Origin of the sequence: Clostridium acetobutylicum ATCC 824 (assembly GCF_000008765.1) — a bacterium.
Lineage (GTDB): Bacteria > Bacillota > Clostridia > Clostridiales > Clostridiaceae > Clostridium_S > Clostridium_S acetobutylicum.
Genome location: NC_003030.1, coordinates 2,995,390 through 3,110,732, shown reverse-complemented (window position 1 = coordinate 3,110,732; position 115,343 = coordinate 2,995,390). Strand labels below are relative to the sequence as shown.

Annotated in this window: 113 protein-coding genes and 2 riboswitches (1 of these 115 running past the window's edge); of the genes, 88 read left to right on the top strand and 25 right to left on the bottom strand. The window is 31.0% G+C overall.

Annotated features, from left to right (window positions below):
- Positions 1-83: 83 nt before the first annotated feature.
- The 12 genes from CA_RS15295 (at position 84) to lacG (ending at position 13,490) form a co-directional block, all read left to right on the top strand.
- Complete coding sequence (locus CA_RS15295; protein WP_010966257.1) at positions 84-1,304, top strand: peptidase U32 family protein; 1,221 nt, start codon at positions 84-86, stop codon at positions 1,302-1,304.
- A 3-nt stretch (positions 1,305-1,307) separates the two neighbouring features.
- On the top strand, positions 1,308-1,949 hold the full coding sequence (locus tag CA_RS15290; RefSeq protein WP_010966256.1) for a bifunctional 4-hydroxy-2-oxoglutarate aldolase/2-dehydro-3-deoxy-phosphogluconate aldolase: 642 nt from the start codon (positions 1,308-1,310) through the stop codon (positions 1,947-1,949).
- A gap of 165 nt (positions 1,950-2,114) precedes the next feature.
- Positions 2,115-3,254, top strand: a complete 1,140-nt coding sequence (locus tag CA_RS15285; RefSeq protein ID WP_010966255.1) for a cysteine desulfurase family protein — start codon at positions 2,115-2,117, stop codon at positions 3,252-3,254.
- Positions 3,251-4,405 carry a tRNA uracil 4-sulfurtransferase ThiI gene (thiI, locus tag CA_RS15280; protein WP_010966254.1) on the top strand — a complete coding sequence of 385 codons (1,155 nt, stop codon included), beginning with the start codon at positions 3,251-3,253 and terminating at the stop codon, positions 4,403-4,405. The genes CA_RS15285 and thiI overlap by 4 nt, the downstream gene beginning before the upstream one ends.
- 83 nt (positions 4,406-4,488) lie before the next feature.
- On the top strand, positions 4,489-5,643 hold the full coding sequence (locus CA_RS15275) for a MalY/PatB family protein (RefSeq protein ID WP_010966253.1): 1,155 nt from the start codon (positions 4,489-4,491) through the stop codon (positions 5,641-5,643).
- 206 nt (positions 5,644-5,849) lie between these two features.
- The gene (locus CA_RS15270; RefSeq protein ID WP_010966252.1) at positions 5,850-6,467 is read left to right on the top strand and encodes a DNA-3-methyladenine glycosylase; all 618 of its coding nucleotides are present in this window, start codon (positions 5,850-5,852) and stop codon (positions 6,465-6,467) included.
- A 114-nt stretch (positions 6,468-6,581) separates the two neighbouring features.
- Positions 6,582-7,652 (top strand): mannose-1-phosphate guanylyltransferase, encoded by a 1,071-nt coding sequence (locus CA_RS15265; RefSeq protein WP_010966251.1) that lies wholly within the window; start codon positions 6,582-6,584, stop codon positions 7,650-7,652.
- A 242-nt stretch (positions 7,653-7,894) separates the two neighbouring features.
- Positions 7,895-8,611, top strand: a complete 717-nt coding sequence (budA, locus tag CA_RS15260; protein ID WP_010966250.1) for an acetolactate decarboxylase — start codon at positions 7,895-7,897, stop codon at positions 8,609-8,611.
- 501 nt (positions 8,612-9,112) lie between these two features.
- Positions 9,113-9,877: a DeoR/GlpR family DNA-binding transcription regulator gene (locus CA_RS15255; RefSeq protein WP_010966249.1), complete on the top strand. Its 765-nt coding sequence runs from the start codon at positions 9,113-9,115 to the stop codon at positions 9,875-9,877.
- 58 nt (positions 9,878-9,935) lie between these two features.
- Positions 9,936-10,250, top strand: a complete 315-nt coding sequence (locus CA_RS15250; protein ID WP_010966248.1) for a PTS lactose/cellobiose transporter subunit IIA — start codon at positions 9,936-9,938, stop codon at positions 10,248-10,250.
- 75 nt (positions 10,251-10,325) lie between these two features.
- Positions 10,326-12,008, top strand: coding sequence for a lactose-specific PTS transporter subunit EIIC (locus CA_RS15245; protein WP_010966247.1), 1,683 nt, complete (start codon positions 10,326-10,328; stop codon positions 12,006-12,008).
- Positions 12,009-12,065: 57 nt separating this feature from the next.
- Positions 12,066-13,490: a 6-phospho-beta-galactosidase gene (gene lacG / locus CA_RS15240; protein WP_010966246.1), complete on the top strand. Its 1,425-nt coding sequence runs from the start codon at positions 12,066-12,068 to the stop codon at positions 13,488-13,490.
- Between the two features lie 213 nt (positions 13,491-13,703).
- Here lacG and CA_RS15235 read toward each other — a convergent pair whose 3' ends face one another.
- Genes CA_RS15235 through CA_RS15220 form a run of 4 tightly spaced genes read right to left on the bottom strand, consistent with a single transcriptional unit; the run spans position 13,704 to position 18,414 of the window.
- Complete coding sequence (locus tag CA_RS15235) at positions 13,704-14,717, bottom strand: LacI family DNA-binding transcriptional regulator (protein WP_010966245.1); 1,014 nt, start codon at positions 14,715-14,717, stop codon at positions 13,704-13,706.
- 12 nt (positions 14,718-14,729) lie between these two features.
- Positions 14,730-16,223: a UDP-glucose--hexose-1-phosphate uridylyltransferase gene (gene galT, locus CA_RS15230; RefSeq protein WP_010966244.1), complete on the bottom strand. Its 1,494-nt coding sequence runs from the start codon at positions 16,221-16,223 to the stop codon at positions 14,730-14,732.
- Between the two features lie 11 nt (positions 16,224-16,234).
- Positions 16,235-17,224 (bottom strand): UDP-glucose 4-epimerase GalE, encoded by a 990-nt coding sequence (galE, locus tag CA_RS15225; RefSeq protein ID WP_010966243.1) that lies wholly within the window; start codon positions 17,222-17,224, stop codon positions 16,235-16,237.
- Positions 17,225-17,244: 20 nt separating this feature from the next.
- On the bottom strand, positions 17,245-18,414 hold the full coding sequence (locus CA_RS15220) for a galactokinase (RefSeq protein ID WP_010966242.1): 1,170 nt from the start codon (positions 18,412-18,414) through the stop codon (positions 17,245-17,247).
- Between the two features lie 460 nt (positions 18,415-18,874).
- On the opposite strand from CA_RS15220, the gene CA_RS15215 reads away from it, so the two are divergent.
- From CA_RS15215 to CA_RS15175, 9 genes are all read left to right on the top strand, one after another.
- Positions 18,875-19,369, top strand: a complete 495-nt coding sequence (locus CA_RS15215; RefSeq protein ID WP_010966241.1) for a PTS sugar transporter subunit IIA — start codon at positions 18,875-18,877, stop codon at positions 19,367-19,369.
- Positions 19,370-19,413: 44 nt separating this feature from the next.
- Entirely contained in the window at positions 19,414-19,719 is a 306-nt protein-coding gene (locus CA_RS15210; protein ID WP_010966240.1) for a PTS sugar transporter subunit IIB, read from the top strand.
- Positions 19,720-19,941: 222 nt separating this feature from the next.
- On the top strand, positions 19,942-21,354 hold the full coding sequence (locus CA_RS15205) for a PTS galactitol transporter subunit IIC (protein ID WP_010966239.1): 1,413 nt from the start codon (positions 19,942-19,944) through the stop codon (positions 21,352-21,354).
- A gap of 184 nt (positions 21,355-21,538) precedes the next feature.
- Positions 21,539-22,303 (top strand): DeoR/GlpR family DNA-binding transcription regulator, encoded by a 765-nt coding sequence (locus tag CA_RS15200; RefSeq protein ID WP_010966238.1) that lies wholly within the window; start codon positions 21,539-21,541, stop codon positions 22,301-22,303.
- A 189-nt stretch (positions 22,304-22,492) separates the two neighbouring features.
- Positions 22,493-22,921, top strand: coding sequence for a galactose-6-phosphate isomerase subunit LacA (lacA, locus tag CA_RS15195; protein ID WP_010966237.1), 429 nt, complete (start codon positions 22,493-22,495; stop codon positions 22,919-22,921).
- Positions 22,922-22,940: 19 nt separating this feature from the next.
- Complete coding sequence (gene lacB, locus CA_RS15190) at positions 22,941-23,462, top strand: galactose-6-phosphate isomerase subunit LacB (RefSeq protein WP_010966236.1); 522 nt, start codon at positions 22,941-22,943, stop codon at positions 23,460-23,462.
- Between the two features lie 74 nt (positions 23,463-23,536).
- Positions 23,537-24,391: a tagatose bisphosphate family class II aldolase gene (locus tag CA_RS15185; protein ID WP_010966235.1), complete on the top strand. Its 855-nt coding sequence runs from the start codon at positions 23,537-23,539 to the stop codon at positions 24,389-24,391.
- The gene (locus CA_RS15180; protein WP_010966234.1) at positions 24,388-25,314 is read left to right on the top strand and encodes a 1-phosphofructokinase; all 927 of its coding nucleotides are present in this window, start codon (positions 24,388-24,390) and stop codon (positions 25,312-25,314) included. The genes CA_RS15185 and CA_RS15180 overlap by 4 nt, the downstream gene beginning before the upstream one ends.
- A 144-nt stretch (positions 25,315-25,458) precedes the next feature.
- Positions 25,459-26,223 (top strand): DeoR/GlpR family DNA-binding transcription regulator, encoded by a 765-nt coding sequence (locus CA_RS15175; protein ID WP_010966233.1) that lies wholly within the window; start codon positions 25,459-25,461, stop codon positions 26,221-26,223.
- 50 nt (positions 26,224-26,273) lie between these two features.
- Here CA_RS15175 and CA_RS15170 read toward each other — a convergent pair whose 3' ends face one another.
- The gene (locus CA_RS15170) at positions 26,274-27,200 is read right to left on the bottom strand and encodes an AEC family transporter (protein WP_242663033.1); all 927 of its coding nucleotides are present in this window, start codon (positions 27,198-27,200) and stop codon (positions 26,274-26,276) included.
- A gap of 113 nt (positions 27,201-27,313) precedes the next feature.
- On the bottom strand, positions 27,314-28,897 hold the full coding sequence (locus tag CA_RS15165) for an ABC-F family ATP-binding cassette domain-containing protein (protein ID WP_010966231.1): 1,584 nt from the start codon (positions 28,895-28,897) through the stop codon (positions 27,314-27,316).
- Positions 28,898-29,214: 317 nt separating this feature from the next.
- On the opposite strand from CA_RS15165, the gene CA_RS15160 reads away from it, so the two are divergent.
- From CA_RS15160 to CA_RS15150, 3 genes are all read left to right on the top strand, one after another.
- Positions 29,215-31,401, top strand: a complete 2,187-nt coding sequence (locus tag CA_RS15160; protein ID WP_010966230.1) for a DNA topoisomerase III — start codon at positions 29,215-29,217, stop codon at positions 31,399-31,401.
- Positions 31,402-31,573: 172 nt separating this feature from the next.
- On the top strand, positions 31,574-31,966 hold the full coding sequence (locus tag CA_RS15155) for a hypothetical protein (protein ID WP_010966229.1): 393 nt from the start codon (positions 31,574-31,576) through the stop codon (positions 31,964-31,966).
- A complete protein-coding gene (locus tag CA_RS15150) occupies positions 31,963-32,937 on the top strand; it encodes a D-2-hydroxyacid dehydrogenase (RefSeq protein ID WP_010966228.1) in 975 nt (324 codons plus the stop codon). The genes CA_RS15155 and CA_RS15150 overlap by 4 nt, the downstream gene beginning before the upstream one ends.
- Before the next feature lie 154 nt (positions 32,938-33,091).
- Here CA_RS15150 and CA_RS15145 read toward each other — a convergent pair whose 3' ends face one another.
- The 3 genes from CA_RS15145 to CA_RS15135 form a co-directional block, all read right to left on the bottom strand.
- Positions 33,092-34,603: an FG-GAP-like repeat-containing protein gene (locus tag CA_RS15145; protein ID WP_010966227.1), complete on the bottom strand. Its 1,512-nt coding sequence runs from the start codon at positions 34,601-34,603 to the stop codon at positions 33,092-33,094.
- Between the two features lie 196 nt (positions 34,604-34,799).
- The gene (locus tag CA_RS15140) at positions 34,800-36,311 is read right to left on the bottom strand and encodes an NlpC/P60 family protein (protein ID WP_010966226.1); all 1,512 of its coding nucleotides are present in this window, start codon (positions 36,309-36,311) and stop codon (positions 34,800-34,802) included.
- Positions 36,312-36,487: 176 nt separating this feature from the next.
- Positions 36,488-36,964 carry an S-ribosylhomocysteine lyase gene (locus tag CA_RS15135; protein WP_010966225.1) on the bottom strand — a complete coding sequence of 159 codons (477 nt, stop codon included), beginning with the start codon at positions 36,962-36,964 and terminating at the stop codon, positions 36,488-36,490.
- A gap of 254 nt (positions 36,965-37,218) precedes the next feature.
- Between CA_RS15135 and CA_RS15130 the strand changes: the two genes are divergently transcribed.
- The 4 genes from CA_RS15130 to CA_RS15115 all read left to right on the top strand — a co-directional run bounded on the left by CA_RS15130 (position 37,219) and on the right by CA_RS15115 (position 41,047).
- Positions 37,219-38,025: a Cof-type HAD-IIB family hydrolase gene (locus CA_RS15130; RefSeq protein WP_010966224.1), complete on the top strand. Its 807-nt coding sequence runs from the start codon at positions 37,219-37,221 to the stop codon at positions 38,023-38,025.
- A gap of 12 nt (positions 38,026-38,037) precedes the next feature.
- Positions 38,038-39,246: a sensor histidine kinase gene (locus CA_RS15125; protein ID WP_010966223.1), complete on the top strand. Its 1,209-nt coding sequence runs from the start codon at positions 38,038-38,040 to the stop codon at positions 39,244-39,246.
- 19 nt (positions 39,247-39,265) lie between these two features.
- Positions 39,266-39,913 (top strand): response regulator transcription factor, encoded by a 648-nt coding sequence (locus tag CA_RS15120; RefSeq protein WP_010966222.1) that lies wholly within the window; start codon positions 39,266-39,268, stop codon positions 39,911-39,913.
- 114 nt (positions 39,914-40,027) lie between these two features.
- Positions 40,028-41,047, top strand: coding sequence for a lipin/Ned1/Smp2 family protein (locus CA_RS15115; protein ID WP_010966221.1), 1,020 nt, complete (start codon positions 40,028-40,030; stop codon positions 41,045-41,047).
- A gap of 49 nt (positions 41,048-41,096) precedes the next feature.
- Here CA_RS15115 and CA_RS15110 read toward each other — a convergent pair whose 3' ends face one another.
- On the bottom strand, positions 41,097-42,020 hold the full coding sequence (locus tag CA_RS15110; RefSeq protein WP_010966220.1) for a 2-dehydropantoate 2-reductase: 924 nt from the start codon (positions 42,018-42,020) through the stop codon (positions 41,097-41,099).
- A 191-nt stretch (positions 42,021-42,211) separates the two neighbouring features.
- Here CA_RS15110 and CA_RS15105 point away from each other — a divergent pair, with 191 nt between their 5' ends.
- Both CA_RS15105 and CA_RS15100 read left to right on the top strand, forming a co-directional pair.
- Positions 42,212-43,039, top strand: a complete 828-nt coding sequence (locus CA_RS15105; protein WP_010966219.1) for an alpha/beta fold hydrolase — start codon at positions 42,212-42,214, stop codon at positions 43,037-43,039.
- Between the two features lie 202 nt (positions 43,040-43,241).
- Positions 43,242-43,712 (top strand): GNAT family N-acetyltransferase, encoded by a 471-nt coding sequence (locus tag CA_RS15100; RefSeq protein ID WP_010966218.1) that lies wholly within the window; start codon positions 43,242-43,244, stop codon positions 43,710-43,712.
- A gap of 140 nt (positions 43,713-43,852) precedes the next feature.
- Here CA_RS15100 and CA_RS15095 read toward each other — a convergent pair whose 3' ends face one another.
- The gene (locus CA_RS15095; protein WP_010966217.1) at positions 43,853-44,191 is read right to left on the bottom strand and encodes a winged helix-turn-helix transcriptional regulator; all 339 of its coding nucleotides are present in this window, start codon (positions 44,189-44,191) and stop codon (positions 43,853-43,855) included.
- Positions 44,192-44,331: 140 nt separating this feature from the next.
- Here CA_RS15095 and CA_RS15090 point away from each other — a divergent pair, with 140 nt between their 5' ends.
- The 5 genes from CA_RS15090 to CA_RS15070 all read left to right on the top strand — a co-directional run bounded on the left by CA_RS15090 (position 44,332) and on the right by CA_RS15070 (position 49,268).
- Positions 44,332-45,141 (top strand): nitroreductase family protein, encoded by an 810-nt coding sequence (locus CA_RS15090; RefSeq protein ID WP_010966216.1) that lies wholly within the window; start codon positions 44,332-44,334, stop codon positions 45,139-45,141.
- A 139-nt stretch (positions 45,142-45,280) separates the two neighbouring features.
- Entirely contained in the window at positions 45,281-46,219 is a 939-nt protein-coding gene (locus CA_RS15085; protein WP_010966215.1) for an ABC transporter ATP-binding protein, read from the top strand.
- Between the two features lie 11 nt (positions 46,220-46,230).
- On the top strand, positions 46,231-47,436 hold the full coding sequence (locus tag CA_RS15080; protein ID WP_010966214.1) for an ABC transporter permease: 1,206 nt from the start codon (positions 46,231-46,233) through the stop codon (positions 47,434-47,436).
- Between the two features lies 1 nt (position 47,437).
- Positions 47,438-48,604 carry an ABC transporter permease gene (locus CA_RS15075; RefSeq protein WP_010966213.1) on the top strand — a complete coding sequence of 389 codons (1,167 nt, stop codon included), beginning with the start codon at positions 47,438-47,440 and terminating at the stop codon, positions 48,602-48,604.
- Between the two features lie 115 nt (positions 48,605-48,719).
- On the top strand, positions 48,720-49,268 hold the full coding sequence (locus CA_RS15070) for a DUF6609 family protein (protein WP_014519018.1): 549 nt from the start codon (positions 48,720-48,722) through the stop codon (positions 49,266-49,268).
- A gap of 51 nt (positions 49,269-49,319) precedes the next feature.
- Here CA_RS15070 and thiT read toward each other — a convergent pair whose 3' ends face one another.
- The 4 genes from thiT to CA_RS15050 all read right to left on the bottom strand — a co-directional run bounded on the left by thiT (position 49,320) and on the right by CA_RS15050 (position 52,369).
- Positions 49,320-49,952 carry an energy-coupled thiamine transporter ThiT gene (gene thiT, locus CA_RS15065; RefSeq protein WP_010966211.1) on the bottom strand — a complete coding sequence of 211 codons (633 nt, stop codon included), beginning with the start codon at positions 49,950-49,952 and terminating at the stop codon, positions 49,320-49,322.
- Positions 49,953-50,053: 101 nt separating this feature from the next.
- Positions 50,054-50,154, bottom strand: a riboswitch (TPP riboswitch).
- Between the two features lie 79 nt (positions 50,155-50,233).
- Entirely contained in the window at positions 50,234-51,061 is an 828-nt protein-coding gene (gene folK / locus CA_RS15060) for a 2-amino-4-hydroxy-6-hydroxymethyldihydropteridine diphosphokinase (protein ID WP_010966210.1), read from the bottom strand.
- 5 nt (positions 51,062-51,066) lie between these two features.
- Positions 51,067-51,873: a dihydropteroate synthase gene (folP, locus tag CA_RS15055; RefSeq protein WP_010966209.1), complete on the bottom strand. Its 807-nt coding sequence runs from the start codon at positions 51,871-51,873 to the stop codon at positions 51,067-51,069.
- A 10-nt stretch (positions 51,874-51,883) separates the two neighbouring features.
- Positions 51,884-52,369 (bottom strand): HD domain-containing protein, encoded by a 486-nt coding sequence (locus CA_RS15050; protein ID WP_010966208.1) that lies wholly within the window; start codon positions 52,367-52,369, stop codon positions 51,884-51,886.
- A 234-nt stretch (positions 52,370-52,603) separates the two neighbouring features.
- Positions 52,604-52,711: riboswitch (TPP riboswitch) on the top strand.
- Positions 52,712-52,814: 103 nt separating this feature from the next.
- On the opposite strand from CA_RS15050, the gene thiS reads away from it, so the two are divergent.
- The 8 genes from thiS to CA_RS15010 all read left to right on the top strand — a co-directional run bounded on the left by thiS (position 52,815) and on the right by CA_RS15010 (position 59,193).
- Positions 52,815-53,009 carry a sulfur carrier protein ThiS gene (gene thiS, locus CA_RS15045; RefSeq protein ID WP_010966207.1) on the top strand — a complete coding sequence of 65 codons (195 nt, stop codon included), beginning with the start codon at positions 52,815-52,817 and terminating at the stop codon, positions 53,007-53,009.
- Entirely contained in the window at positions 53,010-53,810 is an 801-nt protein-coding gene (thiF, locus tag CA_RS15040; RefSeq protein ID WP_010966206.1) for a sulfur carrier protein ThiS adenylyltransferase ThiF, read from the top strand.
- Positions 53,811-53,829: 19 nt separating this feature from the next.
- Positions 53,830-54,597, top strand: a complete 768-nt coding sequence (locus tag CA_RS15035; RefSeq protein ID WP_010966205.1) for a thiazole synthase — start codon at positions 53,830-53,832, stop codon at positions 54,595-54,597.
- Positions 54,598-54,610: 13 nt separating this feature from the next.
- Positions 54,611-55,717 carry a 2-iminoacetate synthase ThiH gene (gene thiH / locus CA_RS15030; RefSeq protein ID WP_010966204.1) on the top strand — a complete coding sequence of 369 codons (1,107 nt, stop codon included), beginning with the start codon at positions 54,611-54,613 and terminating at the stop codon, positions 55,715-55,717.
- Complete coding sequence (locus tag CA_RS15025) at positions 55,714-56,301, top strand: thiamine phosphate synthase (RefSeq protein ID WP_010966203.1); 588 nt, start codon at positions 55,714-55,716, stop codon at positions 56,299-56,301. The genes thiH and CA_RS15025 overlap by 4 nt, the downstream gene beginning before the upstream one ends.
- Positions 56,302-56,411: 110 nt before the next feature.
- Positions 56,412-57,191, top strand: coding sequence for a DUF2971 domain-containing protein (locus tag CA_RS15020; RefSeq protein ID WP_010966202.1), 780 nt, complete (start codon positions 56,412-56,414; stop codon positions 57,189-57,191).
- A 178-nt stretch (positions 57,192-57,369) separates the two neighbouring features.
- Positions 57,370-58,350, top strand: a complete 981-nt coding sequence (locus CA_RS15015; protein WP_010966201.1) for a type I phosphomannose isomerase catalytic subunit — start codon at positions 57,370-57,372, stop codon at positions 58,348-58,350.
- 24 nt (positions 58,351-58,374) lie between these two features.
- Positions 58,375-59,193 carry an alpha/beta hydrolase gene (locus tag CA_RS15010; protein WP_010966200.1) on the top strand — a complete coding sequence of 273 codons (819 nt, stop codon included), beginning with the start codon at positions 58,375-58,377 and terminating at the stop codon, positions 59,191-59,193.
- Positions 59,194-59,238: 45 nt separating this feature from the next.
- Here the strand turns inward: CA_RS15010 and panD are convergent, their stop codons facing one another.
- The 3 genes from panD to panB are packed head-to-tail and all read right to left on the bottom strand — an operon-like array spanning position 59,239 to position 61,338.
- Positions 59,239-59,622: an aspartate 1-decarboxylase gene (gene panD, locus CA_RS15005; protein ID WP_010966199.1), complete on the bottom strand. Its 384-nt coding sequence runs from the start codon at positions 59,620-59,622 to the stop codon at positions 59,239-59,241.
- A 21-nt stretch (positions 59,623-59,643) separates the two neighbouring features.
- On the bottom strand, positions 59,644-60,489 hold the full coding sequence (gene panC, locus CA_RS15000; protein WP_010966198.1) for a pantoate--beta-alanine ligase: 846 nt from the start codon (positions 60,487-60,489) through the stop codon (positions 59,644-59,646).
- 18 nt (positions 60,490-60,507) lie between these two features.
- Positions 60,508-61,338 (bottom strand): 3-methyl-2-oxobutanoate hydroxymethyltransferase, encoded by an 831-nt coding sequence (panB, locus tag CA_RS14995; protein WP_010966197.1) that lies wholly within the window; start codon positions 61,336-61,338, stop codon positions 60,508-60,510.
- Positions 61,339-61,796: 458 nt separating this feature from the next.
- On the opposite strand from panB, the gene CA_RS14985 reads away from it, so the two are divergent.
- Positions 61,797-63,095 (top strand): ABC transporter substrate-binding protein, encoded by a 1,299-nt coding sequence (locus CA_RS14985; protein ID WP_010966195.1) that lies wholly within the window; start codon positions 61,797-61,799, stop codon positions 63,093-63,095.
- A 220-nt stretch (positions 63,096-63,315) separates the two neighbouring features.
- Here CA_RS14985 and CA_RS14980 read toward each other — a convergent pair whose 3' ends face one another.
- Entirely contained in the window at positions 63,316-64,440 is a 1,125-nt protein-coding gene (locus tag CA_RS14980; protein ID WP_010966194.1) for a glycosyltransferase family 4 protein, read from the bottom strand.
- Between the two features lie 171 nt (positions 64,441-64,611).
- On the opposite strand from CA_RS14980, the gene CA_RS14975 reads away from it, so the two are divergent.
- Genes CA_RS14975 through CA_RS14965 form a run of 3 tightly spaced genes read left to right on the top strand, consistent with a single transcriptional unit; the run spans position 64,612 to position 67,435 of the window.
- Entirely contained in the window at positions 64,612-65,619 is a 1,008-nt protein-coding gene (locus tag CA_RS14975; protein WP_010966193.1) for a CotS family spore coat protein, read from the top strand.
- Between the two features lie 14 nt (positions 65,620-65,633).
- A complete protein-coding gene (locus CA_RS14970; protein ID WP_010966192.1) occupies positions 65,634-66,389 on the top strand; it encodes a spore coat protein in 756 nt (251 codons plus the stop codon).
- An 11-nt stretch (positions 66,390-66,400) separates the two neighbouring features.
- Complete coding sequence (locus CA_RS14965; protein ID WP_010966191.1) at positions 66,401-67,435, top strand: CotS family spore coat protein; 1,035 nt, start codon at positions 66,401-66,403, stop codon at positions 67,433-67,435.
- Between the two features lie 39 nt (positions 67,436-67,474).
- Here the strand turns inward: CA_RS14965 and CA_RS14960 are convergent, their stop codons facing one another.
- Positions 67,475-68,599, bottom strand: coding sequence for a glycosyltransferase family 4 protein (locus CA_RS14960; RefSeq protein WP_010966190.1), 1,125 nt, complete (start codon positions 68,597-68,599; stop codon positions 67,475-67,477).
- A gap of 791 nt (positions 68,600-69,390) precedes the next feature.
- Here CA_RS14960 and CA_RS14955 point away from each other — a divergent pair.
- The 7 genes from CA_RS14955 (at position 69,391) to CA_RS14925 (ending at position 76,975) form a co-directional block, all read left to right on the top strand.
- Positions 69,391-70,392 carry a CotS family spore coat protein gene (locus CA_RS14955; RefSeq protein WP_010966189.1) on the top strand — a complete coding sequence of 334 codons (1,002 nt, stop codon included), beginning with the start codon at positions 69,391-69,393 and terminating at the stop codon, positions 70,390-70,392.
- A gap of 66 nt (positions 70,393-70,458) precedes the next feature.
- Entirely contained in the window at positions 70,459-71,361 is a 903-nt protein-coding gene (gene yabG / locus CA_RS14950) for a sporulation peptidase YabG (RefSeq protein WP_010966188.1), read from the top strand.
- A gap of 510 nt (positions 71,362-71,871) precedes the next feature.
- Complete coding sequence (locus CA_RS14945) at positions 71,872-72,108, top strand: Veg family protein (RefSeq protein ID WP_010966187.1); 237 nt, start codon at positions 71,872-71,874, stop codon at positions 72,106-72,108.
- A 543-nt stretch (positions 72,109-72,651) separates the two neighbouring features.
- Positions 72,652-74,214 (top strand): DUF3794 and LysM peptidoglycan-binding domain-containing protein, encoded by a 1,563-nt coding sequence (locus tag CA_RS14940; RefSeq protein WP_010966186.1) that lies wholly within the window; start codon positions 72,652-72,654, stop codon positions 74,212-74,214.
- Positions 74,215-74,328: 114 nt separating this feature from the next.
- A complete protein-coding gene (gene ispE / locus CA_RS14935; RefSeq protein WP_010966185.1) occupies positions 74,329-75,171 on the top strand; it encodes a 4-(cytidine 5'-diphospho)-2-C-methyl-D-erythritol kinase in 843 nt (280 codons plus the stop codon).
- Positions 75,172-75,174: 3 nt separating this feature from the next.
- Entirely contained in the window at positions 75,175-75,981 is an 807-nt protein-coding gene (locus CA_RS14930; protein ID WP_010966184.1) for a membrane protein, read from the top strand.
- Positions 75,932-76,975, top strand: coding sequence for an SPL family radical SAM protein (locus CA_RS14925; RefSeq protein ID WP_010966183.1), 1,044 nt, complete (start codon positions 75,932-75,934; stop codon positions 76,973-76,975). Before CA_RS14930 ends, CA_RS14925 begins: the two co-directional genes overlap by 50 nt.
- Here CA_RS14925 and CA_RS14920 read toward each other — a convergent pair.
- Positions 76,972-77,388 (bottom strand): LysM peptidoglycan-binding domain-containing protein, encoded by a 417-nt coding sequence (locus CA_RS14920; protein ID WP_010966182.1) that lies wholly within the window; start codon positions 77,386-77,388, stop codon positions 76,972-76,974. The genes CA_RS14925 and CA_RS14920 overlap by 4 nt on opposite strands.
- A 243-nt stretch (positions 77,389-77,631) precedes the next feature.
- On the opposite strand from CA_RS14920, the gene spoIIR reads away from it, so the two are divergent.
- Positions 77,632-78,297, top strand: coding sequence for a stage II sporulation protein R (gene spoIIR / locus CA_RS14915; protein WP_010966181.1), 666 nt, complete (start codon positions 77,632-77,634; stop codon positions 78,295-78,297).
- 31 nt (positions 78,298-78,328) lie between these two features.
- On the opposite strand, the gene CA_RS14910 is transcribed toward spoIIR, so the two are convergent.
- Positions 78,329-79,483 (bottom strand): MGDG synthase family glycosyltransferase, encoded by a 1,155-nt coding sequence (locus tag CA_RS14910; protein WP_010966180.1) that lies wholly within the window; start codon positions 79,481-79,483, stop codon positions 78,329-78,331.
- A gap of 220 nt (positions 79,484-79,703) precedes the next feature.
- On the opposite strand from CA_RS14910, the gene ypeB reads away from it, so the two are divergent.
- From ypeB to rho, 8 genes are all read left to right on the top strand, one after another.
- On the top strand, positions 79,704-81,071 hold the full coding sequence (gene ypeB / locus CA_RS14905) for a germination protein YpeB (protein WP_010966179.1): 1,368 nt from the start codon (positions 79,704-79,706) through the stop codon (positions 81,069-81,071).
- A gap of 242 nt (positions 81,072-81,313) precedes the next feature.
- On the top strand, positions 81,314-82,345 hold the full coding sequence (locus CA_RS14900) for a D-alanine--D-alanine ligase family protein (protein ID WP_010966178.1): 1,032 nt from the start codon (positions 81,314-81,316) through the stop codon (positions 82,343-82,345).
- Between the two features lie 16 nt (positions 82,346-82,361).
- Positions 82,362-82,775, top strand: coding sequence for a DUF1934 domain-containing protein (locus CA_RS14895; protein ID WP_010966177.1), 414 nt, complete (start codon positions 82,362-82,364; stop codon positions 82,773-82,775).
- A gap of 91 nt (positions 82,776-82,866) precedes the next feature.
- Entirely contained in the window at positions 82,867-83,154 is a 288-nt protein-coding gene (locus CA_RS14890; RefSeq protein ID WP_010966176.1) for a hypothetical protein, read from the top strand.
- Between the two features lie 214 nt (positions 83,155-83,368).
- The gene (locus tag CA_RS14885) at positions 83,369-84,976 is read left to right on the top strand and encodes a CTP synthase (RefSeq protein ID WP_010966175.1); all 1,608 of its coding nucleotides are present in this window, start codon (positions 83,369-83,371) and stop codon (positions 84,974-84,976) included.
- Positions 84,977-85,370: 394 nt separating this feature from the next.
- A complete protein-coding gene (locus CA_RS14880; RefSeq protein ID WP_010966174.1) occupies positions 85,371-88,844 on the top strand; it encodes a TIM-barrel domain-containing protein in 3,474 nt (1,157 codons plus the stop codon).
- A gap of 197 nt (positions 88,845-89,041) precedes the next feature.
- On the top strand, positions 89,042-89,383 hold the full coding sequence (locus CA_RS14875) for a hypothetical protein (RefSeq protein ID WP_013913601.1): 342 nt from the start codon (positions 89,042-89,044) through the stop codon (positions 89,381-89,383).
- 243 nt (positions 89,384-89,626) lie between these two features.
- Positions 89,627-91,078 (top strand): transcription termination factor Rho, encoded by a 1,452-nt coding sequence (rho, locus tag CA_RS14870; protein ID WP_010966173.1) that lies wholly within the window; start codon positions 89,627-89,629, stop codon positions 91,076-91,078.
- 207 nt (positions 91,079-91,285) lie between these two features.
- Here rho and rpmE read toward each other — a convergent pair whose 3' ends face one another.
- The gene (gene rpmE, locus CA_RS14865; protein WP_010966172.1) at positions 91,286-91,498 is read right to left on the bottom strand and encodes a 50S ribosomal protein L31; all 213 of its coding nucleotides are present in this window, start codon (positions 91,496-91,498) and stop codon (positions 91,286-91,288) included.
- A 200-nt stretch (positions 91,499-91,698) separates the two neighbouring features.
- Between rpmE and CA_RS14860 the strand changes: the two genes are divergently transcribed.
- From CA_RS14860 to upp, 9 genes are all read left to right on the top strand, one after another.
- Complete coding sequence (locus CA_RS14860) at positions 91,699-92,286, top strand: thymidine kinase (protein WP_010966171.1); 588 nt, start codon at positions 91,699-91,701, stop codon at positions 92,284-92,286.
- Positions 92,287-92,292: 6 nt separating this feature from the next.
- A complete protein-coding gene (locus CA_RS14855) occupies positions 92,293-93,246 on the top strand; it encodes a DUF1385 domain-containing protein (protein WP_010966170.1) in 954 nt (317 codons plus the stop codon).
- Positions 93,243-94,100, top strand: coding sequence for a peptide chain release factor N(5)-glutamine methyltransferase (gene prmC, locus CA_RS14850; protein WP_010966169.1), 858 nt, complete (start codon positions 93,243-93,245; stop codon positions 94,098-94,100). The genes CA_RS14855 and prmC overlap by 4 nt, the downstream gene beginning before the upstream one ends.
- An 81-nt stretch (positions 94,101-94,181) precedes the next feature.
- Complete coding sequence (prfA, locus tag CA_RS14845) at positions 94,182-95,261, top strand: peptide chain release factor 1 (protein WP_010966168.1); 1,080 nt, start codon at positions 94,182-94,184, stop codon at positions 95,259-95,261.
- A gap of 20 nt (positions 95,262-95,281) precedes the next feature.
- Entirely contained in the window at positions 95,282-95,860 is a 579-nt protein-coding gene (locus CA_RS14840; protein WP_010966167.1) for a hypothetical protein, read from the top strand.
- A gap of 11 nt (positions 95,861-95,871) precedes the next feature.
- Complete coding sequence (locus CA_RS14835; RefSeq protein ID WP_010966166.1) at positions 95,872-96,924, top strand: L-threonylcarbamoyladenylate synthase; 1,053 nt, start codon at positions 95,872-95,874, stop codon at positions 96,922-96,924.
- Positions 96,925-97,009: 85 nt separating this feature from the next.
- The gene (locus CA_RS14830; RefSeq protein WP_010966165.1) at positions 97,010-97,462 is read left to right on the top strand and encodes a low molecular weight protein arginine phosphatase; all 453 of its coding nucleotides are present in this window, start codon (positions 97,010-97,012) and stop codon (positions 97,460-97,462) included.
- A 54-nt stretch (positions 97,463-97,516) separates the two neighbouring features.
- Complete coding sequence (gene rpiB / locus CA_RS14825; protein ID WP_010966164.1) at positions 97,517-97,975, top strand: ribose 5-phosphate isomerase B; 459 nt, start codon at positions 97,517-97,519, stop codon at positions 97,973-97,975.
- Positions 97,975-98,604 (top strand): uracil phosphoribosyltransferase, encoded by a 630-nt coding sequence (gene upp, locus CA_RS14820; protein ID WP_010966163.1) that lies wholly within the window; start codon positions 97,975-97,977, stop codon positions 98,602-98,604. The genes rpiB and upp overlap by 1 nt, the downstream gene beginning before the upstream one ends.
- Before the next feature lie 59 nt (positions 98,605-98,663).
- Here the strand turns inward: upp and CA_RS14815 are convergent, their stop codons facing one another.
- Together CA_RS14815 and CA_RS14810 are read right to left on the bottom strand one after the other, a co-directional pair.
- A complete protein-coding gene (locus CA_RS14815) occupies positions 98,664-99,470 on the bottom strand; it encodes a metal ABC transporter permease (protein ID WP_010966162.1) in 807 nt (268 codons plus the stop codon).
- On the bottom strand, positions 99,470-100,132 hold the full coding sequence (locus tag CA_RS14810) for a metal ABC transporter ATP-binding protein (protein ID WP_010966161.1): 663 nt from the start codon (positions 100,130-100,132) through the stop codon (positions 99,470-99,472). The genes CA_RS14815 and CA_RS14810 overlap by 1 nt, the downstream gene beginning before the upstream one ends.
- A 347-nt stretch (positions 100,133-100,479) precedes the next feature.
- On the opposite strand from CA_RS14810, the gene CA_RS14805 reads away from it, so the two are divergent.
- From CA_RS14805 to spoIID, 16 genes are all read left to right on the top strand, one after another.
- Positions 100,480-100,968 (top strand): dCMP deaminase family protein, encoded by a 489-nt coding sequence (locus CA_RS14805; protein ID WP_010966160.1) that lies wholly within the window; start codon positions 100,480-100,482, stop codon positions 100,966-100,968.
- A gap of 62 nt (positions 100,969-101,030) precedes the next feature.
- The gene (locus CA_RS14800) at positions 101,031-102,065 is read left to right on the top strand and encodes a glycosyltransferase family 4 protein (protein WP_010966159.1); all 1,035 of its coding nucleotides are present in this window, start codon (positions 101,031-101,033) and stop codon (positions 102,063-102,065) included.
- Between the two features lie 42 nt (positions 102,066-102,107).
- A complete protein-coding gene (gene wecB, locus CA_RS14795; protein ID WP_010966158.1) occupies positions 102,108-103,265 on the top strand; it encodes a non-hydrolyzing UDP-N-acetylglucosamine 2-epimerase in 1,158 nt (385 codons plus the stop codon).
- Positions 103,266-103,591: 326 nt separating this feature from the next.
- Positions 103,592-104,770 (top strand): acetyl-CoA C-acetyltransferase, encoded by a 1,179-nt coding sequence (locus tag CA_RS14790; protein WP_010966157.1) that lies wholly within the window; start codon positions 103,592-103,594, stop codon positions 104,768-104,770.
- A gap of 435 nt (positions 104,771-105,205) precedes the next feature.
- Complete coding sequence (locus CA_RS14785; protein ID WP_010966156.1) at positions 105,206-105,571, top strand: ATP synthase subunit I; 366 nt, start codon at positions 105,206-105,208, stop codon at positions 105,569-105,571.
- A gap of 14 nt (positions 105,572-105,585) precedes the next feature.
- Positions 105,586-106,251: a F0F1 ATP synthase subunit A gene (locus tag CA_RS14780; RefSeq protein WP_010966155.1), complete on the top strand. Its 666-nt coding sequence runs from the start codon at positions 105,586-105,588 to the stop codon at positions 106,249-106,251.
- A 73-nt stretch (positions 106,252-106,324) separates the two neighbouring features.
- Positions 106,325-106,570 carry an ATP synthase F0 subunit C gene (atpE, locus tag CA_RS14775; RefSeq protein WP_010966154.1) on the top strand — a complete coding sequence of 82 codons (246 nt, stop codon included), beginning with the start codon at positions 106,325-106,327 and terminating at the stop codon, positions 106,568-106,570.
- A 48-nt stretch (positions 106,571-106,618) separates the two neighbouring features.
- Positions 106,619-107,098 (top strand): F0F1 ATP synthase subunit B, encoded by a 480-nt coding sequence (locus CA_RS14770; protein WP_010966153.1) that lies wholly within the window; start codon positions 106,619-106,621, stop codon positions 107,096-107,098.
- Between the two features lie 2 nt (positions 107,099-107,100).
- Positions 107,101-107,640 carry a F0F1 ATP synthase subunit delta gene (locus tag CA_RS14765; RefSeq protein WP_010966152.1) on the top strand — a complete coding sequence of 180 codons (540 nt, stop codon included), beginning with the start codon at positions 107,101-107,103 and terminating at the stop codon, positions 107,638-107,640.
- Positions 107,641-107,650: 10 nt separating this feature from the next.
- The gene (gene atpA / locus CA_RS14760; RefSeq protein ID WP_010966151.1) at positions 107,651-109,168 is read left to right on the top strand and encodes a F0F1 ATP synthase subunit alpha; all 1,518 of its coding nucleotides are present in this window, start codon (positions 107,651-107,653) and stop codon (positions 109,166-109,168) included.
- A 31-nt stretch (positions 109,169-109,199) separates the two neighbouring features.
- Positions 109,200-110,048 carry an ATP synthase F1 subunit gamma gene (gene atpG / locus CA_RS14755; protein WP_010966150.1) on the top strand — a complete coding sequence of 283 codons (849 nt, stop codon included), beginning with the start codon at positions 109,200-109,202 and terminating at the stop codon, positions 110,046-110,048.
- A 12-nt stretch (positions 110,049-110,060) separates the two neighbouring features.
- The gene (gene atpD, locus CA_RS14750) at positions 110,061-111,461 is read left to right on the top strand and encodes a F0F1 ATP synthase subunit beta (RefSeq protein WP_010966149.1); all 1,401 of its coding nucleotides are present in this window, start codon (positions 110,061-110,063) and stop codon (positions 111,459-111,461) included.
- 13 nt (positions 111,462-111,474) lie between these two features.
- Complete coding sequence (locus CA_RS14745) at positions 111,475-111,876, top strand: F0F1 ATP synthase subunit epsilon (protein WP_010966148.1); 402 nt, start codon at positions 111,475-111,477, stop codon at positions 111,874-111,876.
- A gap of 204 nt (positions 111,877-112,080) precedes the next feature.
- On the top strand, positions 112,081-112,788 hold the full coding sequence (locus CA_RS14740) for a YwmB family TATA-box binding protein (protein ID WP_010966147.1): 708 nt from the start codon (positions 112,081-112,083) through the stop codon (positions 112,786-112,788).
- A 54-nt stretch (positions 112,789-112,842) separates the two neighbouring features.
- A complete protein-coding gene (murA, locus tag CA_RS14735; protein ID WP_010966146.1) occupies positions 112,843-114,099 on the top strand; it encodes a UDP-N-acetylglucosamine 1-carboxyvinyltransferase in 1,257 nt (418 codons plus the stop codon).
- 237 nt (positions 114,100-114,336) lie between these two features.
- On the top strand, positions 114,337-115,343 hold the 5' portion of the coding sequence (gene spoIID, locus CA_RS14730; RefSeq protein WP_242663032.1) for a stage II sporulation protein D. Its footprint extends 28 nt past the window's final position; 1,007 of the gene's 1,035 nt are visible here — the first part of the coding sequence; its start codon is at positions 114,337-114,339; the stop codon falls past the right edge of the window.

The window sequence follows — 115,343 nt, the reverse complement described above, 5'->3', positions numbered from 1 at the left end:
GATATATAGACTAATAAGGCATGAAATGATAAAATTAGCTAAAAGATTATTTAATATATTGACAGCCATATGGAGGAATGATTGTGGATAAACCAGAGATTTTAGCTCCGGCAGGAAATCTAGAAAAATTAAAAACGGCCATAAATTTTGGTGCAGATGCTGTATATTTAGGTGGTAATAAACTTAATTTAAGGGCTTATGCAGATAATTTTACAATTGAACAATTAAAAGAGGGAATTAAGTTTGCTCATGATAGAGGAAAAAAGGTATATATAACAGTAAATATATTTCCTCATGATAAAGATTTAGTTGGATTAGAAGAATATCTTAAGGAACTAGATGAGATTGATGCAGATGCAATATTAGCAGCAGATCCAGGAATTATAGCGGTGGCAAAAGAAGTGGTGCCTAATTTAGAAATTCACTTAAGTACACAAGCAAATTGTACAAATTATAAATCTGCTTTATTTTGGCATAAGCTTGGAGTGAAGAGAGTAGTAATGGCTAGAGAATTAAGCCTTAACGATTTTAAGAAGCTAAGAGAAGAACTTCCTAAAAGCTGTGAAATAGAGGCATTTGTACATGGATCAATGTGTATGGCATATTCAGGCAGATGTGCTTTGTCAAATTATATGACAGGTAGAGATGCTAATAGAGGAGAATGTTCACAGCCATGTAGATATAAATACCATTTATTTGAACAAGAAAAAGGAGAACAAAAAGATATTACTGAAAATGGTAAAGGAACTTACATAATGAACTCAAAGGACTTATGCATGATAGAGCATATTCCAGAGCTTATTAGTTCAGGAATTAATTCTCTTAAAATAGAAGGCAGAATGAAAAGTGCCTTTTATGTTGCATCTGTAGTGAAAGCCTATAGGCAAGCTGTGGATTCTTATGTAGAAAATCCAGATAAATATGTTTTTAATCCCAAATGGATGGAGAACTTAAAAAAACCAAGTCATAGACCGTATACAACAGGTTTTTATTTTGGTGAAGAAGTAAAACAACACCATAAGACTTATGCTTATATTCGCGATTATGATATCGTAGGAGTTGTTAAAAAATATGATAAGGAATCGAAAATTGCAACAATAGAACAAAAAAACAAGGTTTATAATGGAAATAAGGTTGAAATATTATCTCCTAAGGGGGATAATATAGTTATGTCAATTAAGGATATGCGAAACAAACAAGGGAAAGTTATAGATAGTGCACCTTCTGCACAAATGATCTTCACTATAAAATGTGATGAGGAATTAAAAAAAGATGACATACTTATGAAAGCCAGGGAGGAATAAAAAATGAAAAGACTAGAAACTATAAGAAAAATGTCAGAGTACGGATTGGTTGCAGTAATTAGAGCGGAATCTAAAGAGCAGGGAGCTAGGGTTATTGATGCTGTTATAAAAGGCGGTATTAAGGCTATTGAGATTACAATGACAGTTCCAGGTGCTCTTGATATTATTAAAGAGTTATCTGAGGTTTATAAGGATCAGGATGTAATAATAGGAGCGGGTACTGTACTTGATCCAGAGACAGCTAGAGCTTGTATACTTGCAGGAGCAAAATTTATCGTAAGTCCAAACTTAAATAGAGAAACAGTTATACTTTGTAACAGATACAGAATACCTACTATGCCGGGAATTATGACCGTTAAAGAAGCTATTGAAGCTTTAGAATTAGGAGTGGAAATAATTAAAGTGTTCCCAGGGAATGTATCCGGACCATCTATAATAAGTTCATTTAAAGGACCTCTTCCACAAGCTAACTTCATGCCAAGTGGCGGAGTAAGTTTAAGCAATGTTAAAGATTGGATTAAGGCTGGTGCAGTAGCAGTAAGTACTGGAGGAGAACTAACAAAGGGAGCTAAAACTGGTGACTACGATGCAGTAACAGAGACAGCTGCTAAATTTGTTGAAGAGCTTAATAAAGCTAGAGCATAGTTATAGTATGTTGTAGAGCTCAAATTTGTTTTTAGTATAATTACAAATTTGAGCTCTTAATTTATATGCACATTGAATGCGGATATTGACAATTAATGTAGTATGATTTATATTTATGCTGGTGAGTAATGCAGATTTTTATAACATTAAGAGAAAGCGGTGACTATGGTGGTTTACTTTGATAACAGTGCAACTACAAAGCCTCTTTTGGAAGTTGCGGATATAATGAAAGAAGTTTTTTATGAGTATTATGGAAATCCGTCCTCTCTTCATTTATTTGGTAAGAGGGCAGAAGATAGATTAATTGAGAGTAGAAAAGTATTAGCAGCTACGCTTGGAGTTTCGCCAAATGAGATTATATTTACTTCAGGCGGGAGTGAAAGCAATAATTTTTTGATAAAGGGTTTTGCAAAGCCAGGAAACCATATAATAACATCAAAAATTGAGCACCCTAGTGTATTAAATACTTGTCAACAGTTAGAAAGGTTCGGAGTTGAGGTTACTTATTTAAATGTGGACAATGAAGGAAAGTTAAATCTAAAAGAGCTTAAGGAAAGTATAAAAAAGAATACTGTTCTTGTAAGTATAATGCATGTAAATAATGAGATAGGTGTAATTCAGGATGTTAAAAAAATATCTTCAATTATTAAGGAAAGAAGTACAAGAGCAAAATTTCATGTTGACGCAGTTCAAAGCTACGGAAAGCTTAAAATAAATCCTAAGGAAATGGGAATAGATTTACTGTCAGTAAGTGCCCATAAAATTTATGGACCAAGGGGAATAGGTTTTGCGTATGTTAGAAAAGGACTTATGCCAGATCCACTTATATGTGGAGGTGGACAAGAGTTTAACTTTAGATCAGGAACTGAAAATTTGCCAGCTATTGCGGCTTTCGCTTATGCAGCCAATGATATATCAAAAAAGATGAAGGACAATTATAAAAAAGTTTCAGATCTAAAAGAGTATTTTGTAGATAAGCTAAATAATATAGATGGTGTAAGGATAAACAGTAAAGTAGGAGAAGACTATCTTCCACATGTGTTAAATGTATCACTTAAGGGTGTTAGAGGAGAAGTTTTCGTACATGCTTTAGAGGAAAAGGAAATATATGCATCAACAGGTTCTGCTTGTTCATCGAAAAAAAATCACAAGAGTCATGTACTTTGTGCTCTTGGTCTTGATGATGGTGAAATTGATGGAGCTATAAGGTTTAGCTTTTCTCCTGAAAATACCTTTGAAGAAGTAGATTATACAGTATATAATATAGAGAAGATACTTAAATTCTTAAGGAGATTAAAATTATGAATAAACTATTAATGGTAAAATACGCTTCTGAAATATTTTTAAAAGGCTTAAATAAAAATAAATTTGAAAAAATACTTAAGCACAATATAGCTACGGCACTTAACGGAGTGAAATTTGACTTTGTATTTGATTCTGGAAGATGGTTTATAAAAGGCGAAGATTTAGAGGAAGTTGTGGATAGAGTAAGAAATGTATTTGGTGTAGCTGAAGTTTGTATTGTTACAGAAATAGAAAATGATTTTGATACTATAAAAAATCAAGCACTTTTAGCAGTTAAAGAGAGTGGTAAAGGCACCTTTAAAGTTGAAACAAATAGAGCGAATAAGGGATTTCCATTAAATTCGATGGATATAAATCGCGAGGTTGGTGCATATATACTTAAAAATAACGATGAAGTTAAAGTTGACATACATAATCCAGAATGTCTTGTGAATATTGAGATAAGAAAGAAAACCTACATATATTCAAAGAGAATTAAGGGAGTAAATGGAATGCCATACAAAACAAATGGACAAACTCTTTTAATGCTTTCAGGTGGAATCGATTCTCCAGTTGCAGGATATATGATGGCAAGACGTGGAGTTGAGGTTAGCGGAGTGTACTTCCATAGTGCTCCATATACAAGTGAAAGGGCAAAAGATAAGGTTAAGGATTTAGCTAGAATACTTACAAAGTATATAGGAGAAATGACATTATATGTAGTTCCTTTTACAGACATTCAAATGCAGATAATTGAAAAATGTAGAGAAGATGAGCTTACTATAATAATGAGAAGATTTATGATGAGTATAGCTTGTAAAATAGCAGAAGATAAAGGAATGGAATCCGTAGCAACAGGAGAAAGTATAGGACAAGTAGCAAGTCAGACTATGCAAGGATTAGTTGTAAGTAATGATTGTGCGGACAGGCCTGTATTTAGACCTTTAATATCAATGGATAAGATTGATATAATGGATATATCAAGGAAAATTGGAACCTATGAGACATCAATTCTTCCATACGAAGATTGCTGTACTATATTTGTTCCTAAACATCCTAAGACAAAACCAATTTTAGGACAGATAAGAAAAGCTGAAAGTGTTCTTGATAAGGAAAAATTAATAAATGATGCAGTAGAAAAAATGGAAGTAATACAAATAAAGAATGATTAAAATATATTGATAAAAATTCATGGAATTAATGGATGATTTTCTTAAGAGAGAATCATCCTTATTTTAAATGGGAGGGGATTTTTGTGTATAATTTTGATAAAGTAGTTGAAAGAAGAAATACTGATTGTGCAAAATGGGATGAAAGAGAGGATGTTTTACCTCTTTGGGTTGCGGATATGGATTTTGAGGTAGCACCTGAAATTTCAGAAGCAATAAGAAAAAGAGCTGAGCATGGAGTATATGGATATGTAAAAACAAGTGATGAATATTATGCTTCTATAATAAATTGGGTTAAAAAAAGACATAAATTTGATATAAAAAAAGAGTGGATAGTTTTTTCACCAGGTATTGTTCCGGGGGTTAATTTGATGATAAATGCCTTAACGAAGCCAGGTGATAAGGTTATACTGCAAACACCTGTATACTATCCATTTTATAGCGCAATTACAAACAATGGTTGTACTATCTTAAAGAACCCTCTTAAACTTCAAAATGGAAGATATGAGATGGATTTTGAAGACCTAAAAGAAAAGCTTAAGGATGAAAGAGTTAAGGTTATGGTTTTATGCAGTCCACATAATCCTACTGGGAGAGTATGGACAAAGAAGGAACTAAATACTGTAGAAGAACTATGCTCCCAAAATAATGTTATAGTTATATCCGACGAAATTCACTCAGATCTTATATATGAGCCTAACAAACATATTCCCTTTGCAGCAGTAAATGAAGAAGCAAAACATAATTCAATAGTTTGCATTTCTCCAAGTAAAACCTTCAATCTTGCAGGACTTCAGGTATCGAGTCTTATAATTCCAGATAGTAGTTTAAGAGCAAGAGTACTAAAGGTTATGAAAAGAAGTGTACCACTGTGGCCTAATGCTTTTGGAATGGAGGCATCTATAGCAGCTTATAATAAAAGTGAAGTATGGCTAAGTGAACTCATAGATTATTTAAAGGATAACATCCAATTCGTGAAGGAATATATAAATAAAAATATGCCTAAAATAAAATTGATAGAGCCTGAGGGAACATATCTCCTATGGCTTGATTTTAGAGAACTTAACATGTCTGTTTCTGAACTTAAAAGCTTCATGCTTGAAGAGGCGAAGGTGTGGCTTGATGAAGGATATATTTTTGGAGAAGAGGGAAATGGCTTTGAAAGAGTAAATATAGCGTGTAGTAGAAGCACCTTAAAGGAAGCCTTAGATAGAATTAATACTGCACTAAAAAGAAGATAATAATTTAAAAATCAAAAGAAAACACAAAATTTTTGAGCTATCAAAAGTTTCTACATGTTCCTATGTTAATGCGTATAATTAAAGAGTTTATTGGATTAATAGAATTGTAGTTTGTTTTACTAAATAAGTTATAATATTATCGATGAACAATAATATCTAGAAAGGAAAAAGTATAATGAAAATTATCGTTATACAGGGTGATAAACTTGAAGCTTATTCGTGAATTTTATAGTAGAGATACAATAGTTGTAGCAAAAGAGCTTCTAGGAAAGGTGTTAGTACATGAGGTGAACGGAATAAGGACTTCTGGCAAGATTGTTGAGGTAGAAGCGTATAGGGGAATTAATGATAAAGGAGCTCATGCTTATGGAGGAAGAAGGACACCTAGAACAGAAGCATTATATGGTCCAGCAGGGCATGCTTATGTATATTTTATATATGGATTATACTACTGCATGAATGTAGTTGCAATGCAGGAGGGTATTCCAGAAGGAGTTTTGATAAGGGCTATAGAACCAATAGAAGGAATTGAAGTTATGAGTGAAAGAAGATTTAAAAAGCTATTTAACGATCTTACTAAATATCAACTTAAGAATTTAACAAATGGTCCTTCAAAGCTATGTAGTGCGATGGAAATACGTCGTGAACAAAATTTAATGGATCTAAATGGAGATGAACTTTATATTGAAGAGGGAAAAAATGAATCTTTTGAAATAGTAGAAGCTAAAAGAGTGGGAATAGATTATGCAGAGGAAGCTAAGGATTATTTGTGGAGATTTTATATAAAGGGAAACAAATGCGTTTCGGTGCTTAAGAAAGATTAAAATTGATGGGAGTCTCGATTTTAAAACATTAAGGATAGGTAAAATGTTATTCACCACATACAATTGCATATCATATTATAAAATGATAAGCAATAAGTAAATGTGGTGTTTTTTTTGTTATATGCACTTGTACTTGCTGGAGGCAAGGGAACGAGATTGTATCCTCTTTCAAGGAAGGAAAGTCCCAAGCAGTTTCTTAAGTTTATTCACAATAAGAGTTTTTTAAGAAATACTGTAGATAGAATTAAAACTCTAGTTGATAAGGAGAATATATATATTGTGACCAATGAAAGATATATAAACAAAATACAAGAAGAACTTCCTGAAATAAACCGTAGTAATATATTTACGGAACCTGAAAACAAGGAGACTGCCACATGTATAGGTCTTTCGGCGGTTAAACTTTTAAAAAAAGATAGCGATGCGACCATGATAGTTTTACCTTCAGATCATTATATTGAAAATGAGAAGGAGTTTATAGATACCCTAAGGCAGGGGGTTGAGGTTGTAGAAAGAAAAAGATGTCTTGTTACAATGGGCATAACGCCAACTAGACCGGAAACAGGATATGGATATATTCAAATGGGAGATAAGGTCATTAATTATGAATCCATATATAAAGTTGAAAGGTTTCTTGAAAAACCAAATATAGAGGTTGCAAAAGATCTTCTAAGTAAAGGAAATTATCTCTGGAATAGTGGGATGTTTGTCTGGAGAGCAGATACGTATTTAAGAGAGATGAATAAATATTTGCCTAAAATGTATAAAGCAATGATGGAGATATATGAGAATGTTGGAACAAAAACAGAAGAAGAAACAATAAACGAAAAATATAAAATAATAGATGGCATATCTGTAGATTTTGGAATAATGCAAAAAACACGTAAGGCATATGTTGTAAAAGCAAATTTTGAATGGGATGATTTAGGCAATTTCTCGTCTCTGGCAAGGTTTCTTAAAAGCTATGAGGGAGGGAATACTATAAGTGACAATGTATTTTTGGAAGATACAGAAAACTGCTCGATTTTTGGAAGTGAAAATTTAATAATATGTTTTGGAGTAAAAGATTTGATAGTAGTGGATGCAGGAAACGTAGTTTTAATAATGGATAAGAATAGGGATCAAGAATTAAAACATCTTGTAGAGGAATTAAAAAATAAAAAGGAAATAGAAGATTATCTATAAGAATTAGTACAACAGATATAAAGTAGAAAACAAGAGGTATTATCCTATTATTTTCTACTTTTTTTGTTTTATCCATAAAAGACGTGATTAACGCCAAGGATTATAAATTGCAAAAATAATAATTAAGTGTTATTGTTTTTAAGTATGGGGGGAGAGTTATATTTGAATTTTATGTGAGATTTAATAATCACCTGATAGCCCTATACATGATTTAATCATAAATTGGTTTGAGGTGAAGAAAAATGATTGAAGAAGTGATCCCTAATCATATATATCAAATGTCTACAATAAACGCTCTTGTTTCTGGCTTGTATGATGGGTGTGCATCTTTAAAGAAGCTTTTAACAAAAGGTGATTTTGGTATAGGTACATTTAAGGACTTGGATGGAGAGCTAACACTTTTAGATGGAATATTTTATAGAACTAAACCGGACGGAAGTATCTATGTATGCTCTGAAAATGATTCAGTTCCTTTTGCTGTGATTACTAAACTTGAAAATTATAATACAGAAAATATTGAAGCTTGTAATTCATATGAGGCTTTAAAGGAAACATTAGATGGATTTATTGATAGCAAGAATATATTTTATGCTTTTTACATAAAAGGCAGCTTTAATTATGTTAAAACTAGAACTGTTGTGAAGCAAAGCATGCCTTATAAGCCAATGGCTGAGGTTGTAAAGAATCAACCTGTGTTTAATTATGAAAATGTTAAGGGACATATAGTTGGGTTTAGGTGTCCGGATTATGTGGAAGGTCTTAATGTTCCAGGATATCACTTCCATTTTTTGAGTGATGATAAGAAATTTGGTGGACACGTAAGTGATATTTCTGTAAAAAATGCAGAGGTTTTTATTCAAAATTGTTTGTGCTTTAGAATGGAATTGCCACAAAGTGAAAGTTTTTATAGTATGAAGGTTGAAAATAGAAATGATGAAATAAGTAAAGTTGAGAAATAAGAGTATCCCTAGAAGTGGTTTCTAGGGATATTTTCATATACTAAAGGTTTTTATAGTTTTAGTGAATCTTAAAACTTTATCTAATAGAAATCGCTTTCTATAAAGTATTATGTTAAATATTAAAAGTAATCAACGGTTATTTTGTGTTAGAAAAAATCAAATTACTGTCATAGTATTCTTTAACAAAATAGTAACAGTAAAAAAGAGCAGTGTAAACGGTTTGATTTTGAATAATGTAATATTTTTATTGTTTTATGCTTAAAAAACAAAAAAATTTGTATTTTAACAAACAAAAACAGAACATAGATAAAATAAAAATATCACAACAATATTATTGACAAACCTTATTTAAAGATATATTATATAAATGTAAACGAAAACAAGTACATAAAAGAACAAAATAATTCATAAAAAAGCGCACTTATAGAAAACGATAACTAACCCATGAAATGGTGAATCTGTGGAAAATTACAATTAAATTTACTTCGATATGAGGTGATGATGAATGTGTTAAAAGAACAAAGACATGAAATGATTCTAGATAATTTAAATAGATTTGGAATAATTCGAGTGGTTGATTTAACTAGAGAGTTTAAAGCAACACAGATGACAATAAGAAGAGATCTCAAGTATTTAGAAGAACAGGGCAAGTTAATTAGAATATATGGCGGAGCAAGAACAAAAGGAGAAATAAAATTTGAGGAGCTTTCACCAAGTGAAAAAAGAAATATAAATGCCGAAGGTAAAATGGAGGCTGCAAGGCTAGCAGCAGGTCTTATAAAGGAAAATGACATTGTATATATTGGACCAGGTACAACAAATGAATATATATATGATTACATTGAAGTTTCTCCCGTAAAAATAATAACAAACTGTATAAATGTATTTGAAAAATTTAAGCATGATGATAGATTTGAGCTAATACTTATTGGAGGTAGATTGAGAAATAAAACGGGAACTTTTATTGGAAGCTTTACAGATGAGATTTTAAAAGAAATTAGAGTTAGATCAGCCTTTATAGGTGCTAATGGTGTTTCTAATAATAGCATAATGACATCAAACGAAGAAGAAGGTCAATGTCAAAGGATAATAATGGACAATGCATTAGAAAGGTATTTAGTATGCGATTCAAGCAAAATAGAAAGACAAGACTTTTACACTCTATATAAGCTTGAAGACATAACTGCTTTAGTTACAGATTCAAAGTTAGACAAGACCTTAAAGAATAAGTATTCCAAATACTGTGGAGTAATAAATAATATATAAGACGAATTAAAATAGTCATAAGTAAAATAAAAATTATTTAAAATGGAGGCATATTATTATGAATAAGGAAGAATTAGAATTAACTACAATGGAGATAGTGGCTTATGCAGGAGATGCAAGATCAAAATATTTGGAAGCTTTAAATGCAGCTAATGGCGGAGATTATGATAAGGCACAGCAATTAGTTTTAGAGGGAAATGATCTTATAACTGAAGCACATAACGTTCAAACTAAAATGATTCAAATGGAAGCTCAAGGTAAGAAGATAGAGGTAGGATTCTTAGTTGTCCATGCGCAGGATCATTTAATGACAGTAATGCTTTTAAGAGACCTTGTAAAGAATTTAATAAATTTATACAAGAAGGTAAATTAGATAAGGCTATAAATTATCAGATGGATATTTTTGTTTGTTTTATAATTTATAATAAAAATATAGGAGGAAATTCTGATGAGAAAACTAATCGCACTAATTGAAAAAATGAAACCTTTCTTTGAAAAAGTATCTAATAACCCATATCTTAGGGCAATCAGAGATGGATTTCTAAGTTGTATGCCTGTTATTTTATTTTCAAGTATCTTCTTACTTATAGCATGTGTTCCAAATGCTTGGGGTTTTTATTGGCCAAACAATGTTAATGATATACTTATGAAGGCTTACAACTACTCTATGGGAATATTAGCATTATTAATGGTAGCAACTATTGCCAAGAGCTTAACAGATAGTATTAATGGTAAATTGCCTAAACTAAGACAAATAAATAATGTGTCAGTAATGATTGTATCTATCATATGCTTTATTTTAATAGGAGTACAACCTATAAAAGGCGGATTCTCAAGCGATTTTATGGGCACTAAAGGATTATTATCAGCGTTTGTAGTTGCGTTTATAGTTCCAAATATATATAAGTTATTTGTAAAAAATAATGTAACAATTAAGTTACCTGAGGAAGTACCTCACAATGTAGCACAAACTTTTGAAGATTTGATACCTTTAGCGGCGTCTGTATTATTCTTCTGGTTATTTGATTTAGTATTTAGACAAGTTACAGGAGAGGTTTTCAGTTCTTGGATATTAGATGTCTTAAAGCCGTTATTTACAGCAGCAGATGGGTATGTAGGCTTGGCGGTAATATATGGAGCGATGGCAATGTTCTGGTTTGTCGGAATTCATGGACCTTCTATAGTAGAACCAGCAGTAACAGCTATATATATTGCAAATGTTGAAGCTAACTTAAAATTACATCAAGCTGGACATCATGCAACATATGTACTAACTCACGGAACTTCTTATTTTATAGCAACAATTGGAGGTACCGGAGCTACTTTAATGTTAACAGTTATGTTTGCGTTCATAGCTAAATCAAAGCAGTTAAAGGCAGTTGGAAGAACCTCAATAATTCCAGTGTGCTTCGCTGTAAATGAACCAATTTTGTTTGGAGCACCAATTGTGCTGAATCCAATATTCTTCGTACCATTTATATTGACACCAATATTAAATGTATGGATATTTAAATTTTTTATAGATAACTTAGGAATGAACGGCTTTATTTATATAATTCCTTGGACAACTCCTGCACCAATAGGATTGATATTAGGAACAGGATTTGCAAAATTAGCCTTTATATTAGCACCTCTATTATTAGTAGTGGATTTTGTAATGTACTATCCATTCTTCAAGGTTTATGATAGAGAATTAGTTTTGGAAGAAGCAGAAAGGGCTAAGCATGAATTTGATGGAGAATTAGAAGAAAAAGCAACTTTAAAAGTAGAACAAAAACCAACACCAAAGGTTAAAATAGAAAGTAAAACGGATAAAAAACAGCTTGTATTAGTACTTTGTGCTAGTGGAGCTACAAGTAGTATGCTTGCAAATGCAATAACTAAGGGAGCAAAACAAGAAGGCGTTAACGTAGAATCAATAGCTATGGCTTATGGACAGCATAAGGATGTAATAGCGGATTATGATCTTATTATATTGGCACCTCAGATGGCATCTATGTATGAGGAATTAAAGGCAGATTGCGCATCTAAAGGAACTAAATCAGCAACAACAACAGGTAAGGAATATGTAAAATTAACTAGAGACCCTGTTGGAGCTTTAAAATTTGCGTTGGATATAATAAATGAATAATTTATAGTGCAATAAAATTTCAACATTATATAAATTAGAAAGAAGGGAAAGCAAGTAATGAATAACTTTGGAGAGGATTTTATATTTGGAGGAGCAACAGCAGCTTATCAAGCAGAAGGAGCTACAAAGGAAGATGGAAAAGGACCTTGTATTTGGGATGAATATCTAAAAAAAGAAGGCAGATTTACTGGAGATACAGCAAGCGATTTCTATCACAAGTATAAGGAGGACCTTAAGTTTTCAAGAAAGTTTGGAGTAAATGGAATAAGAATATCAATTGCTTGGTCTCGTGTTATTCCAGATGGAAAAGGTGAGGTTAATCCTAAAGGACTTAAATTCTATAGTGATTTAATTGACGAATGTATAAAAAATAATGTTGAACCTTTTGTAACACTTCATCATTTTGATACACCTTTAACCTTGTTCAAAGATGGCGATTGGTTAAATAGGAATAACATAGATTATTTTGTTAGGTTCGCAAAGGTTTGTTTTGAAGCTTTAGGAGATAGGGTAAAGAAGTGGATAACTTTCAATGAAGCTTGGGCAGTTGCTCAAAATGGTTATATAATAGGAAACTTCCCTCCAAGTATAAAGTATGACATACCAAAGGCAGCACAATCTATGCATAACATGATGGTAGCACATGCTAAGGTAGTTGAATTATATAAGAGTATGAATTTGGATGGAGAAATAGGAATAGTTCATACACTTGAGGGTAAATACCCAATAACTGATTCTAAAGAAGATAAAGAAGCAGCTTATTTAGATTATATGATTTCAAACAAATTTATGCTTGATGCATGCTTTAAAGGAGAATATCCTAAAGAAACTGAAAAGACTATTAATGAAATAATGTCTAAGAATGGTGGGGAGCTTAAGATATATGATGGGGATTTAGAAGTACTTAAAAAGGCTTCTTCAAAGATTGATTTCTTAGGAATGAATTATTATTCAAGTCATTTTTTAAAGGCGTATGAAGGAGAGAGCAGAATACACCATAATGGAACAGGAGAAAAGGGAACAAGTATTTTTGCACTTAAAGGAATAGGTGAACGTGTTAATAATCCAGAGGTTCCGACAACAGATTGGGATTGGCCTATTTACCCAAAGGGACTTCATGATATGCTAGTTAGAATAAAAAATGAGTACCCAAATTACAAGAAAATATATGTAACGGAAAATGGAATGGGCTACAAGGATGATTTCAAAGATGGAAAAATAGACGATACACCGCGTATAGACTATATTAATAAGCATTTAGAGGCTATACTTAAAGCGAAAAATGAAGGTGTAGTTGTAAAAGGATATTTTGTATGGTCACTTATGGATGTGCTTTCCTGGAGTAATGGATACAATAAGCGTTATGGATTATTCTATGTGGATTTTAAAACTCAAAATAGATATGCTAAAAAGAGTGCTTATTGGTTTAAGAGGATATCTTACGAGAAGAAACTAATAGATTTTAGCGATATAGAATACTAGAAAAAATCTTAGAAATAGGATATGTATACATAAGATTAATAACACGATGTTCAAGGATGTTTTAAAGTATTTTGTAAAAAACAACAACTAATGCAGTGTTAGCATATAACATGTTAACACTGCAACATTTTTTTATTGGAAAATATGTTTTAGAGGCAAAGTATTGCTGAGTTATAAGGCTTTGACTTTAGGAAAAATTTATAAAACTGAAAGCTATATAGAGCTCACAGTATCCCGTTCAACTATGTAATTATTTAGTATTATTCTTTTACTATACTTATTATTGCAATCAATTTTTTCTATTAATAAGGTTGCTGCATTTGTTCCAAGAAGAAACATATTTTGATCTACAGTTGTAAGCTTGGGTTCAACAAATTTGCTTAAGGCTATGTTATCATAACCTATTATTGAAAAATCTTTAGGTACAGCTAGGTTTAGTTTTTTACAAGCATTTAATATTCCAACACCCATAAGATCATTACATGCAAAGGCTGCTGTTGCCTTACTTTTATTTAAAATTTCAAGAAAAGCATAGGAGGTGTTATCAACAGTTTCGCTGCTGTTTCCGTTTCCTATGTTGATAATATTTTGTGGATTAAAAAGATTTAGCTCCTTCATAGTACTAACATAAACCTCTTCCTTAATATCATAAGAGTAGCTATCTTTACCTCTTACAAAAAGTATTTCTTTATGATTGTTCTTAAGCAGGTATTTAAGAGCGTTATGTGCACCCATGGATTCATCATTTGAAACAGAAGAGATATTTGAGTCTACATATTTACTATTTATAAAAACAAAAGGAATGCTGTTTGATAGATCATCGTAAAAGCCGTTCTTTATATTACTAGTATTAGGACTTATTACGACTATACCAGATACATTTCTTGATATTAAATTGGTTATACATTTTTTTTCTTCTTCTACATCATTATTGGTGCAAGTTAATAGTAAGGATAAAGATTTATCCCTTAAATAGCTTTCTATTCCATTAATGACCTCTGTAAAAAACATGTTGCTTATGCTTGGAGAAACTATACCTATAGTAGCAGATTTTTTTTGGGTTAATTCACGTGCCTGCATATTTGGTATATAGTTTAATTCCTTTATTGCTTTGAGTACTTTTTCGCGTGTTTCAGCCTTTACTGGGTAGTTGTCGTTCATTACCCTAGAAACAGTTGCAACAGACACGTTGGCCCTTTTAGCTACTTCAAGTATAGTTGTTTTCATAATTTCATCACCTTATAATATATTAATAAATTTATCAAAAGCGGAAAGTCCACTTGAGTTTCTTTTAAATACACCTGCATGCTTTAATACTTCCAAGAATTTAATGCCAACTTCTTTTTTTAATATACAATCAATATTTTCTTCTGATATATTCTTGTAGTTATCCAAGATATATTTGTACCAAGTATTGTGTTTTGAAATTGTACTATCATTTGAAATATCTTTTTTCTTTTCAATTAGATTCTCTTTTATTAAAGCAAGCTCTGATTTTAATCTAGCAGGAAGAACAGCTAATCCCATTACTTCAATAAGACCTATGTTTTCTTTTTTTATATGATGAACTTCATTATGAGGATGAAATATTCCAAGTGGATAATTTTCATCCGTTCTATTATTTCTAAGGACTAGGTCTAATTCATATTCTTCATTTCTTTTTCTAGCAATAGGAGTTATTGTGTTATGCGGTTCGCTGCCTGTATGGCTTAATATACTTTGTGTTTTGTCTGAATAGTTTCTCCAAGAAGTCAATATATGCTCGGCTAGGTTTATAAGCTTAGTTTTATTCTTAGATGAAATTCTTATTACAGACATAGGCCATTTAACTCTTCCTACACTTATATCTTCATATCCTTTTATAGAATACTCTTTTTCTACAGGGGCTTTTTCCATTGCAAAGGTATATCTTCCACCTTGATAGTGATCATGTGATAATATAGAGCCGCCTACAATTGGAAGATCTGCATTAGAACCAGCAAAATAATGTGGTAAAATATCTATAAAAGACAGTAAATTTTCAAAGGTAATTCTGCTGATTTTCATTGGAATATGTTCATTATTCAATATTATACAATGTTCATTGTAGTAAGTATAGGGAGAGTACTGCAAAAACCATTTACTTTTGTTTAGTTCAAGAGGAATTATTCTTAAGGTTTGTCTTGCAGGGTGATTAATATTGCCGTAAAATCCCTCGTTTTCTTTACACAAAAGACACTTAGGATAAGAGGTTGATTTAGATAATTTTGCTTTTGCAATATCTCTTGGATCTTTCTCTGGTTTAGATAAGTTTATGGTTATATCCAAATCACCATATTCAGTAGGCGTCTTCCAGGTTATATTTTTATCTATTCTATCTTTTCGTATATAGTTTGAAGCTATGCTTAATTTATAATAATATGAGGTGGCTTCCTTTGGTGAATTATTAAGAAGTCTATTAAAATTGTTTATAACTTCAGAAGGTCTTGGCATAACACAATTCATAATCTTTGTGTCAAATAAATCTCTTTCAGCTACTGTGTCGTTTATTAAATTTTCTTTTACTGCGTAAGCTAATAGTTGATTCAAAATAGCTGTGGCAGTGCTTGGTACATCACTAATCTCTTCGAAGTAGAAATTGTCCAAATTAAATAAACCAGCAAGCATATTAGAAGAATATATTTTATCATCCTCTTGTATAAGACCTTTTTTTAGAGAAAAAGCTAAAAGTTTATTTATCTCATGATTAATCATTTCATAGCCTCCTAAGCATCAAAACCATTTGGATGAGTTTCGTGCCATTTCCAGGCATCTTTTATTATATCTTTAACATTTGTGAATTTAGGTGACCAGCCTAAAACTTCTTTTGCTTTTTGACTTGAAGCAACTAATTGTGCTGGATCGCCAGAACGTCTTTCTCCAAGAACCACTTTGATATTTTGTTTAGTAACCTCCCTGGCAGCATCAATCATTTCTTTTACGCTAAAGCCTACTCCGTTACCTAAGTTAAATATACTGCTTTTTCCGCCGTTTTCCAAATATTCTACAGCTTTAATATGAGCAGCAGCTAAATCTATAACGTGTATATAATCTCTGATACATGTACCGTCTGGTGTTGGATAATCTGTTCCAAACACAGTTATAAATGGACGTTTTTTAAGAGGAACTTGAAGTATAAGTGGTATTAAATGTGTTTCTGGATTGTGATCTTCACCTATACTACCATCATCTAGAGCACCAGCAACATTGAAATATCTGAGTGCTACATAGTTAATACCGTAAGCTTTGCTTGACCATTTCATCATTTTTTCCATAGTTAGTTTTGTTTCACCATAAGTGTTTGTTGGATTTGTATCATCTGATTCTAATATAGGAATTTTTTTGGGTTCTCCATAGACAGCAGCGGTAGAGGAGAATACTATATTTTTAATATTATGTTTAACCATGCTTTCAAGTAAAATTTGCATACCATATACATTGTTGTTGAAGTAGAGAAGAGGCTTTTCCATACTTTCTCCAACTAGAGAATTAGCTGCAAAGTGAATTATTGACTGAATTTTGTTTTCTGAAAAAACTTTATCTAAAAATTCACTGTCCCTAATATCTCCTTTATAGAATTTGGCCTTTTTATTTACAGCCTGTAAATGTCCACTTTGGAGATTATCAACGATAACAACTTCTTTACCACTTTCGATTAATTCATGTACAGTATGAGATCCGATATAACCTGCACCACCACAAACTAAAATTGACATAAAAAACGCATCCTTTCAAACTAGTTTATTTTTTTAGCACCATCAGCTATGTTTACAATATAGAAACTTGGTTCATAGCCGATCTTTTCTGTATATTTTGCTTTAATACTTTCTATGAATTCGTCTACATAGTCTTCTTTAACTATGCTTACAGTGCAACCTCCGAAGCCTGCACCTGTCATTCTTGAGCCGATAACTCCCTTTGACTCTAAGGCTAAAGAAACTAAAGTATCTAGTTCAATTCCTGTAACCTCATAATCATCTCTTAAGGAAATATGTGATTCATTCATAAGTTTTCCGAAGGTTTTTAAATCGTTGTTATTAAGTGAAACAACAGCCTTTAAGGTTCTTTGATTTTCATAAACAGCATGTCTGGCTCTTCTTAGTTTTACAGGGTCCGAAATGATGTCTTTTAATTCTTCAAATTCAGCCTCTGTAAGTTCGCCTAAGGAATTTATATTTTTAACCTTTTGAAGTTCTTTTAGAGCAGCTTCGCATTCACTGCGCCTTTCATTATATTTTGAATCTGCAAGGCCTCTTTTTTTATTTGTATTTGCTATGACTATTTTATAGCCTGTCATATTTAATTTACTATAAGAATATTCTAGAGTACTGCAATCAAGGAGTATGGCACAATCCTTTTTACCCATTCCGATGGAGAATTGATCCATTATACCGCAGTTTACACCTATGAAGGAATTTTCTGCTTCCTGGCACATTTTAACTATTTCTACCATATTAATATTTAATTTAAATAAATCATTTAGTATGATACCAGTTAAAACTTCTATAGAAGCAGAAGAAGATAAACCTGATCCATTTGGTATGCTTCCATAAAAAAGAATCTCAAAACCATTTTCTATATTGTGACCATGTTTATTAAAAGTATCTATAACTCCCTTAACATAGTTTGCCCAGTCATCTTTTTTGCATTTTTTTAAATCATCTAAGCTAAATTCAATTACACCTAAATTATCAAAATTTAAGGAATAAGCTAATACTTTATTATCATTTCGTCTAGCAACTAATCCGTAAGTACCGATGGTTAAGGCACAAGGAAATACATGTCCACCGTTGTAATCAGTATGTTCTCCTATTAAATTAACTCTTCCTGGAGAAAAGAAAACATTTTCATAATGCCTTTTAAAAATATTCTTGAATTTTTCATCTAACATATTTATGATATCCATTTTAACTCCCCCTTTATAATAATATAGTAATCGATTACTATAAAAAAGTAAAGATAAAATTCAGTAAAAATAAAGTAACTTCAATGTGTTTTATGAGCGATTTGTGTTCGTTGTGAACATTTATTACTAAAAAAATAATATTTTTTAGTAATCGCTTACGTGGCACTTACTTTGAAATTTCAGGAGAATGTAAGGAAGAAAGGAGGGATTAGTATAGTGTAAAGCTTGTTTTTATTAGATTTTACAAAGTGAATATACAAAGATATTTGTAGAATATTAGCAGAAACAAATATGACAGAAACAATCACAAACTAAATAAAAGTATCACAAAATATGAATTGACAAATGGAAAAATAAGGTATACTATATAAATGTAAACGAAATCATAACATAACAGAACAAAAGCAAACAGTAATAACTCATGAATATAAAGTATAATATTATAGAGGGGTAAGATTATATGATTAAAGAAATAAGTAATTTGTTTAAAGAAGATTTGATTTTTATAGAAGACGCGAAAGATAGTAATGAAATCTTTAAAAAAATAGGGCAAAGGCTTATACAGAAAGGTTTAGTAAAGGATAATTTTATAGATGGGATTATAGAAAGAGAAAAAAAGTATCCTACAGGTATGGATTTAAGCGTGATAGAAGGACAAGAATATAATGTGGCTATACCTCATACAGAAAGAGAATACTGCTTAAGTAAGCGTATTGTTTTTGTGAAACTTAAAAAAGAAGTGGAGTTCAAAAATATGATAGCTCCAGAGGATACTTTGAAGGTTAGGTATTTATTCATGATTATAAATAATGAAAACGATGCTCAAACAAATATATTAGCAAACATAATGGATTTTATAACTAATAAAGAAAATATGGACAAATTAAATAAAACAGATAATGAAGAAGAAATTTTTGAGTTCATTACTGATAAACAGACAATAAAAAATATATAAAAATTGTCTTAAAATATAAAACAAAACTTTAGGGGGTAATTATTATGATAAAAATTTTAGCTGCTTGCGGTGCAGGAGTAAATTCAAGTCACCAAATTAAGGACGCAATAGAACAGGAAATGAAAGCTAGAGGATATCAGGTTGTAGCAGATGCAATGATGGTTAAGGATATAACAGAGGAACTTATTTCAAAATATGATGTTTTTACACCAATCTCCAAGGTTGATGTTGGATTTGAAATAAAGATTCCAGTCGTTGAAGCAGGAGCTATACTATATAGGATACCAGCAATGGCTCAGCCTGTATTTGATGAACTCGAAAGTGTTTTGAAAAAATTAGGTAAAAAATAATCAAAAGATTTTAAACATTTTCCTTTTCTGTGGACAATATTGTGTGTAGAAAAAATATAAAAAGGGTGTGCAGCATTGGAAAATGTTTAGCTAAAAACGTGAAATATATTAAGAAAACCAGTTTAGTTATTAAATTATACATCTTTTCTGATTTTAGAATATGAATAATTAAAGTTGCGATTTGGGTTTCTTACAGATAAAAATTGTGGAGGGGAAATTTTTATGAATGGAATTGTTGAATTTGCCAATGCTGTTTTTAAACCACTAATAAATTTGGGTGCAGCACCAATGATGTTTATTGTTTTATCGGTTTTAGCAATCTTGATGCGTGTAAAAGTAAGTAAGGCAATTGAAGGTGGTCTTAAGCTTGCTATTGCTTTAACTGCAATTGGACAAATAATTTCATTACTTACAACTAATTTTTCAGGTGCTCTTCAGGCATTTGTTAAATCAACAGGTATAAACTTATCTATAACTGATCTTGGTTGGGCGCCAGTTGCTACTATAACTTGGGGATCAATGTATACGTTATTTTTCTTGTTTATTCTTGTAATTGTAAATGTTATAATGTTAGCTTTGAATAAAACCAATACCTTGGATGTTGATATATTTGATGTATGGCATCCAGCATTTTGCGGAATATTAATAATGTTTTACTCTAAAAATCTGCTTGTTGCAACTATATTTGTTGTATTTCTCGGAATTTTAAAAATTATCAATTCTGATTTAATGAAACCTACATTTAATGATCTTTTAAACATGCCTGACACTAATCCAACAACAACTACACATTTAAATTATATGATGAATCCTATAGTTATGGTTTTTGATAAGTTAATTGATAAGTTTCTGCCCTTTTTAGATAAGTATGATTTTGATGCTGCTCAACTTAATAACAAAATAGGTTTTTGGGGAAGCAAGTTTGCAATAGGTGCTTATCTAGGAGTTTTTGTTGGAGTTTTAGGACATCAAAGTATTATAAAAATATTCACTTTGGCATTTATAGGTGCAACATGTCTAGAGCTATTTTCTGCAATAGGTTCTTGGTTTATAGCTGCTGTTGAACCATTATCACAAGGTATAACTAACTTTTTAAGTAAAAGATTAAAGGGAAGAACCTTTAATATAGGTATTGACTGGCCGTTTATTGCAGGTAGAGCGGAGATGTGGGCTGTGGCTAATATATTGGCGCCAATACTTTTGATATTTTCGTTAATTTTACCAGGAAATAAACTTTTACCATTAGGTGGAATTATAGCAATGGGTATAACACCAGCGCTTTTGGTGGTTACTCGCGGTAAGATGATAAGGATGATAATAATTGGAATACTTGAAATACCAATATTTTTGTGGGCAGGTACAGTAATTGCACCTTGTGTAACAAACTTAGCAAAGCAAGTGGGAGCATTTCCAAAAGGATTATCAACATCAACCTTAATATCACATTCAACCTGTGAGGGTCCTATTGAAAAGTTCCTTTCTGTACTTATAGGTAAGTTTTTTCAAGGAGGAAATATCACTACAGGACTATATGTAATATTAGCACTAGCAGCGTATTTAGCATTATTTGTTTGGTATGCAAAACAAATGAAAAAACGTAATACAGAATATGCAAAAGTAAAAACTGAGGATTAAGGATAGATAAAAGGAAGATCCACCATTTGGTGGATTTTATTTAAAACAAAGTAGAACAATAAAGTTCAACAAAATAATAAAAATAATCATAAACAGTATTGAAAATGATACTATTAAGTGATAATATATAATCGTAGACAGGAATTGTATATAGTCTTATTTAGTTAGATGCGGGGGAGTACGTATGCTAAAGGAAGAAAGATTCCAAAGGATATTAGAAATGCTTGAAACTAATAACATTATAAAAATAACGGACATAAATGAAAAGTTAGGAGTTACAGAGATAACTGTACGAAGAGATTTAAAAGTTCTTGAAAACAAAGGTCTTATAGAAAGAATCTATGGTGGAGCCAAAAAAGTAAATGCAAACAATAAAGTAGAGTTTAAAGAACTTTCCAACAATGAAAAAAGAAAAATCAACATAGAACAAAAAAGGCATATAGCTAAACTTGCAAGCGAGATGATTGAAGAAAATGACATTATATATATAGGTCCTGGAACTACAAGTGAGCTTATATATGATTATTTAAATGTTTCATATGTAAAAGTTATAACTAATTCAATGTCAGTTTTTCTTAAGTTTAAGGATGACAAAAGATATGAAATCATACTTGTAGGAGGACACTATCGATCTCACACAGATGTGTTTGTAGGAAGTTTTACTAATGAAAACTTAAGAAGCATGAGAGTTAAGACGGCTTTTGTTGGGACTAATGGTATCTATAATGACAACATAACTACTTCAAATGAAGAAGAGGGGATGTGTCAGAAAATAATAATGGACAATGCAGCAAAAAAATATGTTCTATGTGATAGCAGTAAAGTTGGAAAAGAGGATTTCTTTAGTTTTTATAGTTTAGAAGATGTTACAGGCATTATTACAGACAAGAATATAGATGAAGGGTTGAAAAAGCAATATCAAAACAGAGCTAAGATAATATGCTCATAAAAAAATAATCCCATATTAAAAAATATGAGATAGATAATAATGTGAGAAGAGAAAATCAATAAGTTTACTTTCCTCTTCTGTGGATTAATATTGTGTGTAGTAACATTAGTATACCACAGTGGAGAATAATATAAAAGTTTTAACATAAAAAAAGTAAAAAATTTAATTTATGTAGGGAGGAAATTTTTTATGAAAATAGCTATAGGAGCAGATACAGATGGATTTGAACTTAAAGAACACTTAAAAAATTATTTGAAAAGTAAGGGTATAGAAGTAATAGATAAAACGCCAGAAAAGGGGATTAATCTTGTTAAGTCAGCAAGTTTAGTTGCACAAGCTGTTATGAATAAAGAAGCAGATAGGGCAGTAGCAATAGATGAGTATGGTGCAGGTTCTTTTATGGTAGGTGCTAAGCATAAGGGAATAATATGTGCAGAGGTTTCAGATGAACATTCAGCTAAAATGACAAGTCAGCATAATTCAGCTAATATGCTTGCTATTGGGGCAGGAATTGTTGGAAAGAGACTTGCAGAAGGAATGCTTGATGCATATATAGCTGAGAAATATGCTGGTGGAAGACATCAAATAAGAGTAGACATGTTAAATAAAATGTTATAAATAACGGGAGGTAGTAAAGATGGTAATTTCAATTGGTTGTGATCATATAGTTCCTGATATAAAAATGAAGATTTCGGAGTATTTAAAATCAAAAGGACATACAGTTATAGATAATGGAACCTACGATTTTGTAAGAACGCATTACCCTATATTCGGTAAAGCAGCAGCAGAAAAGGTTGCATCAGGTGAGGCTGATTTAGGAGTTATTTTGTGTGGAACTGGAGTTGGAATATCAAATTCTGCAAATAAGGTAAAGGGTATAAGAGCGGCATTAGTAAGAGATGTAGGAACTGCAAGATATGCAAAGGAATATTTAAATGCAAATGTTATAGCAGTTGGTGGAAGAATAACAGGTATAGGTCTTATTGAAAATATAATAGATGTATTCTTGGAAGCAAAGTACAAGCCTACTAAGGAAAATCAAGAGATAATAAAAGGAATAGATGAGCTTATAGAAAATGATAAAGGTCAATTTGGAAACGAACATTTCTTTGATGAATTTATCGAAAAATGGGACAACGGTGGTTATCCAAAGGAATAATAAGCATTATAGGCCTAAGGTAATTTATAACTATCCTTAAGCCATGTAAAGAATGAAGGGAAGGTGTTAAGGTTATGTTAGTTACAACAAAAGGATTATTGGTTAAAGCTCAAAAGGAACATTATGCAGTACCAGCATTTAATATACACAATCTTGAAACATTTAGGGTAGTGGTTGAAACAGCTAGTGCATTAAATTCGCCTGTAATAATTGCAGGAACTCCTGGAACTATAGAATATAGTGGAGAGGATTATTTAATAGCCATTGCTAAGGAGGCGGCAGCAAAGCATAATAATATACCAATAGCAATGCATTTAGATCACTTTGAAGATGTGGAAAGACTTAAACATTGCATAGATGTAGGATTTACTTCAGCTATGATAGATGCTTCAAGAATGTCATTTGATGACAACATTAAAGTTACAAGAGAAGTTGTTGAGTATGCACATTTAAGTGGTACAGTTGTAGAGGCAGAGCTTGGAATGCTTGGAGGAAGAGAAGAAAATGTAGTTGTAGATGAAAAGGATGCAATGTACACTAACCCTGATGCTGCAAAAGAATTTGTAGAGAGGACAGGAATTGATTCTCTTGCGGTTGCTATAGGAACTGCACATGGACTTTATAAGGGTGAGCCAAAGCTTGATTTTGAAAGGCTTAAGGAAATAAGAGAAAAAGTAGATGTTCCTTTAGTACTTCATGGAGCTTCAGATGTACCAGAAAATTTAGTGAAGAGAGCGATTGAACTTGGAATATGTAAGGTAAATATTGCAACTGATCTCAAAATACCTTTCTCTGATGCGGTAAAAGAATATTTTAAAGAACATCCAGATGCAAATGATCCAAGAAACTATATGACTCCTGGAAAAGAAGCAATGAAGGAAATTGTTATTAAAAAAATTAAGATGTGCGGCAGTGAGGGAAGAGCTTGATTACAATTGTAAATTTAAATGCATCTGTTGATAAGAGGTATGAAATAGGAGATATAGTTAAAGGAAAAGTTATGAGGGCAAGAGCTGTAGAGAACACAGCAGGCGGAAAAGGCTTACATGTTGCGAATGTAGCACATATATTGGGTGAGGATATTGTTGCTACAGGTTATATTGGAGGAAAAACAGGTGAGTTTATTGAAGCAAAGCTCAAGAAAATAGGTATAAAAAGTGATTTTGTCAAAGTAAAAGCATCGACTCGTGAATGCCTTGCGTTTATAACAGATGATTTAGTTCAAACTGAAATTTTAGAACCAGGTCCTGAAATTTCAGAAGAAGAACAAGATCAATTTATGAAGGTTTATGAAAAGCTTTTGGTAAAATGTAATATAATAGTTGCGTCTGGAAGTGCACCTAGAAACGTTCCAAAGAATGTTTATGCAAAGCTTATTGAAAAAGCAAATAAAAACGATAAAAAATTTCTTTTAGATACTAGTGGTGATTTACTAAAGGAAGGTATAGAGGCAAAGCCTTTCTTAATAAAGCCTAACAAGGACGAGCTTGAAATGCTTACAGGAAGTTCTATAATAGGTGAAAATGATATAATAGAGCATGTAAAGGTGCTTAATAAAAGAGGAATAAAATGCGTTATAATATCTTTAGGAGCTAGTGGTTCTTTAGTAGGTTTTGACGGGGAGTTATTTAAAGTAACCATTCCAAAGGTAAAGGCGATAAATCCTGTGGGATCAGGAGATTCACTTGTTGGCGGTTTTGCAGTTGGCTTTGAGAGAAATTATAATATAGAAAAAATTATAGCGCTGGGGACAGCTTGTGGAACAGCTAATGCTATGATAAAAGAGACAGGTTGGGTTGAGACAAAAACTGTTAAGGATATAATGAAAAAAGTAAAGCTTGAGAGAATATAAAGATAACTTATGTAACCTTTATTATAGATTTAAGTATAATAAAGGTTACATTTTTTTATCATTTTGTATAAAAAAATTGTGGTTATTACTAAAAAAGTGATAATATATAATCATACATCTTATTCTATTCCTGGAGGATTAAATATGTTAAAAGAAGAAAGATTACAAAAGATAGTAGATATGTTAGACGAGAATAATATAATAAAAATAACAGATATAAATGAGAAGCTTGGAGTAACTGAGATAACTATAAGAAGAGACTTAAAGATACTTGAAGAAAGAGGATTCCTTAAGAGAATATACGGTGGAGCAAAAAAAGTAACTCAGAAAGCAAAAGATGATTTTAAAGAACTTTCAAGTAATGAAAAAAGAAAAATAAATATAGAACAAAAAAAAGATGTAGCCAAAATTGCAGCTAGTATGGTAGAAGAGAATGATATTATATACATAGGACCGGGAACTACAAACGAACTCATATATGATTATATAAATGTTTCATATGCTAAGGTAATAACAAATTCAATGCCTGTATTTTTAAGGTTCAAGGATGATAGTAGGTATGAAGTCATATTAGTTGGCGGCAGATATAGAAAGCGTACAGATGTATTTGTGGGAAGTTTTACTAATGAAATTTTAAAGAGCATGAGGGTTAAAATCGCTTTTGTAGGAACTAATGGAATTTGCGATAATAATGTAACAACCTCAAATGAAGAGGAAGGTGCATGTCAAAAAATCATATTAGATAACGCAGTGGAAAAGTATATACTTTGCGACAGTTCCAAAATTGGAAAAGAAGATTTTTTTGGATTTTATAATTTAGAAGATGTAACGGCTGTTATTACTGATGAAAATATCGATGAAGATTTAAAAAATAAGTATGAGAAAAACGTTAAGATAATCAACCAATAATATTATAACGTAAAAATGAGATGGCATATGATTAAAACCATCTCATTTTTTTATACTACTAATTTAATTACCAAAGGTATGATTATTATGGATAATACTGTGGTTATAAAAATATGTTTCAAGGCTACATTCTCATCACTGCCATACTGGAGACTCATTACAGCAGCATTAGAAGCAGCTGGCATTGCCTCAAGTACAACTATTACACCTATGACTGTTTGATTTGCGTTTAAGAGTTTTAAAACCACAAAAGTTATGGCTGGTACAATTAAAAGCTTAACTATCGTTAGTATGTAAACTAATTTGTCTTTAAATAAATCTGATAAATTAATATCAGCTAGCATTATTCCAACAATTATCATTGATAGAGGAGAGGTCATGGAGCCTACGGAATTAATGCTTAGAGCTATTAAGTGAGGAAGCTTTATTTTTAGAATAAATATAAAAAAGCCAATAACAGTAGCTATAATTGATGGGTTAACAGCAGCTCTTTTTAATTCTTTTAGAGAATTGCCTTTTGTGTTTTTTAAAGCCATTATTCCATAACTGAACATAAAGAGGTTTAAAATTATACCAAAGATAGCACAGTAAAATACACCGTTTTCGCCATAAATACTTCTTAAAACAGGATAGCCCATAAAACCAGAGTTCGAAAACACTGTTACAAACTTTGAGATACCCTTTTGAGCATCATTAACTTTCATATAAGCGAATTTAGAAAATAGAACTAAAACTATATGAATTATTAGGGTGTATAAAAGAATATCTTCACCAACGTTTAATACAGACTTTGAAAATTTCATAGTTATAAAAGAGTTTATTATTAGAAGTGGAAGAGTTATCTTAAGTAAAAGATTACTTAGTCCAGCATTCATTTTTTTATCTATATACTTCATTTTTGAAGCATATATGCCTACAAGAAGCATTAAAAATAACATTAATACCTGATTTAACACGTTGTTGTTCAAGAATTTCACCTCGATTATTTATTAAGTAAAAAATCTTAAGAAAATGAAGCATATAATAGCTATATTTTTTATTAGATTAAAAAAATAGAAGGCATCCGCTAAATTCGAATGCCCCAATTTATTTATTGAATTTCAAGGTACTCATCATAAGTACATTTTCTATCAATTATTCCATCGTTAGTGATTTCTATAATTCTATTTGCTATGGTTTGAATAAATTCATGGTCGTGTGATGTGAACATTAAATTACTCTTATAATTTGTTAAACCATTATTTAAAGCTGTTATAGATTCTAGGTCAAGATGGTTTGTTGGTTGATCAAACATTAAAAAGTTTGCGTTTGTAAGCATTGTTTTTGCAAGCATACATCTTACTTTTTCGCCTCCAGATAGAACACTCGCTTTTTTAAGCGCTTCTTCTCCAGAGAAAAGCATCCTTCCTAAAAAACCTCTTATATAAGTTTCGGATTTCTCTTCTGAATACTGTCGAAGCCAATCAACTAAACTTAAATCACAGTCATTGAAGTACTCTGAATTATCTTTTGGAAAATAAGCATTTGTTATTGTTATTCCCCATTTATAGCTTCCACTGTCTGGTTCCATTTCTCCAGAAAGTATTTTGAATAGTGTAGTTTGAGCTATTTCGTTATCTCCAACTAGAGCTATTTTATCATCTTTAGAAACTATAAAGCTTACGTTATTTAAAACTTTTTCTCCATCAATTGTCTTTGAAAGATTCTCAACAGTTAAAATATCATTTCCTGGTTCTCTTTCTGGTTTAAAACCTATAAAAGGATATTTTCTATTTGATGGTTTGATGTCTTCAAGATTTAGTTTATCAAGCATTTTTTTACGTGAAGTAGCTTGCTTTGATTTTGAAGCATTTGCACTAAATCTAGCTATGAAGTCTTTTAATTCTTTAATTTTTTCTTCTTTTTTCTTATTTTGATCCTTTGTCATTTCAAGAGCGAGAGTACTTGATTTATACCAGAAATCATAGTTTCCAACATATAAAGTTATTTTTCCATAGTCTACATCGGCTATCATGGTACAAACTTTATTAAGGAAATGTCTATCATGGGATACTACTATGACAGTTCCTTCAAAATCTATTAAAAATTCCTCAAGCCAAGCAATTGATTTTATGTCAAGATGGTTAGTAGGCTCATCTAGAAGTAATATTCCAGGATTACCGAAAAGAGCTTGTGCTAAAAGCACCTTAACCTTTTCTCCACCAATTAATTCTGACATTTTTTTGCTGTGAAGTTCAGTTGAAATGCCTAGACCTTGAAGAAGTGTAGCAGCTTCAGATTCTGCTTCCCATCCATTTAGCTCTGCAAATTCTCCTTCTAGTGTAGAGGCTTTGATACCATCTTCTTCGCTAAAATCTGGCTTAGCGTATAAAGCGTCCTTTTCCTTCATGATTGAGTAAAGGCGTTCATTTCCCATTATTACAGTTTCTAAAACTTCATATTCATCATATTGAAAGTGATCCTGCTTTAAAACGGAGATTCTAGTATTGCTATCTACTGAAACATCTCCTGTGTTTGGCTCAATTTCTCCGGATAATATCTTTAAGAAAGTACTTTTTCCAGCTCCATTTGCTCCAATTATTCCGTAACAGTTACCTGGGGTGAATTTTAAATTTACGTCTTCAAAGAGTTTTCTGCCACCATATCTTAAACTTACATTATTTACAGTTAACACGGATTACTTCCTTTCTACAATGGGCTATTATTATGCCCTTATTATTATTATTATTTTAGATAGTTAAGATTATATCATAATTATAAATAGAGTAAAACAATTCTAAACTTAATTTATATATATGTGAAAGGGTAAATAGCACTACTTTTCTATATTATAGATCAATAGTTGAACTGTTTTATAAATAATGTGTTATATTATATATAGGAAATCAATCTTATATTTAATAGGTGAATTGATTTTTCTATAAGGTATATGGCTAGATATAGTTATGGTACTTTAAATTTCCATGTACCTCAATTTGAAAGGATGATATTATGGGAAAAATACTTGTTTTAGCTGAAAAACCCAGTGTTGCAAGAGATCTTGCCAAAGTGTTAAAAGCAAATATTAATAAGAAAACTCATTTAGAAGGAAATAAATATGTAGTAATTTGGGCATTAGGGCACTTGGTTTCATTAGCTGACCCTGAAAGCTACGGTGAAAAGTATAAAAAATGGAGTATGGATACACTTCCTATGCTTCCTAAGAATATGAAGTTAAGTGTTTTGAAAAATACATCAAAGCATTTCTATGATATAAAAAAGGTTATGGAAAGAAAGGATTTAGACGAACTTGTAATAGCAACAGATGCTGGACGTGAAGGTGAGCTTGTTGCAAGATGGATAATTGAAATGGCAAAGTGGAAAAAGCCAATAAAGCGTCTTTGGATATCCTCACAAACTGATAGGGCCGTAAGAGATGGATTTGCACATTTAAGAGATGGCCGTGATTACGAAAATTTATATAAATCTGCAAAGTGCAGATCAGAAGCAGATTGGTTTGTTGGACTTAATGTTACACGTGCACTAACTTGCAAATATAATGCACAGCTATCAGCTGGTAGAGTTCAAACACCTACGCTCTATATGATTGTTTCAAGAGAAGAAGAGATAAGAAAATTTAAACCAAAGGACTATTATACTATAGAGGGAAAGGTAAAAAGCTTCTCCATGAATTGGCACGATAAATCTGGAGATTTTAAAATATTTAACAAAGAGAGAGCTGAAAAGATAGAAGCTCTAGTTAAAGGCAGCAAAGGAAAAATTGTAGATGTTAGTGAAAGTAAAAAGAAAAAATATTCTCCAGCATTATACGATTTAACTGAACTTCAAAGAGATGCAAATAGATTCTTTGGATTTTCAGCAAAAGAAACTTTATCAATAATGCAGAGACTTTACGAAAATCATAAGCTTTTAACTTATCCAAGAACGGATTCAAGATATATTCCTCATGATGTTGTAGCAACTCTTCCAGATAGATTGAGAGCTATTTCCATAGGAAAGTATTCAAAATTTGCAGCAGAAATATTAAGAAGTAAAATAAATGTTCACAAAGGCTTTGTGGATGATTCTAAGGTAACGGATCACTATGCTATAATTCCAACAGAAGAAAGACCAGCGCTTGGGGCTTTAAGCAATGAAGAATTTAAAATATATGATTTAGTTGTTAAAAGATTTTTAAGTATAATGCTTCCTCCTTTTGAATATATTCAAACTACAGTGAAGGCAGAGGTAGCCGGAGAGATATTTATAGCAAAAGGAAAGGTTGTAAAATCCAAAGGTTGGAAAGAAGTTTACGACAAAACTGAAGATTTTGAAGAGAAGAGTGAATTAAAAGATCAAATGCTTCCTGAAATGAATAAAGGAGAAGATATAACCTTCAGTACAGTTTCTATTAAAAAAGGGCAAACTAAACCACCTTCAAGATTTACAGAAGCAACACTTTTGTCAGCAATGGAGAACCCTCAAAGATATGTTAGCATGGATAAAATTTCTGCAAAAACACTTGGAGAGACAGGTGGGCTTGGAACTGTTGCTACAAGGGCAGATATAATAGAAAAGCTTTATAAGACTTTTTATATAGAGAAAAAAGGAAATGAAATAGTTCCGACATCAAAGGGAAAACAACTAGTTAATTTAGTACCTTCTGATTTAAAGTCACCTCTTTTAACGGCAAAATGGGAAGGACAGCTTGATGCTATAAGCAAGGGAAAATTAAATGGAGTAAGTTTTGTTAATGAAATAAAAGGATATGCTTCTAAGCTTGTAGATGATGTAAAAGGAAGTAAGGACACTTTTAAATATGATAATTTAACTGGAACAAAGTGTCCAGAGTGCGGAAAATATATGCTTCAGGTGAATGGTAAGAAGGGTAGAATGCTTGTATGCCAGGATAGAGAGTGCGGACATAGAGAGAATTTAGCTATGTTCACAAATGTAAGATGTCCTGAATGTCATAAAAAACTTGAACTTAGAGGAGAAGGAGAGGGCAGAATATACGTGTGCCCAAACTGCAGCTTTAGAGAAAAGTATTCTTCTTTCCAAAAAAGGTTTAAGGGTAATAATAATAAAGTTAATAAAAGAGAAGTTTCAAATTATATGAAGAAGATGAAAAAGGAAGCAGAAGCACCAATTAATAATGCCTTTGCAGATCTTATGTCGATGTTTAAAGATAAAAATTAGAGTATTTCATTAGTGCTATAAAACCCTTGAAAGTATTAAAAAAATCAAGGGTTTTGTTCTATTGAAAGGATATAACACATTAATAAATCATATACAGTAAAAGTTTTACATTTAATTTAAGTACGGAATAATTCTAATCATGTCTATAAAAAATTAAAAAAGGAGAGTGTTTATGTGTAATTTAAAAATATATACGAAAGATGATGCCATATCTGTTAAAAAAGAAAATGGAACTGAAGTCGATTATTTTATATTTAATGAGTACGAAATACACTTAAATAAAATTCCTCCACATTCAATTCAAGAGTATCATAAACATAGAACTATTGATGAAGCAGTTATAGTTACCAAGGGACAAATAGTTTTGAAATGGATGGAAGAAGGATTAGAAAAATCAAGAGTAATAACTAAAGGTATGGTTATTAGGATGGGTAATAATATTCATACTCTTGAAAATATAACGGATAACTTTGCAGAATTTAATGTTATTAGAACTATTCCAACAGGTAGAGATAATAAAGAAATAATAAAAAATGACAAGGTTTTATGGAGGGAAGAAAATTGAAGATAGTAGTTTTAGATGGATATACTTTAAACCCTGGAGATATGTCCTGGGAAGCTTTTAAAGAAATTGGAGATTTAACTGTATATGATAGAACAGATTATACAGGAAAAGAAGAAGAAAAGACAATTGAAAGGGCTAGAGATGCTGAAGCTATTTTGACTAATAAAACTATAATAACAAGTAAGGTAATTGAAAAACTTCCCAAACTCAAATATATAGGTGTTCTTGCAACAGGGTACAATGTAGTTGACTTAGAGTTTGCAAAGAAAAAAGGAATAGTGGTAACCAATATTCCACAATATAGCACTTCATCGGTAGTCCAAATGTCCATGGCACTTATACTTGAAATATGCGGACATGTTGGGCAACATAATGCATCAGTAAAGAAGGGAGATTGGCAGAATTGTGCTGATTTTTCTTATTTAAAATATCCTATAATTGAGCTTTCAGGTAAAACAATAGGTCTTGTTGGATATGGAAGCATAGGAAAAGCTATGCAGAAAGCGGCAGAAGCTCTAGGAATGAAGGTTTTTGTGTATACTCCACATCCAGACAAGAAATATGAAAATGAAAGTATGAAGTTTGTAAGCTTAGATACTCTTTTTAAAGAGGCAGATGTGATCTCTCTTCACTGTCCGCTAAAAGATGATAACAAAGAAATGATAAATAAAGCTAGTATCAAAAAAATGAAGAATGGAGTAATTATAATAAATACAGCAAGAGGTGGACTTATAAATGAAAGAGATTTATATGAAGCTTTAAAGGAGAATAAGGTTTACGCAGCAGCGCTTGATGTTGTATCCTTTGAGCCTATAAAAGAAGATAATCCACTTTTAAAAGCGGAGAACTGCATAATAACACCACATATTGCATGGGCGACTAGTGAAGCAAGACAAAGACTTATGAACATAGCTGTGAATAATTTAAAGCAGTTTGTTGATGGATGTCCAATTAATGTTGTGAATAAATAAAGAATTAAAACTGAGGATAATCAGTGTAGTTCACTATTTGGAATGAAAAATGTTGTTGGGACTGTACGTAATTAGGAAAATATATAAATCCATAATATAAAACATAGAATTAAGTTGCATAAAAAGAAGCTGTCCAGAGTAGGACAGCTTCTTTTTAATTAAATATTCTCTTTGCTATAGAGTATGATCTAATAGGTGTTTCGTGAACAGTTTCACCAGTTTTTGGAGCCTCTATCATATAACCATTACCTGAATAAATAGCTACATGATAAGGATCAGATGTAGAACCGAAGAATAATAAATCTCCTGGTTGAAGGTTTGTAACAACAGTTCCATATTTAACTTGATCTCCTGTATAATGTGGGAGATTTACTCCAAAGTGTGCATAACAATACATAACTAAGCCTGAACAATCGAATCCACTAGGATCTGTACCACCCCATACATAAGGTACACCTATAAAGGTTCTTGCATAAGCTACTAACTGAGCTCCTTTATTAGGAGTAGGAACAGCGTTTGAAGTAAATACATGAATTCTAGAAGCTGTGTTGCCATAATCGTAAAAGGCAGCAATATCAGCGCTACCATCACCATTAAAGTCACCAGCTACAACTCTACCTGTGACTCTATTAGCGTCGTATCCGCTAGAAACTCCCCACCAACCATTAGAATTTGTATAGCTAAAAGAGCTCCCAGTAGAAGTGAATACATGAATTCTAGAAGCTGTATTACCATAATCGTACATAGCAGCAATATCAGCTTTTTTGTCGCCATTGAAATCGCCAGCTACAAGTCTACCTGTAACCTTATTAGCATCATAACCGCTAGGAGTACTCCACCAACCGTTTGGACCACTGTAGTTAAAGGAACTTCCAGTGGAAGTGAATACATGAATCCTAGAAGCTGTATTACCATAATCATACATAGCAGCAATATCAGTTTTACCATCACCATTAAAATCACCAGCTACAATTCTTCCTTTAACTCTGTTGGAATCATAACCAGTGGAACTCCACCAACCGCTTGGACCACTGTAATTAAAGGAACTTCCAGTAGAAGTAAATACATGAATTCTTGTTTCGCTGTTGCCATAATCGTACATAGTAGCAATATCATCTTTACCATCACCATTAAAATCGCCAGCTACAGCACCTGTAATTCTACTTGCAGTGTAGCCACTAGGAGTGCTCCACCATCCATTAGAATCGGTATAACTAAAGGATTTTCCGGTAGAAATAAATACATGAATTCTTGTTTGACCACCACCATAATCGTATATGGCAGCAATATCATCTTTACCATCACCGTTAAAATCACCAGCTACAACAGCTGCAATTCTACTTGCAGTGTAGCCACTAGGAGTACTCCACCAACCGTTTGAAGAATAATCAAATGAACTTCCAGTAGAAGTAAATACATGAATTCTAGAAGCACCATTACCATAATCATAGAAGGTTGCAACATCGGCCTTGCCATCTCCGTTAAAGTCTCCACTTACCATTCTACTACCAACATTATTGACATCATAACCGCTAGGAGTACTCCACCAACCGTTTGCACTAGCGTAAGTAAAAGAATCACTAGCTTGTACACTGTGTCCATATAAAATTGCACTAATAAAGACTAAAAAGCCTACTAATAATACATTAGTAAAAATTTTTTTCATTAATAATACCTCCCTTTCATACATATTATAGCATATATTGAAAAAAAATAAAGTAATGTTAATATTAATATAATATTATAAAATATAACATTAGGAATTTTAAATATATTATTGCACTTCTTTTAAGAAATTGTGTGCATATATCATTATTAAGTAAGATTTCATAAAAAGCTGTCCGAAATAGGACAGCTTCTTTTTAGTTAAATATTCTCTTTGCTATAAAGTAGGACCTAATATCGACAAGTCTTACATTTGCGCCTGTATGAGGTGCTTCAACCATTTTACTATTTCCGGCATAAATAGCCACGTGAGTTGGACTTGTTGCAGAGCCAAAGAATAATAAATCTCCTGGCTGAAGATCATCTGTTACAGTAGTACCACAGTTAACCTGATCGTAGGTAGTACGTGGAAGATCTACTCCAAAGTGTTCGTAGCAGTATTGAACTAAACCGGAACAGTCAAATCCACTAGGATCTGCACCACCCCATACATAAGGTACGCCTAAGAAGCTTTCAGCATAGGCTACTAGCTCTGCTCCTTTTGAAGATTCGGGAGAATCAGCGTTTGAAGTAAAAACGTGAATTCTAGAAGCAGAACTCCCATAATCATAGAAAGCGGCGATGTCAGCTTTGTGATCACCATTAAAGTCACCAGCTACAACCCTTCCAGTAACTCTGTTAGCATCATAACCAGTGGTATTCCACCAACCGTTTGCTCCAGTGTAGGTAAAAGAGTCGCCGTTAGAGGTTAATACATGGATTCTAGTTTCTGCGTTGCCATAATCGTACATAGCAGCAATATCAGCTTTGCCATCACCATTAAAGTCACCAGCTACAAGCCTTCCAGTAACTTTGTTAGCATCGTATCCAGTAGTGCTCCACCAACCATTTGCCCCAGTGTACTTAAAGGAATCTCCAGTAGAAAGAAATACATGGATGCGACTTTCACTACCACCGTAATCATACATAGCAGCAATATCAGTTTTACCGTCACCATTAAAATCACCAGCTACAACTCTTCCTTTAACTCTGTTGGAATCATAACCAGTAGAGTTCCACCAGCCATTTGCACCAGTATAGGTAAATGAACTTCCAGTTGAAGTGAATACGTGAATTCTAGTTTCACCTCCGCCATAATCGTACATAGTAGCAATATCCGATTTACCATCACCATTAAAGTCACCAGCTACAGCTCCTGTAATTCTTCCAGCATCATAACCAGTAGCATTCCACCAACCGTTACAATCAGTATAACTAAAGGAACTTCCAGTAGAAATGAATACATGAATTCTTGTTTCAGAATTACCGTAATTATATATAACCGCAATATCATCCTTGTGATCACCGTTAAAATCACCAGCTACAACAGCTGTAATTCTCTTAGGGTCATAACCGCTTGGAGTATTCCACCAACCATACGCACTAGCATAGTCAAAGGAACTTCCATTTGATGTGAATACATGAATTCTAGAAGCACCATTACCGTAGTCATAGAAGGTAGCAACATCGGCTTTACCATCGCCATTAAAATCGCCACTAACCATTCTACTGTTAACATTATTAACGTCATAGCCATTGTCTACTGACCACCAACCATATGCACTAGGATATGTAAATGAATCACTAGCTTGCACGTTATGTCCATTTAAAAGTGCTCCAAGGAAAACTATTGAGCACAATAATAGTAAATTTGTGAAAAGTTTTTTCATTATATCCCCCTCCTTTGACATATATCATAGCATGTTTTGAAAAAAAAGTAAATAATTGAATTATTATATAAAATGCAATAAAAAAATATATAAAATCAAAAATATAGTTATTATTTGGCGTTTAATGCAAAATAAAAAGGCTATTGGATAATTTCCAATAGCCTTGATTTTAATATTTACTCTGGATAATTTAATCTATCTTCAGATATGTTATCTAGGAGAGCTGAAAATTTCTTTCCCCAGTAGTTTGCCATAGGTAGGTTCATGTCAAGATAATTTCCACAATCACGTGCAGCAGCACCTGGAACCTCACCTTTAAAATCTGCAATGAATTTATACATTTCCCTTAATAAAGGTACAATATCATTTGAAGTATAATCTCCCTGTAAAATCAAGTAAAAGCCTGTTCTGCATCCCATTGGCCCAAAGTATACTGTTTTTTCTGCATATGTTCCGTGATTTCTTAAAAAAGTTGCCCCTAGATGTTCTATAGTATGAACCTCAGCGGTATTCATAACTGGTTCCTCATTTGGACTTGTCATTCGTATATCAAAAGTAGTAATAACTACATCACCAAATTTATCTTTTCTCGAAACATAAACACCTGGTTGAAGTGTTAAGTGGTTAACAGTAAAACTTGCGATTTTTTCCATAATAGTGACCTCCTATAAATTAATAAAGCTTATAATCTATGATACTACAATTTAAATTTTATAAAAAGGGATGATAATAGATTTCCTAAATAATAGTGATTTTATATATCATCTTATTTAGTTAATAATTGGTTATTAAAATAATTATAAAAAGTATTTATAATTAGGTTTGATTTTTTAATAATTATAACTGTTTGTTTTATTTCCCAGCTGTTATAATTAAATTAGTTAAAAAATTTTAAAGGGTGATATATTTGAACAAAAGATTTGAGGGATGGATTTTAATATCTGATATGGATGATACTTTAATTGGCAGTGATAAAAGAATTTCAGAAAAGAATCTTAATGCTATAAAAAAGTTTCAAAGTTTAGGTGGGAGGTTTACTATAGCCACTGGGAGAACTATGGAATCAGCATATAGGTATATAAGAAATCTTCAGGTGGATTTACCAGTCATACTTTACAACGGAGCTAAAATATATGATTTCAATAAAAGTAAGACTATATTTGAAATAGAATTAGATGATAGAGTAAAAGAAATAATAAAAAAGGTAAAGGAATACGATACTTCCTTTGGAATTGAAATATACAGTAATGAAAATACCTATATTTACAACACTTGCAGATTTACTGAAAGATTTAAAAAAAGGGGTTACAGTGTATTCTACGAAATTCCAGAAGAGCTTTGGAAAGAAAAGTGGACGAAAGTTCTTGTTGTAGGAGAGAAAAATCAGGAGGATTACTTAGAAGAAAACTTTGAAAGGCTTTTTGGAAAGGTTAATTTGGTGAGAAGCGGTGAAAATTATTTAGAAATAATTCCAAAGGGTTTATCAAAGGGAGCAGCACTAGAAAATTTGTGCAATCTAGAGGGTGTTGATATTAATAAGGTTATTTCTGTAGGTGATAACATGAATGATTACGAACTAATAAAAAAGGCGGGATATGGTTTTTGTGTGTCAAATGGCAACAATAGACTTATAAGCATGTGCAGCAATATATGTCCATCAAATGATGACAATCCACTTGAATACATTGTAAACTGGGCATTAGAAAACTTGTAGGAGTGAGATTTTTTGAAAAACAAAAGCTATTATTTTTTGACCATTATTAGGTATGCTGTATATTTACTCATAGGAATGTGTGCTGTTTTTTATGGTGAATTAAAAAATACAGAGATGTATTATTTTATAGTATTTTTTCTTATGTATATTATTGTAACTCAGTTTAGAATTTATTATTTAAGGAATAGGAAGTATGTTAGTGTTTCTATGGTAGTAGATTTGGTTTTAGTTTGTTTTATGTATAGTTATGTAAGGAATTTTAGTTTCCTATTTCTTTTTATATCTGTTTTAGATTCATCTATAATGCTTTCTAAAACTCAAGCGTATGCTTCTGGTATAATATGCTCAGTTGTAATAATTATTCAAAATGTAAAAATTCCCTTTAGTTTAAAGGCGGGAACTAATTTAATAAATATTCTCTTTAGCATACTTTTAATATTTACTTTAGTTTTTATAGGAGACAGCTTTAGAGAAGAACAAAAAAGAAAAATAGAGGCGCAGGGACTTTATGATAGGCTCAGAGAATCGGAAGAAAAGTTAAGGGGAGCTTATGAAAAGCTTGAAAGATATTCTGAAACGGTAGAAGAGTTAAGCATTCTTAGGGAAAGAAATAGAATATCAAGGGAAATTCATGATTCTGTTGGACATACATTATCGGCAGTATTAATGCAGCTTCAAGCTCTTTTATATCTTATAAAAAGTGATAAAGAGGAAAGTTTAAAAACTGTAGAGGAAATGACAGGCTTTGTTAGAGGTGGAATTGAAAATGTAAGAAGAACTGTAAGAGAGCTTAAACCTACAGATTTCGATAGATTTGAAGGAGTTTTTGCTATAGAGGAAATGATAAGAAAATATAAGAAGCTCACATCTGCTGATATAAGGTTTATACTTTCAAAAGAGAAAAGGTCACTGTCTTCAGATGAAAGTTTTATAAGCTATAGAGTTGTTCAGGAGGCCTTAAATAATGCAATAAGGCATGGAAAAGCGTCGTTAGTTGAGGTTTCTATGCAATTTAATCAAGATAGACTCTACATAAGAATAAAGGATAATGGAGTTGGAACGGATGGAATAAAAAAGGGCTTTGGTATGACTGGTATGGAGGAAAGAGTAAAGAAGCTTGGAGGAAATATTGAGTTTTACAGTGAAAGGGATAAAGGTTTTGAAGTGACTGTGAATTTACCTAAATCATCAGAAGAAAAAAATTCTATTATAAATTATTAAAGCTAAAGGAGTAAAGGTTTTGGATAATATAAATGTTGTTATTGCAGATGATGAAAAATTAATACGTGATGGTTTGAAAATAATATTAAATGCTAATGACGAAATAAATGTTATAGGAGTAGCTGAGAATGGAATTGAAGCTGCTGAAATTTGTAAAAGAGAAAAGGTAGATGTTGTATTAACAGATATCAGAATGCCTGTATGTGATGGTGTTAAAGCTACTAAAATAATTAAAAATCAGTTTTCAGATATAAAAGTGTTGGTGCTTACAACTTTTAAGGATGATGAATACATATTTGAGGCTATGAAAAATGGAGCAAATGGTTATATTTTAAAAGATACTTCATATGAAATCATAATAGATGCAGTCAAAAGCGTTTATAAAGGAAATGTTGTTGTAAATCCAGAAATAGCCTCTAAAATGGTTAGTGGAGTAATGAAAACATCACCTTCTTCTAATGAGATAAAGGAGAAGTATAAGCTTACAGATAGGCAAATAGAAATAATAATAGCAATAGGTTCTGGACTTTCAAATAAAGAAATAGCAGAAAAACAGTATGTTACAGAGGGAACTGTTAAAAATCATATAACTGAGATTTTATCAAAGCTTGAGATGAGGGATAGGACACAAATTGCAATATTTGCTCTTAAAAATGAATTAGTTTAAAATATACTTTTGTAAAACAGAATTAACGCAATGTTTTCAATATATAACTTTTAATGATATTATTTGTATAGTATCATAAAATACGGATAAAAAACCATTAAAAGGAGAGAAGTTATGAGTAAAATTTTTAAAACTAAGACATTGATAACCTTTTTGACTCTAATATCATTAATTTTTGTAGGAGGTAATAAGATACTTGCTTTATCAGTAAATGATAGAGATACTTCAGCCTTAAGGTATTTTGATTTTAAAGATGATGAATTTGTAAAGCCAAGCCCAACTGAATTTAATAGTTGGATAAATAGAGAAATTGTAACTAAGCATCATCCTCATCATAATGGCTACGATGAGATATATACAAAAAATCAACCTCAAGTTATCGAAGGTGATTTTTTATATGGAGATGTCAGAGTTAAATTAGCTAATGAGTGGGTTTCAATATACGAATATTCTTTAGATTCAAGTTCGCCATCATGGAACAAAATAGGACGAGCAGTTACAGACACTAATGGACATATAAAATATAATATACCTAATAATATGAAGCTAAGCTATGGAATGCACTTGATTAAACTTTATGTAGAAGGAGACGGAACTTCTGCAAATATGTATATTCAAGTATTGGACAATACTAAGAAATATGTTGTTTTTGATATGGATGGTACATTGACAACTACTGATTTTGAAGATGTAAAACAATATGCAGGTGAATTTTTTAATTCAAATTATGTGGCTAAAATGTATCCAGATGTAGATAATGTAGTTAAGTATTATGCTTCTAAAGGATATGGAATATTATACCTAACAGCAAGGCCGTATTGGTTATCTGAGGAAAGTCAAACTTGGCTTTGGAAAAATGGATTCCCTATGGGGTTACTTCATACATATACTGGAGGGGACGTACTTCTTGGTGAAGAGGCAGAGAGCTTTAAAGCAGGTTATTTGAATCAGCTCAAAAGCCAAGGTATAGAGTTTGATTATGGTTTTGGAAATGAAAAAACAGATGTAGAGGCATATTCTAATATTGGAATTGCTAAGAGTAACATATTTACAATTGGAAAGAATAGAGGAATAGATGGATCAGTTTCAATAGTAAGCTATACGGATTACTTGAAACAATTATCTGGAAATTAGAATAATAAGGTGATGCAATGTTTATAAAGCATCACCTTTTATATATGAATTATATATTATATAAGCCTTCTAGTGCATGGATAATGTGGATAATACAATCATTATATGGAGTTGGTATTTTATAAAGCTTTGCTAAATTTGCCACTGCACCATTTATATGATCGATTTCAGTTAACCTTTTATTAGAAACATCTTGATTCATAGAAGTAATTGCGTTAGGAAGATCCTCACGAATACATTTTTGAACTTTATCAATTACCTCTTTTTTATTAAAGAAAGTCCCGTCAGCAATAGCAACATCAACAGCTTCAGATAGTATGCTCTGTACAATTTCGCTTGCATCTTTACTTTTCTCAAGATATCCAACCTTACAATTTAAAATTGCTGTTGTAGAATTTAGAGCCATATTAATAAATAATTTGCTCCAAATAATTTCCTGAATGTTTTGGTAAACCTCGGTCTTTAAGGAGCAAGCTTTAAACTCATCTGATATACGTTTTATTATATTATCATTGTAAACAAGCATGCCTATATTTGTAATTCCTTCTTGGTTGTGAGAGACTTCTCCTGTCTCTAAAATTGAACAGCTGTGTTCTGTTGTTCCAATAAGTATATTTTCTTTTTTTATAAACTTTTCTAAATCTCTATCGTTTCCAGCACCATTTTGAAGTGTAATTACTAGTGTGGAATCGCTGAATAAGTTTAGATTATTCTTTAAGGCAGATGTTGTGTAAAGGTTTTTTACAAATATAATAACTAAATCCATAGGACCTAAGTTTGAAGAATCTGTAAAGGCAGATACTAAGAATTTTTCTTTTTTATTATTTTCTCTCTCATATATAATTAAACCATTTTCATTTATTGATTTAACTACTTTTTCATTAATATCAATCATATAGACATCATTTTTACGTGATAAATAAGCGCCATAAAGTCCGCCCATAGCACCAGCGCCAATTACTGCAACTTTCATAACATACACTCCTTATATAAAAATAACTTAATGATTTTAATTTTAATATATTACAGAAATTAAGTAAAATTGACTTTTTATTAATAATATCTACAGAATATTTTTAAATTTATATGATACAAAAAAATATTTTGTATTATATGCTATAATAAGCTTTGAATAATAACAAAGTGATATTAAGGAGAGGGAATATGAAACTTAATATAAAGGATGTAGTCTTAAATTATAATATTATAGGAGAAGGAGAGCCCATTATTATATTACACGGCTATTCTGTGGATCATACAATAATGTTTGGATGTATGGAAAACCTATTTTCAGATGAGAGTAGATATAAAAGAATATATGTGGATCTTCCTGGCATGGGCAAGTCAACTAGTTCGGATTCAATTAAAACTTCTGATAATATGCTTGATATAATACTGGAATTCATAATGAAGGTTACAAAGGGAGAAAATTTTTTACTTGTAGGAGAATCTTATGGAGGATATTTATCAAGAGGAGTAGTTTATAAGATTAGAGAAAAGGTTAATGGTCTTTTTCTTATTTGTCCTGCTATAATACCGGACTTTAATAAGAGGACAGTACCTGAACATGTTATTTTAGCTTATGATGAGAAATTAATGTCTAAACTCAATAAAGAGGAGGCAGAGGAGTTTAGTTCAATGTCAGTAGTGCAAAATGAGAAGATTTACCTTAGATTTAAGGAAGAGGTAATGTCTGGAATTAAACTAGGAAATCAAGATTTTTTAGAGAGATTACAGAGGGAGGGGTATGGATTTTCTTTTGATGTGGATAAGCTTCCACAAAAATTTGATAAGCCTACACTAATGTTGCTAGGAAAGCAAGATGCTAGTGTTGGATACAAGGATGCATGGAATATACTAGATAACTATCCTAGAGCGACCTTTGCAGTACTTGATATGGCAGGGCATAATCTTCAAATAGAGCAGGAAGACATATTTAATCTACTTGGTAAGGAGTGGATTTCAAGAACTTACAGAGAAAAAGATTATTAAGAATTTATTTTTTTAGGAAAGTTTTGTATTAATAAGTTATTGAGATTTTAGTATTATGTGAAAGTAAAGAAAACTAAGCTACACAATAATATTGTTTTGATATATAATTTATGAAGGGAAATCGTGGGGTATCAAATTATATGTGTTTAAAATAAAATTAAATCAAAGGTAGTAGAAATATACAACGATAGGAGGACATGCTATGTTAATAAGAGAGATAGAGAAGAAGGATAATGAGCAGGTTGAAACACTTATAAGGACTTGTTTAATAGAGTTTGGTGCTGATAAGCCGGGTTGCGCATGGACAGATCCTGATTTGGGCCGTTTTTATGAGATATATCAAGATAAAAAATCTAAGTATTGGGTTGTTGAGGAAGAAGGTAAGATAATAGCGGGCTGTGGCATAGGACCTCTAAATGGGGCTGAGAATGTATGTGAACTTCAAAAGATGTATTCATACAAGGAAGCAAGGGGAACTGGAATTGCAAAAGATTTGCTAGGTCTAGCTTTGGATTTTGCAAAAAAATACTATGACAAATGCTATCTTGAAACCTTTTCTAATATGACTGCGGCTAATAAATTCTATGTTAAAAATGGATTTAAGAAATTAGAAAAGCCTTTAATTGAAACAGATCACTACGCATGTGATGTTTGGTACATAAAGGAGTTGTAATCAAATAATTAGAAAGCAAAACAGTCTGTAATTGAAAAAGTAAGTGTGAAAATCAATTACAGACTGTTTTAATTAATTGTGAAATTTATATAAATTAAGAGAACATGTTCAATTTTTATAGGCTATATTTAAACATTATATTAAAGTATAGCCTTATTTTTTTCTATGTAATCAAGAGCCCATTGACGAAGGTTTTCTAGGATAGGAAGAAGGCTTTTTCCTGTATCAGTAAGAGAGTACTCTACTTTAGGTGGCACGGAAGCATATACAAATCTATTTATTAATCCTGTTTCTTCTAAGGATCTGAGCTGTTGAGTTAACATTTTTTGAGTTATTTTAGGAAGAGTTTTCATTAGCTCTCCAAATCTTAAGGTTCCTTTACCTAAGTGCCAAAGAATTAGAACCTTCCATTTTCCACCTATAATGTCTAAGGTAAGCTCCATGGAACATTGATATTCTGTGTCATTATATTTAATCATTGTATTATCCTCCAAAAGAAAATTTTCTGTAGTATGTAAGTGGTAACTATACTACTTTAAAGTGCGTACTTGTTAAATATTGCATTAATGCCTATTATTATAGCGTAAGTAATTTGGTTATACAAGAAAGGATGAATTATATGGAGTTAATTAAAGTAGATAGGCTAAAGTGCAAGAAGTGTGGAATTTGTGCAGCGGTATGTCCATCAATAGTTTTAGGTATGGAAGAAGATGGACCTAAAGAACTTAAAGGAACAAATTGTATAGAATGTGGACAATGTGTAGCAGTATGTCCTAGTGGAGCTATTGATAATGTAAAAACTTCTATTTCAAAACAAGAAGAATTAAAGGAATTTCCAGTAATAGATGAAAAACTGGCTGAGTTATTTTTAAGATCAAGAAGATCAATTAGGTGCTATAAAAACGTGCCTGTAGAAGATGATAAATTAGTTAAGCTAGTTAATATTGCGCATTTTGCCCCATCAGCCAGTAATAGCCAGAATATATCATATATTGTTGTGAAGGATAAGAAAATACTTAAAAAAGCAACGGAGTTTGTAATAGATTGGATGGAGGCACAAATAGATAACCCTTCACACTGGAGTTTTCCTAAACAAGTTAAGGACTATAGAGAAAAAGGAATTGATAAAATACTAAGAGATGCGCCAACGCTTATTTTAGGAGTTGCACCTAAGGAATTTAAAAATGGAAGAGAGAATACAATTTTCTCATTTTCGTATATGGAGCTTTTTGCTACAGCACTAGGTTTAGGAAGCTGTTTTGCTGGATTATTTGAAATGTGTGCTTTTGATAATTATGAGCCTCTTATTGATTTGTTTAAACTTCAAGAAAATATGGTAATAACAGGAGCTGTAATGGTGGGGTATCCTAAGTACAAATATAAAAGACTTGTAGATAGAAATGAGCTTAAGGTAAGTTTTATTAAATAAATATAGAATTTGTAGAAGTTTAATTTTATATCCATGACAAAAGTAATGCTTTTTCTATAAAATTCATTACCTAATTCAATGGTGATTAAACATAAATCCCTGTATAATGAATTTATAAAATAAAGGAGAGATATGGGTCATGGATATTTTAGAAATAAACGATGTAACTAAAAGATATAATGATAAATTAGCAATTGATAATGTAACTCTAAGTATAGAAGAGGGAGAAATATTTGGACTTTTAGGGCCCAATGGGGCTGGAAAATCAACTCTTATATCAATGATTTGTGGGCTAATAAAAAAGGATAAAGGAACTATAAGTATAGATGGAAATGATATAGATAAAGAAAAGATAAAAGCAAAAGCTTGTATTGGACTTGTTCCACAGGATATATGTCTTTATGAGGAGCTTTCTGGCATGGATAATTTAAAGTTTTGGGGAAGTATGTACAAACTTAAAGGAGCACTTCTTAAAGATAGAATAAAAGAAGTAATAGAGGCATCTGGACTTCAAGATAAAATAAGGGATAAGGTTAAAAATTATTCAGGTGGTATGAAAAGAAGGTTGAATATAGCGGCAGCTGTAATGCATCATCCGAGGCTAATAATAATGGATGAACCTACGGTGGGAATAGATCCTCAATCAAGAAATCATATACTTGAGTATACAAAGGAGTTAAATAAAAAGTTTAAAACTACTATTATTTACACTACTCATTATATGGAGGAAGCAGAACATTTATGTGATAAGCTTGCAATAATGGATGAAGGTAAAATAATAACTATTGGACAAAAGGAAGACATAAAGAAAATGGTTAATGATGAAGAAAATGCTAGAATATTTGTTGAAGGCTATGAAGAAGAAATGGACATACGATTAAAAAGCATTGAAGGTGTAAGAAGGGTAAAGTATTCTTCAAGGGAGCTTGATATTGTCATAAAGAATTCAGGTGATAGCTTAAATGCTGTAATTGAAGAATTAATCAAAATGGAAGTTAAGATAAAAAATATAAAGGTGAATTCTCCTAGTCTTGAAGATGTGTTTTTGAGCTTAACAGGTAAGAGGTTAAGAGATTAGGGGGATTGATTATGGTATTTAAAGCACTATTTATTAAGGATTTAAAGAAGTTTTTATCAGGCATAAAACTATACATATTTACACTTTTAATTTTTCCTATAGCTTTATCTATTTTATATGGAGCTATATATAAGAATCAGGTAAATCCAGAAGTAAAGTTACCCAAGATCAAAGTTGTTATCTTAAATAAGGATAAGGGAATTTATGCAAAGAAATTAGAGATGGTTTTTAAAAATTCAAGAGTTAAAAGTTTTATAGATGTAAAATATATAGACAACTTTAAAAGTATACAAGCTAAAATTGAGGATGGAAGTGTAAGCGCTGCAATAATAATTCCAGAGAACTTTTCAGATAGAATTGATGAAAACAAAAAAACTAACATAGAAATGATAAAATCACCAATAGCGGGAGAAAAAACTGAAGTGGTGTACGAGATTATAAATTCCTACTTAGATGTTTTAAATAATAACAGTGCAGTGGCAAAAACCTTAAAAGAAAATACCAATGATAAGAAAAGATTAGAAGAAGTAATGCCTAGATTATTGGTTAGAGTTGCTAAATTAAGTACAGACAACTATTCAACGACAACTAATTTTGAGCTTGAAAAAAAGATAACTGCAAGACAGTATTACGCAAGTGCAATGCTTGCATTTACGGGATTTTTTATAACATTAGTTACGGCAAGTATAATGACGCAGGAGATTAAAACGGGTACTATGAGTAGAATGATGTCTACTACTGTAAATTATTTTCAACTATTCATTGAGAAAATAGTATTTTGTTTTGTTATTACTATAGTCTTTATATGTGTTTATGTAGGTATAAGGTTTATGCTTGGAAATAATTTTGGAGGTAAAGGATTTGAAGTTTTTATAACAATTTTATTTCAGGCTTTTGCAATGACAGGATTAGCATCACTTCTTATGAGTATATTTAAGAAAACTAAAACTATGAATACTATTTGTATGCCGTTTATAATGCTTTATTCAGCTTTTGGAGGAGCATTTTATTATGTAGATGAAGCAGCAGTAAAATTTAAGTATATGAAGCTCACTCTAAATTATTGGATTACAGATGCTTATAATAAGATAGCACTTGGTTATAGTATCAAAAGTGTGTTTGTGAACTTAAGTATAATGTTCTTAGTTGGGCTACTTGGAATGGTTATAGGAACAGTAGTTGCTATTAGAAAAAGCAAGTGCTATGGAGGAATCTAATATGATATATATGGCATTTTTACATCTAAAGAGAATTTTAGTTCAGAATAAAAGAGGATTTATTATAACAATTTTATTTCCAACTATAGTTGTTAGCTTGGTAGCTTTTTTTTCTAACGGAGTGAGTTCAAATACAACAATAAATATTGCAGTTGTAAATAATGATACAGGAAAAGAAGGAAAGAAATTATTAAAAATATTAGACAAAAGTAATTTTTCTATACATGAAGTTTCTTATAAAGAGGGTGAAGTGGAAATAAAGAGAAATGCAGCATCAATTTGCGTAGTTATACCTAAGAATTTCACACAGAATATTAAAAGTGGGGAAAAGCCATCAATTAATATTGTAAAGGCTTTAAACAGTAACGTTGATACTGCTGTTCTTAATCAATTTAATTCATATATCGGGAAACAAATGGTTTTAAGTAAAGCTTTCAGTGAAACAAGAGCGTTTGGAATTAAGGTAAACCAAAATAAATTTAATAGAGAAATTAAAGATAACATGAAAAACACGTATGTAGAGGTAACTTCAAGGTATCTAAACAATGAAAGTACAAGACCGCTTTCTGGGATATTATCCACAAATCTAATCATAAATTTTCTGATGTATTCAATGATTTATATAGTTACAGATATATATGAACTTAAAAGGAAAAAAATACTTAAAAGGAGTATGTCTACACCTAATAAAAATTCGTCAATATTGATGTCAATATTACTTGCCATGTTTGGACTTTTATTTATACAATCTTCCATACTTGTATTTGTAACAAAAAATTTTCTTCACGTATATTTTGGAAAATCCATTATGGCTGTAATGCTAATTTTCGCGGTACTTAACTTGGTTGTATTAAGTGCAGGACTTGTTGTTGTAAGGTGGGCAAAAAGAGAAACTCATATATCATCTGTAGTGTCACTTACAGTAACTTTGACTTCTGCAGTGGGAGGAAGTTTTATACCGTTAGATAGTATACCTAATCTTCCAAGTGTAATGAAGAAGATAGCATACTTTACTCCTCAAAAATGGGCAGTAGAAGCACTGAATAAAATTTCTCTTGAAAACGTTGGAGTGCACAGTATTTTACCTCACATTGCAGTTTTAATTCTTTTTGCATTAGTTTTCTTTGTAATAGGAGCGGCGCAATTTAGAAGAACAATAAATGAATAGGGTGACAAAAGTAATGTCTACAAAACTAGACTCATGACTTAGTTCAATGGCACCATAATGAAATACTCTGTATAATGAAACCATAGGTTGAAGTTAAATGAAGGGGGAAAACATTATGGAAATGATACTTAATAAATTAGGATATAAGGAAAATGAAGAGATAAAATTTTTAAATAAGGGACCCTGCGGAGTATGGCTTATTTGGATAGGTATTATAATAATATTAGGAACTATGTTTGGAGGAGAAAATTGTGTGAATCCTGGTATATTTTCTATAGGATATGCTTTAGGAATGATTATTATATTTAGAACAGAATTTATAAAAAAATATTTATCTTACGGAAAAAATTCAAGCTTTCAAAGTAAAATGGCAAACATATCTATAATAGTAATGTTTGTGACTGCAGGAATTATTGGAGGAAGATACTTTGGAGAACAAAATTTTAGAATGATATGGCTTGCAGCTTTTTTAGCAACTGCTATTCACTTTGTACCTTTTTCAGTAGTTCATGGAAAACTTCTTTTAGTATTAGCATTTTTAGTAGGTGTCAATGCTATATATGGAATGATGCATATAGAAATAAGTTTTTATTACATAGGAATTATAGATGGAATATTAAAAATTGCATTTGGAATATTGATGGTTAAGTTTAGACAGCCATAGTAAAAATCAAAGGGGACAGATTCACTATTAACTGTCCCTTTTAATTATGTTTTAATTATTTGAGGTAGATATGGTGTATAGACGTTTCAATGGAATTATTGCTATTATCACAAGACAAATTATGCAATCAATGGATAAAAAGGAACCATTATATACTATAGAATATATAAGAGGAGATTGTCCTTTAGGAGCACTGCTAGCAAAGAAAACAACACCTGATATAACATGGAATAAAAATCTTATAAAAACAGCAGTAACAGTTCCTAAAAGTTTTTTATTTTTAAAATAGCCAGCAAAGCCTAAAGCCATATATGGTAGAGGATAATCGAAAAGTACCTGAATCGGATGAAGTAGATATGGTTCTAGCATAAGATCTATTATTCCAAATAGAAAGCCGGTTAAAAATCCTACTTCAGGACCATAAAAGAAGGCAATTAGTAGTATAGGAACCATGCTTCCTAAAGTAACACTTCCTCCTTGTGGTAATTTGTATATTTTAAATAAACTTAGAACAGTTGAAAGTGCCAAAACAACTCCAACTTGAGCTACTAATTTTGTAGTGAATTTTATTTTTTTTACCTTTAGTAAAACAGCTATTAATATTAAAACACCTACAAGAGTAGCTATAGCGGATGGACTTTGTGATATCGTCTTAATACTTTTAGAGAATGAAAAATTGTCCATAACAAAACCTCCTAAATTATATGTGGATTTAAGGTAAACAAAAAATAAAAAGCTGTAATCAACAGTAGAAAACAGATCAACTGCAAATTACAGCAAGTAATTCAAAATTCAAACTGCTTCCCTACGCTGGTATTATCCAGATCAGGTTAAGGGTTAACGTGACAAACTGTTTCTCAGCCTAAAGGCACCCCTAGCACATATATTTTTTATTTCATTATAGTACATACATGAGAAAAAGTAAATCTTAAGGTATTAAGTTCCATAAGATTTACTTTTTGAATTTATAGAGATTGTGTTTTTGATAAGACATTCTTTATATTAATTAATCTCTTATTGGATATAGGATGAACCAAGTATGGGTTTATATCACATAATGGAGTTATGACAAAAAGTCTTTCTGCCATTCTAGGATGGGGGATTGTGCAGTGAGGATCATAGGTAACTAAATCATCGTAAAGTAAAATATCAATATCTATGGTTCGAGGACCCCAATGTATTTTTCGTTCGCGTTTAAGCGACTTCTCTGTTTCAAGGAAAAAGTCCATAAGCTCATTTGGTGTCATTAAAGTTTTTACTTCAGCAGCGCAGTTTAAAAAATTATCTTGGTTTAGATATCCAACAGGTCTTGTAGTATAGAAGTTAGAAGTTTTTGTGATTTTGCATAAATAGTTGTCATCGATAATTTTAAGAGCATCTTTTAAATTTTGTGATTTATCTGCAATATTTGATCCAAGGCCTATATAAACTGTATGCCAACTTCGTTCTATTTCTACAGAAACATACTTTAAATGTTTTTTTACAGGAGCCCAAGGTTTTTTTAAAATTACTTTTACAGATTGAATTAAATCGTAATTTAGTAAAATAAACTCGGCTACTTTTTCAGCAGCAGTTTCAATTAAATCGAAATTTTCCCTCTGAAATTCTTCTTCTACTCTATCAGAGAGTTCAGCGTAATTTACTGTATCGCTCAAAGTTTTTGACAATCCAGGTTTTCTTAAATCTAAAGTAAGGTATAGAGATAATAAGAATTTTTGTCCTAATACTTTTTCTTCTCCTAGAACACCGTGGTTCGCAAATATTTCAAGATCTTCTATAGTTATTTTGTCCAATATAATCATCTCCTTATTATTGCATCAGCTACCATACAAGCTCGTTTATTTTCAAGAACGTCATGAACTCTAATAAAATCACAGCCTTTGACTACACCTATGACTGAAGTAGCAACTGTACCCTCAACTCTTTTGTTGGGAGGCAAATTTAAAATATTGCCTATCATTGATTTTCTAGAAGTGCCCAAAAGAATAGGGAAATTTAAAACATTTAATTTTTCTAAATTATTCATTAAAAGCAAATTTTGATTGAAGTCTTTTGCAAAACCTATTCCAGGATCTATCATTATATTTTCTGGTTTAACACCAGCATTTATTGCTATATCTATACTTTCTTTTAAATCATCTATAACATCTTGAAGAAAGTTACTATAATCGTTATTTTCTCTATTATGCATTAGACAACAAGGAACATCATATTTCGCAGCTACCTTAGCCATATATGTATCTTTTTTGAAACCCCATACATCATTTATAAGGTGCGCACCAGATTCTAATGCGGCCTCTGCAACTTCGCCCTTATAGGTATCTATAGAAATTGGAATATCAAATTCGTGCGATACGGCTTCTATTATTGGAATAACCCGTTCTAGTTCCTCATTTTTGTCAACAGAAGAGTGGTTTGGTCTTGTGGATTCACCACCGATATCAATTATATCAGCGCCATCTTCTATGAGCTTAGCTGCATGTTTTAAAGCATTGTCTAAATTATTAAATTTTCCTCCATCAGAAAAAGAATCAGGTGTAACATTTAAAATTCCCATTATGTAAGTTCTTTCTCCAAGTATAAAATCTTTATTCGCTATTTTCATTTTTTACTCCTTAATATATTATGCTTGAATTTTTTTTATTGTAACTCCAATTACATTCTTTATAAGCAGAGCAATTAAAGCAATTCCTAGAAAGCTTATCGCTTTTATATAATATGGCGCTTAAATCCGAGAGAGTGTTTGCTTCTCCATGACTTTTTATTGCTTCAATTATAAGGGTGCTTTCAGAATCGTTGAATTCACAGTCTTTTAGGATATTAGCTGCTAAAATTGAACTTGCTTTAGAATGAGAAATTCCACTTTCATATTGCTGCCATCGTCCTATATCATGGAGAAGAGCAGAAGCATAGATTATGTCTTTTTTTATAGCAAGATTTTTTTCTAGAACCATTATATATGCAATTCTTGCAACATCAAGAAAGTGTTCTAAATTGTGAAGACAAAACTTTCTGCCATTTTCATACTCCATATTTTTTAGCAAGTATGTTTTGAAATTTTTGTGATTTAAAATTAGATTTATTCTATCATGTTTTTCCATAAAGACTCCTAATGTAAATATTTATACAATATTATATCATTAAAAAATCCTTCTTAAAAATATTATTCTTAAATTTTTAAACATAAATTTTAAGGTGTAAGCATTATGAATTATAACCAGGAATTATATAAATATGCAATTAAAAGCTCATAAATACAATATTTACATTAAACGCTTAAAAATAAAATTTGCATTTTGTGTTTTATTGTGCTAAATTAAAAATGTAAAAATTAAATATAGTTAACGGGGAGCCTGTAGACAGGCTGAGAGTGGAATGTGATTCCAGACCCTCATAACCTGATTTGGATAATGCCAACGTAGGGAGTTAATGCATCATGTTTGTTACATATAATTCTGCGCAGAAGTTTATATGTTTTAATGTGAAAGAAAGTTATGAGGGAAGCGATTTGCTTCTCTTTTTTATTTCTCCAAAAGAGGTGATTTAGTGTTAGTAAATGGAAAAGATATGAATTTTGATGATGAGATAACTGTTTATGAACTTTTAGATAAAATGAATATAGAAAGTAGTCAGGTAGTTGTTGAAGTGGACTTAGAAATCATAAATAAAGATGAGTATAAACAAAAAAAACTTTCAAGTGAGTCTAAGGTTGAAGTAGTTAGATTTGTTGGTGGTGGTTAAATGAAGGTATATGTAAATGAAAGATCATTAGATGTGAAAAATGGAACTACACTTATGCAGCTAAAACGGCAGATAAAAAAAGATTCAGATGTTGTTGTTTATAACGGTTTTATTATGAAAAAAGATTTAAGTTTAAAAGAAGAAGATAACGTTGTTTTTATTAAAAAGGGTGAAATTCCTAAAAAAGAAGATATGGAAGCACAGCTAGTTTCGAGGCATACTCCAAAGGTTCATGAAAAAGTGAAAAATACATCTGTTGGGATAGCTGGTCTTGGAGGACTTGGTTCAAATGCAGCGGTAAGCCTTGCAAGAATAGGAGTTGGAAGACTTGTACTTGTGGACTTTGATGTAGTTGAACCAAGCAATTTAAATCGTCAGCATTATTTTATAAGACATATAGGTATGAAAAAAACTGAAGCACTTAAAGAAATAATAAGTCAATGTAATCCATTTGTGAAGGTAGACGTAGTAGACACATTTATAAATGGGAACAATGCACAAGAAATTTTTAAAGATGTGGATATAATTGTTGAGGCTTTTGATAATCCTGTATGTAAGGCAGAACTTATAAATAGCGTTCTTACAAAAATGAATGGTAAAAAGGTAATCGGAGCATCCGGAATGGCAGGGTATTTTTCGAGTAACAGCATTGTAACAAAGAAGATAAATAAAAATTTTTATATTGTGGGCGATGGAGAAAATGAAGCAGCACCTGGCTGTGGTCTTATGGCTCCAAGAGTTAATATAGCGGCTAACCATGAGGCAAACCAAGTACTTAGAATAATCATGGAAAATGAATAAAGTTTTGGGAGGAATTTAAGTGGATGAATTAGAAATAGGTGGAGTTAAACTAGATAGTAGACTTTTTGTTGGGACAGGTAAATTGGCCTCTAATGAAGTTATACCAAAAATCATGGAAAAATCAAATTCAAAGGTTATAACAGTAGCACTTAGAAGAGTTGACATAACTTCAAAGCAGGATAATATTTTGAATTTTATAGATAAGGATTTAATACTTTTACCAAATACATCAGGAGCTAGAAATGCAGAGGAGGCTATTAGACTTGCAAGAATAGCTAAGGCAGCAGGTTGTGGAAACTGGATTAAGATAGAGGTTATATCGGATAATAAATATTTACTTCCAGATAATTATGAAACGATAAAGGCAACAGAGGCTTTGGTAAAGGAAGGTTTTATAGTACTTCCATATGTAAATCCTGACCTTATGGATGCAAGAAGACTTGTAAATGTCGGAGCAGCAGCAGTTATGCCACTGGGAGCACCAATTGGAAGTAATAGAGGACTTAGAACTAAGGAAATGCTTAAAATATTAATAGAAGAAATAAATGAAGTTCCTGTAGTTGTAGATGCGGGAATAGGAAAACCATCAGATGCTGCTATGGCTATGGAGATGGGAGCAGATGCGGTACTTGTAAATACGGCTATAGCAACAGCAGATAATCCAGTATTAATGGCAGAAGCATTCTCTTTGGCAGTTAAAGCAGGAAGAATGGCCTATGTTGCAAAAATAGGAGAGGAAAAAGAATACGCATCAGCATCTTCTCCTCTTACAGGATTTTTAAGATAGGAAGTGTAGGTAAATGAGTTTTTATAAAAAATTGCAACAATATAAAGATTTTGACTTTGATGATTTTTTTTCAAAGGTAACTGCTAGGGATATAGAGAAGATTTTATGTAAGGATATTCTCCATGAGATGGACTTTTTAAAGCTTTTATCTCCAGCTGCAGAAAAGTATTTAGAACATATGGCACAAAAAGCTAGAGAACTTTCGCTTAAGAATTTTGGAAAAACAGTGGTGCTTTATACACCTATATATATTGCTAATTATTGTGTAAATGGATGTGCTTATTGTGGATATAATGTAAAAAATAAAATAAAGAGAAAACAGCTCACAATGGAGGAAATAGAAGAGGAAGCAAGGGCGATATATAGTTCAGGTATGAGAAATATAATACTTCTTACAGGAGAATCAAAAGTTCAAACTCCAGTTTCATATATAAAGGATGCAATAAAACTTTTAAAAAAATATTTTAGTTCCATATGTATTGAAATATATCCTCTTGAGGTTAATGAATATAGAGAGTTAGTAGAAGCAGGTGCGGATAGCTTAACTATTTATCAAGAGACATATAATGAAGAAAAGTATTCCAAAGTTCATTTAAGCGGACCTAAAAGAAATTTTAAGTTTAGACTTGATGCGCCTGAAAGGGTTTGCGAGGCTGGAATCCACTCAATAGGAACTGGAGCACTTTTAGGACTTTACAAATGGAGAAGTGAGGCATTTTTTACAGGTCTTCATGCTTCATATATTCAAGAAAAGTTCCCAAGTGTTGAAATATCAATGTCTGCACCGAGAATAAGACCTCATGCTGGAAGCTTTGATGATATATATGAAGTTAATGACAAAAATATTGTACAGGTTATTCTAGCATATAAAATGTTTCTTCCAAGAGCAGGTACAAATATAACCACAAGAGAGCCAAAAGAGTTTAGAGATAAACTTATACCTATTGGAGTTACAAAAATGTCAGCAGGAGTGTCCACAGAGGTTGGAGGCCATGGCTGCAAGGATAAAGGCGAAGGACAGTTTGATACAAATGACAAGAGGAGTGTAAGTGAAGTTTATAATAGAATAAAGGAGTTAGGATATAATCCTGTGTTTAAGGATTTTGAAAATGCTCTATGATTTATGTAGTTACTAATAGAAAATTAGCTAAAAATAAAGATCTACTTGGTTGTGTCGAAAAGGTGCTTAAGTATGGTGCTTGCAGTGTAATTCTTAGAGAAAAGGATTTAGGTTATGACGAGTTGTATGAAATAGCTAAAAAAATAAAATTTATTACTGATAAGCATAGTGCTAAATTGATTGTAAATGGAAGCTTAAGAGTGGCTGAAGAAGTAAAAGCATATGCATATCATTCAAGTTTTGTTAATTTTATAAATAATGGTGGAAGTAAGATTATAAAAAATGGAGTGTCCATTCATAGTTTAGAGGAAGCTAAAAGAGCTGAAGAAAACGGAGCGGATTATGTACTTGCTGGCAATATATACGAAACAGCTTGTAAACCGGGATTAAAAGGTAGAGGGCTTGAATTTGTAAATTCTATATCTAAAAATATCACTATACCTGAAATTGCCATTGGGGGTATTAGTGAAGAAAATGTTCAAGAATTAATAAATTCAGGTGCAAATGGTGCAGCGGTTATGTCCTCTGCAATGAAAAATCCTGCTGTAATTAAAAAAATTATAGGAAAGCTTAATAAGAAATAGCTAAAAAGAATTCAAGTATTCAATAAAACACTTGAATTCTTTTTTCATTATATAATATAAAGAAAGATTGGTAAGAATAAATATATACAGAGTTTTAAGGAGAAAACAAAATGGAATGGATAGATAGATTTATTGAGCTGCTTTTCTATGGAGAAAAAGAAGAAGCTTACAAATTAAAATTTGATCATTTTCCAAGGAGACTATATAAGTATGAAGTTATTGATGAAAAAAGATTACTAGCTCTTAAAAACAATAAGATTTGGTTTGCGAATCCTGATAAATTAAATGATCCCTTTGATTCATGTGGTGTTTTTTTTGATAAGAAAGTACTTTGTAATTACACCAACAAAAAAAGTATAGATGAATACATCGATGGCTTAAAAAGAAACATAAAAGTATGTTGTTTTTCAGAAGAGCTTAATAGTATGCCGATGTGGGCGCATTACGCTAATAATCATACGGGTATTTGTATAGAATACGATTTTTCTAAGCTTAATTATATGAGTGAATTTTCAAAGTATATTTTTCCTATAAGATATGAAACTGAAAAGTATGATATAACAAAGTTTTTAGAGAGGATATTTAAGGAAGAGGCAGAGGAAAGAATGTACTTACTTTTTTTTCTTATGCAAATAAAACATGTAAGCTGGAGTTATGAGAAGGAATGGAGAATAATTCTTAAGGCCTACGAGGATAAAAATGAGGGAATAGTTTGTCCTATAAAGCCAGAAGGAATATATTTAGGACTTAATTGTAGTGAAGAGAATAAGGAAAAATTAAAAAGAATAGTTGTAGAAAATATAAAATGTCCTATTTATGAAATAGAGAAAACCGAAGGAAAGCTGTTTGAGTTTAAAACAAAGAATGTAAGTGAAAAAAACTATAAGTAATAAAGTTTATAAGTTACATAAAATAACCATATTATATTTAAACTTTTTAATATTTTGTGTTAAAATAAAAACTAGTAGCAATAATCAATTATTTTAACCAAAAAAGGAGGTTGAGCTGCTTTAACATTAAACATTATAACATTATAACTTATACTAAATGTTTATGCAGCGAGTATATATGTATCCATTAAAATTTGAACACTTATACTATGAAAAAATTTGGGGTGGAAGAGATTTAGAAAAATTCAGAAATGATTTACCTGATGGAAATATAGGAGAGAGCTGGGATGTAGCGTGTCATAAAAATGGAACTAGTGTAATTTGTAATGGAGAATTCAAAGGGAAGAAACTTGATGAATTAATAAAAGAAAAAAGTACTGAAATAATGGGAACTAAGCTTTCTAAGGAATGGTTTCCTTTACTTATTAAGCTTATAAATGCAAAATCAGATCTTTCTGTTCAAGTGCATCCAAATGATGAGTATGCAAAGAAAGTAGAAAATGATATGGGTAAAACAGAAGTTTGGTATGTAGTTGATGCAAAAGAAGAAGCAGCTCTAGTAGTAGGAACGTCAGGAAATTGTACTAAGGAATCGCTTAAAGAGGCAATAGAGTCAGGAAGTTTAGATAAATATATGAATAGAATACCTGTTAAAAAGGGTGATGTTTGCCTTGTAAGAAGTGGTATGATTCATGCTATATGTGGAGGAGTTACAATTGCTGAAATTCAGCAAAATAGTGATACTACCTACAGGGTATATGACTACAATAGAGGAAGGGAGCTTCATGTAGAAAAGGCTCTTGATGTTATAAATTTAAATCTTAAGGGTAAGAAAAATAAAGGAATAAGAGTTACAAAAGAAGGATATGAAAAAACATATTTTTGCCTTGGAAGAGATTTTTCCCTTGAGGTTTATGATGTATTAGAAAAGGTAACTGAAAAAAGTGATAAAGAGAGATTTTATATATTTACGTGTGTTGATGGTGAAGGAGAAATAATATATAAAGGTGGAAAAGAAAAAATAAGCTTTGGAGAGAGTATTCTAATTCCAGCAGCTCTTGGTGAATACACAGTAAAGGGAAAAGTTAAATTTATAAAAAGCTATGTTCCTGATGTAAATAAGGTTGAGCGTGAAATTTTAGATGAAATAAGCTATTAATTTTAGCTTTAAGGGGAGTCTATTATGATAAATAGGATTATTGATATATGGGAAGGATTTTCTTATAAAAGCAGTGATAATAGTGATTTTAGACCTAAGATGGAGACTTACATTTTAAATGGAGATAAAAAAAGATCTGCAATTTTAATTTTGCCGGGAGGAGGGTATAATCATACATCTTCTAGAGAGGCAGAACCTATAGCAGTAAATTATAATGCAGCTGGCTTTAGCACGTTTGTACTTCATTATAGTGTTGCTCCTAATAGATATCCACAGCCATTATTAGATGCCGCAAGAGCTATTTCTATAATAAGAGAAAATGCTGATGAGTGGAATATAGATAAGGATAAAATAGCAGTTTGTGGTTTTTCAGCAGGAGGTCATCTAGCAGGTTTGCTTGGGGTAAATTGGTTTAAAGAAGAACTATTTAATGTAGATGGGATAAGTAAAGAATTCTTGAAACCAAATGCCCTTATATTGTGCTATCCTGTAATAACCTCAGGAAAATTTGCACATAAAAAATCATTCAAGTGTTTATTAGGGGATGAAGGCAAGAAATTGCTTGATGAAGTATCAATTGAAAAGCATGTAACAGGTAAAACACCTACGACTTTTATATGGCATACCTTTAACGATAAGGTTGTTCCAGTTCAAAATTCTATGTTGTTTACAGAAGCTCTTAGTAAAGTTGAAGTTTCTTTCGAAATGCATATTTATCCAGAGGGGAAACATGGCATGGCACTTGGAACTAAGGAAACAGATGGGGGCGGAAATATTAATCCTCACTTAGCGTCCTGGTTTAATTTAAGTGTTGAGTGGATAAGAAGTATCTTTGGAGAATAAATAAAATGAGTTACAAATTTCTGTAACTCATTTTATTTATATAGTTTAGCCAATTGTCCCGTGCTTTTCGTACTCTGTAACATTAGATATACTATTGTCATCATTTACAAATACGACTTTTGGTCTATGTTCTGATGCTTCTTCAGGTGTTAAGCTGCAATAGCACATAATTATTACTTTATCGCCAGCTTGGGCACATCTTGCAGCGGCTCCATTAAGGCATATTATTCCACTTCCAGCTTCTCCAGCTATTACGTAGGTTTCAAATCTAGCACCATTATTTATATTTGCTATCTCTACCTTTTCGTATTCAAGTATATTGGCTTTATCCATAAGGTTTCTATCAATAGTTATGCTTCCAACATAATTTAAATCAGCTTGAACAACTGTTGCTCTATGAATTTTAGATTTTAACATATTTAAATGCATTTTATTCCTCCAAAAGTTTATTTATATATTCCAAGTGAAATTATCTATAAGGCGTATTTTTCCTATATAAACAGCAATTGCAACAAGAATCGATTGCTGTACTTTAGAAACAGACTTAAGGGAAAGACTATCTACAACTTCAACGTAATCTATTTTTGCAAGAGGTTCTTTTCCTATTTCAATAATTATAGCTTTTTTTATGTTATATACATTTTTCTCTCCGTTATCGAGAAGTTCTTTTGCAAGGTTTAAGCTCTTAGAGAGAATAGTTGCAGCTTTTCTCTCTTCAGAAGAAAGATAAGAATTTCTAGAACTTTTTGCAAGACCATCTTCTTCACGAATTATAGGACATGCTACTATTTCAATATCAAAATTTAAGTCCCTAACCATCCTTTTAATTACAGCTACTTGTTGAGCGTCTTTTTCACCAAAATAAGCTCTATCAGGACAGGTTATGTTAAACAATTTTGTAACTACGGTACAAACTCCTCGAAAGTGTCCGGGGCGTCTAGCTCCGCAAAGTATGTCTGTAATCTTAGAAGAATTTACAAATGTAACCGCATCATCAAAGTACATTTCTGAAGGCTCTGGATTAAATAAAATTGAAGCTCCGGCTTTAGTGCAAACCTCAGCGTCTCTATCTAAATCTCTAGGATAAACGTCAAGGTCTTCATTAGGTCCAAATTGTATTGGATTTACAAAGTCACTTACTATAACTTTATCGTTTTCTTTTGAGGCTCTTTCAATTAGACTTTTGTGTCCATCATGTAGGTAACCCATAGTTGGAACTAGTCCTATAGTCAGTCCTTCTTTTTTCCATTGCTTTATATACTTTTTAACATCACTAATGGAATGCAAAATTTCCATAATATCTTACTTCCCTTCTTATTTGGTAATTTCGTCTATAATGCTCTGATCAATCTTAAATGAGTGAGCTTCGTCAGGAAATGTGCCTTCTCGTACTTCTTTTGCATAACTATTAAAAGCTTCTTTCATGTCGTCACCTATATTACCATATCTTTTAACAAATTTAGGCGCCAAATCAGAAAACATTCCAAGCATATCTTGATAAACAAGTATTTGACCATCACAATGTTTACCAGCACCAATTCCTATAGTTGGTATTGTAATGCTTTCAGTTATAATTTTAGCAAGTTTCTCAGGAATACCCTCTAAAGTAATAGCAAAGGCTCCAGCTGCTTCTATCTTTTTAGCATCTTCAATTAGTTCTTTTGCTTTAGAGATATTTTTTCCCTGAATTTTAAAACCGCCAAAGGCATTTACAGATTGGGGAGTAAGACCAATATGGCCCATTACAGGAATTTGAGCATCCACGATTGCTTTTATTCTATCGCAGACTAAAGCACCGCCCTCAAGTTTAATGGCAGTAGCACCAGCTTCTTTGACAAGCCTACCGGCGTTAAAAACAGCATCGTAAACTGAAGTTTGATATGACATAAAAGGTAAGTCAGCTACAATAAGGGTGCTTTTTGCACCACGTACTACAGCTTTTGTATGATGAATCATGTCTTCCATTGTTACACTTAAGGTATTTTCGTATCCGAGACATACCATGCCAAGAGAATCTCCAACGAGAATTCCATTGATGTCGCAGGAATCAATTATCTTTGCAGTTGAGTAATCATAGGCTGTTAACATAACGAGCTTCTCTTTTTTAAATTTAGAATTTTTAAATGTTTCAGTGGTATTTTTCATTAATAATCCTCCTTAAAGCTATTTGTTACAGAAAATTTCTAATTAAGCTTTTAACTAGAAATTCTATAATAGTCTTCACTAAAGGGCGAGTATCGTAACACCTTTGTTTTTCTATCAAAGGGCATAAAAATTTCAGTCCCACTCTCTCGATATGGGCGAGTTTGTGTACAATATGTAATAAAAAAACTATAGGTGAAGTTCTATAAATATAGATACTCCCCGGTACACAAGTTAAAATAACACAAATTAAAAGTATTTACAAGAGAAAAAGTTTTTTTGAATAAATATGATATAATTTAAAAATCATATTTAACATAAGATATTTTATGGTAAAGGTAGGAGTTAATACAATATATAACTTTTGTTTATAGACTGCTTAAGAATAAAATGTTATTATATAATTTGAGTAAAAGTATAGTTATAGTGTTTAAAAAACATAAATTTAGAAGGGAATAAATATGAAGAGATTTCTTAAGAAGATTTTTGTTGCAGTTATGTGTTCTAGTATGGTTTTTTATGTATCAGCTTGTACTAATACATTAAATAATACTTCACCAGTTAAGCATGATAAAAAGGTAAACCAAAAGAAGAGTAGCATAACTATATGGATAAATAATAAAGACCAAAACATAATAAAGGATCAAATTAATGCTTTTAACAAAAAATATGATTACATAACTGTTAATACAGTATTTATGAGTGAAGACGATATAATAAAAAACTACGAAAATAATACTAAGGACAATTTGAAGCTTCCGGATGTTGTAGAGATTGGTGATTTAAGTGCATCTAAATTCGTCAATAAGTTTAGTGGTAAGCTTGTAAATTTATCTTCTGATAGCGACATAAAAAATGATATGTTTTTATCAAATAAGATTCATAATTTAACAAAGAATAGCAGAGTTTACGGTTATCCATGGTATACTCAACCAGTATTTATGTTTTATAGGTCTGATATAATGCATAGTTTAAATATAAATACGGATGATATAAAAACCTGGAAGGACTATAATGATTTAGGAAACAAGGTTAAACAAAATGGAAAAAATTTAATTTATCTTTCTGATTTAAGTGATATTTATGATGTTCAAAATAGTGAATTAGGAGTTAATTTCTTAGATAACAATGATAAGATAAATATAGAAGATAATAAATTTAAAGAAGCCGCTAGTTTTGTTTTTGATATAATTAAAGGAAATACAAATATAAGTATTCAACCTGGGAAGGATATAACTAAAGCATTTGCTTCAGGAGAAATTGTATCAATGATGTCAACTCCAGAAGAAATTTTATATCTGGAGAAAAATTACCCGAATTTAAAAGGGAAAGTTTCACTTGAAAGGCTGCCAGCTTTTGAACAGGGGGGAAATAATACTGCGTATAAGGATGGCATGAATCTTTTAGTAACAGATAATGAGAAAAATAAAACATACTCAGAGCAGTTTGCTAAATTTGTTACAAGTAATGAAAAAGCTGCATATAATCAATTCTCAATATATGCTTTATGTTCCAGTAACTCATCAGCGTATAGTTATGATAAAATGCATGAGAAGAATGATTATATGGGCGGATGTGATGTATATGAAATGTATATGAACGCTGCTAAAATGTTTTCAGATGTTAAATATTATAAGGATTATTCTGATATAAAGAATTATATAGTAAAGGAAATAGGTAGTGAAGCAGCACAAAATAAAGGCATTGATGAGATTATAACAAATATGCAGAAAACTTTGGCAGATAGATATAATAAATAAGAGTTGATTTTTAAATAAGTGCATAAAATAGCACTTATTTATTTTTTGTTTTTATTTAAACGTTTACTTTGAAATAATATTATGCTATAATTTACTCAAGAAAGTTAATTTATTATTTGCTCTATTTTAATGGTATAAATGGTATAATGAGAATTTAGGGGAAAAAATATGCCCAACAGAAATTAAATTCATTTTTGTTAGGCATATTTTTATTTTTTGATTATGCAAAGGTGTTATAAATATTACTATAGGCTTCTAAGGTCTTTTTCGAGGTGTTTTTCCATGAAAATTTTCTGGAGCGATTAAAACCTTCTATGCTTAACTTTTGTTTTAATTTACTATCTTCAAGAATATTTAATATTGCATCTCTAAGTTCTGAAGTATCAAGAGGATTTATAAGTACAGCAGAATCTCCAGCTATTTCTGGTATTGAAGATATATTTGAAGTTACAACAGGTGTTTTGCAGCTCATTGCTTCAAGTACCGGCAGGCCAAAACCTTCATACAGAGAAGGATACACAAATAATTCACAAGCATTATAGAATACAGGTAAAAATCTTTCTCCAATGTATCCTGTAAAGATAACTTCATTAGATATATTTAGATGTCTACATAAGTCTTTTAAACTCTCAAGTTCATCTCTACACAGACCTATTATTACTAGATTATGTTTTTTACTCAACTTTTTACTTGCATCAGCAAAAGCTAGAATAAGATTTCTTACATTTTTTCTTTTACTAAATCCTCCAAGATATAGGACAAAAGGATCACTAATGCTATAATTTTTTTCAATAAATTTTTTGCAGTGTTCCCTGCTTAGGGGTTTATAGTTATAATTTGCCGCAAGTGGAGTTACATATATTTTATCTTCATTTATTGGAAAGTATTTGAGTATATCTTTTTTAGAGTATTCAGATACGGTTAAAATAGCATCAGAGTTTTCTATTATAAAAGGCATATTTTTTAAGAATTTTAGCAAGTAGCCTTTTCCAACCGTTTCGGGCATTATATATGGAATTAAGTCATGAACTGTAGAAACTTTTATGCATGATACATTTTGATCCAGACCTATTCCGTTTTGGGGAACATGATATATTTCTATACTGTTTTTTATTATATTTTCTGGGAAGTAGCATTTTTCGAAAAAACTATGACATCCTTTTGAAACTATGTTTATTTTAGTATTGCTTTTTATAAAATCCTTGTAGTTATTTCCATACCAGTACAAGGTGTACGAATTTTCCTCATCTATATTTAATAATTCTCTTACTAAATTTTCAGTATATGTTCCAATTCCAGTACCCCTATATAAATTTATTCCCCTAGCATCAATTGCTATGTTCATTTGCACATCTCCCATTATGCTTTATACCTATAATATAGTATAGAGTTAAGTGTTAAATGTGTGATAAAATTATTGCATTTTAGATGGACTGAGGTATTAAAGCCTATATCACACAGTTTAGTAAATTCTCATATAATAAATGTGTGAGATTAGGTTAAGTGGTGAAATACTGTGAATAGTGTAGAAATTAATGAATTTTTAAAAAATAACTATAATATTAACGCTGAAGCCTCCCAAAAAATAAAAAACGTCTATAGAGTTAATAGCAGTTCAAAAAATTACTGTCTAAAATGCATACATTATGATTATGGTCATGTTCTCTTTATTGTAAAGGCTATGGAGCATTTAAAAGAAAATGGTTTTGATAAAATCCCTGAAATAATTCCTACTAGTAGTGGTGAGAAGTTTATAAAGTTCAGAAGTTGTTATGTATACCTTACTGAATGGTTGGATGCTAGAGTATGCAATTTTGATAATCCTATAGATCTTTATACTGCAGTAAAAGCACTTTCAAGTCTTCATTTAAAGAGCAGAAGTTTTGAAGTTACGGATAACATGAACCCAAGAGTTGGCTGGTTTAATTGGAGAGAAAATTTTAAGAGAAGAAAGGACGAAATATTAAAATTTAAAAAAATAATTTGTGATAAGGAGAAGAAAACAGAATTTGATAATTTGTATATGAAGTTAATGGAGGAGGAGCTTTCTAAAGCAGATAAATCAATACAGGATATAGAAAACTCAGAATATGTTAACAAAATGAATGAAGAGTTTAGGTTAAAGGGGTTTTGTCACCATGATTATGCTCATCATAATATATTAATAGATAAGGAAGGAAAAGCCCATATTATAGATTTTGATTACTGTATGCTGGATACACATCTTCATGACTTATCAAGTATTCTTATACGTAAAATGAAAAATGGCTTATGGGATATGAAGTGCTGCTTATTTATTTTAAATACCTATAATGAGGACTATAAGATAGAAAATAATGATATACCTATAATGGCGTCTTTTATGGAATTTCCTCAAGGATATTGGCAGGTTGGACTTCAATATTATGTGGAAAAGCAGCCCTGGACAGAAGAGTTTTTTATGAGTAGATTAAACAAAATTTACAAAGATAAAGATGAAAGACAAGAATTTTTAGAGGATTTTATGAAATTTAAATATTTGTAATTAGAGGTGATATTGTGGGGAGCCTAGATGACATTTCATTTATAGATTACATTGAAGAAAATGGTATAAGGCTGAGTAATATCGTTAATCACATAGATAAGAAGGATATAGATGAAAAAAAGGCCATAGAGCAGATTCAAATTATAGCAGACTTCCACAGAATAGCTAGAGGATATAATGGATTGGATGTAAAAACTATAAAGAATAAAATTGGAAAACTTGTTGGGCAATATAAAATACATGCAAAGAAATTAAAAAAGTATGCTGATATGAAAAAGAAGAGTAGCAATTTAACTATGTTTGAGGAATACTTTTTAAATACTTGCGAAAGTGTTATTGAACGATGTGAAAAATGTCTTGGGCACATTAATGATGATGAATATATGGAAATAATAAAAAGAAGTATGAGAAATAATGATATTTGCCTTGGAAATTGTTACTTTGAAAACCTATGGAAGAATGGTAATATTTTTTTAGCTGATTATAGTGATATAGCTTTTAATATGGTTGAAATAGATGGTGTGAAATTTATTGGAAAGCTAAAGAGCAATAGTTTGGATTTGAATTTTGAGCTCTTAATAGATAAATATATTGAAGCAGAGAATATAAAAAGTGAGAGTAAAAACTTAATGAAAGCGCTTATATCATATCCTTCAGAATATATAAAGTGTGTTGAAAGATACGAAAGAAACAGTGATGAATCACTTGAAGATAGATTCGTGAAAAGACTTGCTAAGTCAATAAGAAAAGATGGGGAGAGTATTATTTAGGAGGTAAACTTATGCTTGATTTAAAATCATATAGAGAAAAAGAACTGGCAAGTTATGATTTAGATGTTGAGCTATTTAATGAATTTAACTTTTCTGTATATAATGTAATGCCTCTTAGAAAAGCATTCTTAATATCTACAGATAAGGGTGAAAAGATACTTAAAAAAATAGACTATACTATTGAAGAATTTAAATTTGTTTTAGCAGCCGTAAATTATATTAAGAATGAAAATGAATTTAATAGAATAATTGATTTTAATAAGACACAAAGTGGTGAATACTACTGTATAAAAAATGGAGACTTATATTGTGTTATGGACATGATTGAAGGAAAAGAATGTGAATTCAGTAATCCAGTTGACTTAAGCATAAGTTCATTTGGATTGGGACAGCTTCATAGTGCGTCAGAGGGATTTAGGTATAGTAAAATTGCTAGTAAAAATATATGTGGAAAAATGATAAAAGGTTTTAAAAGGAAAAAAGAAGAAGTAAACTTTTTAAAAAAGATGGTAAACTTATATGAAAGTTTAAATGAATTTGATGAAATTTTTATAAAAAATGTTGATTATTATTTAGAGCAAATTGATAAAAGTATTGATATTATGAATAAAAGTCAATATTATAAATTATGCAGCGAAGAAGATAAAATAGTGCTGTGCCATCATGATTTAGCACATCACAATATAATAATAAAAGATGAAGAAGCATATTTTATAGATTTTGATTATGCAATAATAGATTTAAAAGTGCACGATTTATCTAATATAATATCAAAAGCTGCGAAAGTATTTAATTATAGTATAGACAATTCAAAAATAATTATATCAAATTACTGTAAGTCAAATACTCTTAGTAAAAATGAGATGGAAGTATTATTTGGAATGTTGAGTTTTCCGGAGGATTTTTATGAAATTGTGAAAAGCTATTATACAAAACGAAAAGACTGGTCCAATGAAGAGTTTATAAATAAAATGAAAAGAAAAATGGCAAATGAAGAAAATAGAGTTGAATTTCTAAAAAACTTTAAAGAAGATTTGAAAATTTAGATAAGTAAAATAAGTGAAGCTTTAAAAATCTTCACTTATTTAATTTTTTGAAATTTTTTCGTAAGCTTTAATTGTTGAAATAGCAGTGCTGTTCCAGGTCAGCTTTTTTGAAAATTCAAAGCCTTTTTCAGAATAAATTTTTCTCACAGAACTGTCAAAATACATTATTTCCATTGCATCTTTAATTTTTTCTACATCATAAGGGTTAACTATAAGCGCACAGCCATTAAATATCTCATAAAGAGATGTTATATTTGAAGTGATTACAGGAACTTTACATGCCATAGCCTCTAGAGGAGGTAGTCCAAAACCTTCATAAAAGGATGGATATATTAAAAACTCAGCAGCATTATATAAAAATGGCATATACTCAAGCGGAATAAATCCTGGAAAAATAACATCAGATGAAACATTAAGTTTTTTAGCTATATCTACATAATTAGGATAAGATAGTCCTTTTTTTCCTGCAATAATAAGTTTTAAATTTGTTTTTGTAGTTTTTTTTAGTTTACTAAAGGCGTGTATTATTCCAGATATATTTTTTCTTGGACTAAAACCACCCACATATAATATATAGTTTTTATCTATTCCATATAGATTCTTTATAATATCTTTTGATATGCATTTCTCAATTGGCCTATATATATCTTCGGCGGATAAATAAGTTACGTAGATTTTACTTTCAGGATAATTGAAAAATTCAGATATATCCTTCTTTGAAAAATCTGATACAGTTATAATACCATCACAAAGAGGAATTATTTTTGGAATCTCTTCCTCGAAAATTTTCAAGTATTTTTTCCCAACAGTTTCCGGCATTTTATATGGAATAATATCATGAAGAGTTATAGTAAAACGGCAGTTTTTGTTATAAGGTAATCCAATGCCATTTTGAGGAACATGATATAATTCTGTATCATCCTTTTTTATTATATTAGGTATATTAACCTGATCCCAAAAATTATTTTTTGCTGTGCAGTTTATACTTTTTAAACTAAAGTTATTCTTTAATTTGAAATTTAGATTTGAGGAATCTGGCAAAAATATAGTATAATCATTAGCCTCATCTAATTTATTTATATGACTTATAAGTTGATAAGTATAGGTACCTATACCAGTTCCGCGATACCACTTTGCTGCTCTGCCGTCAATTCCTATTTTCATAAAATATCTCCATATAAAGTACTACAATCTTATTATATTAAAATAAATAAAAAAGTGTTAATTATAGTGAAACTAAAGTGAGACTTAAATTAAGCATGTACCAAAATTTAAATCATCAAGAAATTATGGTACATGCTTAATTTAATAGTCGAACTAGTTTCAGTACAGTGAAAACTTAAAGCGAAACTAAGCCTAAGTATGTACCAAAATTCTAATCATCAAAGAATTATGGTGCATACATAGGGTTATAGTAGAGCAGTTTTCACTAAGGAGAAACTAAAGTGAAGCCTAAATTGAGTACATACCAAAATTTCAATCACCAAGAAATTATGGTACATACATAGGGTTATAGTAGAGCAGTTTTCACTAAGGAGAAACTAAAGTGAAGCCTAAATTGAGTACATACCAAAATTTCAATCACCAAGAAATTATGGTACATACATAGGGTTATAGTAGAGCAGTTTTCAGTACAGTGAAAACCAAAAGCGAAACTAAGCCTAAGTATGTACCAAAATTCTAATCATCAAAGAATTATGGTACATACATAGGGTTATAGTAGAGCAGTTTTCACTAAGGAGAAACTAAAGCGAAGCCTAAATTGAGTACATACCAAAATTCTAATCATCAAGAAATTATGGTACATGCTTATGTTAAAAAATTGGTATCCAATTAAAGAAAATTTAATAATTATTATGGTAGGCATAAACATAGACATCAGTATAAAAGATATTTTTCTCTTCTAAAATGGTTTTATAGTACATATAAATTTAATGTATTGGAGGTGATGTGAAATGATGAGAGAATTTGAAATTGAGAGACAGTTCAATATAAAAATTGAATATATCAAGCCTAATAAAGGTGTATATTTTGTTAAAACGAATAAGGGTAACAAATGTCTCAAGAAAATAAATTACGGTATACAAAAATTATTGTTTGTTTATGCTGCAAAGGAACATCTTATAAATAATGGTTTTAAATATGTAGATAAATATTGTCTTAACACAGAAGGCAATCCATATGCACTTGTAAATGAAGATATTTATACGTTATCAGAATGGATAGAAGGAAGAGAATGCAGCTTTTATGACACAGAGGATTTAGTTAAAGCATCAAAGACTCTTGCAAAAATGCATGAATGTTCAAAAGGGTATGAGCCACCGGAAAATAGTAAGCTTAAAAGCGATTTAGGAAGGTGGCCTCACTTAATAGAAAAAAGGGTTAAAGCATTGGATAAAATGCGTGATATGGCAAGAAAGAAAGGCAATAAAAAAGATTTTGATATGAATTACATTAAAAATGTGGATTTCTTTAAAGAACAAGGCATAAAATCTATGAATGTACTTAAAAACTCAAAGTATGAGAGCTTATGTGCAGTTGCTGAGGAAGAGAAAGGTTTTTGTCATCATGATTATACTTATCATAATATAATAATAAATAATGAAGATAATGTATACGTAATTGATTTTGACTATTGCAAAAGAGAATTAAGAGCATATGATATTTCCAATTTTATGATAAAGGTACTAAAAAGATCTAATTGGAGTATGAAAACAGCCGAATTAATTTTAGATTCCTATAGTAGTATTTCAAAATTGGATGACGATGAGTATGGTGTTATTTATGCATTTTTAATATTTCCTCAAAGATTTTGGAGGTTAGCTAACAGGTATTATTATAATGAAGTAAATTGGGGACAAAATACTTTTAATAATAAAATGGAGGAACTTATTGAGGAAAGAGAAAGATACATTAAGTTCATCGAAGATTTTAGAGAGGCATATAATCTCCAATAGTAAATGTAACAGTGGAGGTCTCACTTTCATAGTATATTATGTGAAAATACTGTGGGGTGAGATTTTTTGGTTATCGGAGATTTTGTTGTGAGAAAATCCTATGGAGAGGATATAACATTTAAGATTATAGACATAATAAATGATAAGGGAGTAAATTATTGTGTCCTAAAAGGAGTTAATCTTAGAATAATAGCTGATTCCCCTGAAGATGATTTAAGGCTTGTTCAGGCAAGTAATGAAGGAAAGGTCGATAGTGTATTCAATGAAACAATAAATAAGTCCATAAGAGATATAATAACAGAAAGATCAAATTCAATTAAAATAGGTAAAAATATTTTACAAAAAACATATAAGAAAAAAAAAATGAGAACGTCAAATAGCAGTGAAGGAATTAATAATATGACATTTGCAAGACCTGGGAAAGTACTGCATATAGATGGAGATTCTGAGTATTTAGAGGTATGTCTAAAAGTATATAAACAGCTATCCATAGATGCGGTAGGTAAGGTTATATTAGAAAAGGAGCAGCCGGAAAAAGTAGTAGATATAGTTAAGGTAGTTAAACCTGATATAGTAGTAGTAACAGGACATGATGGTATGGTTAAAAATACTCGTAATTATATGGATATAAATAATTACAGGAATTCATCATATTTTATCAAATCGGTTTCAAATTTAAGAGATTATGAACCAAGTTATGATGATCTTGTTATTTTTGCAGGTGCATGTCAATCCTGCTATGAGGGAATTTTAGATGCAGGTGCAAATTATGCTAGTTCTCCTGGGAGAGTTTTAATTCACTGTTTGGATCCTGTTTTTGTATGTGAAAAGGTAGCTTATACAAATGTTGGAGATATAGTGAATATAAAAGAGGTAGTTAAAGGTACGGTAACTGGAGTAAAAGGTATAGGGGGACTTCAAACAAGAGGTAAGTGCAGAGAAGGGTATCCTAAATCATCATATATATAATGACTTAGGAGTCCTATGTTATTATATAAAGGGAGAAGTTTAAAAAAAATTTTATCATTTTTACAATGCTCCCTTTAAATTACATATGAAATTTTTTAATAAAATAAAAAAAATGCCTTATATTAATAGGGCATTGCTAATTCTTTTGCTTATTTTTACCTGAAAATTGATATTTACATTTTTTAAAAAAATTTTCAAAAGAAATAATTATAGTTTTACGGCTAATAGTTAAATTACTATAAATACATATAAGAAAAAGCGTTAATAAATTTTTTCAAAAAGGTAACATTTTATTAAAAATAAAATCTAAGTAATTTGAAAGTAATATAATGTAAAAGGGCTTAATGGACAAGAAAATAAAAGCTAGACGCTATAAAATTACTTAGGATATATATGTTTATAAAAAATTAACCTTGACAATCCCTATAGATTACTGGTAAAATAGTAGTTTTCCTTGACAAAATAGTAAATTTGCTATATAATAGTTACTATTGAAAGAGGGTGTTATTTGTGATAAGGCAAAACGGTTTGGCCTCAATTAAAGCTAGCATAGAAAATCATGTTGGCGAGAAAGTTACACTTAAATCAAATGGTGGAAGAAAAAAGATTGTTGTTAATAATGGAGTTATAGAAAAGACTTATCCAAGTATTTTTGTAGTTAGATTGGAGAGCGACACCCAAAGGACTGTGACATATAGCTATTCAGATGTGTTAACTAAATCAGTGCAAATTGTTTTTGGTGCATGATTAAAAAAAAGCGATACTATTTAATGGTATCGCTTTTATTTTTTATTGTATTTTAAAAGATCATTATTGTTAATTGATATTGGAATTGCAATAAGTTAATTTATGGACTTATTTTTGTTAAAAATATAATGATAGTAATTATATTGTGTTTTTCTTTTTTTTAGAATATAAAAAAAGAAAGATGGCTTTGAATCCATCTTTCAACTATGGTATAAAAGGGTATTGAGAATTTATGAGAGGTTATATGGTCAATAACCAATTTCTATGTTACTATAGATATTTAAAAATGTCAAGTTTATTTTTTGTAATTATATAGATAAAAGCTAAGCAATTTTGCGAAAGTGGTCATAATATGTCGAATAAATATGCCTTGAATTTGCTTATAAAATAGGTATCCTTACTCCTATAATAATAAATTTTTAATAAATAAATATAAAAAACATATTTAAAACTATCATATTTTTAATCGTGTTTATATAGATTATAATATGCAGATAAATTGTGTGTTTATATTCAAAAAATATATTTATAGGAGGGTGAACTATGGCAGCTGAATTGGTGATGGAGAGTATAGAATACGAAAAAACAGTTGGACAAAATATTGTTGATACTGTTGTTAAAGAGGAATATGTTATACCGGATACTAGACCGGATGTAAAACAGATACTTATGGTGGATGCAAAGCCCAAAATTATAAATACAGAAATAATGCAAGATAAAGTATATGTGGAAGGGCAAGTGGAATTTAATGTAATATATTTAGGAACGGGAGATTCAAAAAATGATGTATATGGGGTAAACTATACCTCTAAGTTCTCTAATTATATAGATATAGTTAATTGTGAGCGTGATATGATTTGCAATGTAAAACCATATGTAGAACATATGAACTGCAATATTGTAAATGAAAGGAAAATATGCGTTCAGGGCATAATAGAAATAAAGGGAAAAGTCAATAAAGTGTCAAAAATTGAAATGGTAAAAGATGTAGTTGGTATTGGGGAAGTTCAATTTTTAAGAAATAAAACTAAAATAGATAATATAATTGGTAAAACTACTATTGATTTAATTGCAAAATCTAATATACAAATACCATCTGATAAAGAACAGATAGATGAGATATTAAGATGTGATGTGAGTGTTCATAAAAAAAATGTTAAAGTATCAGATGGAAAAATAGAAGCAAATGCAAATGCTTTGGTTGAAATATTGTATAAGGCAAAGGATTCAGGACAAATAAATTATATCTCAGATGATGTTGAGATAAGTGGAGAGGAAAGCATAGATGGTTCAGACCCTACTATGGACAATGATTCAATTTTTAGAGTTGATGCTTATGAGTTTAATGTGAAACAAGATGACCTAGGAGAAAATAGAATAATATCTACAGAGGCAATTGTTAAATGTGATGCTAAAGTAATTAATAGAATGGAGATAAACTCAATAGATGATGTATATTCTCCAGAAACAGTTTTAGATGTTAAGAAAAAAGATTATAGAATAAATATGATTAAAGAACATGCTTTTTCAGAAACTATAGTAAAGGAAAATATAGAGGTTCCTTCAGAGTATCCAAATCCATCAGGAATAGTTGCAGCATATGGGAAAGTTATTGTTACTGATAAGAAGGTATTTGAAAACAAAGTTTCTATAGAGGGGATACTGAATGTATCGGTGCTTTACAGAACATCGGATAAAGATAATAATGTATATGCTCTAAATGAGGATATTCCTTTCGCTAATTCAGCGGAGATAGAAGGATGCAAAATAGATATGGTTTGTGATGTAAGAGCTAATATTGAGAATATTGAAAGTACGCTTGAGGCTAATACTATAGCTATAAAATCACTAATATCATTTGATCAAAAGGTTAGTTATGAAAATGATAGAAGTTTTATAGTAAATGTAGAACCCTCAGAGGACGGAATTCCTGAGAAAAAAGCAAGTATTACTATATATTGTATTCAAGATGGAGATTCTCTTTGGAAAATCGCAAAGAATTATGCTACAACTGTTGAGAGTATAGTTAAAGCTAACAACATCGAGGATGAAAATCTTGTAGCACCAGGTCAAAAGTTGATAATACCCGGAAGGGCTGTTATATAATTTTATACTAAAACAAAGTGTCTCAAGGTTACTAAGAAAATTGATAACTTTGAGACATTTTTTATATATTTTTTGTTCTATGATATAATATAATCTATAATTGGAGGGATGAAAATGAATGTTAAAGCCTACGCTAAGGTTAATATTTCACTTGATGTTATAGGAAAAAGAGAAGATGGATATCATTTATTAAAGATGATAATGCAGAGCATTAATTTGTATGATGTTTTAGATATAAGAATCATAGATGAGGGAATAAAAATCACATCAAATAGGCGTAATATACCCACTAATGATAAAAATATAGCTTATAGGGCAGCTAAGCTTTTCATGGATACATATAAAATTGATAAGGGAATAAGTATACATATAAATAAAAGAATACCTGTAGCAGCTGGGCTTGCAGGGGGAAGTGCTGATGGTGCAGCCGTACTTAAAGCTATGAGAGATATTTTTAAAAAGGACGTTTCAGATGAAGAACTTATAAATTTAGGAGTTAAAATAGGCGCTGATATCCCTTTTTGCATAGTTGGAGGTACAGCTTTTTGTGAAGGAATAGGAGAGAAGATAACAAAGCTCAGAAGCATGAATGGTAAGATAATTGTACTTGTTAAGCCTGACTTTGGAGTTTCAACAAAGATGGTATATACAGAGTATGACAAATGTTTAGATGTTAAGCATCCTGATAGTGAAGGGCTAGTAAAGGCTGTAAATAATGGCCATTTTAAATTTGTTGTAAATAATATGGTAAATGTTTTGGAGAATGTTACAGCAGTAAAATATAAGGAGATAAATGAAATAAAGGAGAAAGCTCTAGAATATAACTCTATAGGTACAATGATGAGTGGAAGTGGACCAACGGTTTTTTCTTTTTTTGATAACACTAAAGAAGCTGAAAAATATTTTTATGAAATGAAAAAGGAATATAATAAAGTATTTATAACAAGGACGGTATAGGTTATGATTTACTTTTTGTGTAGTTTTTATGGTGAGGCTGAAGGTATAATTTCTTATTATAAATTAAGAAAGGAGGCTGTTCATTCAAGTTTTCAGATTTTTTCTTCTGAGGAGATTAAGCTTATAATCAGTGGAACAGGTAAGATAAATGCTGCATGTGCTGTAGGATATATAGGAAGTTTAAAATCAAAGTTAAGTAAGGATCTTTTTGTAAATGTAGGTATATGCGGAAGTAGAAGTAGAACTGTAGGAGAGTGCGTTTTTATAAATAAGATTAAAGATGTTGATACGAATAAGGAATTTTATCCAGATATTTTATTAAAACATGATTTTGAAGAGGGCAACCTTCAAACCTTTTCCATACCTGTTACAACCGGTCAGGTTGATGACGTATGTGATATGGAGGGAAGTGCTTTTTTTCAAAGTGCATCAAAGTTTTTTCAGAAGCATGAGATAGCTCTAATAAAAATAGTTTCTGACAATGCTAATAATGTAAATGTAAGTGGAGAATTAGTGAGGAACTTAATAAAAAAAAGCATGGAAAAAATAAATTCTTATATTGAAAATTATAAGAGGATATTTCATGAAAAAAATTTTTTGAGTGATGTATGTACTGGAAACATTGAGAAGATTGTTAGTAGACTTAGGTTAACTGAAAGTCAAAGTATACAGCTTAAAAAGGCTGCAGTTGCCTATAAGATTAGAAATGGGAAGGAATTTGATTTTGAAGGATTTTTAAGTTTGGAAGTGAAGATTAAAAATGATGGGAGAAAATATTTTTCAAACCTCATTGGGAGCATGTGGAAGTAAAAACAAAAAAGCTATTTTGCAAAATAAATTTTCGCATATATATGTGGAGAATGAAATAAAAAATTTAAAAAAAACAAAGCAAATTATTGAAAAATTCCCCGACAGTAAAATTATTTATATAGATAATTACAAGGATGTTTTTAATAGAACAAAACAAAATTTTAATGTTCAAAAGTATTCTCAAAAGCTTATACTTGCAAAAGCAAAAAGTAATTTTATATATAATGGCTCTGATATGTGTGAAAACTTTGGACAAGAGAACTTTTACTATTCATCAAGTATTTTAAATTGTATATATGACTGTGAGTATTGTTATTTAAAAGGATTATACCCATCTAGTAATGTAGTAATATTTATAAATATAGAGGATTTTATAGAACGAGCGGCAAAAGAAAGCAAGGATAAAAGAATATATATTTGTATTTCATATGATTCTGATATTTTAGCATTTGAAAAACTTACTGGATTTGCCGAAAAGTGGATACAAGCAGCTAGGGGAAATAAGGATATGCTTATTGAAATAAGAACTAAGAGTGCTAACTTTAAAAGCGTAAGTCATCTTGATATACCGGATAATGTTATATTTGCATGGTCTCTTTTACCTGACGAAGTTATTAAGAAATATGAATTTAAAGTACCAAGTTTAAATAGCAGGCTTAAAAGTATAAATGAAGCTGCAGCAAAAGGAGTTCGTATAAGACTTTCTATTGAACCAATAATGAAAATAAATAATTTTGATGAAATCTACAAAAGGTTTATAGATAAAATATTTAGTTTTGTGAATCAACAAAAAATAAGGGATATAAATATTGATACTTTTAGAGTAAAAAAAGAACATTTAAAAAGAATTAGAAAATTAAATCCGTATGGAAATATTTTCGGATATAAATTTTCTAATATTAATGATTATTATACATATGAAGATTCTCAAAAAATGAAAGAATATGTTTATAACCTTATTATAAAATATGTACCAAAGTATAAAATATTTTAAAGCCTTGAAGGCACTAGAATTTTTTGTCCAACATATATGAAGTCTTTTATGTTGTTTATGTTTCTGATTAGTGAAGCTGTTTTCCAAGGATTACACTCGGGCATGCATGTTTGAGATATTGCTATAAGTGAATCACCCTCTCGCACTATGTATGTTATTAATTCACATCTTTTTAATAGCAGGTATTCGTAAAATTTCCACAGCAGAATTAAAAATATTGATATGCTTACTGTTACCATACTTAAGAATACATAGGTTAGGAAATGTTCTCGCCGGCTTCTTAAAAAGTCACATATAATACCGCTTTCTAATAAAAGTGTTGAAAAAAGCGCCACGTTGATAGTACGTATTTCTTCTGGTGTTTTTTTTGTGTATATTTTTTTTATTAAAGGTAAACTGTTGTATTTAATCATGAAATCACCTTCAAAAGAAAATGTTTTTTTATTTGAAGCATTAGGTGAATGTAGAAAGTTAATGCAGGTAAGATAAAACTCATAAATTTCATTTATTATTATGGCCATAAAAAGGAATTATAACGTGGTAATATAAGGAAAAGGCATACACAAGAATAGGATAAATTGTTTTCTATATTTATAACTGCTACTGAATAAGTAGGCGAAAAATGGAAATAATCTTAAATGAATGGAGGAAGATTTATGAAAAAGAAAATTTTTATTGTAATTATACTTGCGATTTTTTATATAACTTTTATGAGTATGAACTATGTTTTAGCATATAGTGATTCTGGATTAAATAAGGATAATATTCAAATTAGTATAGCTAAGAAGGTTATTAGGTTTCATGTTCTTGCAAACAGCGATTCAGATGCGGACCAGAACCTTAAACTGAAGGTTAGAGATGCAGTTATAAACTATATGAGGCCCAAGCTTCAAAATTGCAAAGACATAAATCAGTCAAGGAAGGTGTTACTTAATAGTGACTCAAGTATAAAAAGGATAGCAGATTCCGTTATAAAAAAGAATGGATATCAGTATAAAGTAAATACTGAGCTAGCAAAGGTTGATTTCCCGGTAAAAAGTTATGGTAACATAGTATTGCCGGAGGGAAAGTATGAGGCTTATAGGATTCTTATTGGACAAGCAAGAGGGCATAATTGGTGGTGTGTTATGTTTCCGCCGCTGTGTTTTACTGACATAACAAGAGGAGCGGTAGAAGAGCAAAAAACTGACACTGAAATGAAAAAAGTGCTAACCCCTGAAGAGTATAAAGTTGTATGTAATTCTAAAGATGATGGAAAGATTAAAGTTAAATTTAAAATAGTAGAAGAAGTAAAAAAGGTTATTAATAAGTTGGAAAAGTGATTATTTTAAATAAAAGTAAAAACAATGCAGATTAATTTCTATAGTCTGCATTGTTTACGTCTATTTTTTGATTTTTGTTTATTAAGTTTATTAGAAGATTACATATATCTTTTCCGCTAGAAGGCTTTGAAAATTTATTGCAATTATCCTTCATTGCTTGAAGTAATTCTGGATTAGATATTAAACTTTCTATAATACCTAGACAATTTTCACTGTCACGTATGCTGATTGCAAGATTATGTTTTAAAAGAAAATCCTCATTTTTTTCTTCTTGACCTGGTATAGGTGAGAAGACTGCTAAAGGAACCCTACAAATTAAAGCTTCTGTTATAGTTAATCCACCTGGCTTAGTAAGAAGTAAATCAGATGCTTGCATATATCTGTTAACATCCCTTGTATAGCCTAATATTCTTGTCTCAACATATGAATCTTCGGCTAATTCGAGAAGTTTTGAATATAGCTTTTTGTTATTACCTGTTATTATTATTATTTGAATATTTGCTCTTGATTTAGATAAAGCTTCATAGATATCTTCTATTTTACCTATTCCAAGACTTCCACCCATTATTAGTATTGTTTTCTTATTTAAGGATAAATTTAGTTCGTTTAATGTTTCTATTTTATCGAAGTTCCTTATAAAATCTGGATCAACTGGTATACCTAGATCATAAATATTTTCACGATTCACGCCACGCCTAACCATCTCATCTACCATGTCTGAATTTGAAACCACATATGAATTTACTTGTGGTCTTATCCAAAAACTGTGAGGTGCGTAATCAGTAAGGATACAAAGCATAGGAGTTTTTAAGGATTCCTTGGATTTTAATATAGAAACCATCTCTGTTGGAAATGGATGTGTACATATAATTACATCAGGATTAAAATCTTCTATTATAGGAATAAGTTTGTATGCCATAAATTCATTTATTTTATTACTTAATGAAGCAAGATTATCATCCTTTTCAGTAAAATTATAAAGTTTGCCGAATAGTGCTGGAGATACTTTTAAGGTCTTCAAGTAACCACCTATAAGAACTTTATCTAAAAATGGATTTAAATATTTAATGGTATCCAGCATTTTAACTTGTGAACCTTCTAGATACTTAGCTATGTACTTTTTTAATGCAAAAGCAGCATGAATATGTCCACCGCCGGCCGAAACCGAAAGAATTAAAAATTTCATTGTTATTCACCTTTCAATATTAGTCTTGAAATAAAATGTGCTATAAGTGATCTACATTTTAAAATATTAATGCACTTTTAATTATATATAATATGACATAAATTATAAATACCTTTCAAAATTATTTATTGAAAAATTAATGGTTAATAGGTATATTATTCACACGAAAAATAAAAACTATATGCAAAAGCTTATTAATAAACAGAGGAGTGTATTAATGATGAAAAGCAGTGCTAAAAGAATTGCATATACATTAGCGGTGTCACTTATAGTAGTTTTTTCTACTAGTTATGCTATACTTATGACCTTAGAAAGAACAGATTACAGGAATTATCTTCAGGGAGAATACGATAAAAGTATGTATCAACTTATAGATTCAGTAGAAAATATAGGGGCGGATCTTTCTAAAGTTCCAATACTTGGATCTAGAGAACAGAATACCTTGGTGCTAGGAGATATATATAGATATTCGACTATAGCAAATGATAAGCTCCACTCCATGCCTATTGCGCAGGAACAGCTTCAAGGTACTAGCAAATTTATATCGCAACTAGGAGATTTTTGCTATGTTCTTGAAAATAAATCAGCTAAAGGAGAGGAATTAAGTGCTTCGGATATATCCCAGGTTGAAAGGTTAAGAAATCAAGCAGATAGTCTTGAGAATCAGTTAAAGGATGTACAAAATAATATAAATTTAGGAAGAGTAGGCTGGGGGGAAATAAGACGAAAAATGAGTGGAGTACTTGCTTCCGCTAACGGAGCTAATATATCAGATAGTTTTAAAAATATTCAAAAACAATCTGCCCAGTATCCAGCACTTATATATGATGGTCCGTTCTCAGATAACAATCTTCAAATTACACCTAAGGTTAATTCAATGGGAGTGGTAAGTCAAAAGGAAGCTGAAAGTGTAGTTAGAAAAGCAATTGGTGAAAATAGAATAAAAAGCATAGAAACAACTGATAGTGGTAAAGCTGGCATACCTATGTATGCATTTAACGTTTCTATAAAGGGTAGAGATAAGAATGCAAGTAGAGTAAGGTGCGAGGTTACAAAACATGGTGGAAAGTTAATTACCCTACTTGATAATAAAACTGTTAGTAAAAGCAATATAGACATGAAAAAAGCTACGGATATAGGTATAAATTATCTTAATAGTTTAGGATTCAAGAATATGAAGTCTACCTACTTTTTAAATTATGAAAATGTAGGTGTTATAAGTTATATATATAACCAAAATAATGTATCTGTTTATCCTGATATGATAAAACTTAAAGTGTCATTAGATGATGGAAGCATAGTTGGAGTTGATGCTAAAAAGTATCTTACTTCTCATGTAGATACTAGAAATTTTGGTTCTCCTAAAGTAAGCCAGCAAACAGCACAAACTAAAGTTGGAAGAAGGCTTAATATTACAAGTGTAAATCTTGCAGTAGTTCCAACAGAAACCAATACAGAAGTTTTGACATATGAGTTTGTTGGAAGCTATAAAGGTCAAGATTTCGTTGAATATATAGATGCCAATACAGGATATGAAACTAGAATACTTCAAATAAGAAATACTCCAAATGGAAAATTAACTATGTAATGTTGATGCTTCTAAGTATTAAGTATATAATTACGCAAAAAGCTAAAACATTCTGGCATATAAAAGATTCTGAGGTCGAAGCTTTTATGCAGGAATATTTTATAATCCATAATGTAAGTATTATGAGTATTATATATAGAACCACAAGGTAGTTTTATAAACTATCTTGTGGTAGTTTTTTATTGTAAATTAGTATATTATAATAATTATAGGTTTTATGAAATGTTTAAAGGAGCGATATTATGAAAAAGAAAGTGGCTATATTATTTGGAGGACAATCAACAGAACATGAGGTATCAAGAGTATCAGCAGCTTCGGTTCTAAGAAATATAGATACATCGAAATATGATCTATTCCCTATAGGAATAACTAAAAAGGGTGAATGGTTTGAATATACAGGAAGTGCAGATAAAATAGAGAACGGAGAATGGGAAAAAGATGAATTTTACAAAAGCCCAAATGGCCAAGCAATATTATTTAATAAGGAGGTAGATGTTGTATTTCCAGTTATGCACGGTTTATATGGCGAAGACGGAACTATACAAGGTCTATGTAAACTCGTAGGTGTACCATGTGTTGGACCTAGCGTACTATCATCTTCAGTCTGTATGGACAAAGTATATACAAAATACGTACTTGAACACTTTAATATAAAACAAGCAGATTATGTAGTTGTACATGCACATGAATATAAAACTAGTAAAGAAGAGATAATAAAAGAAATAGAGAATAAATTAGGATATGCAGTATTTATAAAACCTTCTAATAGTGGATCTTCTGTTGGAATAACAAAAGCACATAATAGGAAAGAACTTGAAGCAGGACTTGAAGAAGCTATGAAATATGATAGAAAGATTCTTGTTGAAGAAGCTCTTAATGCTAGAGAAATTGAAGTTGCTGTTCTTGGTAACGAAGAACCTAAAGCAGCTATTCCTGGTGAAATAGTTCCTGCAAAAGAATTTTATGATTATGAAGCAAAGTATGAAAATGCAGCATCAAAGCTTTTGATACCTGCAAACTTAAGCAACGAAAATCTTGAAAAAATAAAGAATATTGCTATAGAGGTTTATAAAGCACTTGATTGTTCTGGAATGTCTAGAGTAGATTTTCTTGTTGATAAGGATACAACAGAGATGTATCTTAACGAAGTTAATACAATTCCAGGATTTACAAGTATCAGTATGTATCCTAAATTATGGGCAGCAGCAGGAAAAGATTACAGTAAGCTTATTGATGAGTTAATAGAGCTTGCAGCAAGTAGAAATAACGCTTAAAATAGGAGAAATATTAATGGATAGAAGGGCAATTATAAGTATTTCAAGTCAGCAGGCGGAGGATGAAAAACCAATAGAAGTTGTTACGCCGGGGGACTTTTATAAAAGAAATAACTGTTATTATGCAACTTATAAGGAAACCGAGATATCAGGTATGGAGGGAACTACTACTACACTAAAGATTAAAGAAGATAAATGTTCTATTATTAGACACGGTTCTACTTCGACTAAAATGGAATTTGAAAAGGATAAAAAGAACTACTCTATATACAGTACACCATATGGTACGATGGAGCTTGAGATATGGACTAAAGAAATAGCTATAGATGTAAGTGATGAGGGTGGAGATGTGAAAATTATATATGATTTAAACGTAGTAAATCAATTAAAACAAACTACTAATATAGATATAACCATAAAGGCACTTTAGTGTGGTGCCTTTTTTCTATGTAATATGTTTAATTATGGATTTTAATGTGAATAATTAAAATATATGTTTATATAGAAAGGGGTTAAATTTTATGTTTAAGGCTGATTACGAGAAGATAATAGAAACTATATGTGAATATAAGGGAATTACATCAAAACAATTATGTGAAATTTTAAGGGATAAGGATTGCAAGTATACGTTTTTTCTTTTGATGAAGAAATACGGAGTTGAATTTGAAAATGTAACTAATGACTTGAATACTATTAGTAAAAAACAAATGGTATACAATTATAAGAAGGCTAAAGAAAAGTTTCTTATTAATAAAAAATTCAGGGAAATGTACCTTAGAATCGATGATGAGGTCAAAAACATAATATAATCATTAAATAAAATTAAAAATAAAAGTAGAAAAAAAAACACATATATGATAAAATAGAATACATGTGTTAAAAATAAAAAAATACTACATACAAGACTATATACATAAGTGAGTGTATTTTTTATTATATACTTATTTATGTATATTGTCAATAATAAATTGAATTATTTTTATTTTTTGGAGTATATAATAAATTTTTATAGGAGGTAATTTGATGAAAACTAAATACATATTCGTAACAGGTGGAGTTGTTTCGTCATTAGGGAAAGGAATAACAGCAGCTTCTCTAGGACGACTTCTTAAAAATAGAGGGCTTAAGGTATCAATACAAAAATTTGATCCTTACATAAATGTAGACCCAGGAACAATGAGTCCGTATCAGCATGGTGAAGTATTCGTAACAGATGATGGTGCTGAGACAGATTTGGATTTAGGCCATTATGAGAGATTTATAGATGAAAATTTAAGTAAAAATAGTAATGTTACTACAGGAAAAGTTTATTGGTCAGTTATAAATAAAGAAAGAAGAGGAGATTATCTTGGAGGTACAGTTCAAGTAATACCTCATATAACAAATGAGCTTAAAGAGAGAGTATATAGAGTTGCAAAAGAAAAAGATGTAGATGTTGTAATAACAGAAATAGGAGGAACAGTTGGTGATATAGAATCACTTCCATTCCTTGAAGCTATTAGACAGATAAAATATGAAGTTGGATTTGGAAATTCATGTTTTATACATGTAACACTTTTACCTTATCTTAGAAAAGCAGGAGAAATAAAAACAAAACCAACTCAACACTCAGTTAAAGAGTTAAGAGGAATAGGTATTCAACCAGATATTATAGTTTGCAGAACGGAAAAAGAAATATCAAAAGATGTTAGAAGCAAGATAGGGTTATTCTGTAATATAGATGGAGATTCTGTTATTTCAAATCTAGATGCAGAAAATTTATACGAAGTTCCATTAATGCTTCATGACCAAGGATTGGATTCTTTAGTTTGTAAAAAATTAGAACTTGAATGCCAAGAAGTGGACAATTCTGAGTGGGAAAGCATGGTTAAGAATATTAAAAGTCTTTCAGGAGAAGTTACAATAGGACTTGTAGGAAAATATGTTGAATTACATGATGCGTATATATCAGTAGTAGAATCGCTAAATCATGGAGGTTTTGCAAACAATGTTTCTGTAAATGTTAAATGGATTAACTCCGAAGAGGTAACAAAGGATAACGTTGATAGTGTATTAAGCGATGTTGATGGTATACTTGTTCCTGGAGGTTTTGGAGATAGAGGTATTGAGGGTAAAATTGAAGCGATAAGATGGGCTAGAGAAAATAAAATACCTTTCTTTGGAATATGTCTTGGAATGCAATGTGCCGTAATTGAATATGCAAGAAATGTTTTAGGACTTGAAGGAGCACATAGTTCAGAGATAGATCCACAAACAAAATACCCTGTTATAGATCTTATGCCAGATCAAAAGGATATAGATGACAAGGGTGGAACTATGAGACTTGGATTGTATGCATGTAAATTATCAAAAGATACAAACGCTTATGATGCATATGAAGAAGAAGTTATATATGAGAGACACAGACATAGATATGAATTCAACAATGAGTTTAGAAAAAGATTAACTGAAGAAGGATTAATTCTTGCGGGCACAAGTCCAGATGATAGGTTAGTGGAAATAGTTGAAATTAAAGATCATCCTTGGTTTGTTGGAGTACAATTTCATCCAGAATTTAAATCAAGACCAAATAGACCACATGCTCTTTTCAGGGATTTTATAAAAGTTGCGTGTACAGTAAAAGAAAAATAAAATATTAAAAAAAGCATATTTTCATTTTGAAAATATGCTTTTTTTACTAATAACTAGATTACATTGCGTTAGTAACCTACTTTGATTACTAAGATTAATATAGAATTAAATATATATTTGAACAATATACATAAATGAAATAAAATGTTAAAAAAGGTATTTACAATTTTAGGTAAACAGTATATAATTAAGTTGAAATTAAACCTTTGTATAAAATAAAGCATATAAGGTACATAATGCTTGAATAGGTCTCTAGTTTATGTTATAGGAGGTGAAAACGTTTAATAAAAACTAATATAATGGAGACAAAATTTACTATAAGGGAAAACGATTGCATAAATAAATCACTTGAATTATAAAAAATTATAAAAATAATGAAGGGTGGTAAAATATAATGTATAATAGTTCAAAAACACGTATATGGAAAAGGACTTTATATTGTCTTGTTGCTGCTGCGGTAGTAGTAAGTGCTATGCCTCAAGCCTTAAATATAAACGTAAAAGCAGATACTAATAAGGTAGTTAATAAAAATTCAAAATCATCTTCACAAAAAAAATTTCATGCAAAATTAAATGGAAATACATTAAAAATAAAAAAAGGTAAAGATGAAACAATAATTAGGATATGTGAACCTCAAGTTTTTAAAGTTGATTATAAACCAAATGGAAAATCAAGTAAGGATACGTTAGTAGTAGACCCTAATAAAAAGTGGAGTACAGGCAATATAGTATCCAGTGATATTAAATCAGACCCTATGGTTATAACAACTAAGAAAATGGTTTTAAAAATAAACAAAGAGGATTTGAGTATTTTAGTATATGATCTTCAGGGAAAATTACTCTTAAAACAGGATTCTACAGCTAGTAAGACTGCAAGTTTTACTCATAATTCGGGGGATAGATTTTATGGAATAAACGGATATAATTTTCAGGAAGATTCAAGTAAGGGAATGCTTAGAAATGGTACAGAATCTGTTTATGCTGGATATCAAGGACACTGCGGTTCGCCATTTGTATGGAGCAATGATGGTTATGGATTACTTGTGGATTCAGATGGAGGAAGCTTTACAATTGGGGATACATCACTTAAATATGATGGAATTTCAAAAACAGATACAGACTACTATGTAATGGTTGGGAATCCTAAAGAAATCTTATCAGAAGAATCAGATGTATCTGGTAAAGCACCAATGTTTCCTAAATGGGCAAACGGTTTCACAAATACTCAATGGGGCTGGGATAATTCGCTATCTGGAACTGGAAATGATGAGGCAAAACTCAAAAGTGTAATCAATACTTATCGTTCTAAGCAACTACCTATTGATAACTTTTGTCTTGATTTTGACTGGAAAAAATGGGGACAAGATAATTACGGTGAATTTAAATGGAATACAGATAATTTTCCTGATTCGCAAAATGGTCAGTTAAAGGCTTATATGGATTCTAAAGGACTTAAGATGACAGGTATAATGAAACCAAGAATCCTTGCAGATTCAAAGCAGGGAAGATATGTAACATCAAAGGGTTGGTGGCTTCCAGGTGATAGTGAGGCTTCAGACTACTGTTCAGGTAAAATGATGGAAAATGTAAACTTTGCATTGCCACAAGTTAGAAAATGGTGGTGGAATAACATTCAAGGCGCTTTTGATAAAGGTATTGTAGGTTTTTGGAATGATGAATGTGATGAAAATGTTAACTTTGGAAACTTTGGCAATATGAATATGGAAAGAGCTATATATGATGGTCAAAGAAGGCACAAAAATCAAAGAGTGTGGTCACTTAATAGAAACTACTATGCTGGAGCACAGAGATATTCTTATGGAATGTGGTCTGGTGATATATCTACTGGTTTTGATAGTATGGCAAATCAACGTGAAAGAATGCTTTCAGCAGTTAATCTAGGAGAAGCTAAATGGGGAATGGATACAGGTGGTTTCAATGGAGGGGATCCAACACCTGAAAACTATGCAAGATGGATGGAATTCAGTGCATTTACACCTATATTTAGAGTTCATGGTCAAGATAATAAGGTACGCTATCCATGGGCATTTGGTTCAACTGCAGAGGCCACTGCAAAGAAAGCTATGCAGTTAAGATACACTTTAATACCATATATATATTCATATGATAGAAGTGCATCACAATCTGGATTAGGACTTGTAAGATCACTTATGATGGAATATCCTAATGATTCTAATGCAGCAAATGATAAGGAAGCTTGGATGTTTGGAGATTACATGCTTGTATCACCTGTTGTTCAAGAAGGTCAAACTTCAAAGAGTATATATTTGCCAGAAGGAAATTGGATAGACTATACAACAGGAAGAGAATATACAGGTGGACAAACTATAAACTATGCTGTGGATTCAACCAATTGGAGTGATATACCTTTATTTATAAAGAGCGGAGCAATTATTCCTACACAAGACTTTGAAAACTATGTAGGTGAAAAGAAAATAACTGATGTTTATGTAGACGCTTTTCCTGGCAATGAGGCATCAAGCTTTGATTATTACGATGATGATGGAACTAGTTATAATTATGAAAATGGTTCTTATTTTGATCAAAAGATGACACTTGAAAGAGCTAAGGACTTAAAGTCTGTACAATTTAATATCAGTCCCAAAACGGGATATTATAAATCAGATTTGAAAAATTATATAGTTAAAATGCATGTAAAATCAAGCGGAGATGTTACTGTGGGAGGACGTAGAATAACTAGATATGCAAGCTATGATGAACTAAAAAATGCTCAAGGAGAAGGATATGTAGTAGGTACGGACACCTATGGAAGTGTTGTGTATATAAAAGTTTCTGCTGGACACGATAAGAATATAAATGTACCATGTAACCAAGTGCAGTTAACAGCTTATGCAGATGTAAAGGGTGGAACATATACATCACCTCAAAAGGTTTCACTTAAAGCCTCAGATCCAAATGCAGCGATATACTATACTCTTGACGGAACAGCACCAACAGTAAATAGTACAAAATACACAGGCCCTATTACAATAGACTCAAGTAAGACACTTAAATTTATAGTAAGAGATGCTAATGGAAATGAGTCGGATGTATTTACAGAGCAATATACTACGTATATAAAGGTTCATTATAAAAATCCAACTAACTGGAGTGAACCTAGTGTGTATTATGATAATACTGCAGGTGGAGTAAAGGGACCTGACTGGCCAGGAGTTAAAATGAACAATGATGGTAATGGTTGGTACTCATATATCATTAAAGATACAACAGCAGCAAAAGCTACATTTAATGATGAAACAAATAAAAGTTCAGTAATCGATGTTACTGGTGAAGAATGGTATGAAAATGGGACATTATATCAATATAACCCTGATATAACTGTTTCACCAAGTTTAAAAGGTGGAAGCTATGCTGGAAGTCAGACATTAACTCTTACATCAAGTGATGCGAAAGCAACTATTTATTATACTATTGATGGAACAGTGCCAACAGTAAATAGTACAAAATATACAGGTCCTATTACAATAGATTCAAGTAAGACTATTGAATTCATGGCTGTAGATGGGAGTGGTGATAAATCACAGGTATATACTGAGAAATATAATACTTATATGAAGGTTCACTTTAAAAATATAAGTACTTGGGCAGCACCTAATATATATTTCTATGATGCTACAGGTGGAGTTACAGGACCAGAGTGGCCAGGAGCAAAAATGAAAGATGATGGTAATGGATGGTATTCATATACAATTGATAACTGTACCAGTGCAAAGGTGCTTTTTAATGATGGGGTAAATCAAATTCCAGGGCATAATGAACCAGGATTTGATGTATCAGGAGAAGAATGGTACAAGGATGGAAATTGGTATAAATCTAATCCTAACTAGTCTAGTATATATAAAATTTTGCTGATTCATTCAGCAAAATTTTTTTTAGTTAGAGGATTTCTTGTGGTTTTATAGAATTATTTATTATAAGCAGTTCGTTTAATTTAGTAGTTGAACTGTTATTAACTAGTAAATATTAAAGTATTTGATAAGTGGAGAATGTTCTTTGCTTCAAAATAAAGTATGGAGGTGAAAATATGACATTTAACACTTCTATAGCTATTGCAATTAAGAATAAATATGGTGGATATAATATAAATGAACTTACTATTTTTCAAATAAAGAAATTGAATGCTTTATATGAGGATTTTGAATTTTATGTGGAAAATAAAAGAATAAATATTAAAATTAAATGCCCTATATGTGATGAATTTCACAAATTTAGTTGTAACCTCTGGGACGTTTTTAAGAAGGAAATGTTCATTTATGGCTGTGAAACTTTAGGCTTACCGGTTATGTTTATGGGAGAACCAGATAAGGTAGGGTATAGAGTAAAAAAGTATTCTGAAATTAATAAGAAATCATATATGATGATATAATATTTTATGGTACTTGATTTTTATTTGTTTTAAGTATAAACTTTATAGATAACATATACCGTTTTTGATATTTCAATTAAATATTATTCCATCCTGGAATAATATTGTCTTCTCTTTTCGATTCTATGTATTGATAAATTCCCGATATTAAATGTAATTTGCTTTGTTTGTAAATTATGTATTGAAAATAAAATAAAGTTGCAAATAATTTTTACAGTATAAATTATTGGAGGTGCTTACTTTTTGATTAATAATGACTTAAATGACTTGGAAAGTATGACTGTTAATGATCTTAAGGAACTTGCAAAGGAGCTTGGACTTAGGAATGTATCTAAGTATAGGAAAAAAGATTTAATTGATGAGATAAATAAAAAATCTCCAAACAGCATAGAAAAAAACGGAATTATGCTTAAGGAAAATATAAAACCTAAAAATGATCTATCGGAGAAAAGTAATACGTCAGAGAGCAGTAATGGTAATGTCAGTAGACCTGCTGAAAAAACATATACCAATAATAATAGATATGTGCAGAAAGAAAAGGAAAACAAAAATGAAAGATTTAAAGAAATGGTAGATGAATCAGATTCAGCAAAGGGAGTTCTTGAATTAGTTGAAAATAATAATTTCGGATTTTTAAGAGGAAAAAATTACTTAACTAGCCCGGAAGATATATATGTTTCACCTTCGCAGATAAGAAGATTTAATCTAAAGACAGGTGATGAGGTCCAAGGAAAGGTTAGAATACCTAAAGAGGGAGAGAAGTTTAAGGCTCTTTTATATGTTGAGAAGGTTAATGGCGAAAATCCTGAAAAATCTGTTAGAAGAGAGCCTTTTGAAAAATTAACTCCTATATATCCTAATCAAAGGCTAAGTTTAGAGAAAAATAGTGATGAACTTGCAACAAGACTTATGGACTTAATAAGCCCTATTGGAAAAGGTCAGAGAGGACTTATAGTAGCACCACCTAAGGCTGGAAAAACAACACTTCTTAAAAGTGTGGCTCAAAGTTTAGCTAAAAACCATCCTGAAACTAAACTCATAGTTGTTTTGATTGATGAAAGGCCTGAGGAAGTTACTGATATGCAAAGAAGTATAAAGGGAGAAGTAATATATTCTACCTTTGATGAGGAACCAGAGCATCATACGAAGGTTGCATACATGGTACTTGAAAGAGCTAAAAGAATGGTAGAGCAAGGTCAAGATGTTGTTATACTTTTAGACAGTTTAACCAGGCTTGCACGAGCATACAACCTTACAATAACTCCAACTGGTAGAACCCTCTCGGGAGGACTTGATCCAGGAGCATTAATTATGCCTAAAAAATTCTTTGGAGCTGCTAGAAATATAGAAGAAGGCGGAAGTCTTACGATACTTGCAACAGCTTTAATTGATACCGGCAGTAGAATGGATGATATGATATTTGAAGAATTTAAAGGTACTGGAAATATGGAAGTTCATCTTGATAGGAGACTTCAGGAAAGAAGAATTTTCCCAGCAATAGATATATATAAATCAGGAACAAGAAAAGAAAGTGAACTTTTAAGTCATGATGAGCTTGAAGCTGCATTCAAGATAAGAAGAGTGCTCTATAGCAATAATAGTACTCAAGATGTTACGGAGAAGCTTATTAATATGCTTAATGAGACTGAGAACAATAATGAAATTGTAAATGTAATCAATAAGGGAAAATGGTGAAAAAATAAATACTGCAATGTAAGGTTTGAGTTAAGGTTATCTAAAAAATAATAATTTATGTTAGAGTATATACCTACATGCAGCATAAAAGTGAAGTTTTGAAAGTATAAGTCAAAGCTTCACTTTTATATTATTAAAAAATCATGCAAAAAAACAAAGAAACGAAGATTATTATTATAATTAACTCCGTTTCTCTAAATAATTGATTTATTTGTCTGCTGACAAGTTGTATTTTTTTCTGAACTTCTCAACTCTTCCACCAACATCAACAATTTTTTGCTGTCCTGTAAAGAATGGATGACATTTTGAGCAAATATCAACTTTTAATTCTTTTTTAGTTGAGCCTGTTGTGAAAGTATTTCCGCACGCACATTTAACAACTGCATCTTGATGGTATTCAGGTTGTATATCCTTTTGCATTACATTCACCTCTCTAAGTATCTACATTATCAACTATGATATTATAACATCTACAGGTATTTTAGTCAATAAATTTGTATAGAACGAAATAAAGCACTTTAATTAATCCAACATATTTGATAGAATATATATTAATGTCAATGTAAAAGAAATGAACTAAATTCATATATAAAAAATTCCATGTGGAGGGATAATATTTTATGTACAGACCAAAGGACCACGGATGGGTTGAGGTTATTGTAGGACCAATGTATAGTGGGAAATCAGAAGAACTTATAAGAAGAATAAGAAGAGCTAAAATTGCAAAACAAAAAATTCAAGTTTTTAAACCTGAAATAGATAACAGATATAGTAAAGAAGATGTAGTTTCTCATATGGGAGAGAAGGAACAGGCAGTTGCAATTAAAAATAGTAGAGAAATATTAAAATATTTTGAGGAGGATACAGAGGTAATTGCAATCGATGAGGTACAGTTTTTTGACGATGAAATAGTAGAAATTGTAAATAAAATTGCGGAGAGTGGTAGAAGAGTAATTTGCGCTGGACTTGATATGGATTTTAGAGGTAAGCCATTTGGACCTATACCAGAGCTTATGGCTATTGCAGAATTTGTAGACAAGATTCAGGCAATATGCGTTGTATGTGGAAATCCAGCAACTAGAACGCAGAGGTTAATAAATGGAAAGCCAGCGTTTTATGATGATCCGGTGGTTTTGATAGGAGCAATGGAGTCTTATGAAGCAAGATGTAGGAAATGCCATGTTGTTCCACAAAAAAAAGAGGTGTAATATATAATGAGTAAGAAAGGAACAGTCGGTGGCCAAGCAGTAATAGAAGGTGTTATGATGCGAGGTGCCAAGGGAATAGCTACGGCAGTTAGAACTCTTGATGGAAGTATTAAGGTGGAATTTAAAGATGTTATTCCATATACAAAGAGAAATAAGTTTTTTGGGTTGCCGATAGTAAGGGGATTTGTATCGCTTATTGAATCTTTGGTTGTAGGTATTAATACATTAAATTATTCAGCTTCTTTTTGTGAAGAAGGAGATGAAGATGAAAAACCTTCAAATTTTGATAAATGGATTGAAAAAATTTTGGGTGATAAGGCAAATGATCTTTTAATAGTATTTTCACTTATGGTATCACTTGTATTTGCAGTGGCGGTGTTTTTTATACTTCCCACTTTTTTAGCAAATTTATTTTCAAGGTTTAGCAATAATTCTGTGATATTAAACTTTTTTGAGGGTGTAATAAGAGTATTTATATTTATAATGTATATATTCATTATAGGTAAGATGGGGGATATTCAAAGGGTTTTTCAGTATCATGGTGCAGAACATAAAACCGTGTTTTGCTATGAGAAGGAGGATGAACTTACTCCATCAAAAGCTTCAAAGTATTCAAGATTTCATCCTAGATGTGGTACAAACTTTTTATTTTTAGTTATGATAGTAAGTATTATTGTTTTTTCATTTGCAAAGTGGAATTCTCTGCCAGAGAGAATAATATGGAGAATTATACTTCTTCCTCTTGTATCGGGAATTACATATGAAATTATAAAATGGATGGGAAAAAGCGAAAGTAAGGTTTCTAAAATACTATCTTATCCAGGACTAATGCTTCAAAGACTTACAACTAGAGAACCGTCGGAAGATCAACTAGAAGTCGCAATAAAAGCTTTAAGGGTTGCTGAAGGCATAGATTATGATGAAGAAGAAAAGTCTATAGAGGAGACAGATGCACAATGAAAATAAAAGATGCACTTATTAAGGCGTACTCTGTTCTAAAAGAAACTAATGATGAGTTTTATATGGAAGATAGTCAAATTCTACTGTCATATGTGCTTAAAAAAGATAGAATATTTTTAATTACAAATAGAGAATATGAGATAGAGGAAAATAGCCTAAAGCAGTATTTTGATTATATAAATATGAGAAAGAAAAAAATGCCTATTAGATATATAACGGAAAAATGTGAGTTTATGGGACTTGATTTTCATGTTGAAAAGGGTGTTTTAATACCAAGGCCTGATACGGAAATTTTAGTAGAAGCGGTTTTAGAATATATAGAGCTTAATAATTACAAAAAAGTATGTGATGTTTGCACAGGAAGTGGGGCTATAGGGCTTTCCATAGCTAAATATGCAAAAGATGTAGAGGTACTGTGCAGTGATATATCTCCTGATGCAATTAGAGTCAGCAAAATAAATCGCCAAGGTTTAAATTTAGAGGACAGGGTAAAAATAGAGAATGGGGACTTACTTGAAAAACCTATAGAGAGAGGAGAAAAGTTTGATATTGTAGTATCAAATCCACCATATATAAGAGAGGATGAAATCCCAAAGCTTATGGATGATGTAAAAGACTACGAGCCAATAATTGCACTTGTAGGCGGAGAGGATGGACTTGATTTTTATAGAAGAATAACTTCTATGAGTAAAAAGGTTTTAAAACCAGGTGGACTTATTGCCTACGAAATAGGAAGTGACGAAGCAAATGAGGTCTCCAACATATTAGAAAATGAAGGATTTGTATCTATTGAAACAAGAAAGGATTTTGCAAGAATGGATAGAGTAGTTTTGGCCGTAAGAGGTGGATTGTAACAAAGCTTTACAAATTTGATTATGAGAAGTTTTATATGTTATAATTTATTATTGTGAAAATATAAATACGGAGTGATAATAATGTTAGAAAGACTTGAATTCATAGAAAGTAAGTATGATGAACTATCTGTAAAGATAAGTGATCCATCAGTTATGGCTAATCAAAGTGAATGGCAAAAGTTATGTAAAGAACATTCGGAAGTTGAAAACATAGTTTTAAAATATAGAGAATACAAAAAGGCAAAGGAAGATCTTGAGGCAGATAAAGAGATGCTTAGGGACAAAATAGATGCTGAGCTTAAAGAAATGGTAGAGGAAGAAATTAAGGAATTAGAAAAGAGCGTTGTAGACTATGAAGAAGAACTTAGAGTAATGCTTCTACCTAAAGATCCAAATGATAGCAAGAATGTATTTGTTGAAATAAGAGGTGGAACTGGTGGAGAAGAAGCTGCACTTTTTGCCGCTGACTTATTTAGGATGTATACTAGATATGCAGAAAGACAAGGTTGGCATACAGAAGTTATGAGTGCTAACGAGACTGATATAGGTGGATTTAAAGAAATTGTATTCATGGTAAAGGGAAATGGAGCTTATAGCAGGATGAAGTATGAAAGTGGAACGCATAGAGTGCAAAGAGTTCCAAATACAGAATCAAGTGGAAGAATTCATACATCGGCTGCTACAGTTGCAGTACTTCCAGAAGTTGATGATGTTGATATAGAAATAAATCCTAACGACATTAGAATAGATGTATTTAGAGCTTCAGGACACGGTGGTCAGTGCGTAAATACTACAGATTCTGCTGTAAGAATAACACATCTTCCTACAGGTATTGTTGTTTCATGTCAGGATGAGAAAAGACAGCTTAAGAATAAAGAAAAAGCAATGAAGGTACTTAGAGCAAGACTTTATGAAAAAGCAGAAGCAGAGAGAAATGCGGGAATAGCTGAAAACAGAAGAAATCAGGTAGGAAGTGGAGATAGAAGTGAAAGAATTAGAACCTACAATTTTCCGCAGGGTAGAATAACAGACCATAGAATAGGACTTACAATATATAAACTTGAACAGTTCCTAGATGGAGATATAGACGAAGTTATAAATGGTCTTATAACGGCTGAACAAGCAGAGAAAATGAAAGAGATGGGAAATACAAAAGATTGATTTTATAGAAGGTGATTTTTGTGAATTTAGATAAAGCCATAAAAAAGCAGAATAGCTACGATAGTTTGTTTATCCTTTTTATGTGCTTTATTTTTTGTGCATTGCCAGTAGTCTTAGTACATTCGCATGTAGTTAATATATTTTACATAATTTATTTAGTTGTAATAGAGCTGCTTGTGATACTTTCCATATTAGTTAGAATAAAAAATAATCATTTAAATCACGAATACGATGGGTTTAAAGTAAAGATAACTGACGGAATATTTAAGAAGAACAATAATATTGTGTGTGAAAAAGTGAGTTTAGTTCATACTGAAGAAGATGGAAAAAACATGAAAATAATACTTATAACCAAATTTAGATTTAGAAATAAGTATTTAAGAATTGTTGGGAAGAATTTTTTAAAGAAGTATCCAGATATTTCTTCGTATTATTTGAAGCTAAAGAAGCTTCATCCTGAAGATGAATATTATTATGTAATTATAAGAAATGGTGGATATAAAAAATATATTCTTTTAAATACTCTTTTTAAAGTATGTCTACAGGCTAAGTTTACTGATGAATGCATAGAGCAGCTTAAAAAGATTAAGGAAACCTGAGGTGTTTAAATTTGTACACTAAAATAGTTAATTTAAATGAAGATGATGTAGATGAACAAATTCTAAAAGAAGCTGGTGAGTTCATAAAAAATGGCAAACTGGTAGTTTTTCCAACAGAGACTGTTTATGGTTTAGGTGCTAATGCAGAAGATGGAGAAGCTACAAAAAAAATATTTGAAGCAAAGGGTAGACCTCAAGATAATCCACTAATAATTCACATATCTGACTTTGAAGATGTTGATAAGGTAGTTCGGAATATTAGTGACAGTGCTAGAAAGCTTATGCGTGAATTTTGGCCAGGACCCATGACTTTAATAATGGAGAAAAAATCCATAATATCAGATGTAACTAGTGCAGGACTTACAAGTGTAGGCGTAAGAATGCCATCCGATAAAATTGCAAGAAAGCTTATAAAGTTTTCAGGAGTATCAATAGCAGCCCCATCTGCAAATTTATCAGGAAAACCAAGCCCAACAGATGTTGAAAGGTGCATAGAGGATTTAAATGGTAAAGTAGATTATATAATCGGAGGAAATAAGTGTGAATATGGATTAGAGTCTACGGTAATAGATTGTACAGTCAATCCAGTATGTATTCTAAGACCAGGGGCAATAACACTTGAGATGGTTAGAAAAGTAGATGAAAAGGCGTATATAGACCCGGCAATAATGGCTAAACCAGAACCTTCTCTTAAGCCGAAAGCACCTGGAATGAAATATAAACACTATGCTCCAAAAGCTCCAGTGAAAATAATAGATGGAGATTTGAAAAAAACTATTGAAAAAATTAACGAAATGGTGCAAAATTATATAGATGACAATAAAAAAGTTGGAATAATGGCAACTGATGAAACAAAGAATAATTATAGAAATGCTATTGTAATATCACTTGGAAGTAGAAAAGATATTTATTCTATAGGAAGAAATTTGTTTGAAACTCTAAGAGATTTTGATGATTGTGGTGTTGATGTTATACTTTCTGAAGCTTTTGACGAAGAAGGCTTTGGAGTTGCTATTATGAATAGGTTAAATAAGTCAGCTGGATTTGATATAATAAATGTTTAACTTAAGTTACAGAAAAGCTAGGATGAAGTTTTTAATAATATATTAACACTTTACTTGGTTTTATAGAGATTTTAAGGAGGAAGCTATGAAGATACTTTTTGTTTGTACTGGTAATACATGTAGAAGCTGTATGGCAGAAGCTATGTTTAATAGTATGTGTAATATAGATGGTATAGAAGCTTTTTCAGCAGGTGCATCTGCTATTCATGGAAGCAAAACTTCCTTAAATTCGGCTGTGGTAGTTAGGGAGAACTTAGGCAAAGATATATCAAATAGAAAGGCTATACAGTTGACTACTTTTTTAGTTGATGAATGTGATTTAGTTTTAACAATGACATCTTTATTAAGTGACGTGCTTAGAAGTCAAATGGAGAAGAACTCTAATAAGATATATTCATTAAGTGAATATACAGGTGTAGAGGGTGACATTACTGACCCATATGGTAGAAGTGTAGAGATCTACAGACAAACTTATAAAGACATTGAAAAGAGGCTAAAAATACTTATTAAAAAACTAAATGAAGATAGAAGTATTTAATCATATACTCTTATCTTCTTTTTTTGCGATTATGTATTAAGTGGAGGTGTTTTTATGAAGATAGCAATAGGTAGTGATCATGCAGGATTTTCATTGAAAAAGGAAGTTATAAAACATTTAGAGAGTAAAAATATTGAGGTTAAAGATTTTGGCACTCTAACTGATGAATCATGTGATTATCCAGATTATGCATTAAAAGTAGCAGAGGAAGTTGCTCAAAAAAACTTTGAGTTTGGAATACTCATTTGTGGAACAGGTATAGGAATAAGCATATCAGCAAATAAGGTGCCAGGAATAAGAGCAGCTGTATGTACAGATACATTCTGTGCTCATGCATCAAGAGAACATAACAATGCAAATATACTTGCAATGGGAGAAAGAGTTGTAGGACCTGGATTAGCAATTGATATAGTAGATACATTTTTAAATTCAAAATTTCAGGGAGATAGGCATCAAAGAAGAATAGACAAGATTACACAAATAGAAAAAAAATACAATGGAGGAATGAAATAATGAGTAAAGTTACACAAATATCACATCCACTTATATTACACAAATTAGCATTTATGAGAGATAAAAAAACAGGATCTAAAGATTTTAGAGAGATGGTAGAAGAAGTAGCAATGCTAATGGCATATGAAGTAACAAGAGAAATGCAGCTTGAAACTGTTGAAATAGAAACTCCTATATGTATAACTAAATGTAAAATGTTAGCAGGAAAAAAGGTAGCTATAGTTCCTATACTTAGAGCAGGACTTGGAATGGTAAATGGAGTATTAAAATTAATACCTGCTGCTAAGGTTGGACATATAGGATTATATAGAGATGAAAAGACATTAAAACCTGTAGAATACTTCTGTAAACTTCCTCAAGATATAGAGGAAAGAGACATAATAGTAACTGATCCAATGCTTGCAACTGGTGGGTCAGCAATAGATGCAATAACACTTCTTAAGAAAAGAGGAGCAAAATACATAAGACTTATGTGTCTTATAGGAGCACCAGAAGGTATAGCAGCAGTACAAGAAGCACATCCAGATGTAGATATATACCTCGCATCAATAGATGAAAAGTTAGATGAAAATGGATATATAGTTCCTGGTCTTGGAGATGCTGGAGATAGATTATTCGGTACAAAATAAATTGCATAAATAAAAAGGGCTGAAAAATAAATTTCAGTCCTTTTATTTATATTTTAACTTTATTCCATGCCACTGCCTCTTCTGATAATAATAGAAATTATTAAAGTTAATACAGATGTAAGGGCAACTGTTCCACCTGGAGCACAATTTAAGTAATAAGAGCTAAATAATCCAACGAGTACATCTATAAAGCTAAATAATATTGATAATATAAGCGTTGACTTAAATCCCTTTTTAAACTGCATAGCAGCAGCTACAGGTACAGCTAATAGTGAAGAGACAACTAATATCCCTGTTATACGTATTGAAACGGATATAACGAAACCGACAACGATAGAAAATATGTAATTTAAAAATTTTGTGTTTATGCCAGATACCCTTGCACCTTGCTCATCAAATGTTGTATATAAAAAGTTGTTATAAAATATAGCTATAAGAAATATAGATACTACACTTATTATTAGTATAAGTACGAGATCACTTTTACCAACAGTTAAAATACTTCCAAAAAGAAAAGATTCAATGTTTCCGCTTGCACGTCCACTTGTTGTTAAGGTTATAGCTATTCCAACAGATAGAGTTAATATAATTGGAAGTATTAAGTCCGAATACTGCTTAAAGGAGTTTCTAAGTAATTCTATTAAGACAGCACAAATAGTTACAAAAATAAAGGTTGTTATCATAGGATTTACGCCAATAAAGATACCTATAGCTACACCGGCAAAAGAAGCATGTGATAATGCATCACCTACCATTGAGTGTCTTTTTAAAACTAAGAAAATACCTATAAGTGGACACAAAATTGCAATCATTACCGAGGCAAGTAAAGCGTTTTGCATAAAACTTAGACGAAATAGTTCAATCATTATTTAACAACCTCCATATTGCTTTTTAAAAAATCGTTAATGTTAAGCAAAGAGCCACTTTCTCCATGGAAATTGAAAATATGAGTTGAATTAGAATAAGCAGCCTTTAAATTATGTTCTACACATATTATTGTAACATTACCTTCCTTATTTAACTTTTTTAAAAAGCTATAAATTTCCTTTTGACTTTTTACATCAACGCCAGTTGAGGGTTCATCAAGAATTAATAGATCAGGATTTCCAATTAAAGATCTTGCTATAAATATTTTTTGCTTTTGTCCGCCTGATAGAGAACCAATAAGATTTTTTTTGAAATTCCCCATTCCCATAAGGTTAAGAGAATTAGTTACTTCATTGTCAGGATTTTTAAGTTTAAGGGATTTTGCATGACACAAAAGCATTTCATATACGGTTATAGGAAATGCAAAATTAAAATTTTCAGTACTTTGAGGCACATAGCCTATTCTCTTTGCTTGTATTTTAATAGTACCCTTTACAGGGGTTAAAAAATTCAAAATTAGTTTTATTAAGGTGCTTTTTCCTGTTCCATTCTCACCTAGTATTGAGGTGTAGGAACCTTTCTTTATATGTAAGTTTAAATTACTAATTACATAATCCGAATTTTTATTATAAGAAAAATTCAGATTTTCGATGGATATCATTTATAAATCACTCCTATAAGGATAATAAAGTATTTTAGTACATCAATATATTATAAACATAATGCAAATCATTTGCAAGTATGAATGGTATCTAAATATAATAGAACCGTTAATATTATAATCGATGTAATATAATAAAAAGGATTAAATTTCTAATATTATGTATTGTCAAGTTATATAGGCTTTAAACATATATGCATTAATTTAGATTTAAAGGTTAATGTCTAAAAATTTATAAAAAGATTCAATTCAAGGGTGCATTTTTTTATTTTTTACACTATAATTAGAAATGGTTACATTGAGAATAAATTAGCAGAGATGTCAGGTAAAATTAAGGAGAAGTATTTATGGAAAGAAGAGATAAAAATAATTATTATTTAGATATAGCAGAGACGGTACTTGAAAGAGGAACATGCCTTAGAAGAGACTACGGAGCTATAATTGTAAAGAATGATGAGATAATATCAACAGGTTATACGGGATCTCCACGTGGTAGAAAAAATTGCAGCGATCTTGGAGTGTGTATAAGAAAGAAACTCAATATACCAAGAGGAACTCATTATGAATTATGCAGATCAGTTCATGCAGAAGCAAATGCTATTATAAGTGCTGCAAGACATGAAATGCTAGGAAGTGTACTTTATCTTGTTGGAAAGAATGCTGAGACACATGAATATGTAGAAAAGGCATTTCCATGTTCTATGTGCAAAAGATTAATTTTAAATGCCGGAATAGAAAAAATTTTAATAAGGGATACAAAGGACAGTTATAGGGAAATAAAAGTTCAGCAGTGGATTGAAGATGATGATTCACTTAGAGGAGATGTAGAATATTAAAGCATGATATATCATAAACAAATTGAAAAAACTATTCAGCGATTCGAAAAAGGAAGGTAAATATGGAGAAAAAATACATAATGTTTATTATAGCAATGGCTATTTCATTTTTGACTACGCCAATTGTGAGGAAATTCGCAAAACATATAAAAGCCATAGATATACCTAAAGATAAAAGAAGAGTTCATAAAAAGCCTATACCTAAAATAGGCGGTCTTGCGATATATTTAGCCTTTGTACTAGTTTTGGTATTAAAAAAAGGACATTTAGAGAAGGCAGAAATGGGGATAATATTTGGAGGGGGAATAATAGTTCTTGGAGGATTTATTGATGACTTAAAATGTTTGAGACCTTTATATAAAGTGTTATTTCAACTATTGGGTGCATTTGTTTTAATAGGATTTGGACTTAGAATATCGATGGTAACAAATCCATTAAGTAATTCTTTTTCATACATACATATAAACAATTTTATAGGCATAGCAATAACTATTATATGGATAATAGGTGTAACAAATGCGTTTAATTTAATAGATGGTTTAGATGGATTGTCTGCTGGGGTTGGGTTTATTTCAAGTGTTACTATAGCAATAGTTGCATTTTTAAATGGACCTACTAGAAGTGAAGCAGAAATATTATCTGTAATATTGGCTGGATCTATATTAGGATTCTTACCATATAATTTTAATCCAGCATCAATTTTTATGGGTGATACAGGTGCTCAATTTCTTGGCTTTGCACTTGCAGCTATATCTATTCAGGGAGCTATTAAATCAGCATCTGCAGTTGTCTTAGCGGTTCCAATTCTTGTGCTTGGATTGCCAATTTATGATACTATTTTTGCAATAATACGAAGGAAAATAAATGGCAAGCCAATAACGCAGGCAGATAGGGGGCATTTACATCATAGGTTATTAGATATGGGCTTAAGTCAAAAGCAAGCAGTTTTAATAATGTATTTCATAAGTGCTATTATGGGACTTGTAGCAGTAATAGCAATGCAGCTTACTAATACTAAAGCATACGTTATTTTTGCTGGAGCGGTTATATGCATAGTTGGTTTAGCATGGAAGTTTGGATTATTTAAACATAAATAAAGTAAGGTATATGAGTTGTTTGTAACTCGAGGAGGTAATTTTATGAAACAGATAAAAGTAATAAGTATATTTGGCACCAGACCGGAAGCTATAAAAATGGCGCCATTAGTGAGGAGGCTGAATGAAAATAAAAATGTTGAATCAAAAGTATGCGTTACGGCTCAACATAGGCAAATGTTAGATCAAGTTCTTAATTTGTTTGATATAAATCCTGATTTCGATTTAAATATAATGAAAACCAAACAAACGCTTACAGGTATAACAGCAAGAGTTTTGGAAGGTTTAGATAAAATATTTGCTGATGAAAATCCAGATATTGTTCTTGTACATGGAGATACGACTACAACATTTGCTGCGGCTCTTGCAGCATTTTATAAGAAAATAGCTGTAGGTCATGTTGAGGCAGGGCTTAGAACATACAACAAATACTTTCCTTTCCCGGAAGAAATGAATAGGAAGCTTACAGGTGCGGTTGCTGATTTGCATTTTGCACCAACACTTGGTTCTAAGAAAAATCTTTTAAGAGAAGCAGTTAATGAAAAGAATATTTTTATTACAGGAAATACCGTTGTAGATGCAATGAATCATACGGTTGAAAAAGATTATGTATTTGAAAATGATGAATTGAATAAATTAGACTATAAAAATAAGAAAGTTATAATGGTAACTGCTCATAGACGTGAGAATTGGGGAAAGGGAATAGAAAACATATGTACAGCATTAAGAAGAATTGCTGAAGAAAATGAAGATGTTGAGATAGTTTATCTAGTACACTTGAATCCTGTGGTGAAAGATGTTGTATATAATAATTTGAATGGTATGAAAGGGGTACACTTGCTTCCTCCACTTGATACAAAGGAAACTCATAATTTAATGAATAAATGCTTTATGGTAATGACTGACTCAGGTGGTCTTCAAGAAGAGGCACCTCATCTTGGAAAGCCTGTACTTGTTTTAAGAGATGTTACTGAAAGACCAGAAGCAGTTGAGGCAGGAACGGTAAAATTAGTAGGAACTGATATTAAAAAGATAGTAGACGAAGCCTATAAAATAATGAAAGATGAAGAAGAATATGAAAAAATGAGTAAGGCAATAAATCCATATGGTGATGGAAAGGCTTCAGATAGAATAGTTGATGCTATATTGTATCATTTTGGAGTATTAAAGGATAGACCAGATGAATTTTCACCTAAAAAGTAATACATGAGCATTCTAAAAGAATTTAGAATGAAGTTTCTTATGCACAAGTATTTTTTATTACATTAATATAGTTAAAATATAAACTTATGTATTTATGCTAAAACATGATTTTAAGGGGGTTAGCATATGCATAAGTTTAATTTTTTTGTTAAAAAATATTAAACTTTGTGTTTTTTTTAACAAAATATATTGATAAAAATAATAATAGTGGGTATAATTAAGTTGTTAGAGAAAACGTATAAATTAGGGATAAACTATGGAACTTATGAAATAGATTGAAATGGTTTATCTGTTACCCCGTATCAAAATTTAGGAGGTTAGTTAGAATGAAAGAAGTTGTAATAGCTAGTGCAGTAAGAACAGCGATTGGATCTTATGGAAAGTCTCTTAAGGATGTACCAGCAGTAGATTTAGGAGCTACAGCTATAAAGGAAGCAGTTAAAAAAGCAGGAATAAAACCAGAGGATGTTAATGAAGTCATTTTAGGAAATGTTCTTCAAGCAGGTTTAGGACAGAATCCAGCAAGACAGGCATCTTTTAAAGCAGGATTACCAGTTGAAATTCCAGCTATGACTATTAATAAGGTTTGTGGTTCAGGACTTAGAACAGTTAGCTTAGCAGCACAAATTATAAAAGCAGGAGATGCTGACGTAATAATAGCAGGTGGTATGGAAAATATGTCTAGAGCTCCTTACTTAGCGAATAACGCTAGATGGGGATATAGAATGGGAAACGCTAAATTTGTTGATGAAATGATCACTGACGGATTGTGGGATGCATTTAATGATTACCACATGGGAATAACAGCAGAAAACATAGCTGAGAGATGGAACATTTCAAGAGAAGAACAAGATGAGTTTGCTCTTGCATCACAAAAAAAAGCTGAAGAAGCTATAAAATCAGGTCAATTTAAAGATGAAATAGTTCCTGTAGTAATTAAAGGCAGAAAGGGAGAAACTGTAGTTGATACAGATGAGCACCCTAGATTTGGATCAACTATAGAAGGACTTGCAAAATTAAAACCTGCCTTCAAAAAAGATGGAACAGTTACAGCTGGTAATGCATCAGGATTAAATGACTGTGCAGCAGTACTTGTAATCATGAGTGCAGAAAAAGCTAAAGAGCTTGGAGTAAAACCACTTGCTAAGATAGTTTCTTATGGTTCAGCAGGAGTTGACCCAGCAATAATGGGATATGGACCTTTCTATGCAACAAAAGCAGCTATTGAAAAAGCAGGTTGGACAGTTGATGAATTAGATTTAATAGAATCAAATGAAGCTTTTGCAGCTCAAAGTTTAGCAGTAGCAAAAGATTTAAAATTTGATATGAATAAAGTAAATGTAAATGGAGGAGCTATTGCCCTTGGTCATCCAATTGGAGCATCAGGTGCAAGAATACTCGTTACTCTTGTACACGCAATGCAAAAAAGAGATGCAAAAAAAGGCTTAGCAACTTTATGTATAGGTGGCGGACAAGGAACAGCAATATTGCTAGAAAAGTGCTAGAAAGTATTGTTAAAAATAACTCTGTAGAATTATAAATTAGTTCTACAGAGTTATTTTTTAAAAAAATTCTAAACTTATGTATAAAAAATACGATAAGAATGTAGAATTAAAACTAAAGACAGTTCAATTTCTTTTAGAATAATTTAGTTAGTGTGGTAAAAAAATGTCATAATGATATTTATGTTGAAATTTGTATAAAATTCAGAAAATGAATATATTTTATCAATTTTCAGTCATTTGAAAGATTATGAGGCTAATGCAGTACTAGGCGTAAATTGAATTTATAATTACTATAGCGATAAGAAATGGCCTAAAAACGTTTGCAGTAATGAAAGAACCGTAAATATTATAAAAAAAATCTTAAAACAGAGTTTTATTTATAAAAATTTAAGATATATAATTTAAATAACGTGTTAAAATAGTGGAGGAAGTAATTTGAATCTGAATATTAAAAGAATGTTAAAGGTTGTAACTCTTTATGATGCAATTATTGCTGCAATAGTTTCAGTAATACTTTTGTTTGCTGCTAATTATAAGATTTCGTTAATAGTGATTATAGGGATTTTTTCAGCAATATTTAATTTTTATTTAAGTAATTTAACAGCTGATTTCGTTTTTGTAAAAAAAATGGGAAATACGTCACTTATATTTCTTAGTTCAATTTTTAGAGTAATACTTGTTTTTTTTATAGGTATTATTCTTTATAAAATATATAAATATTATTTAATAGCCTACTTAGGAGGATATAGTGCTCATTTTATAGCCCTTATAATTTATGGGTCACTAGTAAATAAACGATGAAAGGAAGTGATTGAATGGAGCTAGGTGCAAAGACAGTATTTTCGATGAAGCTTGGAAGTTACAACTTTGCTATAACAGAAACTGTAGTATTACAGTGGATTATCATGGCAGTTATAATATTACTTGCAATATTTCTTACTAAAAATCTTAAGAAAGTACCAAATAGGAAACAAAGCGTAATAGAAATGATTGTTAACTTAATAAATGGATTGGTAAAAGAAAATATGGGAGAGAAATTCATGAATTTCGTTCCAATTATCGGTACTATGGCAGTGTTTATACTTTTCTTAAATTTAACAGGGCTAGTAGGTATCGAACCAGCAACAAAGGATATTAGTGTTACAGCAGGCTTTGCTTTAGTAAGTGCATTTTTAATAAATGCAACTGCAATAAAAAGAATTGGTGTTGGAGGATATATTAAATCCATTTTTAGTCAAGGACCTATAATGGTTCCTATGAACCTTTTAGAAAAGGTTACAATACCAGTATCATTATGTTTGCGTTTATTTATTAACATGCTTGTTGGTGCCATAGTTATGTCACTTATTTATTCAACACCAGCTAAAATTTTATTGCCAGTACCTCTTCATGGGTTCTTTGATATGTTTGATGGTGTTTTACAAGTTTATGTATTTGTGCTTTTAACTATGATATTTACTAAGCTAGGAATCGAACATTAAAGTAATAATAAGCTGCATCACATGATGTTAGTTATTATAAACTAAATTTAAACTTTTTTAAGGAGGAAACGAAATGAATATTGATTCTCATACTTTTTTACTAGGAATGCAATATCTAGGTGCAGGTCTAGCAGCAATTGGATGTATTGGTGGAGGTGTAGGTATAGGTACTGTTACAGGTAAAGCAGTTGAAGCAATTGGAAGACAACCAGAATCAGCTTCAAAAGTTATGCCTACAATGATAATGGGTTTAGCATTTGCTGAAGTTACATCATTATACGCTTTATTCGTTGCTATAATGTTATTATTTGTTAAATAAATAGGTTATCTTAATAAAGAATAAGCCTGGAGGGAGGCTTTTGAGTGTATGGAATTTAATTTAGTTACTATAGGCTTTACAATAGTAAACTTCATAATCCTTATGTTGATACTTAAGCACTTTTTCTTTGATAAAGTAAATAAAGTTATTGATGATAGGAATAATGAAGTAGCATTAACAATAAAAAAGGCTGATGCACAAAACGAAGAAGCTAGGCTTTTAAAAGTTGAAAGTGAAAAGAATCTAGAAGATTCAAAACTTCAAGGAAAAACCATTGTAGAAAATTACAAGGTAAAAGCAGAAAAAGTTTCAGAGGAAATAACAGCAGAAGCTAAAACTGAAGCTCAGAATATATTAGAAAGAGCTAAAAGAGAAACCCAAAGAGAAAAAGAAAAGGCTGAAGATGAAATCAAAAATCAAGTTGTTGAACTTGCTGTATTAATTTCCTCAAAAGCTCTTGAAAATTCCATAAATGAAGCAGAACACAGAAAACTTATAGAAGATTTTGTATCTAAGGTAGGTATTTAATTATGTATGAATTCTTAGATAGAAGATACGCACTTGCTTTATATGAAGTAGGTGAAAAAAATCAAAAGTTAGAGGAGTATATTAATGACTTTGGTGAAATAGTTCATCTGCTTAAGAATGATGAAAATATAAATCAAGTTGTTAATCATCCACAGATAAGTACTTCTGAAAAAAAGAAAATATTTATGGAAATCTTTAAGGGAAAAATTGATGAGAAGCTACTTAATTTCTTATTGCTTCTTCTTGAAAAAAAGAGGATTCATGATGCTGAAGGAATTTTAACTCAATTAAATAAAATATCCTTAGAAAAGCATAATAAGGTTGTTGCAGAAGTTAGAACTGTAATACCACTTACAGACAATGAAAAAACAACCCTTGCAAGCAAGCTTTCCGCTAAGTATAATAAAATAATTATTTTCAAAGAAATAATAGATAAGACTATTATTGGCGGAGTTTATGTAAGAGTTGGCGATGATGTAATTGATGGAACTATTAAGTTTAAATTAGAAAGCATGAAAAAAGTAATGCTTAAAGAAGAATAGAGGTGAGCCTATGAACATAAAACCTGAAGAGATAACTTCAATAATAAAAAGTCAGATTGAGGGATATGAAAGTAAATTAGAAACAGTAGATTCAGGTACGATAATAGAAATAGGTGATGGTATCGCTAGAATATACGGCTTACAAAATTGTATGGCTGGCGAACTTCTTGAGTTTCCAAACGATGTGTATGGAATGGCTCTAAATCTTGAACAAGACAATGTTGGATGTGTTTTACTTGGTTCAGAAGAAGGAATCAAAGAAGGAGACATTGTTAAAAGTACAGGAAAAGTTGTTGAAGTGCCTGTTGGTGAAGAAATGCTTGGAAGAGTAGTAAATGCTCTTGGTCAACCAATAGATGGTAAAGGACCAATTAAAGCAGAAGATTCAAAACCAGTAGATATAAAAGCTACAGGAGTTATTGATAGACAATCAGTTAATCAACCACTTCAAACAGGTATAAAAGCCATAGACTCAATGATACCTATTGGAAAAGGACAAAGAGAACTTATTATAGGAGATAGACAGACAGGTAAAACTGCTATAGCTATCGATACTATATTGAATCAAAAAGGAAAAGATGTAATTTGTATATATGTTGCTATAGGTCAAAAACAATCTACAGTAGCACATATAGTTAATACATTTGAAGAAATGGGAGCTATGGATTACAGCATAGTTGTAGCAGCAACTGCTTCAGATTCAGCACCACTTCAATATTTAGCACCATATTCAGGTGTAACAATTGCAGAAAACTTTATGTTTAAAGGAAAAGATGTACTTATTGTATATGATGATCTTTCAAAGCACGCTGTTGCATACAGAACGATGTCATTACTTTTACGTAGACCACCAGGCAGAGAGGCATACCCTGGAGATGTATTCTACTTACATTCAAGACTTCTTGAAAGAGCTGCTAAACTTTCACAGAAACTTGGAGGAGGTTCTATAACAGCACTTCCTATAATAGAAACTCTTGCTGGTGATGTTGCGGGTTACATACCAACAAATGTTATTTCTATAACAGATGGTCAAATATTCCTTGAATCAGAATTATTCTATGCAGGACAAAGACCAGCTGTTAACTCAGGTATATCAGTATCCAGAGTTGGTGGTAGTGCTCAAATTAAAGCAATGAAAAAACTTTCAGGAACTTTAAGACTTGAGCTTGCACAATATAGGGAACTTGCTGCATTTGCTCAGTTTGGTTCTGACCTTGATAAAGAATCTAAAAAGAGACTTGAAAAAGGTAAAAGACTTACTGAAATGATGAAACAGCCTCAATATAAGCCAATGCCAGTTGAGAAACAAATAATGATTTTATATGCTGTTGTAAATGAGTATGTAATGGATATTGATGTTTCAAAACTTAGTGCATTTGAAAGTGGATTATTTGAGTATGTAGATGCTCATTATAGAGACTTAGGTAAGCAAATACTTGAGAAAAAAGAGCTAACTGATGATATAAGCAGTCAGCTTACCAAAGCTATTAACGAATATAAAAAGATATTTTTAGCAGAGGAACAGTAGTTAATGACTTTCCTATGCAGGAGGTGAAGTAATGGCAGGAGCAGGACTTATTATTATAAAAAGAAGAATTAAGTCTATTACGAATACTAAAAAAATAACAAACGCCATGGGACTTATAGCCACCTCTAATTTAAGAAAATCTAGACAGAATCTCGAAGCGAATAAAGCATATTATGAAGCTTTTAATGATGTTATAAATAAGATTGTAAGTTCTTCTAGTAAGAGCAACTTATATGTAGCTGGAAATAAAAGTGACAAAAAACTTTATATAGCTTTGACTTCTGATTCTGGTCTTTGTGGAGGTTTTAACGGAGCTGTTGTAACTGCTGCTGACAATGTTATGAGAGGGGATAAAGATAAATCCTTACTTATAACTGTTGGTCAAAAGGGAATATCTTATTTTAAAAGGCTTAAATATGAGACTTTATCCGAATACGTTGATATTCCAAACGAGCCAGGATTAAAAGAAGCTAAGGAAATAGCAGACCGTGCTTTAAGTCTTTATGAAAAAGGCGAAATAGGAGAAGTTCATGTTATTTATACTCAATTTCTTTCTACGGTAAATCAAAAAGTTGAGGTAAAGAAGGTACTCCCTATTGAACCTAAAAAGATGGAAAAAGTGAGTGTAGCTGAATTTGAACCAGATGCAGAAATTATACTTGAAAAAGCTATAAGGCTTCATATTGAACAGCAGTTATTTAACTTGTTATTAAATTCTAAGGCAAGTGAGCAGGCATCTAGAATGTCCTCAATGGATAGTGCTACTAAAAATGCCAATGACTTACTTGATGCTTTAAATATTAAGTATAATAGAATTAGACAAAGTGCTATTACTCAAGAAATAACAGAAATAGTTGGAGGAGCGGAAGCTCTCAAATAAGGAGGGAAACTGATGCCAGAACATGTAGGTAAAATTGTTCAGGTAATAGGACCTGTTGTGGATATTAAATTTGATGCAGAGAACCTTCCTGACATCTATAATTCCATAGAAATAGATATGGGAGATAATAAAAAACTCATTGCTGAAGTTGAACAACATGTAGGAGATGACATAGTAAGAACAATAGCAATGGAAGGTACTGACGGATTAAAAAGAGGAATGGAAGCAGTTAACACTGGTAAACCAATATCTGTACCAGTTGGAGAAAATGTTTTAGGACGTCTTTTTAATGTTTTAGGTCAGACAATAGATGAAGCAGGAGACATGAATGCTGATAAGTATTATCCAATTCATAGACCAGCTCCAACCTTTGAAGAACAATCAGTTCAACCAGAAATGTTTGAAACAGGTATTAAGGTTATAGATTTACTTGCTCCATATCAAAAGGGTGGAAAAATCGGTTTGTTCGGTGGTGCCGGTGTTGGTAAAACAGTTCTTATTCAGGAACTTATAAATAATATAGCAAAAGAACACGGTGGATTATCAGTATTCACAGGTGTTGGAGAAAGAACAAGAGAAGGTAATGACCTTTATTATGAAATGAAAGATTCAGGAGTTATAAATAAAACAGCTCTAGTATTTGGTCAGATGAATGAACCACCTGGCGCTAGAATGAGAGTTGCTTTAACAGGACTTACAATGGCTGAATATTTTAGAGACAAAGGTCAAGATGTGCTTCTATTTATAGATAATATATTCAGATTTACACAAGCTGGTTCAGAGGTTTCAGCTTTACTTGGTAGAATACCTAGTGCCGTTGGTTATCAGCCAACACTTGCAAATGAAATGGGTGCTCTTCAAGAGAGAATAACATCAACAAAACAGGGTTCAATCACATCCGTTCAGGCTGTATATGTTCCTGCTGATGACCTTACAGACCCAGCTCCAGCAACAACATTTACGCATCTTGATGCAACAACAGTTCTTTCAAGAGAAATATCAAACTTAGGAATATATCCTGCAGTTAGTCCTCTTGAATCAACTTCAAGAATACTTGATCCAAGAATTGTTGGAGAAGAGCATTATGAAGTTGCTAACAAGGTTAAACATATACTTGAAAGATATCAAGAACTTCAAGATATCATAGCTATACTTGGTGTTGATGAACTTTCAGATGAGGATAGATTGTTAGTTGGAAGAGCAAGAAGAGTACAGAGATTCTTATCTCAAGCTTTTAGTGTTGCTGAACAATTTACAGGAATGAAAGGTCAGTTTGTACCTGTAAAAGATACTATAAGAAGTTTTAAAGAAATATTAGATGGTAAGTGTGATGATCTTCCAGAAGCTGCATTTTTATTTGCAGGAACAATAGAAGATGTAAAAGAAAAAGCTAAAAAAATGATGGAAAGCTAAGGAGTGATTTTGTATGGCAAATAATATCAAATTGAGCATACTAACTCCTCAGAAGACGTTTTATGTTGGAGATGTAAAAGAGATTATAACCAGAACAGTTGAAGGTGAAATAGGAATACTTCCTAATCATACAGACTTGGTTGCTTTTTTGACACCAACTGAAACAATTTTAGTTGAAGAAGATGGTTCAAGAAAAAAAGTATTTACATCTACAGGTATTTTAAATGTAGGAGAATCAGAAGTTTCTTTTATGTGTGACGCAAGCGAATGGCCAGATGAAATTGATATTCAAAGGGCTGAGACAGCTAAAGAAAGAGCAGAAAAAAGACTTAAAACTAGTAATAATATAGATGTAAAAAGAGCAGAACTATCGCTTTCAAGAGCACTTGCAAGAATTAAAACAAAAAATGATTAATTTTCATAAAAAACCGTGGATTTATTCCACGGTTTTTTTTCACACTTTTTAAATAAATTTATATATTAATATTGTACTAATAATTTTATATTTGTTAGTAAAGCTAAGGATATTAATAGGTGACTGTTTGTCTACTACTTAAATTCATCTAGGAATAAAAACAATGTTTTCTGTCAATAATCATAGTATGGGAGGATGGAAAACATGAAGTATAATAAATTAATTTTTTGTTTTGCGTTATTGATGTTTATATCGCTGATATTCATATGTGGACATAGTATAAAAGCGGAATTGGACCAAGATATTTTTAGCGAGATATTGAAATACTCACATAGCAATGTGGTGCAAACGGGCGTTAATATTTCATTTGTAAAGAGTGGAAACTATAAAAGTATAAGTAGGAATATTATAAAAAATATAAAAGGTTCAATTGGATCAAATCTATGCGATAAGATAACTTCGGACGATGGATTGGAGTATTGTGTAGAATTTAAGAATTCAAATATATCAGGTTATTTAGAAGCTAATAGATTAGATGGCAATGAAGTTAAAGTTGATGTTGCATTACAGGAGAAAACTTCAAATAATGATATTAATAGTCTTGAGGAAGCTGTGATAAGTAATAAATCAAACTGTAATAGACTACAGTGTTATAAATATTTAAAGGCTAAAAGTAAAATGAAAAATGTATATAACATAGATGAAAAAGTAAAGAAAGTTTTAAATAGTATAAGAGCGGAAAATATAAAAACAGTTAAATTAAATAAAAATTTAAGCACTACTGCATATACAAAAAAGTTTAATTATATACAAGATGGAAATAGAAAAGTTGATTTTAACTATTCTGTATGTAAATATGAAACTGGGAATTTTATAATAGTTGGTACACCAATCATACCAATCACGTATTGAAAATTATATAACTAAATCATGTTTTGTTATGCAGTTTATGATTGGAGGATTAAAATGAATAAATTTATTATAAAGGGTGGGGAAACATTAAATGGTGAAGTAGATATAAGTTGTGCTAAAAATTCAGTTTTACCTATAATTGCTGCAACTATATTATGTGGAGAAAAGTGTACGATAAAAAATTGTCCTATGCTTTTAGATGTATTTGTGATAAGTGATTTGTTAAAATCTATAGGAGCACAAGTTGATATAGACTTAAACAGTGGCGATATGAAAATAGATACTTCCAATGTAAAAAGTATTGAACCAGATGCTGAACTTGTTAGGAAGATGAGAGGGTCCTTTTTAATTATGGGTCCTATGATTTCAAGATATGGAAGATTTAAAATATCACTGCCTGGTGGTTGCAATATAGGAACTAGGCCAATAGATTTACATCTTAAAGGATTGAAGGCATTAGGTGTAAATATAGAAATTGGTCATGGATACGTTGAAGCAAATGCTGCTAAGCTTTTAGGAGATAGAATATATCTTGATTTTCCATCTGTGGGTGCTACTGAAAATATAATAATGGCATCAGTTTTTGCTGAAGGAGAAACAATAATAGAAAATGCAGCACAAGAACCAGAAATAGATGATTTAATTAATTTTCTAAATAAAATGGGATCTGATATAAAAAAGATAGAAACGGGAGCAATAATAATAAGAGGAGTTAAAGAATTAAAAGGAATAAAATACACACCTATTTATGACAGGATAGAAGCAGGAACATTTATAATAGCAGCAGCTATAACAAAGAGTAAGATAAAGATAAATGGTGTAGAAGAGAAAAGTATAAAACCAATGATAGCCAAGTTTTGTGAAATGGGAATAAATATGGAGATAGACGGCAAAAGTCTTATAATAGACGGTAGAAATGAACTTAAACCTGTAGATATAAAAACTATGCCATACCCGGGATTTCCAACTGATATGCAAGCTCAAATAATGTCCCTTTTATGCTGCACTGAAGGTACTAGTGTGATAACAGAAACAATCTTTGAAAATAGATTTATGCATGTTCCTGAACTAAAGAGATTTGGTGCAAATATAAAAATAGATGGAAGGAGTGCTGTAATAGTAGGAGTAAAAGAACTTACCGGGTGCAGTGCTCGAGCAACGGATTTAAGGGCAGGTGCTGCACTTATATTAGCAGGACTCGTTGCAGAGGGAGAAACGCAAATTAGTGATATATATCATGTGGATAGAGGTTATGTTAGTATAGAAAAAAAGCTTACAAAATTAGGAGCAAAAATTGAAAGAGTAGAATAATGAAATATTATATCATTGAGGGAATTAATTCCGCTTGTAGAGTTTATAGATGAGTTGTAGTAGTATCCAATTGAGGATAGGGTTACAATAATAATCTAGAACTCTACTTTTTTGTTTTAGGAATAGTAAAGTTTTGATGTAATAATTTGAAATGGAAATAAGTAATATATTATATATGCTTTTCAATAAAATTTTATAATTTAAAGCTTAATAAAAAAACGGGGGGATAAATAAGTGGTGAAAAAAATTTTTATGGGATTAGCGGTAACTATAATTTTTATTTTTTCGGTTTCAATATTTGTTGGTGGAATAGGAGATAAGCAAAATCATACAAATGAAAATAGTATAGTGAAGAAGAGTTCTTATAAAGAGAATGATGATACCCTAAATATAGTTAAAGAAAACACTAAGGATTGTGATATAAGTGTATACATGGACAATGAAAAAAAAATTGAGAAGGTAAATCTGGAGGAGTATATAAAAGGTGTTATCTCATCAGAAATGCCAGTTGAATTTAATATAGAAGCATTGAAGGCTCAAGCAGTTGCAGCTAGGACATTTGCAGTATGCCATATGGAGCAATTTGGTGGACGAAAATACAAGGATGCATATGGTGCAGATGTTGTAAATACAGTTCAATGTCAGGTTTATACAAAGCAAGATGATGTACTAAACAAATGGCCAAAAGATAAGGCAAACGAATACTGGAATAAGATAAGTACAGCAGTAGAAGATACTAAAGGACAAGTAATTACATATGATAATAAAATAATAACAGATCCATATTATTTTTCTGTTAGTAGTGGAAAAACTGAAAATGCCAAAGAGGTACTTGGAGAAGATAAACCATATTTAAAGAGTGTATCAAGTCCAGGAGAGGAGTCGGCGCATAAGTATAAAACAAGTTTAAAAATGTCTTACGGAGATTTTGTGGATAAAATAAATTCATCAGTTAATAACAAAATAAATCTTATTCAAGCAAGAGTTGGTATTAGTATATTGAAAAGAAATAGTACAGGCACTATTAATCAGATAAAGGTAGGAAATAATGTTTTACAAGCAACAAAATTTAGAAGTATAATTGGTTTGAATTCAACAAACTTTCAGATCAAGTATAATATTTCAAATATTGAGTTTGATTGTATTGGGTATGGACATGGTCTTGGAATGAGCCAATATGGAGCTAAAGCTATGGCAGATAAAGGATCGAGCTATAAAGATATAGTAAAACATTATTATACAGG

Excerpts from the sequence above, each read along its gene's own strand:
- CA_RS15215 (WP_010966241.1), top strand. The coding sequence starts at position 18,875 with ATGATTAAAGAAATAAGTAATTTGTTTAAAGAAGATTTGATTTTTATA.
- CA_RS14980 (WP_010966194.1), bottom strand. The coding sequence starts at position 64,440 with ATGAACATAGCAATTGATGCTAGGGGAATAAATTTATATAGGGGTACT.
- CA_RS14765 (WP_010966152.1), top strand. The coding sequence starts at position 107,101 with ATGTATGAATTCTTAGATAGAAGATACGCACTTGCTTTATATGAAGTA.
- CA_RS15145 (WP_010966227.1), bottom strand. The coding sequence starts at position 34,603 with ATGAAAAAAATTTTTACTAATGTATTATTAGTAGGCTTTTTAGTCTTT.
- CA_RS15015 (WP_010966201.1), top strand. The coding sequence starts at position 57,370 with ATGTATCCATTAAAATTTGAACACTTATACTATGAAAAAATTTGGGGT.
- CA_RS14810 (WP_010966161.1), bottom strand. The coding sequence starts at position 100,132 with ATGATATCCATCGAAAATCTGAATTTTTCTTATAATAAAAATTCGGAT.
- CA_RS15255 (WP_010966249.1), top strand. The coding sequence starts at position 9,113 with ATGAATGTGTTAAAAGAACAAAGACATGAAATGATTCTAGATAATTTA.
- CA_RS14965 (WP_010966191.1), top strand. The coding sequence starts at position 66,401 with ATGCTTGATTTAAAATCATATAGAGAAAAAGAACTGGCAAGTTATGAT.
- CA_RS15020 (WP_010966202.1), top strand. The coding sequence starts at position 56,412 with ATGGAATGGATAGATAGATTTATTGAGCTGCTTTTCTATGGAGAAAAA.
- CA_RS14740 (WP_010966147.1), top strand. The coding sequence starts at position 112,081 with ATGAAGTATAATAAATTAATTTTTTGTTTTGCGTTATTGATGTTTATA.
- CA_RS15155 (WP_010966229.1), top strand. The coding sequence starts at position 31,574 with ATGTGTAATTTAAAAATATATACGAAAGATGATGCCATATCTGTTAAA.
- CA_RS15025 (WP_010966203.1), top strand. The coding sequence starts at position 55,714 with ATGATTTATGTAGTTACTAATAGAAAATTAGCTAAAAATAAAGATCTA.
- CA_RS15290 (WP_010966256.1), top strand. The coding sequence starts at position 1,308 with ATGAAAAGACTAGAAACTATAAGAAAAATGTCAGAGTACGGATTGGTT.
- folP (WP_010966209.1), bottom strand. The coding sequence starts at position 51,873 with ATGAAAATAGCGAATAAAGATTTTATACTTGGAGAAAGAACTTACATA.
- rpmE (WP_010966172.1), bottom strand. The coding sequence starts at position 91,498 with ATGCAAAAGGATATACAACCTGAATACCATCAAGATGCAGTTGTTAAA.
- CA_RS14985 (WP_010966195.1), top strand. The coding sequence starts at position 61,797 with ATGAAGAGATTTCTTAAGAAGATTTTTGTTGCAGTTATGTGTTCTAGT.
- CA_RS15110 (WP_010966220.1), bottom strand. The coding sequence starts at position 42,020 with ATGAAAGTTGCAGTAATTGGCGCTGGTGCTATGGGCGGACTTTATGGC.
- CA_RS15285 (WP_010966255.1), top strand. The coding sequence starts at position 2,115 with ATGGTGGTTTACTTTGATAACAGTGCAACTACAAAGCCTCTTTTGGAA.
- CA_RS14890 (WP_010966176.1), top strand. The coding sequence starts at position 82,867 with ATGTTTAAGGCTGATTACGAGAAGATAATAGAAACTATATGTGAATAT.
- rpiB (WP_010966164.1), top strand. The coding sequence starts at position 97,517 with ATGAAGATAGCAATAGGTAGTGATCATGCAGGATTTTCATTGAAAAAG.
- CA_RS15105 (WP_010966219.1), top strand. The coding sequence starts at position 42,212 with ATGAAACTTAATATAAAGGATGTAGTCTTAAATTATAATATTATAGGA.
- CA_RS15160 (WP_010966230.1), top strand. The coding sequence starts at position 29,215 with ATGGGAAAAATACTTGTTTTAGCTGAAAAACCCAGTGTTGCAAGAGAT.
- wecB (WP_010966158.1), top strand. The coding sequence starts at position 102,108 with ATGAAACAGATAAAAGTAATAAGTATATTTGGCACCAGACCGGAAGCT.
- CA_RS14930 (WP_010966184.1), top strand. The coding sequence starts at position 75,175 with ATGATTTACTTTTTGTGTAGTTTTTATGGTGAGGCTGAAGGTATAATT.
- CA_RS15245 (WP_010966247.1), top strand. The coding sequence starts at position 10,326 with ATGAGAAAACTAATCGCACTAATTGAAAAAATGAAACCTTTCTTTGAA.
- CA_RS15115 (WP_010966221.1), top strand. The coding sequence starts at position 40,028 with ATGAGTAAAATTTTTAAAACTAAGACATTGATAACCTTTTTGACTCTA.
- CA_RS15200 (WP_010966238.1), top strand. The coding sequence starts at position 21,539 with ATGCTAAAGGAAGAAAGATTCCAAAGGATATTAGAAATGCTTGAAACT.
- lacA (WP_010966237.1), top strand. The coding sequence starts at position 22,493 with ATGAAAATAGCTATAGGAGCAGATACAGATGGATTTGAACTTAAAGAA.
- CA_RS14875 (WP_013913601.1), top strand. The coding sequence starts at position 89,042 with ATGACATTTAACACTTCTATAGCTATTGCAATTAAGAATAAATATGGT.
- CA_RS14925 (WP_010966183.1), top strand. The coding sequence starts at position 75,932 with ATGATGGGAGAAAATATTTTTCAAACCTCATTGGGAGCATGTGGAAGT.
- CA_RS15220 (WP_010966242.1), bottom strand. The coding sequence starts at position 18,414 with ATGGATATCATAAATATGTTAGATGAAAAATTCAAGAATATTTTTAAA.
- CA_RS15010 (WP_010966200.1), top strand. The coding sequence starts at position 58,375 with ATGATAAATAGGATTATTGATATATGGGAAGGATTTTCTTATAAAAGC.
- CA_RS15100 (WP_010966218.1), top strand. The coding sequence starts at position 43,242 with ATGTTAATAAGAGAGATAGAGAAGAAGGATAATGAGCAGGTTGAAACA.
- lacG (WP_010966246.1), top strand. The coding sequence starts at position 12,066 with ATGAATAACTTTGGAGAGGATTTTATATTTGGAGGAGCAACAGCAGCT.
- CA_RS14770 (WP_010966153.1), top strand. The coding sequence starts at position 106,619 with ATGGAATTTAATTTAGTTACTATAGGCTTTACAATAGTAAACTTCATA.
- CA_RS15175 (WP_010966233.1), top strand. The coding sequence starts at position 25,459 with ATGTTAAAAGAAGAAAGATTACAAAAGATAGTAGATATGTTAGACGAG.
- CA_RS14885 (WP_010966175.1), top strand. The coding sequence starts at position 83,369 with ATGAAAACTAAATACATATTCGTAACAGGTGGAGTTGTTTCGTCATTA.
- CA_RS14910 (WP_010966180.1), bottom strand. The coding sequence starts at position 79,483 with ATGAAATTTTTAATTCTTTCGGTTTCGGCCGGCGGTGGACATATTCAT.
- atpD (WP_010966149.1), top strand. The coding sequence starts at position 110,061 with ATGCCAGAACATGTAGGTAAAATTGTTCAGGTAATAGGACCTGTTGTG.
- CA_RS15095 (WP_010966217.1), bottom strand. The coding sequence starts at position 44,191 with ATGATTAAATATAATGACACAGAATATCAATGTTCCATGGAGCTTACC.
- upp (WP_010966163.1), top strand. The coding sequence starts at position 97,975 with ATGAGTAAAGTTACACAAATATCACATCCACTTATATTACACAAATTA.
- CA_RS15210 (WP_010966240.1), top strand. The coding sequence starts at position 19,414 with ATGATAAAAATTTTAGCTGCTTGCGGTGCAGGAGTAAATTCAAGTCAC.
- CA_RS15205 (WP_010966239.1), top strand. The coding sequence starts at position 19,942 with ATGAATGGAATTGTTGAATTTGCCAATGCTGTTTTTAAACCACTAATA.
- CA_RS14805 (WP_010966160.1), top strand. The coding sequence starts at position 100,480 with ATGGAAAGAAGAGATAAAAATAATTATTATTTAGATATAGCAGAGACG.
- thiH (WP_010966204.1), top strand. The coding sequence starts at position 54,611 with ATGAGTTTTTATAAAAAATTGCAACAATATAAAGATTTTGACTTTGAT.
- CA_RS15135 (WP_010966225.1), bottom strand. The coding sequence starts at position 36,964 with ATGGAAAAAATCGCAAGTTTTACTGTTAACCACTTAACACTTCAACCA.
- CA_RS14830 (WP_010966165.1), top strand. The coding sequence starts at position 97,010 with ATGAAGATACTTTTTGTTTGTACTGGTAATACATGTAGAAGCTGTATG.
- CA_RS15235 (WP_010966245.1), bottom strand. The coding sequence starts at position 14,717 with ATGAAAACAACTATACTTGAAGTAGCTAAAAGGGCCAACGTGTCTGTT.
- CA_RS15185 (WP_010966235.1), top strand. The coding sequence starts at position 23,537 with ATGTTAGTTACAACAAAAGGATTATTGGTTAAAGCTCAAAAGGAACAT.
- CA_RS14780 (WP_010966155.1), top strand. The coding sequence starts at position 105,586 with ATGGAGCTAGGTGCAAAGACAGTATTTTCGATGAAGCTTGGAAGTTAC.
- CA_RS14895 (WP_010966177.1), top strand. The coding sequence starts at position 82,362 with ATGGATAGAAGGGCAATTATAAGTATTTCAAGTCAGCAGGCGGAGGAT.
- CA_RS14880 (WP_010966174.1), top strand. The coding sequence starts at position 85,371 with ATGTATAATAGTTCAAAAACACGTATATGGAAAAGGACTTTATATTGT.
- thiT (WP_010966211.1), bottom strand. The coding sequence starts at position 49,952 with ATGGACAATTTTTCATTCTCTAAAAGTATTAAGACGATATCACAAAGT.
- CA_RS14860 (WP_010966171.1), top strand. The coding sequence starts at position 91,699 with ATGTACAGACCAAAGGACCACGGATGGGTTGAGGTTATTGTAGGACCA.
- galT (WP_010966244.1), bottom strand. The coding sequence starts at position 16,223 with ATGATTAATCATGAGATAAATAAACTTTTAGCTTTTTCTCTAAAAAAA.
- thiI (WP_010966254.1), top strand. The coding sequence starts at position 3,251 with ATGAATAAACTATTAATGGTAAAATACGCTTCTGAAATATTTTTAAAA.
- atpG (WP_010966150.1), top strand. The coding sequence starts at position 109,200 with ATGGCAGGAGCAGGACTTATTATTATAAAAAGAAGAATTAAGTCTATT.
- CA_RS14955 (WP_010966189.1), top strand. The coding sequence starts at position 69,391 with ATGATGAGAGAATTTGAAATTGAGAGACAGTTCAATATAAAAATTGAA.
- budA (WP_010966250.1), top strand. The coding sequence starts at position 7,895 with ATGATTGAAGAAGTGATCCCTAATCATATATATCAAATGTCTACAATA.
- spoIIR (WP_010966181.1), top strand. The coding sequence starts at position 77,632 with ATGAAAAAGAAAATTTTTATTGTAATTATACTTGCGATTTTTTATATA.
- atpE (WP_010966154.1), top strand. The coding sequence starts at position 106,325 with ATGAATATTGATTCTCATACTTTTTTACTAGGAATGCAATATCTAGGT.
- CA_RS14920 (WP_010966182.1), bottom strand. The coding sequence starts at position 77,388 with ATGATTAAATACAACAGTTTACCTTTAATAAAAAAAATATACACAAAA.
- CA_RS15140 (WP_010966226.1), bottom strand. The coding sequence starts at position 36,311 with ATGAAAAAACTTTTCACAAATTTACTATTATTGTGCTCAATAGTTTTC.
- atpA (WP_010966151.1), top strand. The coding sequence starts at position 107,651 with ATGAACATAAAACCTGAAGAGATAACTTCAATAATAAAAAGTCAGATT.
- CA_RS15070 (WP_014519018.1), top strand. The coding sequence starts at position 48,720 with ATGGAAATGATACTTAATAAATTAGGATATAAGGAAAATGAAGAGATA.
- prmC (WP_010966169.1), top strand. The coding sequence starts at position 93,243 with ATGAAAATAAAAGATGCACTTATTAAGGCGTACTCTGTTCTAAAAGAA.
- lacB (WP_010966236.1), top strand. The coding sequence starts at position 22,941 with ATGGTAATTTCAATTGGTTGTGATCATATAGTTCCTGATATAAAAATG.
- prfA (WP_010966168.1), top strand. The coding sequence starts at position 94,182 with ATGTTAGAAAGACTTGAATTCATAGAAAGTAAGTATGATGAACTATCT.
- panD (WP_010966199.1), bottom strand. The coding sequence starts at position 59,622 with ATGCATTTAAATATGTTAAAATCTAAAATTCATAGAGCAACAGTTGTT.
- ypeB (WP_010966179.1), top strand. The coding sequence starts at position 79,704 with ATGAAAAGCAGTGCTAAAAGAATTGCATATACATTAGCGGTGTCACTT.
- CA_RS14800 (WP_010966159.1), top strand. The coding sequence starts at position 101,031 with ATGGAGAAAAAATACATAATGTTTATTATAGCAATGGCTATTTCATTT.
- CA_RS14900 (WP_010966178.1), top strand. The coding sequence starts at position 81,314 with ATGAAAAAGAAAGTGGCTATATTATTTGGAGGACAATCAACAGAACAT.
- murA (WP_010966146.1), top strand. The coding sequence starts at position 112,843 with ATGAATAAATTTATTATAAAGGGTGGGGAAACATTAAATGGTGAAGTA.
- galE (WP_010966243.1), bottom strand. The coding sequence starts at position 17,224 with ATGTCAATTTTAGTTTGTGGTGGTGCAGGTTATATCGGATCTCATACT.
- CA_RS14855 (WP_010966170.1), top strand. The coding sequence starts at position 92,293 with ATGAGTAAGAAAGGAACAGTCGGTGGCCAAGCAGTAATAGAAGGTGTT.
- CA_RS14745 (WP_010966148.1), top strand. The coding sequence starts at position 111,475 with ATGGCAAATAATATCAAATTGAGCATACTAACTCCTCAGAAGACGTTT.
- CA_RS15085 (WP_010966215.1), top strand. The coding sequence starts at position 45,281 with ATGGATATTTTAGAAATAAACGATGTAACTAAAAGATATAATGATAAA.
- CA_RS15050 (WP_010966208.1), bottom strand. The coding sequence starts at position 52,369 with ATGGAAAAACATGATAGAATAAATCTAATTTTAAATCACAAAAATTTC.
- panC (WP_010966198.1), bottom strand. The coding sequence starts at position 60,489 with ATGGAAATTTTGCATTCCATTAGTGATGTTAAAAAGTATATAAAGCAA.
- panB (WP_010966197.1), bottom strand. The coding sequence starts at position 61,338 with ATGAAAAATACCACTGAAACATTTAAAAATTCTAAATTTAAAAAAGAG.
- thiF (WP_010966206.1), top strand. The coding sequence starts at position 53,010 with ATGAAGGTATATGTAAATGAAAGATCATTAGATGTGAAAAATGGAACT.
- ispE (WP_010966185.1), top strand. The coding sequence starts at position 74,329 with ATGAATGTTAAAGCCTACGCTAAGGTTAATATTTCACTTGATGTTATA.
- CA_RS15090 (WP_010966216.1), top strand. The coding sequence starts at position 44,332 with ATGGAGTTAATTAAAGTAGATAGGCTAAAGTGCAAGAAGTGTGGAATT.
- CA_RS15250 (WP_010966248.1), top strand. The coding sequence starts at position 9,936 with ATGAATAAGGAAGAATTAGAATTAACTACAATGGAGATAGTGGCTTAT.
- CA_RS14960 (WP_010966190.1), bottom strand. The coding sequence starts at position 68,599 with ATGAAAATAGGAATTGACGGCAGAGCAGCAAAGTGGTATCGCGGAACT.
- CA_RS15075 (WP_010966213.1), top strand. The coding sequence starts at position 47,438 with ATGATATATATGGCATTTTTACATCTAAAGAGAATTTTAGTTCAGAAT.
- CA_RS15080 (WP_010966214.1), top strand. The coding sequence starts at position 46,231 with ATGGTATTTAAAGCACTATTTATTAAGGATTTAAAGAAGTTTTTATCA.
- CA_RS14815 (WP_010966162.1), bottom strand. The coding sequence starts at position 99,470 with ATGATTGAACTATTTCGTCTAAGTTTTATGCAAAACGCTTTACTTGCC.
- CA_RS14940 (WP_010966186.1), top strand. The coding sequence starts at position 72,652 with ATGGCAGCTGAATTGGTGATGGAGAGTATAGAATACGAAAAAACAGTT.
- CA_RS14790 (WP_010966157.1), top strand. The coding sequence starts at position 103,592 with ATGAAAGAAGTTGTAATAGCTAGTGCAGTAAGAACAGCGATTGGATCT.